Origin of the sequence: Brachybacterium sp. AOP43-C2-M15 (assembly GCF_052446295.1) — a bacterium.
Lineage (GTDB): Bacteria > Actinomycetota > Actinomycetes > Actinomycetales > Dermabacteraceae > Brachybacterium.
Map to the genome: position 1 here is coordinate 114218 of NZ_JBQSWB010000001.1, position 110485 is coordinate 224702.

103 protein-coding genes and 1 pseudogene (2 of these 104 cut by a window edge) are annotated in these 110485 nt (G+C 73.0%); 34 read left to right on the plus strand and 70 right to left on the minus strand.

The features are described from left to right. From ACT3SP_RS00460 to ACT3SP_RS00475, 4 genes are all read right to left on the minus strand, one after another. Positions 1-83, minus strand: the beginning of a protein-coding gene (locus ACT3SP_RS00460) for a hypothetical protein (RefSeq protein WP_444585261.1). The gene continues 901 nt to the left of window position 1, outside the view; the window shows 83 of its 984 coding nt (coding positions 1-83); its start codon is at positions 81-83; its stop codon lies off the left edge, out of view. 215 nt (positions 84-298) lie between these two features. Further along, a complete protein-coding gene (locus tag ACT3SP_RS00465; protein WP_444585262.1) occupies positions 299-2503 on the minus strand; it encodes a 3-hydroxyacyl-CoA dehydrogenase NAD-binding domain-containing protein in 2205 nt (734 codons plus the stop codon). A 201-nt stretch (positions 2504-2704) separates the two neighbouring features. Next, positions 2705-3595 carry a hypothetical protein gene (locus ACT3SP_RS00470; protein ID WP_444585263.1) on the minus strand — a complete coding sequence of 297 codons (891 nt, stop codon included), beginning with the start codon at positions 3593-3595 and terminating at the stop codon, positions 2705-2707. Positions 3596-3744: 149 nt separating this feature from the next. Then, positions 3745-4557 carry a hypothetical protein gene (locus ACT3SP_RS00475; RefSeq protein ID WP_444585264.1) on the minus strand — a complete coding sequence of 271 codons (813 nt, stop codon included), beginning with the start codon at positions 4555-4557 and terminating at the stop codon, positions 3745-3747. 275 nt (positions 4558-4832) lie between these two features. Here ACT3SP_RS00475 and ACT3SP_RS00480 point away from each other — a divergent pair, with 275 nt between their 5' ends. Both ACT3SP_RS00480 and ACT3SP_RS00485 read left to right on the plus strand, forming a co-directional pair. Continuing rightward, positions 4833-5228 (plus strand): ArsR/SmtB family transcription factor, encoded by a 396-nt coding sequence (locus ACT3SP_RS00480; RefSeq protein WP_444585265.1) that lies wholly within the window; start codon positions 4833-4835, stop codon positions 5226-5228. Beyond that, positions 5189-5671 (plus strand): SRPBCC family protein, encoded by a 483-nt coding sequence (locus ACT3SP_RS00485; protein WP_444585266.1) that lies wholly within the window; start codon positions 5189-5191, stop codon positions 5669-5671. Before ACT3SP_RS00480 ends, ACT3SP_RS00485 begins: the two co-directional genes overlap by 40 nt. Here ACT3SP_RS00485 and ACT3SP_RS00490 read toward each other — a convergent pair. Further along, positions 5661-5957 (minus strand): hypothetical protein, encoded by a 297-nt coding sequence (locus ACT3SP_RS00490; RefSeq protein WP_444585267.1) that lies wholly within the window; start codon positions 5955-5957, stop codon positions 5661-5663. The genes ACT3SP_RS00485 and ACT3SP_RS00490 overlap by 11 nt on opposite strands. Positions 5958-6207: 250 nt before the next feature. Between ACT3SP_RS00490 and ACT3SP_RS00495 the strand changes: the two genes are divergently transcribed. From ACT3SP_RS00495 to ACT3SP_RS00505, 3 genes are all read left to right on the plus strand, one after another. Beyond that, positions 6208-7032 (plus strand): GNAT family N-acetyltransferase, encoded by an 825-nt coding sequence (locus tag ACT3SP_RS00495; RefSeq protein WP_444585268.1) that lies wholly within the window; start codon positions 6208-6210, stop codon positions 7030-7032. A 58-nt stretch (positions 7033-7090) separates the two neighbouring features. Then, positions 7091-7555, plus strand: a complete 465-nt coding sequence (locus ACT3SP_RS00500; protein ID WP_444585269.1) for a hypothetical protein — start codon at positions 7091-7093, stop codon at positions 7553-7555. A gap of 102 nt (positions 7556-7657) precedes the next feature. Then, complete coding sequence (locus ACT3SP_RS00505) at positions 7658-8773, plus strand: PLP-dependent cysteine synthase family protein (RefSeq protein ID WP_444585270.1); 1116 nt, start codon at positions 7658-7660, stop codon at positions 8771-8773. A gap of 111 nt (positions 8774-8884) precedes the next feature. Here the strand turns inward: ACT3SP_RS00505 and ACT3SP_RS00510 are convergent, their stop codons facing one another. The 5 genes from ACT3SP_RS00510 to ACT3SP_RS00530 form a co-directional block, all read right to left on the minus strand. Next, positions 8885-10258, minus strand: coding sequence for a glycoside hydrolase family 32 protein (locus ACT3SP_RS00510; RefSeq protein WP_444585271.1), 1374 nt, complete (start codon positions 10256-10258; stop codon positions 8885-8887). Between the two features lie 91 nt (positions 10259-10349). After that, positions 10350-11171 carry a carbohydrate ABC transporter permease gene (locus ACT3SP_RS00515; protein ID WP_444585272.1) on the minus strand — a complete coding sequence of 274 codons (822 nt, stop codon included), beginning with the start codon at positions 11169-11171 and terminating at the stop codon, positions 10350-10352. A gap of 52 nt (positions 11172-11223) precedes the next feature. Then, positions 11224-12105 (minus strand): carbohydrate ABC transporter permease, encoded by an 882-nt coding sequence (locus tag ACT3SP_RS00520; protein ID WP_444585273.1) that lies wholly within the window; start codon positions 12103-12105, stop codon positions 11224-11226. Further along, a complete protein-coding gene (locus ACT3SP_RS00525; protein ID WP_444585274.1) occupies positions 12102-13490 on the minus strand; it encodes an extracellular solute-binding protein in 1389 nt (462 codons plus the stop codon). The genes ACT3SP_RS00520 and ACT3SP_RS00525 overlap by 4 nt, the downstream gene beginning before the upstream one ends. A gap of 307 nt (positions 13491-13797) precedes the next feature. Continuing rightward, entirely contained in the window at positions 13798-14880 is a 1083-nt protein-coding gene (locus tag ACT3SP_RS00530) for a LacI family DNA-binding transcriptional regulator (RefSeq protein WP_444585275.1), read from the minus strand. Between the two features lie 100 nt (positions 14881-14980). On the opposite strand from ACT3SP_RS00530, the gene ACT3SP_RS00535 reads away from it, so the two are divergent. The 3 genes from ACT3SP_RS00535 to ACT3SP_RS00545 all read left to right on the plus strand — a co-directional run bounded on the left by ACT3SP_RS00535 (position 14981) and on the right by ACT3SP_RS00545 (position 16678). Then, positions 14981-15748 (plus strand): CDP-alcohol phosphatidyltransferase family protein, encoded by a 768-nt coding sequence (locus tag ACT3SP_RS00535; RefSeq protein ID WP_444585276.1) that lies wholly within the window; start codon positions 14981-14983, stop codon positions 15746-15748. Positions 15749-15847: 99 nt separating this feature from the next. Then, the gene (locus ACT3SP_RS00540; RefSeq protein ID WP_444585277.1) at positions 15848-16240 is read left to right on the plus strand and encodes a hypothetical protein; all 393 of its coding nucleotides are present in this window, start codon (positions 15848-15850) and stop codon (positions 16238-16240) included. 90 nt (positions 16241-16330) lie between these two features. Beyond that, positions 16331-16678 carry a hypothetical protein gene (locus ACT3SP_RS00545; RefSeq protein WP_444585278.1) on the plus strand — a complete coding sequence of 116 codons (348 nt, stop codon included), beginning with the start codon at positions 16331-16333 and terminating at the stop codon, positions 16676-16678. Positions 16679-16743: 65 nt separating this feature from the next. On the opposite strand, the gene ACT3SP_RS00550 is transcribed toward ACT3SP_RS00545, so the two are convergent. The 9 genes from ACT3SP_RS00550 to ACT3SP_RS00590 form a co-directional block, all read right to left on the minus strand. Further along, positions 16744-17859, minus strand: coding sequence for a hypothetical protein (locus ACT3SP_RS00550; protein WP_444585279.1), 1116 nt, complete (start codon positions 17857-17859; stop codon positions 16744-16746). A 70-nt stretch (positions 17860-17929) separates the two neighbouring features. Next, complete coding sequence (locus tag ACT3SP_RS00555; protein WP_444585280.1) at positions 17930-19066, minus strand: hypothetical protein; 1137 nt, start codon at positions 19064-19066, stop codon at positions 17930-17932. 158 nt (positions 19067-19224) lie between these two features. Then, positions 19225-21198 (minus strand): M14 family zinc carboxypeptidase, encoded by a 1974-nt coding sequence (locus tag ACT3SP_RS00560; RefSeq protein ID WP_444585281.1) that lies wholly within the window; start codon positions 21196-21198, stop codon positions 19225-19227. 114 nt (positions 21199-21312) lie between these two features. After that, complete coding sequence (locus ACT3SP_RS00565) at positions 21313-21663, minus strand: hypothetical protein (protein ID WP_444585282.1); 351 nt, start codon at positions 21661-21663, stop codon at positions 21313-21315. Positions 21664-21779: 116 nt separating this feature from the next. Next, complete coding sequence (locus ACT3SP_RS00570; protein WP_444585283.1) at positions 21780-22244, minus strand: DUF6973 domain-containing protein; 465 nt, start codon at positions 22242-22244, stop codon at positions 21780-21782. Between the two features lie 184 nt (positions 22245-22428). Further along, entirely contained in the window at positions 22429-23799 is a 1371-nt protein-coding gene (locus ACT3SP_RS00575) for an acyl-CoA dehydrogenase family protein (RefSeq protein WP_444585284.1), read from the minus strand. Next, positions 23799-25016 carry an acetyl-CoA C-acetyltransferase gene (locus ACT3SP_RS00580; RefSeq protein WP_444585285.1) on the minus strand — a complete coding sequence of 406 codons (1218 nt, stop codon included), beginning with the start codon at positions 25014-25016 and terminating at the stop codon, positions 23799-23801. Before ACT3SP_RS00580 ends, ACT3SP_RS00575 begins: the two co-directional genes overlap by 1 nt. A gap of 157 nt (positions 25017-25173) precedes the next feature. After that, positions 25174-26052 (minus strand): PRD domain-containing protein, encoded by an 879-nt coding sequence (locus tag ACT3SP_RS00585; protein ID WP_444585286.1) that lies wholly within the window; start codon positions 26050-26052, stop codon positions 25174-25176. A gap of 102 nt (positions 26053-26154) precedes the next feature. Continuing rightward, positions 26155-28323, minus strand: a complete 2169-nt coding sequence (locus tag ACT3SP_RS00590) for a glucose PTS transporter subunit IIA (RefSeq protein ID WP_444585287.1) — start codon at positions 28321-28323, stop codon at positions 26155-26157. Positions 28324-28618: 295 nt separating this feature from the next. Here ACT3SP_RS00590 and ACT3SP_RS00595 point away from each other — a divergent pair, with 295 nt between their 5' ends. From ACT3SP_RS00595 to pdxH, 5 genes are all read left to right on the plus strand, one after another. Then, positions 28619-29164, plus strand: a complete 546-nt coding sequence (locus ACT3SP_RS00595) for a GNAT family N-acetyltransferase (protein WP_444585288.1) — start codon at positions 28619-28621, stop codon at positions 29162-29164. A 119-nt stretch (positions 29165-29283) separates the two neighbouring features. Further along, complete coding sequence (locus ACT3SP_RS00600; protein WP_444585289.1) at positions 29284-29592, plus strand: hypothetical protein; 309 nt, start codon at positions 29284-29286, stop codon at positions 29590-29592. Between the two features lie 172 nt (positions 29593-29764). Further along, positions 29765-30268 (plus strand): hypothetical protein, encoded by a 504-nt coding sequence (locus ACT3SP_RS00605; protein WP_444585290.1) that lies wholly within the window; start codon positions 29765-29767, stop codon positions 30266-30268. Next, positions 30265-30630 (plus strand): transcriptional regulator, encoded by a 366-nt coding sequence (locus ACT3SP_RS00610; protein WP_444585291.1) that lies wholly within the window; start codon positions 30265-30267, stop codon positions 30628-30630. The genes ACT3SP_RS00605 and ACT3SP_RS00610 overlap by 4 nt, the downstream gene beginning before the upstream one ends. Positions 30631-30756: 126 nt before the next feature. Then, on the plus strand, positions 30757-31449 hold the full coding sequence (pdxH, locus tag ACT3SP_RS00615; protein ID WP_444585292.1) for a pyridoxamine 5'-phosphate oxidase: 693 nt from the start codon (positions 30757-30759) through the stop codon (positions 31447-31449). Positions 31450-31489: 40 nt separating this feature from the next. On the opposite strand, the gene ACT3SP_RS00620 is transcribed toward pdxH, so the two are convergent. Then, positions 31490-32233, minus strand: a complete 744-nt coding sequence (locus tag ACT3SP_RS00620) for an AAA family ATPase (protein WP_444585293.1) — start codon at positions 32231-32233, stop codon at positions 31490-31492. 5 nt (positions 32234-32238) lie between these two features. Next, the gene (locus ACT3SP_RS00625) at positions 32239-32769 is read right to left on the minus strand and encodes a GNAT family N-acetyltransferase (RefSeq protein ID WP_444585294.1); all 531 of its coding nucleotides are present in this window, start codon (positions 32767-32769) and stop codon (positions 32239-32241) included. 168 nt (positions 32770-32937) lie between these two features. On the opposite strand from ACT3SP_RS00625, the gene ACT3SP_RS00630 reads away from it, so the two are divergent. Then, the gene (locus ACT3SP_RS00630) at positions 32938-33795 is read left to right on the plus strand and encodes a DsbA family protein (RefSeq protein ID WP_444585295.1); all 858 of its coding nucleotides are present in this window, start codon (positions 32938-32940) and stop codon (positions 33793-33795) included. A gap of 28 nt (positions 33796-33823) precedes the next feature. On the opposite strand, the gene ACT3SP_RS00635 is transcribed toward ACT3SP_RS00630, so the two are convergent. Together ACT3SP_RS00635 and ACT3SP_RS00640 are read right to left on the minus strand one after the other, a co-directional pair. Further along, a complete protein-coding gene (locus ACT3SP_RS00635; protein WP_444585296.1) occupies positions 33824-34708 on the minus strand; it encodes a GH25 family lysozyme in 885 nt (294 codons plus the stop codon). Positions 34709-34879: 171 nt separating this feature from the next. Further along, entirely contained in the window at positions 34880-35617 is a 738-nt protein-coding gene (locus ACT3SP_RS00640; RefSeq protein ID WP_444585297.1) for a glutamine amidotransferase, read from the minus strand. A 170-nt stretch (positions 35618-35787) separates the two neighbouring features. Here ACT3SP_RS00640 and ACT3SP_RS00645 point away from each other — a divergent pair, with 170 nt between their 5' ends. Further along, positions 35788-37413: a serine hydrolase domain-containing protein gene (locus ACT3SP_RS00645; protein WP_444585298.1), complete on the plus strand. Its 1626-nt coding sequence runs from the start codon at positions 35788-35790 to the stop codon at positions 37411-37413. After that, positions 37410-38453, plus strand: a complete 1044-nt coding sequence (locus ACT3SP_RS00650) for an aminoglycoside phosphotransferase family protein (protein WP_444585299.1) — start codon at positions 37410-37412, stop codon at positions 38451-38453. The genes ACT3SP_RS00645 and ACT3SP_RS00650 overlap by 4 nt, the downstream gene beginning before the upstream one ends. Before the next feature lie 286 nt (positions 38454-38739). On the opposite strand, the pseudogene ACT3SP_RS00655 reads toward ACT3SP_RS00650, so the two are convergent. Next, positions 38740-40065: pseudogene (locus tag ACT3SP_RS00655) on the minus strand (DUF222 domain-containing protein); the annotation flags it as partial. A gap of 117 nt (positions 40066-40182) precedes the next feature. Between ACT3SP_RS00655 and ACT3SP_RS00660 the strand changes: the two are divergent. Continuing rightward, a complete protein-coding gene (locus tag ACT3SP_RS00660; RefSeq protein ID WP_444585300.1) occupies positions 40183-40686 on the plus strand; it encodes a glutathione peroxidase in 504 nt (167 codons plus the stop codon). Between the two features lie 99 nt (positions 40687-40785). On the opposite strand, the gene ACT3SP_RS00665 is transcribed toward ACT3SP_RS00660, so the two are convergent. The 13 genes from ACT3SP_RS00665 to ACT3SP_RS00725 form a co-directional block, all read right to left on the minus strand. Beyond that, positions 40786-42621, minus strand: a complete 1836-nt coding sequence (locus ACT3SP_RS00665) for a serine hydrolase (RefSeq protein WP_444585301.1) — start codon at positions 42619-42621, stop codon at positions 40786-40788. A 70-nt stretch (positions 42622-42691) separates the two neighbouring features. Continuing rightward, positions 42692-43219 carry a hypothetical protein gene (locus ACT3SP_RS00670; RefSeq protein WP_444585302.1) on the minus strand — a complete coding sequence of 176 codons (528 nt, stop codon included), beginning with the start codon at positions 43217-43219 and terminating at the stop codon, positions 42692-42694. Then, entirely contained in the window at positions 43216-45390 is a 2175-nt protein-coding gene (locus tag ACT3SP_RS00675) for a dipeptidyl-peptidase 5 (RefSeq protein ID WP_444585303.1), read from the minus strand. The genes ACT3SP_RS00670 and ACT3SP_RS00675 overlap by 4 nt, the downstream gene beginning before the upstream one ends. Before the next feature lie 37 nt (positions 45391-45427). Then, positions 45428-46330, minus strand: coding sequence for a PhzF family phenazine biosynthesis protein (locus tag ACT3SP_RS00680; RefSeq protein ID WP_444585304.1), 903 nt, complete (start codon positions 46328-46330; stop codon positions 45428-45430). A gap of 27 nt (positions 46331-46357) precedes the next feature. Continuing rightward, positions 46358-46831, minus strand: a complete 474-nt coding sequence (locus ACT3SP_RS00685) for a cation:proton antiporter (RefSeq protein WP_444585305.1) — start codon at positions 46829-46831, stop codon at positions 46358-46360. After that, a complete protein-coding gene (locus ACT3SP_RS00690) occupies positions 46828-47085 on the minus strand; it encodes a monovalent cation/H+ antiporter complex subunit F (RefSeq protein ID WP_444585306.1) in 258 nt (85 codons plus the stop codon). Before ACT3SP_RS00690 ends, ACT3SP_RS00685 begins: the two co-directional genes overlap by 4 nt. Continuing rightward, a complete protein-coding gene (locus ACT3SP_RS00695; protein WP_444585307.1) occupies positions 47082-47450 on the minus strand; it encodes a Na+/H+ antiporter subunit E in 369 nt (122 codons plus the stop codon). Before ACT3SP_RS00695 ends, ACT3SP_RS00690 begins: the two co-directional genes overlap by 4 nt. Then, the gene (locus ACT3SP_RS00700; protein WP_444585308.1) at positions 47447-49081 is read right to left on the minus strand and encodes a monovalent cation/H+ antiporter subunit D family protein; all 1635 of its coding nucleotides are present in this window, start codon (positions 49079-49081) and stop codon (positions 47447-47449) included. Before ACT3SP_RS00700 ends, ACT3SP_RS00695 begins: the two co-directional genes overlap by 4 nt. Continuing rightward, positions 49078-49554: a sodium:proton antiporter gene (locus tag ACT3SP_RS00705; RefSeq protein WP_444585309.1), complete on the minus strand. Its 477-nt coding sequence runs from the start codon at positions 49552-49554 to the stop codon at positions 49078-49080. Before ACT3SP_RS00705 ends, ACT3SP_RS00700 begins: the two co-directional genes overlap by 4 nt. Beyond that, positions 49551-52412, minus strand: coding sequence for a hydrogen gas-evolving membrane-bound hydrogenase subunit E (gene mbhE, locus ACT3SP_RS00710; RefSeq protein WP_444585310.1), 2862 nt, complete (start codon positions 52410-52412; stop codon positions 49551-49553). The genes ACT3SP_RS00705 and mbhE overlap by 4 nt, the downstream gene beginning before the upstream one ends. 259 nt (positions 52413-52671) lie before the next feature. Next, positions 52672-53082, minus strand: coding sequence for a universal stress protein (locus ACT3SP_RS00715; RefSeq protein WP_444585311.1), 411 nt, complete (start codon positions 53080-53082; stop codon positions 52672-52674). A gap of 78 nt (positions 53083-53160) precedes the next feature. Continuing rightward, on the minus strand, positions 53161-54615 hold the full coding sequence (locus ACT3SP_RS00720; RefSeq protein WP_444585312.1) for an APC family permease: 1455 nt from the start codon (positions 54613-54615) through the stop codon (positions 53161-53163). Between the two features lie 122 nt (positions 54616-54737). Next, on the minus strand, positions 54738-56417 hold the full coding sequence (locus ACT3SP_RS00725) for an LssY C-terminal domain-containing protein (protein WP_444585313.1): 1680 nt from the start codon (positions 56415-56417) through the stop codon (positions 54738-54740). A gap of 202 nt (positions 56418-56619) precedes the next feature. On the opposite strand from ACT3SP_RS00725, the gene ACT3SP_RS00730 reads away from it, so the two are divergent. Beyond that, positions 56620-57459, plus strand: coding sequence for an aldo/keto reductase (locus ACT3SP_RS00730; RefSeq protein WP_444585314.1), 840 nt, complete (start codon positions 56620-56622; stop codon positions 57457-57459). Positions 57460-57591: 132 nt separating this feature from the next. On the opposite strand, the gene ACT3SP_RS00735 is transcribed toward ACT3SP_RS00730, so the two are convergent. Then, positions 57592-59271, minus strand: a complete 1680-nt coding sequence (locus ACT3SP_RS00735) for an MFS transporter (protein ID WP_444585315.1) — start codon at positions 59269-59271, stop codon at positions 57592-57594. A 126-nt stretch (positions 59272-59397) separates the two neighbouring features. Between ACT3SP_RS00735 and ACT3SP_RS00740 the strand changes: the two genes are divergently transcribed. Further along, positions 59398-60225 carry an aldo/keto reductase gene (locus ACT3SP_RS00740; protein WP_444585316.1) on the plus strand — a complete coding sequence of 276 codons (828 nt, stop codon included), beginning with the start codon at positions 59398-59400 and terminating at the stop codon, positions 60223-60225. A gap of 59 nt (positions 60226-60284) precedes the next feature. On the opposite strand, the gene ACT3SP_RS00745 is transcribed toward ACT3SP_RS00740, so the two are convergent. The 4 genes from ACT3SP_RS00745 to ACT3SP_RS00760 form a co-directional block, all read right to left on the minus strand. Further along, entirely contained in the window at positions 60285-61049 is a 765-nt protein-coding gene (locus ACT3SP_RS00745; protein WP_444585317.1) for an iron ABC transporter ATP-binding protein, read from the minus strand. Further along, a complete protein-coding gene (locus ACT3SP_RS00750) occupies positions 61046-62203 on the minus strand; it encodes an iron chelate uptake ABC transporter family permease subunit (protein ID WP_444585318.1) in 1158 nt (385 codons plus the stop codon). The genes ACT3SP_RS00745 and ACT3SP_RS00750 overlap by 4 nt, the downstream gene beginning before the upstream one ends. Continuing rightward, on the minus strand, positions 62196-63197 hold the full coding sequence (locus tag ACT3SP_RS00755; protein ID WP_444585319.1) for an ABC transporter permease: 1002 nt from the start codon (positions 63195-63197) through the stop codon (positions 62196-62198). The genes ACT3SP_RS00750 and ACT3SP_RS00755 overlap by 8 nt, the downstream gene beginning before the upstream one ends. A 125-nt stretch (positions 63198-63322) precedes the next feature. After that, on the minus strand, positions 63323-64330 hold the full coding sequence (locus ACT3SP_RS00760; protein ID WP_444585320.1) for a siderophore ABC transporter substrate-binding protein: 1008 nt from the start codon (positions 64328-64330) through the stop codon (positions 63323-63325). A gap of 246 nt (positions 64331-64576) precedes the next feature. Between ACT3SP_RS00760 and ACT3SP_RS00765 the strand changes: the two genes are divergently transcribed. The 3 genes from ACT3SP_RS00765 to ACT3SP_RS00775 all read left to right on the plus strand — a co-directional run bounded on the left by ACT3SP_RS00765 (position 64577) and on the right by ACT3SP_RS00775 (position 67388). Then, a complete protein-coding gene (locus ACT3SP_RS00765; protein WP_444585321.1) occupies positions 64577-65545 on the plus strand; it encodes a hypothetical protein in 969 nt (322 codons plus the stop codon). A gap of 128 nt (positions 65546-65673) precedes the next feature. Next, complete coding sequence (locus tag ACT3SP_RS00770) at positions 65674-66024, plus strand: YciI family protein (RefSeq protein ID WP_444585322.1); 351 nt, start codon at positions 65674-65676, stop codon at positions 66022-66024. A 74-nt stretch (positions 66025-66098) separates the two neighbouring features. Then, positions 66099-67388 carry an RNA polymerase sigma factor gene (locus tag ACT3SP_RS00775; RefSeq protein WP_444585323.1) on the plus strand — a complete coding sequence of 430 codons (1290 nt, stop codon included), beginning with the start codon at positions 66099-66101 and terminating at the stop codon, positions 67386-67388. 33 nt (positions 67389-67421) lie between these two features. Here the strand turns inward: ACT3SP_RS00775 and ACT3SP_RS00780 are convergent, their stop codons facing one another. After that, positions 67422-67838 carry a hypothetical protein gene (locus tag ACT3SP_RS00780; protein ID WP_444585324.1) on the minus strand — a complete coding sequence of 139 codons (417 nt, stop codon included), beginning with the start codon at positions 67836-67838 and terminating at the stop codon, positions 67422-67424. Positions 67839-67972: 134 nt separating this feature from the next. On the opposite strand from ACT3SP_RS00780, the gene ACT3SP_RS00785 reads away from it, so the two are divergent. Beyond that, positions 67973-68836: an EamA family transporter gene (locus tag ACT3SP_RS00785; protein ID WP_444585325.1), complete on the plus strand. Its 864-nt coding sequence runs from the start codon at positions 67973-67975 to the stop codon at positions 68834-68836. A gap of 36 nt (positions 68837-68872) precedes the next feature. Here ACT3SP_RS00785 and ACT3SP_RS00790 read toward each other — a convergent pair whose 3' ends face one another. Together ACT3SP_RS00790 and ACT3SP_RS00795 are read right to left on the minus strand one after the other, a co-directional pair. After that, entirely contained in the window at positions 68873-69700 is an 828-nt protein-coding gene (locus ACT3SP_RS00790) for a methyltransferase domain-containing protein (protein ID WP_444585326.1), read from the minus strand. A 261-nt stretch (positions 69701-69961) separates the two neighbouring features. After that, a complete protein-coding gene (locus tag ACT3SP_RS00795) occupies positions 69962-71029 on the minus strand; it encodes an FUSC family protein (RefSeq protein WP_444585327.1) in 1068 nt (355 codons plus the stop codon). A gap of 164 nt (positions 71030-71193) precedes the next feature. On the opposite strand from ACT3SP_RS00795, the gene ACT3SP_RS00800 reads away from it, so the two are divergent. After that, positions 71194-72681 (plus strand): purine-cytosine permease family protein, encoded by a 1488-nt coding sequence (locus tag ACT3SP_RS00800; RefSeq protein WP_444585328.1) that lies wholly within the window; start codon positions 71194-71196, stop codon positions 72679-72681. 35 nt (positions 72682-72716) lie between these two features. On the opposite strand, the gene ACT3SP_RS00805 is transcribed toward ACT3SP_RS00800, so the two are convergent. Further along, positions 72717-73634 (minus strand): LysR family transcriptional regulator, encoded by a 918-nt coding sequence (locus ACT3SP_RS00805; protein ID WP_444585329.1) that lies wholly within the window; start codon positions 73632-73634, stop codon positions 72717-72719. Positions 73635-73715: 81 nt separating this feature from the next. Here ACT3SP_RS00805 and ACT3SP_RS00810 point away from each other — a divergent pair, with 81 nt between their 5' ends. From ACT3SP_RS00810 to ACT3SP_RS00820, 3 genes are all read left to right on the plus strand, one after another. Beyond that, a complete protein-coding gene (locus tag ACT3SP_RS00810; protein WP_444585330.1) occupies positions 73716-74798 on the plus strand; it encodes a DMT family transporter in 1083 nt (360 codons plus the stop codon). Positions 74799-74821: 23 nt separating this feature from the next. Then, a complete protein-coding gene (locus tag ACT3SP_RS00815) occupies positions 74822-75403 on the plus strand; it encodes a cysteine hydrolase family protein (RefSeq protein ID WP_444585331.1) in 582 nt (193 codons plus the stop codon). A gap of 102 nt (positions 75404-75505) precedes the next feature. After that, on the plus strand, positions 75506-76282 hold the full coding sequence (locus tag ACT3SP_RS00820; RefSeq protein ID WP_444585332.1) for an SDR family oxidoreductase: 777 nt from the start codon (positions 75506-75508) through the stop codon (positions 76280-76282). Between the two features lie 21 nt (positions 76283-76303). On the opposite strand, the gene ACT3SP_RS00825 is transcribed toward ACT3SP_RS00820, so the two are convergent. Then, the gene (locus tag ACT3SP_RS00825) at positions 76304-77077 is read right to left on the minus strand and encodes a TetR/AcrR family transcriptional regulator (protein ID WP_444585333.1); all 774 of its coding nucleotides are present in this window, start codon (positions 77075-77077) and stop codon (positions 76304-76306) included. Positions 77078-77147: 70 nt separating this feature from the next. Between ACT3SP_RS00825 and ACT3SP_RS00830 the strand changes: the two genes are divergently transcribed. Both ACT3SP_RS00830 and ACT3SP_RS00835 read left to right on the plus strand, forming a co-directional pair. Beyond that, a complete protein-coding gene (locus ACT3SP_RS00830) occupies positions 77148-78188 on the plus strand; it encodes an ATP-binding cassette domain-containing protein (protein WP_444585334.1) in 1041 nt (346 codons plus the stop codon). After that, on the plus strand, positions 78185-78967 hold the full coding sequence (locus ACT3SP_RS00835; RefSeq protein ID WP_444585335.1) for an ABC transporter permease: 783 nt from the start codon (positions 78185-78187) through the stop codon (positions 78965-78967). Before ACT3SP_RS00830 ends, ACT3SP_RS00835 begins: the two co-directional genes overlap by 4 nt. A gap of 15 nt (positions 78968-78982) precedes the next feature. Here ACT3SP_RS00835 and ACT3SP_RS00840 read toward each other — a convergent pair whose 3' ends face one another. The 8 genes from ACT3SP_RS00840 to ACT3SP_RS00875 form a co-directional block, all read right to left on the minus strand. Beyond that, positions 78983-79966: a TerC family protein gene (locus ACT3SP_RS00840; protein WP_444585336.1), complete on the minus strand. Its 984-nt coding sequence runs from the start codon at positions 79964-79966 to the stop codon at positions 78983-78985. Positions 79967-80127: 161 nt separating this feature from the next. Beyond that, the gene (hutH, locus tag ACT3SP_RS00845) at positions 80128-81687 is read right to left on the minus strand and encodes a histidine ammonia-lyase (RefSeq protein WP_444585337.1); all 1560 of its coding nucleotides are present in this window, start codon (positions 81685-81687) and stop codon (positions 80128-80130) included. Positions 81688-81716: 29 nt separating this feature from the next. Then, positions 81717-83114: a YjiH family protein gene (locus ACT3SP_RS00850; protein ID WP_444585338.1), complete on the minus strand. Its 1398-nt coding sequence runs from the start codon at positions 83112-83114 to the stop codon at positions 81717-81719. 91 nt (positions 83115-83205) lie between these two features. Beyond that, a complete protein-coding gene (gene hutI / locus ACT3SP_RS00855) occupies positions 83206-84432 on the minus strand; it encodes an imidazolonepropionase (RefSeq protein WP_444585339.1) in 1227 nt (408 codons plus the stop codon). A 2-nt stretch (positions 84433-84434) separates the two neighbouring features. Beyond that, positions 84435-86117 carry a urocanate hydratase gene (gene hutU / locus ACT3SP_RS00860; protein ID WP_444585340.1) on the minus strand — a complete coding sequence of 561 codons (1683 nt, stop codon included), beginning with the start codon at positions 86115-86117 and terminating at the stop codon, positions 84435-84437. A 142-nt stretch (positions 86118-86259) separates the two neighbouring features. Then, positions 86260-86799, minus strand: coding sequence for an MOSC domain-containing protein (locus ACT3SP_RS00865; protein ID WP_444585341.1), 540 nt, complete (start codon positions 86797-86799; stop codon positions 86260-86262). Positions 86800-86902: 103 nt separating this feature from the next. Next, positions 86903-87694 (minus strand): IclR family transcriptional regulator, encoded by a 792-nt coding sequence (locus tag ACT3SP_RS00870; RefSeq protein ID WP_444585342.1) that lies wholly within the window; start codon positions 87692-87694, stop codon positions 86903-86905. 82 nt (positions 87695-87776) lie between these two features. Next, complete coding sequence (locus ACT3SP_RS00875; protein ID WP_444585343.1) at positions 87777-88625, minus strand: formate/nitrite transporter family protein; 849 nt, start codon at positions 88623-88625, stop codon at positions 87777-87779. A gap of 132 nt (positions 88626-88757) precedes the next feature. Here ACT3SP_RS00875 and hutG point away from each other — a divergent pair, with 132 nt between their 5' ends. After that, positions 88758-89810, plus strand: a complete 1053-nt coding sequence (gene hutG, locus ACT3SP_RS00880) for a formimidoylglutamase (RefSeq protein ID WP_444585344.1) — start codon at positions 88758-88760, stop codon at positions 89808-89810. A gap of 34 nt (positions 89811-89844) precedes the next feature. Here the strand turns inward: hutG and ACT3SP_RS00885 are convergent, their stop codons facing one another. The 3 genes from ACT3SP_RS00885 to ACT3SP_RS00895 all read right to left on the minus strand — a co-directional run bounded on the left by ACT3SP_RS00885 (position 89845) and on the right by ACT3SP_RS00895 (position 92383). Beyond that, complete coding sequence (locus ACT3SP_RS00885; protein ID WP_444585345.1) at positions 89845-90876, minus strand: GNAT family N-acetyltransferase; 1032 nt, start codon at positions 90874-90876, stop codon at positions 89845-89847. 5 nt (positions 90877-90881) lie between these two features. After that, complete coding sequence (locus ACT3SP_RS00890; protein WP_444585346.1) at positions 90882-91397, minus strand: DinB family protein; 516 nt, start codon at positions 91395-91397, stop codon at positions 90882-90884. Positions 91398-91459: 62 nt separating this feature from the next. After that, positions 91460-92383, minus strand: a complete 924-nt coding sequence (locus tag ACT3SP_RS00895; RefSeq protein WP_444585347.1) for a sulfite exporter TauE/SafE family protein — start codon at positions 92381-92383, stop codon at positions 91460-91462. 164 nt (positions 92384-92547) lie between these two features. On the opposite strand from ACT3SP_RS00895, the gene ACT3SP_RS00900 reads away from it, so the two are divergent. Both ACT3SP_RS00900 and ACT3SP_RS00905 read left to right on the plus strand, forming a co-directional pair. Then, positions 92548-93696, plus strand: coding sequence for a phosphotransferase family protein (locus ACT3SP_RS00900; protein ID WP_444585348.1), 1149 nt, complete (start codon positions 92548-92550; stop codon positions 93694-93696). A gap of 96 nt (positions 93697-93792) precedes the next feature. Next, positions 93793-94581 (plus strand): fructosamine kinase family protein, encoded by a 789-nt coding sequence (locus tag ACT3SP_RS00905; protein ID WP_444585349.1) that lies wholly within the window; start codon positions 93793-93795, stop codon positions 94579-94581. Positions 94582-94722: 141 nt separating this feature from the next. Here the strand turns inward: ACT3SP_RS00905 and ACT3SP_RS00910 are convergent, their stop codons facing one another. From ACT3SP_RS00910 to ACT3SP_RS00940, 7 genes are all read right to left on the minus strand, one after another. After that, positions 94723-96174, minus strand: a complete 1452-nt coding sequence (locus tag ACT3SP_RS00910; protein WP_444585350.1) for a hypothetical protein — start codon at positions 96172-96174, stop codon at positions 94723-94725. A 267-nt stretch (positions 96175-96441) separates the two neighbouring features. Further along, entirely contained in the window at positions 96442-97785 is a 1344-nt protein-coding gene (gene gdhA, locus ACT3SP_RS00915; RefSeq protein WP_444585351.1) for an NADP-specific glutamate dehydrogenase, read from the minus strand. 239 nt (positions 97786-98024) lie between these two features. Continuing rightward, entirely contained in the window at positions 98025-100505 is a 2481-nt protein-coding gene (locus ACT3SP_RS00920; RefSeq protein WP_444585352.1) for a beta-N-acetylglucosaminidase domain-containing protein, read from the minus strand. Between the two features lie 260 nt (positions 100506-100765). After that, positions 100766-100996, minus strand: a complete 231-nt coding sequence (locus ACT3SP_RS00925) for a helix-turn-helix transcriptional regulator (protein WP_444585353.1) — start codon at positions 100994-100996, stop codon at positions 100766-100768. 12 nt (positions 100997-101008) lie between these two features. Further along, positions 101009-101395 carry a hypothetical protein gene (locus tag ACT3SP_RS00930; protein ID WP_444585354.1) on the minus strand — a complete coding sequence of 129 codons (387 nt, stop codon included), beginning with the start codon at positions 101393-101395 and terminating at the stop codon, positions 101009-101011. 58 nt (positions 101396-101453) lie between these two features. After that, positions 101454-102224, minus strand: coding sequence for a lysostaphin resistance A-like protein (locus tag ACT3SP_RS00935; protein ID WP_444585355.1), 771 nt, complete (start codon positions 102222-102224; stop codon positions 101454-101456). Between the two features lie 156 nt (positions 102225-102380). After that, positions 102381-103121, minus strand: a complete 741-nt coding sequence (locus tag ACT3SP_RS00940; RefSeq protein ID WP_444585356.1) for a glycerophosphodiester phosphodiesterase — start codon at positions 103119-103121, stop codon at positions 102381-102383. 238 nt (positions 103122-103359) lie between these two features. Between ACT3SP_RS00940 and ACT3SP_RS00945 the strand changes: the two genes are divergently transcribed. Beyond that, the gene (locus ACT3SP_RS00945) at positions 103360-104025 is read left to right on the plus strand and encodes a hypothetical protein (protein WP_444585357.1); all 666 of its coding nucleotides are present in this window, start codon (positions 103360-103362) and stop codon (positions 104023-104025) included. Between the two features lie 26 nt (positions 104026-104051). Here the strand turns inward: ACT3SP_RS00945 and ACT3SP_RS00950 are convergent, their stop codons facing one another. From ACT3SP_RS00950 to ACT3SP_RS00965, 4 genes are all read right to left on the minus strand, one after another. Continuing rightward, a complete protein-coding gene (locus tag ACT3SP_RS00950) occupies positions 104052-104810 on the minus strand; it encodes a glycerophosphodiester phosphodiesterase (RefSeq protein ID WP_444585358.1) in 759 nt (252 codons plus the stop codon). A 98-nt stretch (positions 104811-104908) separates the two neighbouring features. Continuing rightward, positions 104909-106297 (minus strand): ABC transporter substrate-binding protein, encoded by a 1389-nt coding sequence (locus ACT3SP_RS00955; RefSeq protein ID WP_444585359.1) that lies wholly within the window; start codon positions 106295-106297, stop codon positions 104909-104911. A gap of 139 nt (positions 106298-106436) precedes the next feature. Next, a complete protein-coding gene (locus ACT3SP_RS00960) occupies positions 106437-107342 on the minus strand; it encodes a carbohydrate ABC transporter permease (protein WP_444585360.1) in 906 nt (301 codons plus the stop codon). After that, the gene (locus ACT3SP_RS00965) at positions 107339-108364 is read right to left on the minus strand and encodes a carbohydrate ABC transporter permease (protein WP_444585361.1); all 1026 of its coding nucleotides are present in this window, start codon (positions 108362-108364) and stop codon (positions 107339-107341) included. Before ACT3SP_RS00965 ends, ACT3SP_RS00960 begins: the two co-directional genes overlap by 4 nt. A 494-nt stretch (positions 108365-108858) precedes the next feature. Here ACT3SP_RS00965 and ACT3SP_RS00970 point away from each other — a divergent pair, with 494 nt between their 5' ends. Further along, positions 108859-109908, plus strand: coding sequence for a LacI family DNA-binding transcriptional regulator (locus tag ACT3SP_RS00970; protein WP_444585362.1), 1050 nt, complete (start codon positions 108859-108861; stop codon positions 109906-109908). A 32-nt stretch (positions 109909-109940) separates the two neighbouring features. Here the strand turns inward: ACT3SP_RS00970 and ACT3SP_RS00975 are convergent, their stop codons facing one another. Further along, on the minus strand, positions 109941-110485 hold the 3' portion of the coding sequence (locus tag ACT3SP_RS00975) for a LysR family transcriptional regulator (RefSeq protein WP_444585363.1). It continues 406 nt past the right edge of the window; 545 of the gene's 951 nt are visible here — the last part of the coding sequence; the start codon falls outside the window, past its right edge; the stop codon is at positions 109941-109943.

A 110485-nucleotide genomic window follows, 5' to 3' on the forward strand; every position in this document is an offset into this window, starting at 1 on the left:
CCGTACCCCCCACCGGGTGACGGCTGGCCGTAGGGGTCGCCAGGCTGCGGCTGGCCCCATCCGTTCTGCGGTGGCTGCGACATGATCTGCTCCGGCGCCCACGGTGGCGCCGTCCCCTCTCTGCTGATGCTGTGCGTGCAGGCCGAGCCCCCTGGGCCGGTGCGCCACATCGTACGACGCATCCAGCTGGCGCCCGGGCTCGATCGTGTCCCCATCCGATCACGAAGCGCGCCCTCTCCGCACGGGTTCCACCCTGCTCCCGTCGGGACGGGAACGGGGCGGACGCCGGGTGGTGCGGTCAGCGACGCGCGGTGAACTGCTCCCCGTGGAACGTCCTGTCGGCGGCGCGCTGCGCGGCACCGGAGGCGTCGAGGTACGGGGTCACCCCGCCGCGGTGGCGGGGGAAGCCGGCGCCCAGGATCAGCGCGAGATCGACCTGCTCGGGCCGCTCGACGACGCCCGCGTCCAGCATCAGCGCGATCTCCTCGGCCAAGCCGTCCTGGACCTTCTCGAGCAGCGCATCACCGACAGGCGCACCGGCGCCGTCGCCCGTCCCGGTCCCGAAGGCCTCGGCGACCGTGGGCGAGACCGGCGGGTGCACGGCGCCCTTCGCGGGCTCGGTGAAGCGGGCCTCGCGCTCCACCATCGCGGTGAGGCCCGGCGAGGCGTGGAAGCGGTCCCCGAGCTCGTCGACCAGCACCCGGCCCACGTGATCCGCGACCGCGAGGCCCACCAGGTCCAGCAGCTCGAAGGGGCGCATCGGCATGCCGAGCGCGTCGAGGGAGGCGTCGACCTCGACGGGGTCCGCCCCGGCGTCGACGGCGGCGAGGACCGCCCCGAGCACGCGGAAGAGGAGGCGGTTGACGATGAACCCGGGGGCGTCGGCGCTGCGCACGGCGAACTTGCGCAGGCGCCGCACCACCTCGAGTCCGGTGGCGAGGGTGGTCTCGTCGGTCGCGTCGGTGTGGATCACCTCGACCAGCGGCATCTTGGCGACGGGGTTGAAGAAGTGCAGGCCCACGACGCGCTCGGGGTGGGCGAGGTCCTCGGCCATCCGCGCCACCGACAGCGAGGAGGTGTTGGTGACCAGCAGGGCGTCCTCGTCCAGGACGCCCTCGAGCTCACCGAACACGGACTTCTTGATCGCGAGCACCTCGGGGACGGCCTCGAGGACCAGGTCGCAGCCGGCGAGGTCCTGCAGCTCCGCGGTCGAGGAGAGGTTCGCGGCGACGGCCTCGGCGGTGCTCTCGTCGAGCTTCCCGCGAGCGGCGGCCTGTGCGATCACGTCCCGGGCGGCGGCCAGGCCCTTGGCGGCGATGTCCTCGTCGAGGTCCCGCATCACCACGGGGACCTGCAGGCCCAGCGCCAGCTGGGCGGCGATCTGGGAGGCCATCAGACCGGCGCCGGCCACGCCGACGCGACGGATCTCGCGGGCGCCGTCGACCGGGGTGCGGCCGGGCTTGCCGCGGCGCAGCAGCTCCGCGGAGTACATCGAGGCAGCGGCCGCATCGCTGCGCACGAGCTCGACGAGGGCGGCGGCCTCCCGGTCCAGGGCGTCGCGGAGCGTCGAGCCGGGCAGCGCCTGCAGCAGCGCGAGGGCGCGGCCGACGGCGGGAGCGCCCTGCGCCTCGAGGCGCGCGGCCCAGGCGCGGCGGGTCTCGGCCGGGCCGTGCGCGGCGTCGAGCGCGTCGAGCAGCGCCTCGGCCTCGGGGGTGTCGGCGGCGGGCACGGGCGCCTCGCGTCCCACCCAGGCGCCCGGGGCGTCGGGCCCGGCGACGGCCGCGGTCTCGGCGAGCGCGGGGTCGACCACGTCGGCGTCGGCCTCGTCGAGGTCGCCGTGCGCGGCGACGAGGGCGGCGAACTCGTCGAGCGCGGTGTCGAGGTCCTCGGCGATCTCGTCGACCAGGCCGATCTCTTCGGCCTGCTCGGCGCTGAGCTGCCGGTCGCGGGCGGGGTCCTCGAGGATCATGCGCACGGCGTTCTCGGCGCCGACGACGGACTGCAGCAGGGTGGTGCCGCCCCAGCCGGGGAGGATGCCGAGCCCGGTCTCGGGCAGGCCGAGGCCCCGCACGTCCGGGGCGGCGGTGCGGACGTCGGCCATGAGGGCCACCTCGAGGCCGCCGCCGAGCGCGACGCCGTTGAGGTGGGCGAGCACCGGGACAGGGCTCGTGCGCACGCGGATCTGCAGGTCGTGGGCGGCGCGGGTCATGGGTTCGACGTCTGCGACCGCAGAGGGGTCAGCGAACATCGACAGGTCGGCGCCGGCGAGGAAGACGCGCCCGGTGCCGGTCAGCGCGATCGCCTGCACCTCGCCGGCCTCGGCACGGTCCAGGGCGTCGCCGATCGCGCCGGTCACGGCGTCGATCGAGCGGGGACCGAGGGTCGCAGGGCGCTTCTCCTCCCCCTCGGGCGGTGCGAAGGTCAGCACGGCCACGGTGCCCAGCCCGGGATGCTCGCGGTCCTCGGCGAGGACTCGGGTGACGTGCTCGGTGTAGCTGCTCATCTGGGACCTTTCGCGGACTCTTCGTCGAGGGCAGGCGGCTCCCGCGCAGTTGTCTGATACTGCGGGTTTCAGATAGATCATGCCTCAGAGCGGCGGCGCGTGTCCACCGCGGCCGCGCGTCGGGCGCGGGCCACAGGGCGCAGGGCGCAGGCGACAGAGCGCAGGGCACAGGGCACAGGCCCGCCAGGAGGCCCTCGCCGCTCAGGACGTCCCGAAGTAGAGGATCTCGCCGCTGAAGGTCTCGACCCCGAGGCGGAAGCTGTCGATCTCGCCCTCGGGGACCAGGAAGGCGCTGTGGAACCGGGCGCTCTCCCCGCTGCCCAGGGGCCCGATCCGCTTCATCGGATCCTCGAGCAGGCCCTCGCCGACGTCGGGGAAGTAGGTGCGGTCGCTCTCCCCCGTCAGCCACAGCTCCTCGGCGGGGGCCATCTGCCCGGGCCCCTCGTACCGCACCTCGTAGGTGACCGCGACCAGCCGGTAGCCGTCCTGGAGGACGTCGCGCCCGCCGGCCGCCGGGACGGCGGCATCGAGGTCGACCTCGAGGGCGGTGACCGCGAGCGTCCCGTCGGTCCAGGCGGGCCAGCTCACGGTGTGCTCGCCGATGGTCGCCGGCTTCTCGTAGCTCCCGGTCCCGTCGGTCACCTCACGGTCCCGTGAGTCGGTGACGGTGCCGGGCCTGCGCTCCTGGGACGGCGTGGCGGGCGGGTCGCTCGGGGACTCCTCCTCGGTGGTGGGCGCAGGGGTCGGCGGCGCAGGGTCCTCGGCCGTCAGGCGCTGGATGCCGCCGACCACGAGACCGACGGAGGCGACCAGGGCCGCGGCCTGGACCAAGACGATCGCAAGGATCGCCCACGGAGGGAGCGCTCCCCGACGGCGCCCGTCGACCGCGGGCGCCGAGCCCTGGGGATCGACGGTGAAGGAGGGCGCGCCGTAGGGGGCGCCGTCGTCGAAGGCGCTGCGAGCGGGCTCCCCGGTCCGGTCTCCCGACGAGCTCTCGGAGGCGGTGCCGGGCAGCGCGAAGGGCTCCGGCTCGGCCGGGACGGACCTGTCCTCCCAGTCGTAGCCGGAGGACGAGCCCCGCTCCTTCGCCATGGTTCGAGCATAGGGGGCCGACGGCCCCGAGGACGATGCCCGGGACGGCAGTGCCCCGGACGACGACGCCCCGGGACGTCGCTGCCCGGGACGACGAGCGGCCGACCCCCGCCAGGGAGTCGGCCGCATCGTGCCGCCTCAGGCCGGCATCAGGCAGGCATCTGCGTGAAGACGTAGACCTGGCCGCGCTTCGCCCCGCCGTAGCCGGGCTGGGCGGTGCCGTACCAGGTGCCGTCCCCGCCCTCGTCCGGGGTCCCGGTGATCTCGCAGACGGCGTGCTCGCCGCCGTCCAGCAGCTCGCAGTCCGCCTCCAGGCCGGCGGGGACGTCCCCGTCGGGCGCATCCGCCATCATCACGGCGGTGATCGCGGCGCCCTCCACGAGGTCGAGGGTGACGTCCCCGAGATCGCTCACCCCCGGGGAGCCGATCCCCTGGGGCGCCTCGGCCACGCCGAGCGGGAAGTCCCCGTCGGCGTCGACCTCGATCAGCAGCGAGGTGCTGCCGAAGGCGGCCGGGACGAGGTGCACCTGGGCGGCGAGCTCGCCGACACCCGACCCCTCGCTCGCCAGCAGGCACTCGGCGACGGACCCGTCGATCGAGGCGACGCCCTCGCAGGACGCGCCCGAGCTGGCCAGGAATTCCGTCCCCAGCAGCTCCTCGGCGGTCATCTCGGTGGCGCCGCGCTGGTCGCCGTAGAGGTTCTGCAGCACGACGTAGCGCATGCCGTCCCGCTCGGGCAGCGACTCGGCGGAGTAGGTGCCGGACCACGACTCCGGGACCACCGCCTCCGGATCCCCGGCCCCCGCCGGGCCGACGCCGACGGACACGTCGGCCGGGGCGGCGACACCTCCACCGGCGGCACCTCGATCATCGGCACCTCGGCCGTCAGCTCCGGTGCCGGCGGATCCGAGCACCCCTCCGCAGCCCGCGAGCAGCGCCCCGGCCGCCAGCGCCGCCGCCACCCTCGCACCGCTGCGACGAGCCCCCGCTCGCCGAGCGGCCCTCCGCACCGCAGCCCCTGACGTCTCGTCCCCTGACAGCACTGTCCTGGTCATCGTGATCTCCCCCTGGCGATCATCCCGTCGCCGCGGCGTCCGCCACGGCCGTCCGGCGTGCGATCCGGTGGGACCGCACGCGATGACTTTACTGTTCCTTGACTGTCGCAACAACGACTCTTTGGTGAAGAGGTTGTGCACGCCCCCTTGTACCTACAACCGTTCGGTTGTAGTTTTTGGGCATGCCGCAGACGGAGGAGGACCGGGTCGACGCCTGGTTCCACGCCCTCTCCGACCGCACCCGCCGCGACATCCTGCGGCGCGTCCTGGCCGGGGAGGAATCGGTCTCGGCACTGGCCCGGAACTACCCGATGAGCCTCACCGCCGTGCAGAAGCACGTCGCCGTGCTCGAGCGGGCAGGACTGATCACGAGGCGTCGCAGCGGCAGGGAATCCCTGACCCGCGGCGAGGCCGACGCCGTGCGCTCGGTGACCCGGCTCCTGACGGAGCTGGAGGCGGCGAAGCGCGCCCATGTCGAGCGCATCGACGACCTCCTCGCCGCGGAGAGCGACGAGTCCACCCCAGGGAAGGACCGACCATGCCCGTCACCGACATCACCCACGACCTCGACGCCCTGACCATCACGATCACCGCGCAGTTCGCCGCTCCGGTCGAGCGGATCTGGGAGATCTACGCCGACCCCCGCCAGCTCGAGAAGGTGTGGGGTCCGGTGGAGTACCCCGCCACCGTGGTCGACCACGACCTCCGCCCCGGCGGCCTCGTCACCTATTACATGACGGGCCCCGAGGGCGATCGTCACCACGGCTACTGGAAGGTGCTCGAGACCGACGAGCCGCACTCCTTCTCCTTCGAGGACGGCTTCGCGCACGAGGACTTCACCCCGAACACGGAGCTGCCGGTCTCGACCTGCGTGAGCCGCTTCAGCGCGCAGGACGGCGGCACCCGGGCGGTCTACGTGACCACCTACGCCGATCGCGAGGGCCTGCAGACTGTGCTCGACATGGGCGTCGAGGAGGGCACCCGCTCGGCGATGAACCAGATCGACGAGCTCATCGCCTGAGCGGGACCTCCGCCGGCATCGCGAGCTGGGCGACGGCCGCCGGCGACCCTTCCTGGTCGCCGGAGCCGTCGCCCAGCAGCATGCGGACCCCGAGGAAGGCCGCGAGGGAGAGCACCAGGACGATCACGACCAGTCCGCCGGCCACCACCGCAGGGCTCGGGCGACGGCGGGCGCCGCGCGGCCGCGCGGCGGCGTCCGCCTGCGCGGTGGCATCCGGCGCTGCGACGTCGTGCTGCGATTCCGGGGCTCGAGGTCCGGAGGGCGAGGGCGAGGCTGGCGAGCTCATGGGCGTTCCGGCGCGGGGCCGTTGTCCTTCCTCCGACGGGCGGGGCCCGCAGTGACGCGAGCACCGACACGGTATCCGACCTGCCTCCGGGCCCCCGGACCCGTGGACCCATGATCTCCCGGCTCCGCACCGGGCCCATGACCTCCCGTGACACGGGCCTGGGCTCGTCGGGCCGACGGGAGTAGCGTGACATCGCCCCCGTCGGCCGCCCCCGCCGATCCGAACCCCTCCGCACGAACCGAGGCCCCGCATGACCCTCCAGGACGGCTCCGAGCCCGCATCCCTGCACGTCCCCGCCCGCAGCGGGGCGGGCGAGGGACCCGCCGCGGCGGTCGACGCGGAAGCGCCGGCGGTCGACGCGGAAGCTCCGGCCACCGATGCAGACGCGCCGGCCGCCGACGCCTCGGTGCTGGACAGCCCCGCCTGGTCCTCGCTCAGCGGACACCACCGCCACCTCGCCGAGGGCAATGAGCACGTGCTGCGCTACCCGGAGGACGTCTCCCCCTTCGTGGGCGTGCGCGACTGGGAGCACCCGGACGTGTGGGACGCGATCATCGAGGTGTTCGGCCACGACGCCCTGGTGGGGGTCTCCCACGCCGACCCGCTGCTCCCCTCGGGATGGACCCCGGAGTTCTCGATCCCCGGGGTGCAGATGGTGCAGAGCGAGAAGCTGGAGGCCCGCCCCGACGAGGAGGCCGTCGAGCTGGGCGCCGCGGACAGCGCCGCAATGATCGCCCTGGTGGAGCGCACCAGGCCGGGTCCGTTCCGGGCCCGCACCCACGAGATGGGCCGCTACGTGGGGATCCGGCGCGAGGGCGAGCTGATCGCGATGGCCGGCGAGCGCCTGCACCCCGAGGGGTGGACCGAGATCAGCGCCGTCGCCGTCGACGAGCGGCACCGCCGGCAGGGACTCGCCTCGCGCCTGCTCCTGGACGTCGCCTTCCACATCCAGCAGCGCGGGGACCGGGCCCTGCTGCACGCCTCGGCCGCGAACACCAGTGCGATCGCCGGCTACGAGAAGCTCGGCTTCGTGCTGCGGCGACGCCTCACCTTCGGGGCGGTCCGCACCCCCTGAGCGCGCGAACGGCCTAGGGTGGAGGCCGAGCCGACGGCGGAGGCCGGAGGAGGGCGCGATGACGACGAGCAGCACCGGCGCCGGAGACGTCGCCGCGCAGCCGCCGCGTCCGATCCCCCGCTCCGTGCACGCGGTCGAAGCGGTCCTGCTCGCTGCCATGACCTCGCTGCTGCTCGAGGTGATCGCCCTGCCGCTCGTGCCTCGGCTGCTGCTGCTCCTCGGCCTGCTCGTGCTCTTCCTCGCCGTGGCGCTGCGCGCACAGAGCCGCAGCTGGGGAACGCTGATCGCCCCGGCGTTCACCCCGGCGCGCATCGCCGTCGGCGTGTTCATCATGGCGATGGTGCTGCTCGTGACGGGCTTCCCCGAGGGGGCGGGTCTCCCCTGGCGGATCGCCGTGACGCTGCTGGCGCCCGCGATCTTCTACGCCCTCTCCCGCTGGGACGACGTGCGCACCGTCGCCCTGCTCCGTGCCCGTCGATCGCCGGCGCAGGACGCCGCGCCGAGCCCCACCGGCCGCGCCTGACCGGCGGTGCACCGGAGCGGACACCGGGCGACCACCTGCGACGGCCCCGGCGGCACCCTCGCCGTGGTCCTCGACGGCCCCGCGCGCCGGTACCGTCGTGCCATGGACGAGACCGCGACGTGGCCCCAGCAGCTCCAGGACGTGGACCGCAGCGACGACGGGCTGCGGGCCTGGGTCGCGGAGCGGATCCACCGGCTCGACGCCGACGGGCGACGCAGCGCCGACACCCACCTGGTCGCTCTCGACCTGCCCGCGGGCTGGGACATCCAGGTCTACCTCAAGGACGAGTCGACCCACGCCTCCGGCAGCCTCAAGCACCGCCTGGCCCGTTCGCTGTTCCTGTTCGCGCTGGTGGGCGGCCAGCTGCGCCCCGGGATGCCGGTGATCGAGGCCTCCTCGGGGTCGACGGCGGTGAGCGAGGCGCACGTGGCACGGATGCTCGACATCCCCTTCATCGCGGTGATCCCCCGGGGCACCAGCACCCGCAAGATCGCGCTCATCGAGTCCGCCGGCGGGCGCTGCCACGTGGTCGAGAGCGCCGAGGAGATGAGCCGCGAGGCGCAGCGCCTGGCCGAGGAGCTGGGCGGGCTGTTCCTCGACCAGTTCAGCCATGCCGAGCGGGCCACGGACTGGCGGGGCAACAACTCGATCGCCGTCAGCGCTCTCTCCCAGCTCGAGCTCGAGCCGCATCCGGTGCCCCGCTGGATCGTGGTCGGCGCGGGCACCGGCGGCACCAGCGCGACCTTCGGCCGCTACCTGCGCTACCGTCGCCTGCCCACCTCGCTGTGCGTGGCCGACGTCGAGAACTCCGCGTTCTTCGACGGCTGGGTGCAGGGCGACCCGACGGTGGTCACCGACCGCGGCTCCCGCATCGAGGGCATCGGCCGCCCGCGGGTCGAACCGAGCTTCGTCCCCGGGGTCGTGGACCGCATGATCCGGGTGCCCGATGCGGCCTCGGTCGCGGCGGCGCGCTATCTCTCGGAGCGTCTGGGCCGACGGGTCGGCGCCTCGACCGGGACCAACCTGATGGCGGTCGCGCAGCTGGTCGCGCAGATGCGGGAGCGGGGCGAGACCGGATCGGTGCTGACCCTGCTGTGCGACTCCGGCGACCGGTACACCGACACCTACTTCGACGACGACTGGGTGGCCGCGCAGGGCTGGGAGCCGGCACCGTGGCGGGAGGCGATCGAGCGGATGCTGCCGCTCGGGGAGCACTGAGCAGGCAGGCCCGGGCAGGACAGCCCGCACAGGCCAGGCCGGCCGGCGCAGCTCGCCCCGGACCGCCCGCCCGCGGCGGCCGGCCGGCCCTCCGAGCCGCCGCGCGTGCGCTCAGACCGCCGCGCCCGGACGCTCCAGCCTCCAGGCCGCCTCGAGGTCGCCGCTGAGGCGCACCCGGGCACCCGCACCCGCCTCGAAGCGCCGGGTGTGGGGTGCGGCGGCCTCGGGGAGCAGCTCGAGGAGGCTGCCGTCGAGGAACAGCACGGCCGGGCCGGCCTCTGCCGTGAGGGCCTCGGTGGCGGCTCCCCCGTCACCGCCGAGCACCTCCACCCGCAGGTCGCCGCGGAGGCGTACCTCGAGGCGAGCGGGGGCGTCGACCTCGAGCGTCGCGGTGCTGCCCGCCCGGTCGATCACGAGCTGCTCGGCGCGCAGCGCGGTCAGCTCGCGCGGCACCAGGGATCGCAGCTCACCGTCGACGAGCCGGAGCTCGCGCGGGAAGGTGAGGGTCCCCGCCCAGCCCTGCGCGTCGGTCAGCGCCTGGGTGCGGCCCTCGCCCTCCCAGGACCATCCCCACAGCAGCACGCGATCGGGGTCGCCGTCGGCATCGGCATCGGCATCGGCATCGGCGTCGACCACCGCCTGCGGGGCGTAGAAGTCGGGGCCGAGATCGACCCGGCCGCCGCCCGTGGGGACGAAGCGCGGAACCCCGTCGCCGTCGGACTCCATGTCCCCGACCAGGTAGTTCACCTGGATGGTGGAGGGGTCGTGGGTCTCGGGGCGGCGCCAGAGCGAGAGCAGGAGGACCCAGTGTCCGTCGAGCTCGACCAGCTGCGGGCACTCCCAGAGGTCGGCCGGGGCGTGCTCGGCGGCGATCGGGTCGTCGCCGTGCAGGAGGGAGCCGACGAGCTCCCACTGCTCGAGGTCGTCGCAGGAGTACAGCGGCAGGGTGGGCACGTACCCGCCCGACTCCCGCACCCCGGCGCCCTGGATCGCCCAGCGCCGACCGCCGTGGGTGAACACGAAGGGGTCGCGCACGCCGAGCAGGCCCTCGATCGCGGGCACGTCGGCGACCACGGTGCCGGGCTCGACGAGCCCCGTGCCGCTCGCGTCGAGCCGGGAGACGATCACGCGGGAGAACTGGTCCTCCACCCCGTCCACCCCCGAGTAGACGAGGGTGGGCACCCCGGCCGGGTCCGCGGAGCGGTCGAGCAGGCCGACGCCGCTCCAGCAGCCGCCCCGGTCCGCCTCGCCCGGACGCGGCGCCGGCCCCATCGGCTCCTCGCGCCAGCCCACCAGGTCGCTCGAGGACATGTGCCCCCAACGGATGTTCTCGTGCCGCGCCGAGGACGGGTTGTACTGGAAGAACACGTGCCAGCGGCCGTCCGCGGTGCGCAGGATCCCGTTGGGGTCGTTGAGCCAGCCGTGCGGGTGCACGCGGTGCAGGGCGGGGAAGCGGGGATCGCGTGGGCCGAGGGGGTCGGTCATGGGGTGAGTGCTCCTGATCGGGGACGACGGGATCGCGTCGAGGACTTGGTCGGGGTCGAGGTCGAGGACCGGGTCGGGGTCTAGGTCGGGATCACTTCGAGGACCCGGCGGTGAGGCCGTCGCGCAGGTAGCGCTGGCCGAAGAGGAACACGACGACCGCCGGGATCATGGAGAGGATCACGCCGGCCAGGACGATCGAGATGGAGCCGGTGCCGAGGTTCCCCTGCAGGGTCACCAGGCCCAGCGGCAGCGTGTAGTTCTGCTCGGAGATCATGAAGATCAGCGGGCGGAAGAACTCGTTCCAGTGGTAATTGAAGGCCAGGACGCCCACGATCGCCATCCCCGGCAGGGCCAGCGGTGCGTAGACGGAGAAGAAGGTGCGCCAGGGGCTGGCCCCGTCGATCGCGGCGGCCTCGCCGAGCTCGAGCGGGAGCCCGAGGAAGTACTGGCGCATGAGGAAGGTGCCGAAGGCGGTGGGGATCGCCGGCAGGATCAGGGCCAGCAGGGTGTCGGAGAGGCCGATGCCACGGATGATCATGAACACCGGCACGATCGTGACCTGCACCGGGACCATCATGGTGGACAGCACGATCGCGAACAGAGCGTTCTTGCCGCGGAAGTCCATGCGGGCGAAGACGTATCCGGCCATGGCGGCGGTGAGCATCTGCCCCACGGCGATGACCCCCGTGACCAGGGCGCTGTTGAGGACCAGCAGCGGCACCGCGATCTGCTCGAAGACCGCGGAGTAGCTCGAGAGGTCCGGCGAGGTGGGGAAGAAGCTCGGGGGCAGGCTGAAGGACTCGGCGGCCGGTCGCAGGGAGGTGGTGAAGGTCCACCACACCGGTCCGAGCGTCAGCACGGCGGCGACCACGAGGACGGAGTACTTGGCGAGAGCGGGCAGGCGGCGTGTCATCGGAGGTCCTTCCGGACGGGATCAGGGGCGCTCGCAGCGGCGGGAGCGCGGCTCACTGGTAGAAGACGAAGCGGCGGGCGAGACGGAACTGCGCGGCGGTGACCAGCATGATCAGGACCATCAGGATCAGACCGATGGCGCTGGCCCGGCCGAACTCGAGCTCGCGGAACGCGCTCTCGTAGATGACCATCACGACGGTGCGGGTGGAGTCCCCGGGGCCGCCGCGGGTGAGCACGTAGGGCTGGTCGAAGACCTGCAGCGCGGAGATGATCGCCATCACCGAGGCGACCAGCAGGGTGGGGCTGACCAGCGGCAGGGTGAGTCTGCTGAACTTCTTCCAGCCGGTGGCGCCATCGATCGCGCCGGCCTCGTAGACCTCGGTGGGGATCGCGCCGAGCCCGCCGATGAACAGCAGGAACGAGAAGCCGAAGTTCTGCCAGACGTACACCGCGATCACCACGACCATCGCCCACTGCGGGCTGGTCAGCCACGGCACCGCGGGGATCCCCACCAGGGACAGCGCCCAGTTGATGACGCCGTAGCTCTCGTTGAACAGGTACTTCATGAGGATCGAGACGCTCGCGGCGGAGAGCACCAGCGGGAAGAAGAAGGTCGAGCGGAAGAACACCCGCAGCCAGGCGGGCATCCGTGCGTGCACGAGCACGGCCAGCAGCATCGCCACCACCAGCTGCGCGCTGACGGCGACGGCCACGAACACGGCGGTGTTGGCGAAGGAGATGCCGACGGTGCGGTCGGTCGCGATCTCGGTGAAGTTCTGCAGGCCCACGAACTGCGGGGAGGTGATGATGTCCCAGCGGAAGAAGGCCAGCGCCAGCGAGCCGACGATCGGGAGGACCACGAAGAGGCCCACGCCGAGCATGGTGGGGGCGAGGAACAGCCAGCGCAGCAGGGCGCTGTCCCGGGCGGCGGTCATGAGCGGTCCTCCTCGGCGAAGACGTCACGCAGGTCGCGGTCCAGGGACGCCAGCGAGCGGGTCACCTGCTCGGGACCGCCGGCCAGGGCGGTGGAGACGTTGCGGATCAGCGCCGTCTCGACGGCGGCCTGCTGGGGCGGGGCGGGGATCGGACCGGTGGTCGGGAAGCGGTCGAGGGTCTCGTAGAACCGCGACCAGTGCTCCGGTCCGATACCGGTGTACAGGTTGTCGTTGACCATCGAGCGGCGGGTGGGGGTCGTCGCGGGAGTCGGGAAGGCGAGCTCCATCGCCTCCTTGGACGCGGTGTACTTGATCCACTCCCACGCCTGCTCGGCCTTGTCGGTGGTCCTCATCACCGCGTACCCCGCGGCGCCGAACTGGTGGCGCTGAGTGCGCCACCGGGGGAAGAACTGGACGTCGTACTGCGCGGGGTCCATGCCGCCCTCGGCCAGGCCCTGGACCCAGTAGCCGCCGGCGGGGGTGGTGCCGATGCGACCGGAGGCGAACAGGCCCACCAGGGTGTTGCCGCCGCCCTCCTCGGGACGGACGGCGAGATCCTCGTCGACCAGGGAGCGGAGGTACTCGAAGCTCTCGTGGACCCGCTCGTCGGTCGCGTCGGACCCGGTCCACAGGTAGCCGCCGGAGCGCTCCTCGCCCGGGTAGAAGGTCGACCAGAAGTCCTCCCCGCCCGCGGCCTTCTCCTCGACGAGGAAGGAGGTGTCGTTGACGTACAGCCAGGGGACGATGCCGCCGAAGAGGCGGTTGGTCCAGTAGTACGGACGGGTGTCCCCCTGCATGCCGCGCAGCAGCTCGGTGAAGTCGTCCCGGGTCCAGTCCTCAGCGGGCATCTCGAGGCCGTTGCGCTCGAGGACGTCGAGGTTGAGGTACATGTTGGCGGCGTTGAAGTCGAGCGGCAGCTGGAACAGCGAGCCCTTGTACATGAACGCCTCGACGAGGCTCGGGTGGACGTCCTCGAAGTAGTCGCGCAGCTCCTCCGCATCGCGCAGGAGGTAGTCGTCCAGCGGCAGCGCGAGACGCTCGGCGAACAGCTGCGCGCCCTCGGTCGCGGTGTAGACGATGTCCGGCTCGGTGCCGGAGGCGACCATGGTGAGGATCTTCGCGAAGAAGTCCCCCCAGTCGGTGGCCTGCACGGACTGGATGAGCACGGGGATGTCCGGATGCTCCTCCATGAAGGCGTCGGCGATGAGCTGCCGCCCGGCGGCATCCTGCGAGGTGCCGAGGATCAGGATCGTCAGGGCGTCCTCCCCGCGGCCGGGGATGTCGGCACCGGTGAGGCGGGGCCAGGCGGCGACGGTGCCGGCGAGGGCGGCTGCGCCGCCGGCGCCGAGAAGGGCGCGGCGGGTGATGGTCGAAGTGCTGGCCATGCGGTCCTCTTCGTCGAGAGTCGGGCAGTCTGTGCGAACTCTCCGGCGGTGCGGAGCGTGCGGGATGCGGTGCGGCGGGCCCGGCGGGGCGGAGGGGATCCGGGGCCGGGACGGTCGCACCACGACAGCTTTCACACGTGTCGAAGTTGCGTCCGACGAGTATGGAGGACGACTTTCACACGTGTCAAGGCCCGGGTTTCAGCCGGGATGATGGCCCGGGGTGGCGGACCGGGGTGGCGACATCTCGTCGGAGCCTGCTCCGCGGCGAGGCCCGGCCCGCGGCGACGCAGTTCAGGGACGGGGCTGCTCAGCCTCGGGGACCGAGCCCCACCGAGTCCCGTTCGACCAGCGGACACTCGGCGACCCAGCGCATCCCGGGGCCAGCCGAGTCACGCTCGCCCGCGTCAGGTCCGCTCGCCTCAGGCCCGTCGGCCTCGAGCAGGTCCAGCAGGGCCGACATCGCCCGCTCGCCCATCTCCCCGTGGGGCAGGGCGATGGTGGTCAGCGCGGGGGTGAGCCGTTCGGCGAAGAAGTCCTCGTCGTCGAACCCGATCACCGAGAGCCCGCCGGGCACCTCCACCCCGGCGACGGCCGCGGCCTGCAGCGCGCCGCCCGCGACCCGGTCACGGATGCAGAACAGGCCCGTCGGCGGCTCCTCCTCGGCGAGCAGGCGCGCCGTCTCCCGGTAGCCGTCGTCCATCTGCCACCCCGTCGGCACGATCCTCGGGGTCAGCCCCGCCGCGGCGAGCTCGTCGCGGAACCCGTTCTGCCGCTCCACGTCGGCCACCGTGCCGTCGGCGCCGGTGAGCATGACGATCCGGCGGTGCCCGGTCTCCACCAGCCGCCGGGCCGCGCGGCGCGCCCCGCCGTAGTCGTCGGGCACGACGGTCGGCGGCGCCGACGCCCCGTCCCCGTCGTCCTCGAGCTCGCAGTTCAGGAGCACCAGCGGGATGCCGGGCGGGATCTGCGGCAGCGGGACCCGCTCCCGGCCCATGGTCGCGTAGACCAGTCCGTCGACCTGTCGCTCGGCGAGCAGCCGGGCGGCGTCGGAGACCGAGTGGTCGCGCAGGGAGAGGTCCACGGTGATGACGAGGTACTCGCGCCGGGCGGCCGCCATCGAGGCGGCGCGGGCCATCCGGCCCGCGAAGGGGGAGGTCGCGATCTCGTCCGTGATCAGGCCGATGGTGCGGGTGCGCTGCTCGCGCAGGGAGATCGCGACGGCCGAGCGCGTGTAGCCGAGCTCGGCGGCCGCCTCGAGCACCCGCTGCTGCGTGGTGGCCGCGACGGTGCCCGCGGTGCGCCCGTTGAGGACCATCGAGACCGTGGCCCGCGAGACGCCCGCGAGCGCCGCCACGTCGGCGGAGGTGGGGCGGCGGGAACGGGCGGTCACAGGAGCCAGGGTACGGGGAGGCGCCGGATGGCCGGCATCGCGCTCTGCCCGACCCTCGGCCTCGCGCCGCGCCGCGTCGCGTCGGCACTACGCTCGGGCCATGGCGTCGAGCGCGATCGACACAGCCCCTCCGCCCGTCCTGCGCCGCGTCGGGACGGCGCTCGCCCTGCTCGCCGCGGGGCAGCTGCTCGCGGCGTCCCTGATCCTGCTGGCCGCCGCGCCAGTGGCGGCCGCCGTCGTGGCCGTCGCACTGCCTCTTGCCCTCACCCCCTCCCTCATCGCGCTCTGGACCGTGCGCGCTCGCGCCCCCGGCGGCGTGACCGGCGCCGACCGCGTGACGCTGCTGCGCCATCTGGGCACGGGCGCGCTGGCGGCGGCGTCCGTGCTGGTGCTCTCCGGCGAGGTGGAGCCGCGGTCCTGGCTCCTGGCGGCGCTCGGTGCGGCGGCGGTGGCCACCGACGCGGTCGACGGGCCGATCGCCCGGCGCACCGGCACCGCCGGTCCGATCGGCGCGCGCATCGACATGGAGGCCGACGCCGCGCTGATCCTGGTGCTCTCGGTGCTCGCGGCCCTGGTGGTGGGGCCGTGGGCGCTCGCGATCGGGCTGATGCGCTACGCCTATGTCGCGGCCTCCTGGGTGCGGCCCGCCCTGCGCCGGCCGCTGGCGTTCAGCCAGCTGCGGCGGGTGATCGGCGGGCTCCAGGGCGTCGCCCTGCTCCCTGCGGTGATCCCCGTGGTGCCGCACGGGATCGCCACCGTGGTCGCGGCCGGGGCGCTGGTGCTGCTGGTGGTCTCCTTCGGGCGCGACGTCCTCGCCCTCGAGCGGGCGGAGGCGCGCGACCGGGCCGACGGCCGACGGACCCGATGACGTCCGCCCCTTAGGTGAGCCTTGCCTAAGGGGCCGGGGGGCGCCTACGGTGAGGGCCCGCGATCCCCGCAGATACGTCGACCCCGCCGAGGAGCTCCCGTGCACGCCCGCCCCGACCGTCATCTCCTGATCGGCGACGAGCAGGACCTCCCCCTGCTGCGCGTGCTGCTCGCGTCGTTCCCGCAGGACGCCGTCGGCGAACTCGTCCTCGAGCTCCCCGCCGGGCACGGCCCGTTGCCCTGGGCCCCGCCGGGGATCGACACCCGGCTGCTCCTGCGCGCACCCGGCGCGTTGAGCGGGCTGCGCGCCTGCGCGGCGCTCGACGCCTGGGTGGGCGAATGGGTGCACGGCGACCACGCCCGCCCCGAGGCGCACTCGATCTTCGTCGGCATGACGAAGAACCCCCTGGTCACCCGACTGTGCGAGGAGCTCGTGGCACAGCGGCCCGGCCTGCACATGCACCGCCCCAGCCGCACCGGGTCCCCGCTGTGACGGGCGTGCCTCCGGCGCCTCGGTGATGGAGCGGCTCGCCCCGCCGTGGGAGACTCGGGACGGCAGCGGCACATCCACGGGAGGACCCCCATGACATCCCTGCGACCACCGGCCGGCTACCCGCTGATGAGCGGGATCATCCTGACGACGCTGATCACGGCGGGCGTCCACCTCTCCTTCGGCTTCCCCCTGTTCATCCTCAACGGCCTCGGCTACCTGGGTCTGCTGGTGCTGCTGTACGCACCGGTCCCCGCCCTGGAGCGCATCCAGCCGATCGTGCGCTACGTGCTCATCGGGTACACGGTCCTCACGATCGTCCTGTACTTCGTCATGGGCCCGCCCTTCATGGCCGTGGGTCTGCTGACCAAGGCGGTCGAGGCGGTGCTGGTGGTCCTGCTGATCCTCGAGGCGAGCCGCTCGCGGCGCCCGGCAGGGTGAGCCCGGCAGTTTGAGCCCGTGAGCCGCAGCGATCGAGGGCGGTTCTCGGTGCCCTGCTCACCGGCTCACTCGTCGGCCCCGAACTCGAGGGCGGCCTCGAGGGCCACGCTGTCGGCGAAGGCCTCGATCAGGCCCGCGCGGCTTTCCGACGGTCGAGCGACCCCACGCAGCGTCGCGGCCGCGAGGTCCGTCGGGATCTCGAACCATGCTCTCCAGACCTGGCCCTCCGGCCCGGGCTCCCCGGGGGGCCCGTCCCGGGGCCCGAGTTCGACGGGCTCGATCACGGTGCCGTCGGGCAGCGTGAGGGTCGCCGATCCGAGCTCGCCCGCCTCGTGGGCGAGCCCCTCCCCGCTCTCCGCGGGTTCGACCCACTGCGCGATGTCCGCGTCGACGGAGAGGAAGTGCGACCCGGCGGGCGCCCATCCGCCGCCCCACCGATAGGCGGCGGTCGCGGGATTCTCGAGGGCCAGGGACAGGCCGACGACCGCACCGCCGCCGGCGTCGCGCCGCTCCGCGGTGAACAGGTCCGTGATCTCCCCGTGCGCCGCCACCCCTCGCTGACGGTCGTAGGCGTGGGGCACGTCGGTGTGCAGGAGGGAGCCGTCCACGAGGCTGAGGCGCTGGGTCGCGCCGTCGGTGACGACCTCGAGGACCGCGCCCTCAGGGCCGGGATCGACCGGGACGAGCATCAGGAACTGCGTGCTGCCTGCGACGAGGTCGACCTCCGTCTCCGTGGTCCCGCCGTCGGGGCCGCTCACGATCATGCTGTGGGTCGATCCCTCGGGGTCCTCCGACGGCGGGGCAGGCGAGGGGGCCGCGCCGCCGCCGTCCCGGAGGAGCTCGACGACGAGATAGCGCTGACCCTCGGGGGCCGGGACGGGGTGATCGCTCGGGGTGTCGGTGGCCTGCCCGCGACCGCTCACCATCGCCCCGAGCTCCCCCGCGGTGAAGGACTCGGCCGCTCCGACGCTCCCGAGTCGGATGCTGTCGGTGGTCGTCAGGAGGACCTGCGCCCCCTCGACCGGATCCAGCGTGAGGAGGGACCCGCTGTGGACCTCCTCGGGGACGGTGCCCAGCCCGTCGAACTCCGCCCCCGGGCGGGCTCTCCCGGAGCAGCCGGCCGCGGTCAGCACGGCGAGGACCCCGAGCGGCCCGGCGAGCAGCGCACGACGACGGCTCACGCCGGCACCGGCGCGACCACGGCCCACGATCCGGCCCCCCACCTCGGCCCTCTCTCCTCGCGCCACCGGCTCAGTCGCCGATCTCGAACTGGAGGTCGACCTCGATCCCGACGCTGTCGCCGAATTCTTCGGCCAGGCCCGGGCGGCGCTCCGACGGCCGGGCGACGAGGTGCACCGTCGCAGCCGGGAGGTCCGTGGGGATCTCGAACCATGCTCTCCAGATCCGTCGGCCAGGCCCCGGCTCCGGCTCAGACCCCGGCTCTGCCTCGGGACGCTCCCAGGGCGTGGTCTCGATCGCGTCGAGCACGGTGCCGTCCGGCAGCGTGAGGGTCGCCGTTCCGAGCTCGCCCGCCTCGTGGGCGACGCTCTCCTCCCCCTTCTCGACGGTCTGCGCGACCGTCCCGTGGACGACGAGGTAGTGCGTCCCGGCGGGTGCCCATCCGCTGCCCCACCGGTAGGCCGTGGTGAGGAGTGCCCCGAGCCCGAGTCTCAGCTCGTCGACCTCCCCGCGGCCGGCGTCCCGGCGCTCCGAGGCGTACCGGTCGGACTCGCTGCCGAGCGCCGCGACCCTGCCCCAGCGGTCGTACGCGTGGGGCACGTCGGTGTGCAGGAGGGAGCCGTCGACGAGGCTGAGGCGCTGCCGAGCGCCGCCGGTGACGACCTCGAGGACCGCGTCCTCCGGTCCGGGATCGGCCGGCACGAGCATCAGCAGCTGCGAGGTGCCCTCCTCGAGAGCTACCTCGGACTCCGCGGGGGCGCCGTCGGGGTCCCGCAGGACGATGCCGAGGATGGTCCCCGCCGGGTCCTCGGCCTGCTCGGCGTCCTCGTCCCGCTCCGTCGTCGGCGGCTCGGGCACCGCGGAGATCCCGGCCTCCCGCTCGAGCTGGACCACGAGATAGCGCTGCCCCTCCGGGGCGGGGACGGGCTCGTCGCCCGGGGTGCCGTCGGACGAATCGCGGCCGGTCATGCGCCGGAGCTCTCCTGCGGTGAAGGACTCGGCCGTGCCGTTGCTCTCCAGCCGGATGCTGTCCGTGGCCGCGAGGACGGTCCGCGCCCCGTCGGGCGGCTGCATCTCGAGCAGGGAGCCGGCCCGGACCTGCACGGGGACCGCGCCCAGCCCGTCGAACGCCTCCTCCGGTCCGGAGCCGTCCGAGCACCCGGCCGTCGCCAGCGCGCCGAGGGCGCCGAGCGGGCCGACGAGAAGCACCTGGCGACGGCTGACACCGACACCGGCACGGCCACGACCCGCGGACGGGCACCTCGGATCGATCCGGTCCCTCACGCTGGTGCTCCCTCGTCCCGCCGTCGCCTCGTGTGTCCACTCCGAGCGTATCGGGGAAGGACGCAGGGCCCGTCCCGCGCCCGTCAGGCGAGAGCGGCCAGCGTCACCGCCAGCTCCTCCCGTTCGGCGAACGTCCCCCGGATGCCGTAGGACGGAGAGAGGACCAGCGGCTCCGCCCCCGCGGCCCGAGCATCCTGGGCGAGCAGGTTCCCGGTGGAGCCCAGGTCCTCGCAGGTGCCGTCGGCATACAGACAGGTCGGGTACCCCTCTGCCTCCAGGCCCCGATCGACGCTCCGTGCGACCTCCGTCGGCGGGACGGTCCCGGAGGTCAGCGCCACCTCGCGGCCGTCGCGGGTGGCGCCGAGGGTCTGCAGGGAGACCTCGCCGCGGTCCACCGCCTCGAGCCCCACCCTGCGCAGTGCGCTCTCGGCGGCGGTGGTCGGATTGGCCGGCTCGTAGGTGTCCCCGTCCGCGCGGTTCGCGGCGCGATGCGCGCCGGCGACCAGCAGGTTCTGTGCGTCGTCACGGTCGTGGAGCTGTGCGGCCAACCGCTCGGAGAAGGTGGCCGACACCGGATAGGACGCGATCACCGTGGTGTCCGACGTCGCCTCCGGCGAGTGGACGAACAGGCCCCACCCTCGGGGGTAGGCCCCGCTGCCCTCGACGTCCTCGGCCAGGACGAGGTGCCCCCGCCCGGTCTCCGGATCGTGGAGGCGCAGCACGCTGTAGCCGTAGGGCGCGACCAGATCGGCCGCCTGCTCGACCTCACCCTTCTCGAGCAGCCCGAAGGCGGTGCCCAGATCGCACGCCTGTGCCGTCGTCGGCCGGTCGTAGTCCTCACTGCCCTCGGGCACGATGCGCTCCGCATGATCGGTGACCAGATCATAGACGCTCTCCTCGACCTCCAGCACCTCGCCGCTGCCCGGCTCGCCGCGACTCTGCGGGCACCTGTTCGGCAGCAGCGGACGCTCGGGCCCCACCTGCAGCCCCCGCTCGGGGATCGCGTCGGCCAGCACCGGATCGACCTGGTGCACCGACCCATCGGCCACCGACCTCGTCACGCTCATCAAGGCGTCATAGGCCTCCTTCACCCGCGGCCGCAGGTCCCGGGTGCCGCCGTCGGAGCGCTGCTCGAAGAGCACCGTCGCGACCCCCTCCCAGCCATAGGCGTTGCGCGCCGTCACGAGCGACCCGTCGCCCAGCGGGTACTGCGAGGCCACGCCGCGCGGCGCCGAGTCCACCGACTCGGCCATCAGCACCGACACCCGCTTGGCGTAGTCGACCGCAGCCTCACGCTCGGGCGTGAGGTCCTCCGGGGCGATCACCGGCCACGCGACGCTGGCCGTGATCGGCGCACCCTCGTCATCGACGTAGCTGAGCTGCCCGTGCAGGTCCAGCACCAGCTCGGGGGCCACCTCGGCGACGACGTCCCGCACCGCCGCCGTCTCCGGCACCGGCACCTCGGCGGTCGGCACGGTCGGGTCGTGCCAGCGATTGGGGTCGATGCCCTGCCCCGGCGTGCACTCCCGGATGTCGACGTCGCACTCGGGGTCGTGGTTCTGCCGCCAGTTGTGCGCCGCACCGTCGGGGTTGGCCCGTGGCATCACCCAGATCGTCATCTCCTCGCGGATCCTCCGCATCTCCGGGCTGTCGCGCGTCGCGAGGGTGTGCAGGTAATCCAGCGCCGCCTCGCTCCCGTGCGGCTCGTTGCCGTGCTGTTGGGCGACGACCAGGACCGTCCGCGGCCCGTGCCCGACGCCGGCGAGCCACACGCCGCGCCCCTCGTGGGACTCGCCCGCCTGCCGCAGCTGCACGCCGTGCTGATCCCGGAGCTCCGTGAGCTCGGCGACCATATCCTCGTACGAGGTCAGACCCGCCGTCGGGACGCCGTAGCCCGGGGTCGTGTTCGGCGTGGGCGGGTCCAGGGCCCGGGCCGTGGCGGTCAGGGGCGAGAGCGCGATGAGTCCCCACACCGCCAGCAGGACGACGACGTGCATCGGACGGGTGCGCAGGGACATCAGGGAGACTCCCGGGTCGACGGCGGTGTCGCTCGCCATCGTGGCACGGCGCCGCCGGCGGCGCGCGGGGTTCCGGGGGATCCTCGGGGCCCGTGCGACGCCCCTGCCGACGGGTGGTGTGCACCGTGACGAGCGGGGCCTGCTCGGGCCCGATCAGTCGTCGAGGGTGATGAGCTGCTGGTCACCCGGGGCGACGATCCGCACCGCGGGGCCGAAGGTCGCGTTGTGCACCTCGTGCTCGAACACGTCGGAGGAGACCATCGAGGCGAGGACGCCGACCCCTCCCGACCGGAAGAGGAACAGCTGGGCGGAGGACTGATAGTACTTCCCGTTCAGCAGCTTCCCACCGGCCGCTTCGTTGACGCGCTCGGCGGGAGTCGTCTCCGGGAACACCATCAGCTCGTCGAAGTCGACCTCGGCCACGTCGGCGAGCGCGCGCTCACCGCCGCCCTCCCAGAGCTCGCCGATCGCGTCGTCGATGATCTTTCCCGAGGTCAGCTCCACGACATCGTCTCCTTCTTCCGCAGGTTGTGTGAGACCGCATCCGGACACCATGCTCATGGCGAGCAGGAGCGTCGCTCGGCGCGTCAAAGTACTCGCCCTGACGTCCGTCCGTCGCATCAGCTGGTCTGCCTCTCCTGCGGGTGGCCCGGCATCGGCGCGGCATCAGGATCCGGGTGCCCTGCCTGCTCCGGGGTGATCGAGTTCGACGGCACCAGGCCACCATCCTGATCGATGACGACCATCTCACCGTCGGCCACCGCCTGCTCGACGAGGTCCCCGAGCTCCGCGTCCGATACACCGGGATTCTCCGCCGCGATCCTTCGTCCGACCTCGTTGTCGTGCAGATCCATCGCCTCACGGGCCGGGTCGTTGTTCGGGATCCGCTCATGCGCGGTCCAGTAGCCGGTGGCCCAGTCATCTCCGAAAGAGCGCGATTGGAGCGCGTTGAGGTAGGCATGTCGGAACGCGTCGGCGTGGTCGTCATTGAACGGAGCTTCGCCCGGGTGGGGATCCGGTCCACCTCCGGCAGGATGGTGCTCTGCCAGGTGCCACGAAACCGCTCGGCATCCTCTCCCCGCCATGGCGACTCGCCCATCACCTGTGGAGCGAGATCGCCGACGACCTGCGTGATCGTTGTCCGTCCACGCGTCAAGGCGCGCACGCAGCGACCCCGCTGCTCGACACCGATGCTGGCCCGTGCTCACAGGGGAGGCGATGGGGAGCTCTAGTTCTCCCCAACGCCTCCCCTGGACCGGACGCAGTCGCTCACGCGAACGCGCTGGTCCCCGTGATCGACCGGCCGACGATCAGCGACTGCATCGTGTCGGTGCCCTCGTAGGTGTGCAGCGCCTCGATGTCGCTGCGGTGGCGCACCACGCGGTTCTCGAGCAGGATCCCCGAGCCGCCCAGCAGGTCCCGGGCGTCGGAGGCGATCTCGCGGGCGGCGCGGGTGTTGTGCACCTTGGCGAGCGAGGCCTGCTCGGGCCGGATCGTCCCGGCGGCCTCGAGCTCGGCGAGCCGCAGGCAGAACAGCTGCATCGAGGTGAGGCTCTGCAGCATGCTCGCCAGGCGCACCTGGACGTGCTGGGCCTTGGCCAGCGGCCTGCCGAACTGGATGCGCTTCTGAGCGTGCTCGAGCGCCGCCTCGTAGCAGGCGGTGGCGTGCCCGAGCGCACCCCAGGCGACGCCCGCGCGGGTCGCGAAGAGGACTCTCGAGGTGTCCTTGAAGGAACGGGCGCCGGGCAGGCGCGCATCCAGCGGCACGCGCACGTCGGTGAGGGTGATGTGAGCCTGGTGGATGGCGCGCAGGGCGACCTTGCCGCGGATCACCTCGGCCTCGTAGCCGGGCAGGGACTGGTCCACGAGGAAGCCGCTGACCTGGCCGTGCAGCGCCTCGTCGGCAGGATCGTCGACGCGCGCCCACACGACGCTCAGGTGGCAGCCGACCCCGTTGCCGATCCAGCGCTTCTCGCCGCTGAGCACCCAGCCGTCCCCGTCGCGGCGGGCCACGGTCTCCAGCGACACGGAGTCGGAGCCGTGGTCCGGCTCGGTGAGGGCGAAGGCGGCGTGCTCGGTCCCCCGCGCGAGCGGCTCGGCCCAGCGCTGCTTCTGCTCCTCGGAGCCCAGCAGCATGATCGAGCGCAGCGCGAGGCCGCCCTGCACGCCGACCATGGTGCCCACGCTCCCGTCGATCCGCGAGAGCTCCATGTTCACCAGGCCCGTGGCGAGCGGGGAGAGGGTGCGGTGGCCGGGGACGTCGAGACCGTCGGTGAGCAGGTCGAGCTCGCCCAGGCGGGCGATGAGCTCGATCGGGTACTCGCCCCGGTCCCACCAGTCGTTGATCCGCGGCAGCACCTCGTCGGCGAGGGAGCGGGCATCGGTCCAGGCCTGCAGGTCCTCTCCCGCGACGTCCTGGAACAGAGCGAAGTGGTCAGCGGCGGCGGGCAGCAGCTCGGCAGGGGTCGCGGCCGACGACGCGGGCGCGGAGACCACGGCCCGGTCGGTGACGACCGAGGCGCGCAGGTCCTCATCGCTGCGGTCGACGCTGCCGCCGAGGGAGACGTGCCCCGGCGCCGGGGCGTCCCAGGAGCTGCTGGTCCGGGTGTCCGTGCTGCTGTGGATGTCGTTGCTGGTCATCAGTTGATCCTCTCGACGATGAGGGCCATGCCCTGCCCGCCGCCGACGCACAGCGTCGCCAGGCCGTAGCGGCCCTCGCGCTCGGCGAGGCCGTTGAGCAGGGTGGTGGTCATGCGGGCGCCGGTCGAGCCCCAGGGGTGGCCGAGCGCGATCGCCCCGCCGTGGACGTTGAGCTTGTCGTGGTCGATGCCGAGGTCCTCGGCGGCCGGCAGCACCTGCGCGGCGAAGGCCTCGTTGAACTCGACGAGGTCGATGTCCTCGATGGTGAGGCCGGCGAGCGCGAGCGCCTTCCGAGTGGCCTCGACGGGGCCGAGGCCCATGATCTCGGGGCTGAGACCGGAGACTCCGGTGGCGATCACTCGCGCGAGCGGGGTGATACCCAGCTCCTTCGCGTAGTCCGCCTCCATGAGCACCAGGGCGGCGGCGCCGTCGTTGAGGGGGCAGCAGTTGCCGGCGGTGACGGTGCCCTCGGGGCGGAAGACCGGGTCCAGACCGGCGGCGGCCTCGAGGGTGACGCCTGCGCGGGGAGAGTCGTCGGCGTCGACCACGGTGCCGTCGAGGAGGGTGACCGGGGTGATGTCACGGTCGAAGAAGCCGGCGGCCTTCGCGGCCTCGGCGCGGTTCTGCGAGCGCACCGCGTACTCGTCCTGGGCGGCGCGGGAGACCCCGCGCAGCTCGGCGACGTTCTCGGCGGTCTGGCCCATGGCGATGTAGGCGTCGGGCAGCTCGCCGTCCTCGCGCGGATCGTGCCAGGGGGCGGGGATCTCGCGGGTGGCACGCTTCTCGGTGCGCTCCCAGGCCTCGCGGAAGCGGGGGTCGCGGGCGTCCTCCTCCATGAGCTTGCCGCTGCTCATCGAGATCGACTCGACGCCGGCGGAGATCACGGCGCGCGCCTCGCCGGTGGCGATGGCGTGGAAGGCGGAGCGGGTGGTCTCGATCGAGGAGGCGCAGAAGCGGGTGACGGTCGCGCCGGGAACGGTGTCGAGCCCGAGCCGGACCGCGACGGTGCGGGCGAGGTTCCCGCCCTGGTAGCCCTCGGGGATCGCGCAGCCCAGCTGGAGGTCGTCGATCGTGGCCGGGTCGAGCTGCGGCACCTGATCGAGCGCCGCACGGATCATCTGGCCGGCGAGCTCGTCGGGGCGGACGTCCTTCAGCGAGCCCTTGCGGGCGCGGCCGATCGGGGAGCGGGCGGTGGCGACGATGACGACTTCGGGCACGGGGACCTCCTGGGACGACGGTGTCTTCGGGCGGGCGCTGTCGGGCGCTGTCCGCGGACGTGCACGGGGCGGCGTGGAGCCGCCCGGGCGGGCACGTTAGTGATACTACGGGTTGCAGATACCTCGTGGGAAGTCCCCGACCCTCACCCGGGCACCGTCAGATCGTCCTGCTCCCGTCCTTCTGCAGCACCTCCGCGGCCCCGACCTCCGTCGTCATCCGCGCGACGTGCAGGGCGAGATAGGCGATCTCGTCGTGGGTGAGGTCCTCGCCCATCCGCAGGCGGACGATCACCGCGAGCTGCTCGGCGGTGCGGGTCGCCTCCGGGTAGCTCTGCCGGATGGTGGTGCTGATCACGGACTGCTCCCCCGCCAGCTGCCGGTGCTGCTGGATGCGCACGAACATGTAGCGCACGTGGGTGATGAAGCGGGCGGCGGCCATCGACCGGCGCTCCAGGGTGATCCCGAAGCGCTCCCCCACGATCGTCAGCATCTGCTGGATGACGCCGGTCATGGTGTACGTGAAGGACAGGTCACCGGTCGCAAATCCGGCGTTGACCAGGTGCAGCGCGAGGGCGGTGGCCTCGTGCTCGGGCAGCTCCGGATCGACGAGGCGGTTGATCTCCCTCAGCAGCGCGCGGGCCCTGTCGTACTCCTCGCCGTACAGCGTCTGCACCTCGGCGCGCAGCGGGTACTCGATGTCGATCCCGCCGCGGAGCCGCTCGAGGGCGCCCGAGACGTGGTCGGCCACGGCGATCGCGAGGGTCGGGCGGGCCGATTCGCGGCCCTCGATCCCCGTCTCGCGCAGCGCGATCACGACGGCGCGCAGCACCTCCTGGTCGATCATCGCGAAGGTCTCGGCGAGGTGATCGGGATCGCGTCCGTCGGCCGGGACGAAGACCTGCACGATCCGCGCGGGGTCGACCTCCTGGCCCACCTGGGCGCGGAAGCCGATGCCGCGACCGGTGAGGATCACGCCCTGGCCGGAGTCGTCGCGGGAGAGCACGACGTTGTTGTTGAGCACCCGGAGCACTTTCATCGGTGCCGCTCCCTCCTGTCCTCCCTCGTCGTCGAGGGAGATCGGCCGGTCCGCGGCGCGCGCCCCTCTGCGAAGGAGGGTACGCGCACCGCGGGCCGGGGCTCAGCGCCGGACGACGACCGCCGTGTCCCCGCCGACGACCTCCGCCGAGGGGGCGGGCTCGACCGCGGCGAAGGTCGCGGTGTTGGGGACGGTCAGCAGGGTGACCGTCTCGTACCCGGCGGCGCGGACCGCGTCGAGATCGACCACGGCCAGCAGGTCGCCGCGGCGCACCGACTGCCCCTGCTCGACCCGGACGTCGAAGCCCTCGCCGTCCATCTTCACGGTGTCGATGCCGACGTGGACGAGCACCTCGGCGCCGCCGTCGGCCAGCAGCCCGAAGGCGTGCCCGGTCTTCGCGACCGTGGCCAGCACGCCGTCGGCGGGGGCGAGGATCCGCCCGTCGGCCGGCACGATCCCCACGCCCTGGCCGAGGGCGCGGGAGGCGAACACGGGGTCGGAGACGTCGTCGAGCTGGACCAGGCGTCCCGCCACGGGAGAGGCGATGACGATGTCATCGGCTCCGGGGGTGGAGGCAGCGCCCGTGCCGGCGCGATCGACGCCGGGGGCCCCGGCTGCGTCGGCCGTCTCGGCGGCATCACCGGCCGCGGCGGGGGCGCCGACGGTCGCGAGCTCGCGCTCCTCGGCAGGAGCAGCCGCGGCGGCGGTCTCGCCGGTGGCGGTCCCAGCAGCAGCAGTCTCCGCAGCGACAGTCTCCGCGGTGGCGGCCTCGGCGGCGTCGCGCGCGGCGTTGGCCTCGGCCCGCTGCTCGGGGGTGCGGTAGTCGGAGACGAAGACCAGGACCATCGCGATCACGAAGGCCACGACGATCGCGATGACGTAGGTGAGCATCGGGTCGAAGACGGGGATGGTCAGCAGCGAGGTGAAGGCGAAGACGCTCGTGTCGACGCCGCCGAGCAGGCCGACCACCAGGCCGCCCGCGAGGCAGCCCACCAGCATGCGCGGATAGATGCGCTTGAAGCGCAGGTGGATGCCGTAGAGCGAGGGCTCGGAGATGCCGCCGAACAGACCGGCGGCGAGCGCGCCGGTGGCGGTCTGGCGCATCTCGGCCTCGCGGTGGCGGATGGAGAGCAGCAGCACGCCGGCGGTGGCGCCGAAGCAGGCGAAGTTCCACGCGCCCATGGGGCCCTGGATGAAGTCGTAGCCCAGGGCGTTGATGTTCTGGAGCATCAGCGCGTTCAGCGGCCAGTGCAGGCCCAGCGGCACCAGGAAGGGGTACAGCAGCGGGATCAGGATCGCGAAGACGAGCGGGGCGTTGCCGTTCAGCCAGGCCAGGCCCGAGCCGAGGCCGTTGCCGGCCCAGATGCCCAGCGGGCCGATGAGGAAGGCGGTGACGGGGATCATCACCAGCATCGCGAGGAAGGGGACGAACACCAGCTGCACGTTGGCGGGGAAGACCTTCTGCAGGCCCTTGTAGACCAGGGCCAGCAGGGCGACCATCAGCAGCGGCACGAACACCTGGCCGCCGTAGTCGTTCAGCTGCATGGGCAGGCCGAACACCTGGGCGATGCACTGCTCGGTGCCGAGCAGCTCGTTGGTGGTGCAGGTGACGCCGGGGGTGCTGCCGTCGAGCAGGCCGATGTAGTCCGGGGTCATCACCGCGGCCATCACGGCCGCCCCGACCCAGCCGTCGATCTGCAGCTTCCGTGCCGCGTTGAACGCGACCATGATCGGCAGGAAGTACAGCACCGAGCGCCACATGGCGTCGACGAACACCCAGGTCGCGGACTTGTCCTCGGCGCGGAAGTCGACCATGCCCAGGGCGTCCAGCACGGAGGCGATGGCGATGATCAGCGAGGCGCCCAGCAGCACGCCCATCAGCGGCCGGAAGGAGTCCGAGAGGTACTCGAAGAAGCTGTCGAGCCAGGCGAACCTCCCCCGGCTCTTCGCGCGGATGGCCGCCTTGACCTCGGCGTCGGTCTGCGGGCGGGGCGCGCCGTCGTCGGCCATCGCGGGCAGGTTCATGATCTGGGAGTGGACCCCGGCGACCGCGCCGCCGATGACGATCTGGAACCGGTCGCCGGACTGCGGGACGGTGCCCATGACGCCGGAGAGGGCGTCCAGGCCCTCGCGGTCGACCTTCTCGCCGTCGTGCAGCTGGAAGCGCAGCCGGGTCGCGCAGTGGGTCAGGCTCTCGACGTTCTCGGGGCCGCCGACGCCGCGGAGGATGTCCTCGGCGATCGACGTGCTCCTGTCGGAGGTGGTGTTCATGGGGGCCTCGTGGTCTTCCGGGGATGGGGGACGTGCGGTGCGCCCGCGGGCGACGACGACGTGCTCGCGGGCAACAAAAAAGACCCGGGTCCCGAGGGTGCGCGGAAGCGCACGGCACGGGGCCCAGGTCTTGCTCCCCCGCTCCGGGCGGGGGATGACAAACCGATGAACTCGATGGTTCGGAGAGGACCATAGCAGGCTTCCGCCCGGACGCAAGGTCGACCGCGGTCCCGGCGGCGCACCGACCTGGTCGCGCCCAGGTTGCGCCCCGGCCCCGCGCTGGCAGAATCGGACCATGACCGGCTCCACCCCCCGCAGCGACCCCGGCACCGACACCGGCCGCTGCTTCACGATCGACACCCCGACCCTCGCGGACGTCCCGGCCCTGGCCCGCCTCCACGTGCGCGGCTGGGAGGTGGCCTACGGACACGCGCTCGCAGGCGAGCAGTGGTTCGGACAGCCGGCGATCCGACGCCGCATCGAGCACTGGACCGCCTGGCTGACCCCCGGGAACCGGGCGGCCGACGAGGGCGAGTTCCGGATCGGCCGGGACCCGGACGGTGCCCCCGTCGGCCTCGCCGCCTCCTGGCCTCCGCGCGATCCGGAGCCGGTGCGGGAGCGCGAGCTGTCGACCCTGTACGTCGACGAGGCCTGGTTCGGCTCCGGCCTGGGGCGCGCCCTGGTCGAGTCGCTGCTCGGCGAGGCGCCCGCGAGCCTGTGGGTCGCCGAGGACAACCCCCGCGCCCGACGCTTCTACGAGAAGCTGGGCTTCGTCGCCGACGGAGCCCGTCACACGGACGAGCGGTGGCCGGATCTCCCCGACCTCCGCATGGTGCGCTGACCCGCGACGCGCCTGCGACCCGGGGGCGAGGGCCCGGTCCCGAGGATCCCCCCGAGGGCGGACCTGCTCGCGCTTCCCGGTGGACGCGCCGGCACCCCCGCCGCGCCGACAGTGGAGTCATGAGAGACGCGACCATCGCCACCAGCCGCACCCGAGCCACCGCCGATCAGCTCATCGACTACCGCCCGCTCCCCGCGGAGTGGGGAGACCTCGAGGCGCTCCAGGCCCAGCGCGCCGAGAAGGCCCGCGCCGCCGCCCGCGGCCTCGATCCCAGCACCCTGGAGATCGCGGTCGCGACCACCGGAGCGCACCGCGCCCCCGCGGCACCGCGACGACCGCGAGGCCACGGCCTGCTCGCCTCCCTGCGCCGGCAGGCCGGCGCCCATCGTCGCCGCGGGCACGCCGGCGGCCGGCTCGCCACCGCCTGAGAGGCGCCTGCGATCCGCGTGCGGAGCGACCGCGCCCCGCCGACGCCCCCGCCGGTGATCGCCCGACGGTGTTCGCCCGACGGTGATCGCCCGACGGTGATCGCCCGACGGTCAGCGGCCGCCGCTCCGACATCACTTGACGACCCGTGAAGTCACTCCTAGGGTCTCCGCCATGGACAGCGACCCGCGGGAGAGCGACACCGTCCGCAGCGCCTCCGGCGGGCCCACGGTCGCCGAGGCTCGCGCGGCGCTCGATGCCCTCGACGTCGACGCCTCGCAGCTCGCCGCACGCATCGTCACGCCGTGGTGGTACCACGTGGCGCTCGGGGCGGTCACAGCGCTGGCCATCTCCTCGCTCAGCGTCCTGGGGCTCTCCCCCGCCGCCGTGATCCCGCTGGTCGTGATCTGGATGCCCTTCATGCTGACCGCGTACACCACCACGTGGAGAGTCCTGATATCGCGCCCTGCGAGCCGGCGCAGCCGTCGCGCGCTGCTGCTGTCCCTCGTGGTGATCGGCGCGATCCTGGCCCTGGCGGTGCTGCTGACCACCACATCGCTGTCCCCGTGGTGGGGAGCGCTGCCGACTGCTGCCGGCTTCGCGGCCACCGTGCTGCTGGGCCGCCGCTACGACGCGGTGCTGCGCGCCGAGATCACTCGCCCGGACACGCACCGATGACCGAGAGCACCCGCAGCCCGGGCGACCGCCCCGGCGCCCCCGACGCTCCCGTCCCGGCGTTCCACGAGCTGATCCACTCCCCCGTGCGGCTGCGGATCTGCGGCGTGCTCCGCCCTGCCGACGAGGTCGAGTTCGCGGTGCTGCGTGACGTCCTGCTGCTCAAGGACGCGAACCTCTCGAAGAACCTCAAGCTGCTCGCCGACGCCGATCTCGTGTCCCTGCGCAAGGAGTACTCCCCGCGTCGGAACGACGCCCGGAGACTCACCTGGGTCGCGCTGACCGAGACTGGTCGGTCCGCTGTGACCTCGCATCTCGCCGCTCTGCGTGCCATCGCCGAGGGTGATCCGCTCCTCGGTGCCTGAGCCCCTCGGTGTCTGAGCACCTCGGTGGATGCCGAGCAGGCGCGCGCAGCGCGCCGTCCCGTCGGCCGCCCGCGGGGCCGGCCAGAGCGGGACCGTCCGGGCTCGGATGGCTCTAGGATCGCGGCCATGACCGAACGCTCCGCCTCCCACGACCTCGCCGGGGAGCGCACCGACTACCTCGCCGGCTCGTTGCCGGACGACGCCCCGGCCGATCCGCTGGCCCTGTTCGACATCTGGCTCTCGGAGGCCTTCGCCCGCCGCGACAGCCACGACGACCTGCCGGACCCGTCGGCCGTGGTGCTCGCGACCGTGGACCTCGATACCGACGGCACCCCGCGGCCGCGCTCGCGCACGGTGCTGCTCAAGGGCCACGACGCCGACGGCTTCGTGGTCTACACGAACCTGGACTCGGCCAAGGCCCGCGAGCTGCGTGCCGCGCCCCGGGCCGCTCTGCTGCTGCCCTGGTATCCGCTGCAGCGGCAGGTGCGCATCGAGGGCACGGTCGAGGAGGCGAGCACGGCGGAGTCCGACGCCTACTGGGCGCGGCGCCCGCGAGGCGCCCAGCTGGGTGCCTGGGCCTCCCACCAGTCTCGCGAGATCGCCTCGCGCGAGGCGATGGACGCGCGGTACGCCGAGGCGGAGGACCGGTTCGACGGCGGTCCGGTGCCCCGCCCGGAGTTCTGGGGCGGGCTGCGCCTGCGGCCGGAGCGGCTCGAGTTCTGGCAGGGCCGCGAGAACCGCTTCCATGACCGGATCCGCTACTCGCGCACGGCAGGAACGGCGGACGTGGCCTGGCAGCGGCATCGACTGCAGCCCTGAGCTGCGGCGCGATCAGTCCCGGTCCGGTCCGTGGGCGAGCTCAGCCCAGGTGCCGCAGGAACCGCTGCGGCGCGTCGAGGAAGCTGCGCCAGGTGCGCACCAGCGTGAGCTCGTCGTACCCGGTGCGCCGCAGTCCCCACTCCCCCAGCTCGTAGAGGTCCGCCGCCGGCAGCGCCGCGAGCACCGGCGAGTGGGTGGACAGGATGATCTGGGACCCGGCCGCGACGAGGTCCTGCAGCAGGCCCAGCAGGGCGAGGCATCCCGGCAGCGACAGCGCCGACTCGGGCTCGTCCAGCAGCCAGAGGCCGCGGATGCGGGAGCGCTCGGAGACGATCTCGAGGAAGGACTCGCCGTGGCTGCGCTCGTGCATCATCCCGCCCACCCCGATCTCCTCGTAGTAGGTGAACAGGGAGTGCATCGTCTCCGCGCGCAGGAAGAAGCCGGACTTCGCCGCTCCCGCGCCGCGCACCAGCTGCAGATGCTCGGCGAGCGGTGACTCGGTGAGGCGCGTGGAATGCATCGCTCCGGTGCCGCCGCCCTCCGGGTTCAGTCCGTAGGCTCCGGCGATCGCCTCCACCAGGGTCGACTTCCCCGCACCGTTGTCCCCGGTCAGCACAGTCACCGGGCCCAGCTCGAGGCCCTCGCGGAGCACCTGCTGCACCGGGGCGAGGGTCGCGGGCCAGGCGTTCGGATCGACCGGGGCGAGGTGGTGCTCCCACACGGCGCGCAGCGGCAGCAGCGGGGCGTGGACCTGCAGCGGGCCGTCGACCGGCTCGGCGGGCACCGGGCTCACACCCCGAAGGCGGCCGGATAGGCGATGCGCCCGCGCGGGACCGGCCGGCCGGGATCCAGGGCCAGGGCGAGGAAGGCGTCGTCGGGCGCCTCGAACGGTGCGGTGATCCCGGCACCGGAGGCGGGCGTGAAGCCGAAGCGAGGGTAGTACCCGGGGTGGCCGAGCACGACCACCACGTTCTCCCCGCGGGCTCTGGCCGCTGCGAGCCCCGCCCGGATCGCCGCGCTGCCGGCCCCGCGCCGCTGATGGCCGGGCAGCGTCGCGCAGGGGGCGAGGGCGAGCACCGGCTCGCCGTCGACGCTCGCCCTGGTCAGCAGGGCATGGGAGACGATCCGCTCTCCGTCCAGGGCCACCGTCGAGAGTCCGTCGATCCACGCAGCGGGATCGGCGCGCAGGGCGTCGACGAGATCGGCCTCCTCCGCGGTGGGGAAGGCGGCCAGCAGCAGCTCGCGCAGCGCCGGAGAGTCCTGCGGCTGCTCGGCGCGGGTGGGCCAGGACTGCGGGGCGGCGTCGTCCTCGGTGGTCATGACTCCAGGATGCCTGCCGGGAGCGACGGACGACGAGAGGCTCGATCCCGGGGCACCGGGAGGATCGCCAGCGGGCCGGACCGCGGCGTCGTGCCGCCGGTATGCTCGGTGGCCCGAGGGCCGGGCCCGGCTCCGTGCCCAGCCCGCCGTCGAGCCCGAGGTGGTCCCGTGAACGCACCCCGATCCCGCTCCCCGCTGATCGTCGGCGCCTGTGCCGCGCTGACCTGCCTCGTCATGGTGGTCGTGGTGGTCGTCGCGGGGCTCGCCGGGCTGCTCCTCCGCGCCGAGGGCGACGGGGCCTCGAACGGCTCGGCCACGGCCGAGGCCTCGGCCACCTCGGAGGAGGGGACCGCAGATCCTGGCACCGACGCACCGGAGACGACGGACCCCGCGGAATCGACGGACCCCGCGGAATCGACGGGCCCCGCAGAGACGTCGGACCCCGCAGGGACGACGGATCCCCCACCCGGCGACCTGGTCCTGCCGCCCGGGGTCGGCGAGGGCGAGGCGTACCTGCAGCTGAGCGAGAGCGAGGACGGCCCAGTCGTGGACGTGTACCGCGACTTCCTCTGCCCGCCGTGCAAGGACTTCCAGCGTCTCCAGAGCGACGGGGTGATCGAGCTCGCCCTGCGCAGCGAGATCACGCTGCGGGTGCACCCGCGCCCCCTGCTCGACGACACCTCGGACCCGCCCGGGTACTCGGGCCGTGCGGCGCACGCCGCCGTCTGCGCCTACGCGGAGAACCGTGAGAAGTGGTTCCCCGCGGAGCAGGCGCTGTTCGAGAACCAGCCGGGCGACGAGGGACTCTCCGACCACGAGCTCATCCATGCAGTCGACGAGGCGACCGGTCTCGACATCGCCGACTGCCTGGCGGAGGGCGCGTACCACACCTGGATCCAGGAGGTCGTGGAGCCCGAGGCGCTGGCGAGGAGCGAGGGCACCCCGGCGGTGTTCATCGATGGGGAGCAGTTCACCGGGGACCTCGGCACCCACGGATCGGTGAAGGCCGCGATCGAGGCTGCGTGAGATCGGTGCGCGCGCCGTACGGGGCGGCTCAGTCCTCGCCCACCGGGTGCTCGATCGCGCCCTCGCCCTCGGGGATCGCGGCATGGTCGCGCAGCAGCTCGAGCCGGATGACGTCGATGTCGACCCCGCCGGAGATCCCGGAGACGGTGCCGTCGAAGCGGAGCTGCCACACCACCCAGTCCTCCTGGGCGGGGCGCTCCCCCGCGGAGAACAGCCAGTCGGGGCGGCCGTCGGTGACGGGCAGTCCGTAGTGCTCGCGCCACTCGGAGGAGGAGTAGACGACCAGGCGTCGGCCCCACGCCTCCTCGACCGCCGCCGTGAACGCATCGATCTCGGTCTGGACCTCCGCCTCCTCCGGCAGCTCGTCGCAGGCGCCGTCGAACTCGAGGTCGAGCGCCGGGGGCAGGGCGGAGTCGACGGGCGGGGCGGCGGCGAGGAAGTCCGCGGCCTGCTCCGCGCCCGAGGAGCAGAGCGTGAAGTAGTGGTAGGCGCCGGGGGTGACCCCGGCGCCGAGGGCCCCCTCCCAGTTCTCCTGGAAGTGGGAGTCGATGAAGCCCGCGCCCTCGGTGGCCTTGATGTAGGCGAAGGAGTACCCGTCGGCGGCGACCTGGCTCCAATCGATATCGCCCTGATGGCTGGAGACGTCCAGCCCCATGGCCTCGTCGGGCGTGAGGTCCACGCCCTCGGGCAGGTTCTCGAGCGCCGGAGCGTCCGCCGGGGTGCCCTCGATGTCCATGGCCGCGTCGTCGGCCCGGAAGGGCTCGGGCTGGGTCTGCGCCTCGACGTCGTCGCCACCGCGCAGGGCGCTGATGACCGCTGCCGTGCACCCGCCGATCAGCAGCAGGAGCACGAGGGCGAGCGCGCCCGCGACGATCTGGCGTCTCCGGACCTGCTCAGGGGTGAATCGGGGCACGGGGCGGACGCTACCGGAGCCGACGGCGCAGAGGTGGGATGACGTGCCGGTACGGGACGATCCGCCCGGGAGCCCCGCTGCGGGCCGGCGGCGCCGGTCGAGTGCGCCGGATCCCGCCCGGGCGGGCGGGAGCCGCAGTGCAGCCGCAGGTCAGCGCGGCGCCCCTGCAGGTCAGCGCGAGAACAGGGTGGCGAAGGCGCGCAGCAGGCGCGGCGCCTCGTCGGCGCTCTCGTCGCGCAGCGCGGCGAAGACGTCCTCCATCTCGTCCGGGGAGAAGTAGCCGTGCTCGCGGTAGGCGCGGGCGCGCTCGATGATCGAGGGGACGTCCAGCTCGGGGTGGAACTGGGTCGCGTACTGCCGGGTGCCGATGCGGAACATCTGCACCGGGCAGGTGCGACCGGAAGCGAGGTGGGTGGCGTGCGCGGGGAGCGTGTGCACCGCCTCCTTGTGGCCCACCAGGCCGGTGAAGGTCTCCGGCAGGCCCGCCTCGCGGATCAGCGGGTCCTCCCGCCCGTCGGCGGTCAGCGTCACCTCGACGGCGCCGAGCGGCTCCCCATGGGTGCGGTCGATGCGGGCGCCCTGGTGGGTGCCGAGCGTGCCGATGCCGTAGCACGCGCCGAGGAAGGGGATGTCGTGCGCGATCACCCGATCCAGGACCCTGTCGATCTCCGCCTCGGCCCGCAGCTGCCCCGCGGACTTGCCCTCGGCCGGGTCCGAGACGGTGAAGGGGCTCCCGCACAGGATGATGCCCGCGATCTCCTCGAGCGGCAGGTCGGGGAACGGGTCGCGGTCCAGCCGTGCCCAGATCAGCTCGTCCTCGCCCAGTCCGGTGAAGTCGAGCACGGCCTCGCGCTCGGTGAGGGCGACGTCGTCCTCGGGGCGGGTGGCGATCTGCACGAACTGGTTCACGGATGCATGCTAACGGCCTCCGCGCCCGGGCCCTGCCCCGTAGTCTGCGACGGTGCCCGTCGCCGTCCGCGAGCCGTGCTCGGCGTCCAGCCGTGCCCGACGGCCAGCCGTGCCCGACGTCCAGCCGTGCCCGACGGCCAGCCGTGCCCGACGTCCTTCGAGGAGAAGAGATGCCCGCCCCGACCTCCGCCCCCTCCACGTCCCGGGCTCCGGGGATCGAGCGCTCCGCCGTCGAGGACGTCGCCGCGGTGCTCCCCGCATGGCTCGAGACCGTGCGGCACCTGCGACGCCAGTCCGGGATCCAGGCCGCGATCTGGCACGACGGGGAGCTGGTCGCCGAGGTGGCCGTCGGCGCGGCCGACGAGCCCGCGGGCATCCCGCTGCGCACCGCGCACCGGCTGCGGATCGCCTCCCATTCGAAGATGTTCACGGCCCTGGCGGTCCTGCGCCTGAAGGACCAGGGGCTGCTGCGGCTGGACGACACCGTCGGCGACCACGTGGTCGAGCTCGCCGGTTCCCCGGTCGCGGACAGGACCCTGCGCGACCTGCTCTCGCACTCGGCGGGGCTGAGCCGTGACTCGGACGACTCCCGGTGGTGGCGCCTGGGGATCCCCTTCGCGGACCGCGAGCAGCTGCTCGGGATCGCCCGCACCGGGGCGGTGAAGACAGAGGCGGGGCTGCACCTGCAGTACTCGAACATCGGCTACGGAGTGCTGGGGCTCGTGATCGAGGCGGCCACGGGGACGGACTTCGCCGAGGCGGTCCACGACCTGGTGCTCGCGCCGGTCGGGGTCGAGGAGCTCGGCCCGGACCTGCCGGCGGGCGCCCCGGGCCCGGAGGCCGCGGACGGGTTCGCCCACGGCCACACCTCGCTGCTGCACGGCCCGCGGCGTGTGGTCGAGCAGATCAGCACCGGCGCCCTCGCCGCGGCGACCGGCTTCTGGGCCACCGCCGGAGCGATCGCGACCTTCGCCGGGCAGGTGCTCACCGAGGGCGCGCTGCTCGAGCCGGGATCCCTGCGCGAGATGCGGCGCCGGGTCTGGACGCTCCACGACGGCGGGCAGTACGGGCTGGGCCTCCAGGAGGGGCGGCTGCACGGCTTCACCGTGATCGGACACTCCGGCGGATTCCCCACCGGGCTGTCCCGCACCTGGGCCGCACCGGCGGAACGCCTGGTCGTGAGCGTGATCGGCACGTCGGTCGATGCTCCCAGCTCCGAGATCGCACTCGGGATCCTGGGACTGCTGTCCCTGGCCGCGGGACGGCCCGCGCCGACGGCCGACGAGTGGGAGCGCGCGGGGGCCCAGGGCGGCGGCTCCGACGGCCGTGAGCGACCGGTGGTGCTCGCGGAGCAGGACGGCGTGCACCTCGTCTCCGGGCCGGACGCCGAGGAGGCAGGGAGCGACGCGCCGGAGACGGGCGGGCACCACCTCTCCGCCGCGGACATCGCCGGACTGGTGGAGGGGACCTACGACTCCCTGTGGGGCAGGACCCGGCTGGTCGCGCTCGGCGGGCGGCTCTTCTCCCTGGACGAGACCGCCACCGACCCGGCGGCGACGGCACTCGAGCTGGCCGTCACCGGGGTGCGGCCGGACCCGATCGCTCCGGACCTTCCTGTGGTCGAGCTGTCGACCTGGGGCGATTCCGGCTACGGGACCTGGGCCGAGCCGATCCTGGCCCGACTGTCGGGCTCAGGAGCGGACGCCGCCCTGCGCTGCACGGGCCTGGTGGTCACGGGGCAGGTGCGGACGCCGAGCGCCGACTTCATCATGCCGGACCGGGTGAGGGCGCCGTGAGCGAACCCTCGGACGGCGGTCCAGGGGAGGCGCTGGATCCGATCGCGCGGGATGCCTCCGGGCAGGAGCTCGGAGGACGACACACGGGACCCCTGGTCGCCGGGTTCCCGGTGCCGGAGCTCCTGCGGTCCGGGAGCGCTCCGGGGCTCGCGCTCTGGCGCGCTCGGCTCCCCGAGGTCGTCGACGAGATCCTCGACCGGTGGGAACTGCGGGCCGAGGCCCCCTTCCAGCCGGGCGGTTCGAGCGCGTGGGTGGCGCCGGTGCGCTCGGCCGACGGGGACGAGCGGGTGCTGAAGGTCGCGTGGGCGCACGACGAGGCCCGGGACGAGGCCGCCGGGATGGTCGCCTGGCAGGGGCGGGGAGTGGCGCGGATCCACCGCAGCGAGCGGCGCGGGGAGACCTCGGTGCTGCTGCTGGAGCGGGTCCGCCCGGGCACGCCTCTCGCCGAGCTCCTGACCTGGCCAGAGCGCGACGTCGTGATCGTGGAGGTGGCGCGGCGCCTGTGGGCACCGCCCACGGAGCTGCTCGGGGGCACTGATGCCGTGGCCATGACGGGCGCGAGCTCGTCGGGCGAGGACGCGCGCCCGTCCTTCCGCCCCCTCAGCCAGATGTGCTCGTGGTGGGCGGACGAGGCGCAGCAGCGGGCCGACGACGACCTCTCCCCGCTCCCGAAGGACCTGGTGTCCCACGGACTGCAGCTGTTCCGCGATCTGCCGCTGGAGTGGGACGGCGAGGACGTGCTGCTGGCGACCGATCTCCACCCGAGCAACGTCCTGGCCGGCCAGGGCGGTCGATGGGTGCTCATCGACCCCAAGCCGTATGTGGGCGATCCGCACTACGACCTGCTGCAGCACATGTTCAACGATCCGGATCGTCTGCAGGCTGCGCCCGGTCCCTTCGTCGATCGGATGGCTGAGCTCTCCGGGCTGGACCGGGACCGCCTGCGCCGCTGGATGCTGGCCCGCTGCGTGCAGGAGGCCGGGGTCCTGCCGGGCGCTGCGGAGGCGGCCCGGAGCCTCGCCGATGCCGGGGTCGAGTGACCGGTCGGGTCTTCGCGCCTGCCGCCGAGTCCTCCGTTCCCCGCTCTCGCGGCCCCGACGGCGCGGTCGAAGTGACCGACGGTGTCGAAGTGACCGACGGTGTCGAAGTGACCGGCGGTGTCGAGGTGGCGGGTGGTGTCAGGCTGCTCGGTGGTGTCAGGGCGACCAACGGGGTCGGGGTGGTGATCCGCTCATCGCCCGCCTCGCCGATCCACCGCACGCCGTGGCCGGCCATCTCGGTCTCGTGCACCCGCTCGACCCGTTCGCCGAGCCGCTCCTTGGTGTTGCAGCGGGCGCAGAGGGCCTGGCCGTTGTCCAGGCTGGTGGGCCCGCCCTGCGAGGCGGGGACGATGTGGTCGGCCTGCCGCGCGGCAGCATTGCAGTGGGGGCCGCGGCACGAGGTGTCGCGAAGGTTCAAGAATCTCTTCATGGCCGACGGGAAGGCGCGGGCCGTCGAGTCCATCGCCTGCAGCTCATCGACAGTGGGATGCGTGTAGAGGCGACGGAAGACGACACGGAGCGCCGGCCCGTCCGCCCCGAAGGGGTCGTCGGCCGGGTCCTCCGGCTCCGTCAGGGCGGCGCGCAGCTGCTCCCGCACCGCCTCGACGGGGACGTTCCCGTAGCCCTCGAGGTGCGCGGCATCGCCGACGTCGGGGCGGAACAGTGCCCTGTCGGTGATGATCACGCCGAGGTCGAGGGTCACCGGGGCGCTCTTCCCGACCCCCCGCTCGACGACCTTGTCGACGAGGGCATCGGCCATGATCGCTTGGTGCCCTTCTCGCGCCCCGGCGGCCCGGCGGCGCTCGGCCTCGAGCGAGAGACGCTTGTGGATCAACCGCGCGTCGATCGCGGGCAGTCGCGCCGACAGCGTGGCCATGCCGTGCTGTCCGGGCCGTACCGTCACGTGCCGGTCCCGCCGAGCACGCTGGTGCCGCATCGCGGTCCCCTCGGGGTCGAGCTCCTGGGCGATCGCGGCGACGGTGTCCTTCCAGCGTCGGGTCCCGTTGCCGTCGTACCGGGGCAGGCGCTCCCCGAGGACGCGGTCCACCTCGCGGACGAGCTCGGGGTCCAGTACGGAGGCCGCGTCGGAGATCGCGTGGGCGGCGTCGGTCGCGATCCGTCCGCCGGCCAGCGCGGCCATCATCCGCGGCATCAGCTCGACGAGACGTTCCGCCGAGGCCAGGGTTCGGCCGGCCATGTGCGGGGAGCGGCGGGTGATCAGCGTGATGTCGTGCGCGGTGACGCCGTCGGCCTCGTCGCGCAGAGCCGCTGCGGAGGGCTCCGCGGACCGCTCGTGCGCCGCACGGTCCCGGGCGGCGTCGGTCCGGTCGCGGCGGGTGAGGTCCCGCAGGGCGATCACCGCACAGGGCTCCAGTGCGTCGAGCGTCGCGCGGCAGGCCTGCAGGTTGCGCAGCAGGTTCGCGGCGTCCCGACGTTCGCGCCCCTCGACCTCGAAGGCGTGGCCAGGATCCACCGCGAACTCCTGCAGCAGATGAGCCAGATCGCCGAGCGCCGCGGCGACGGTGCCCGGTCCCGCCCTGCGCAGCGCGGCCAGGAGCGCCTGGGGGTCGAACTCGCCCCCAGGGTCCGTGAACTGCGCCGTCCGTGCCATGTCTCCATCGTTCCCCCAGGCAGCGGGCGAGAAAAGGGGAGGGCGCAGAATGTGGATCGAGGGGTTCTGTGGAGGAACGGTCGTCCCCCGCCCAGGCCCGGCGCGCACAATGGACCGATGACGACTCTCGCCGACTTCTCCGCGACCACGATCACGGGCCAGGAGCAGGTGCTCTCCGAGCACCTGGGCTCCGTGGTGCTCGTGGTCAACACCGCCAGCAAGTGCGGGCTCACCCCGCAGTACGCCGGACTGCAGGCGCTCCACGAGCGCTACGGCGACCAGGGCCTGAGAGTGCTCGGCTTCCCCTGCGACCAGTTCATGCACCAGGAACCCGGGACGGAGACCGAGATCGCCGAGTTCTGCGAGATCAACTACGGGGTCGGCTTCCCGATGTTCGCCAAGGTCGAGGTCAACGGCGAGGGCGCGCATCCGCTGTTCCGATGGCTGACCGGCGCCCACCCGGACGCTCCGGGCGGCGAGATCGCGTCGGGCGACATCGAGTGGAACTTCGCGAAGTTCCTGCTGGACCCCGAGGGCCGGGTGCTGCACCGCTGGGCGCCGCAGGTCGAGCCCGCCGACCTCGCCGAGGACATCGAGGCGGCGCTCGCCGAGCGCGCCTGACGGCACAGCCGGTCCAGGGTCCGCACCGGCCCAGCGCGAGCACCGGCCCGGTGCTCGCGCCCCGAGGATCACTCCCCCGCAGCGCTCACTCCCCCGGGCTCACTCCCCGACGGTCCACCCGTCGGCGACCACCAGCTCGCGGTCCTCGGCGCGGTCCGTGTCGAACAGGTCCCGTCGGCCGTCGAGCACCCGCAGCCGGCCCACCCAGGCACCCAGCCCGCGGGTGCTGCCGTCGGTGGTCAGCGACAGCCGCAGCTGCACCTCCCCGTAGAGCACCGCCTGATCGGCGTCGACCAGGGGGAACACGCCGGTCCAGGCGACCCGTCGGCCCCAGCCGGTGATCCGGCCGTCAGGCACCTCCACGCTCTCCTGGTGCTTCGCCTCGAGGTGGCCGACGAGCGGGGCCCAGGTCGCCCCGCTGTCCGCGGATGCCTCGACGGTGAGCACGTCGTAGGCCGTCTCGAGGTGGGCGAACAGGTCGATCCGCAGCTCGGGGGCGCGGGCGTCGAGCTCCACGGCGGTCTCGAGCGTGGCGGTCGTGTCGTCCTCGCTCCCGGCGTGCCATCCCGACCGCAGCCCCTCCGGGACCAGCCCCAGCGCATGGGCCACGCAGGTGGAGACCTCGCGTCGGGTGACCGAGGTGGTGGACCACTCGCGGGTGGGATGCACGGAGTTCGTCAGCAGCACGACCACGGTCTCGGTGAGCGGGTCGATCACCAGCGAGGTGCCGGTGAAGCCGGTGTGGGTCCCGCTGTAGGGGCTGGTCAGGCCCGCGTGGTAGAACCACGCCTCGAGCTCGGGGCCCAGACCGCGGCGGGCGCCGCTCACGCCGGTGATCTCGGCGATGCGGTCGGTGTACATGGCCTCGACGGTGGCGGCGTCGAGGATCCGGGCGTCGCCGTAGCGGCCGCCGCCGAGGAACATCTGCGCGAAGACCGTCAGGTCGCGGGCGGTGGAGAACACTCCGGCGTGCCCGGCGACGCCGCCGAGGGAGTAGGCGTTCTCGTCGTGGACGTGGCCGTGCACGAGGCGGCCGTAGTACTCGACGTACTCCGTCGCCGCGATCCTGTCCTGCAGCTCCGACGGCGGGTTGTACATGGTCTCCTCCATGCCCAGCGGCGCGGTGATGTGCTCGCGCACGTACTCGTCCAGGCCCTGGCCGGAGAGCTTCTCGACGATCAGGCCCAGCGTGATCAGGCCCAGGTCGCTGTAGACGTACTCGGTTCCGGGCGGGGCGGTCGGGGCGACCGTGAGCACGGCGTCGATCCGCGAGGGCACGTCCGGGAAGGCGGAGTAGAGATTGATGAACGGCGGGAGGCCGCCGACGTGGGTGAGCAGGTGCTGGACGGAGACCTCGCCCTTCCCGTTCTCGGCGAAGCGCGGGAGGTGGTCGGCGACGAGGTCCTCGAGGCCCAGCAGACCCTTCTCGACGTGCTGCATGACCGCGGTGGCGGTGAAGATCTTCGAGATCGAGGCGAGGTCGTAGAGGGTGTCGGTGCGGGCGGGGACCCACTGGTCCTCGGGCAGCTCGGTGGAGGCGTCCTGCCAGCGCAGCGCGTAGCCGTCGGCGTGCTCGTAGGCGATCCCGGACTGCGAGGCGATCAGCAGCGAGGCGCCGGCGAAGCGGGGCGGGTCGAACTCCAGGCCCGCGCGCAGGATGCCGGGCAGCTGCTCGAGCACCTCGGGGTCCAGGCCGACGTCGGCCGGAGCGACCTCCTGCAGCGTCCTCGCGGAGCCGCGGCGGTCCCAGGGGTGCCGGTGCGGACCGCCCGGTCGCCAGCTCGGCGCGGACCGGGCCGAGCGGGTCGAGGGGCGGTCCTTGTGGGGTGCGGGGTCGCCCATCGCGTGGGCGGCGGCGGGGAGGCCGACGGCGCCTGCGGCGGCGGCGAGCGCGGTCGCGGTCAGTCCGGTCCGACGGGTGATTCGGGGATCCATGGAGCTCCTTCGCTTCGGCGCGGCGCGCGCCGTCGACCACCGTACGAGCAGCCGACGGATGTGGCAACCGTCACAGCGGCTGGTCGGCCCGCTCCCGCTGGACCTCCCGGATCCCGAGCACCAGGACCACCACCCCGGCGAGCATCCCGAGCACCCGGAGCACCTCAACCACCGCGTCGAGGAGCGAGAAGGCGTTCGAGATCGCGACCGCGGCGTCCGAGAACGCCGCAGGGTCCCCGGAGACAGTGAACGAGACGACCATCCCGGCCGCGGAGGCGATGAGCATGATCACCGCCCCCAGCCGGAGCTTCCCGTCGCCCTTGACCGCCACCACGACGGACAGGATGAAGCCGGCCAGGCCGAGGCCGAGCGCGAGCGCGACGAAGACCAGCGCCAGGACCATCAGCAGGGCCACGGTCGCGGTCGGGTCCCCGGAGAGCATCTGCTGCACGACGCCGTCCCCGAGGAGCAGCTCGGCCAGGTACGAGAGCGCCATCAGGACCGCGGAGACCACCGAGACCACCACCAGCGCGATCGCCGGTCGCACGGGCTGGGCCCGGGGGTGGATCCGCGGTCGTGCCGCGCTCGGCGAGCTCATCCGCGATCTCCCTCTCGGGCCGGGACATCCGCTCGGGGATCGCGCCGGTCCCGATTCAGCTCCAGCACCGGCACGCAGGCCGGGCTGAACCCGAGCACCTGCCCGTAGAAGGACAGCGAGGCCTCGATGGCGCGGATGATCGTCTCCGCCCGTCGGAAGCCGTGCTGCTCCCCCTCGAACAGGAGGTAGGCGTGCGGGATGCCCTTGGCGGCGAGCGCGTCCCGGAACAGCTCGGACTGGCTGGGCGGGACGATCCGGTCCTCGTCGCCCTGCAGCAGCAGCACCGGCACCTCGAGCTCGTCGACATGGCTGAGCGGGGCCCGCTCGACGTACAGGTCGCGTCGCTCGGGATAGGGGCCGACCAGGCCGTCGATGTACCGCGACTCGAAGTCGTGAGTGTCCTGGCGGAACTGCTCGAGCTCGGCGACGCCGAAGCTGGAGACCCCCGCGGCGAAGGCGTCGGTGCGGGTCAGGCACGCGAGCGTGGTCCAGCCGCCGGCGCTGCCGCCCTCGATCGCGAGCCGCTTCCCGTCGGCGATCCCCTCGGCGACCAGGTGCTCCATCACCGCGACGGTGTCCTCGACGTCGACCACGCCCCACTGGCCGCGCAGACGGTCCCGGTACTCGCGCCCGTAGCCGCTGGAGCCGCCGTAGTTGACCACCACCACGCCGAGGCCGCGGGAGGTGTAGTAGGCCACCGGCAGGGACAGTACCGGGGGGACGTGCGCGGTGGGGCCGCCATGGACCTGCGCGATGAAGGGCGGCAGGTCCCCCTCCCGGCCCGCGAAGCCCTCCTGGCGGGGGCGGTGCACGATCGCGTGGACCACGCCGCCGTCCGGCCGCGGCACCTCGATGCTCTCGCCGAACGGGAGCAGCGAGGGGTCCGGCGCGTCGCTGCGGGAGGAGCGCAGCAGGGTCGGCGGGGAGAGCGTCGGGGCCGACGGGTCGGTGCCGGCACCGCCGAGGTCCAGGCGCGCGACCTGGACGGCTCCGAACTCGGTCGGGGAGGCGCCGGCGAGCACCAGCAGCCCGTCCTCCCGCAGCACGGCGGTGCCGATCTGCGTGAGCGGGCAGTCCAGCGGTGCGATCTCGCCGGTGCTCGGCCGCAGCAGGCCCAGCGCGGTCGCGGCGCGGCCGTACCGGACGAGCACGAGGTCCGGGTCCAGCACCTGGTACCAGGTGGTCCCGAGCTCCCACATGGGGCCGGCGAACTCCTGGTCGAGCTCGAGCACCTGGCGGGCCCCGTCGGCCTGCGACCACACCCAGGGGTTCCACCAGCCGGAGGCGTCGGAGACGAACATCAGGCGCTCGTCGTCGAGCCATTCGGGCTGCAGCACCGAGACGTCGGTGCCGCCGGCGAGGATCTCGCCCTCCCCCGCGCTGCCGTTCATGAGCGGCGCGAGGTGCAGCTCGGTCCCGTCCCACGGCATCTGCGGATGCTCCCAGCTGATCCAGGCGATGCGGCTGCCGTCGGGGCTGACCCGGGGGTGGGCGACGAAGCGGGAGGACGGGGTGACGCGGCGCAGGGCGGAGGGGTCCTCGGCGGCGGAGCCGTCCAGGGGCACGGCGACGACGTACCGCTCGATGTGCGGGGCGCCGTCCGGATCCGTCCGCGGCCCCTCCGCGCCGCCGGTGTGGTCCTCGCAGATCCACCACACCTCGGTGGTGCCGTCGGCGAGGGCCACCGGGGTGGGATCCGCCCAGCGCAGGGAGGGTCCCTGGGCGCTGTCGACCTCGGGGCCGACGGGGGTGAGCGGGCGTGGGACCTCGCCCTCGCGGAGAGCGTGGACCCGCTGGTCCTCGAAGTTCACGAAGACGACCAGGGGCGAGCGGTCGGTCCCGTCCGGCACGGCAGCGGGTGCCTGCTCGGGCACGATGGTCCAGCTGGCTCCGCCGTATTCCTGGACCCGCGAGCGGGCGTTGTAGGGGGCGGGCAGCACGGTGACCGGCGCAGCCGGCGCGAGCGCCGTGGCCGCGTCGTCCGATGGCGGGAGTTCCACCGGGCCCGGGGTGCGCACGATCGCCTGGCGGCCGCCCTCGGTGGCGATGCCCTCCGTCCACCACACGGCGTCGCCGACAGGACGCGGAGCGCCGAGTCGGGTGCCGCCGGTCGCGAGGAGCTCGGCGGTGATGGGCGAGGGCCAGGAGCCGTAGGGCAGAGTCGTCACCATAGGGGCAAGGGTAGGCACTGCAGGGGCCGGGCGTGGCTCAGAGCAGGATCGTGCCCTCGACGGTGAGCACCGTGGAGCCGCCGATCCAGACGGTCGCCGGTGCGTCGGCCCCCGGGCTCCTCTCGACCTCCACCGCGACCCGGCCCTCGCGCCCCAGCACCGTGCCCTGCGCGGCGGTCCAGCGGGAGGGCACCTCGCCGCGGGAGAGCATCCACTGGGCGATCCCGGCGTTCAGGCTCCCCGTGACCGGGTCCTCGACCCCGCGGAGGGTGAAGGCGCGCACCTCGTACAGGGGTGTGTCGGCCGCGGCGCCGACGGAGCGCGCGGCGAGATCCGGGTCGGGCCGCGGGCACCGGCCGACCACGCCGAGCTTCGCGTCCCCGAGCGCCGCCGCGTCCGGGCGGAGCGCGAGCACCTCGGCGTCGGAGCCCAGCTCGAGCACCCGCCAGCCCGGGCCGTTGTCCGCCCAGCAGTGTCCGATCACCGCCTCGCGGTCCACGCCGATCGCAGCGGCGAGCTGCGCGACGTCGGCCTCCTCCAGAGGGCCGCTGCGGAGCAGCGGAGGGGCCGCGAAGGCCAGGTGGGCGCCCTCCTCGACCCTGACCTCGACCAGGCCCGCCGCACACTCCTGGACGATCCGCTCCCCCGCCGGCACGCCCCCCGCGTGCAGCCAGGAACGGGCCGTGCCGAGGGTCGGATGCCCGGCGAAGTGCAGTTCGCCCGACGGGGTCCAGATCCGCACCCGGTAGTCCGCGCCCTCACGGGTGGGCGGCAGCAGGAAGGTGGTCTCGGAGAGGTTCGTCCACCGCGCGAGGCGCTGCATGTCCTCCTCGCCCAGGTCCTCCGCGTCGAGGACCACCGCGAGGGGGTTCCCCCGCAGCGGCTGATCGGCGAAGACGTCGAGCTGGAGGAACCGGCGGGAGCGGGGAGAGGTGGTCACATCGGTCATCCTCCCACCGCCCCGGCCTCATCGCCTCGGCGGATCCTCCCGGCCGGGCCTCTTCCCGTCCCGGCCGCGGGCCCGGTCGGTGCCGGCCCCCGCTTCCTGCAGGCCGTTCGCGGCCTCCGCTTCCTGCAGGCCGCTCGGGGCCTCCGAGTCCTCGTCGCCGATCCTCGGCACCCACCCCAGGTCGGTGGTGTCGGTCTCGGGGCAGAACTGATGGTGGGAGTTGACCGCGGCCCGGCCCACAAGCATCGCTCCCAGCGCCGAGGTGATCAGCTGCAGCACGATCGCGAGGAGCGCGATCGCGATCGTCCCGACCTTGGGATGCACGATCGCCGCTCCCAGGGTGACCAGGGCGATGCCGAGGCCCGCGACCGTCCCCACGGCAGCGTTGCGCATGTAGGGGTCCGGGAACCGGGACAGGCCCAGGGCCGCGGCGATGAACACCAGCGAGCCGAGGACGGCCAGCACGCCGCCGATGATCTCCGAGATGCTCATCGACGCCCCCTCGAGAGTGCGCGGGCCAGGGAGATCGCGGAGAGGAACGACACCAGCGTCGCGATCAGCACCAGATCGAAGGTGCCCTCCCTGGCCAGGCGCGTGCCGATCAGGGCGATCAGACCCACCACGGAGAAGGTCAGCAGGTCCGCCGCGACCACCCGGTCCGCCGGCGTCGGCCCGCGGATGATCCGCAGCGCCGCGATCAGCAGGGCGATCACGCAGCCCCCGATGGCGATGTCGAGGAGGATCATCGGGCGCCCCCTGCCACGGTGACGGCGCGCTGCATCCGTCGGTACATGGAGTCCAGGTCGGAGACCGCCGACGGGTTGTCCGGGAAGTACATCGCGTGGACCATCAGGGCCCTCCCCTCGCCGTCCTCCGGCGGGGCGACCCCGAGGGTGAGCGTGCCGGGCGTGAGGGTGATCAGCATGCTGATGAGGGTGACGTGCCAGTCCGGGTCGGTGCCGACGGGCATCCGGACCACCCTCGGGGTGGCGTCCGAGCCCGGCCGGATCGCATCCCACATCACGGTGCACGAGGTCTTCACGATCTCTGCCAGGAACCAGATCGTGAAGGCGACCACGCGCACCGGGAGGCTGAGGACGGAGAGGATCATGACAGCGCCTCCACGTAGGTCGAGATGTCCAGCAGGCCGAGGGCCGCCGTCTCCGACAGCCCGAGCAGGAGCCCCGCACCGAGGCCCAGGCCCAGAGTGCACAGCCCGAGCATGAGCGCCGGGATCGCCCACACCGCAGGCACCTTCGGCGCACTGTCCGGGTCCACGACGATGCCCGTGGGCGAGGCGGCTGCCCGGGGCGCCGCGGCGGCGCGCCCGGCGGCGTCGGCGAGCGGGGAGGTGCTCCCCTGCGTCGCGCCGCTCCCGCCGCCCTCGCTCACCTCGCTCGCGAGCGCGGCGGCCGCCGGGGTCCCCTTCTCCGGCCCGGCGACGGTCGGGGCGAAGCCGACGTTGAAGATCTTCAGCATGGACTGCAGGGTGATGAGGCTGACCAGGAGGGCGATCACCGCGGCGACCACCTGCCCGGCCTCGACGGAGGCGAGGATGAGGGAGAACTTCGCGAAGAAGCCCGAGAAGGGCGGCAGCCCGGCCAGGGACATCGCGGTGGCGGCGAAGGCCAGGGCGAGCAGCGGCTCGGCACGCAATCGCCCCGTGAGATCCGCGAGCGTGTCCGTGCCGTGGGTGTGCTCGATCGCGCCGACGGACAGGAACAGGCCCGACTTCACGATCATGTGGTGCAGCAGGTACGCGATGCCCGCCGTGAGTCCTGCCTGGGTGAACAGGGCGACGCCCAGCAGGATGTAGCCGATCTGGCTGACCATGTGGAACGCGAGGATCGAGCGCATGCGGTTCTCGCCGACGGCGCCGAGCACCCCGATGAGCATCGTGGCGGAGAACAGCGCCACGCCGATCCACAGGTACCGGTCGTCGCCCTCGAAGACCACCGCGTACAGGCGGTAGATCGCGTAGATCGCCACCTTGGTGTGCAGGGCGGAGAACATGGCGGTGACGGCCGGGGAGGTGGCGGGATAGGACCGGGCCAGCCATCCGTGGACCGGCACGACGGACGCCTTCATCATGAGAGCGAACAGGACCACGGCCATGGCGGCCGCCACCAGCGGGGACTCGCTCGCCGCTCCGGCGAGCCGGCCCAGGTTCACGGTGCCGGTCACCCCGTAGACGAGACCCACGCCCGCCAGGAACAGCGTCGAGATGAACAGGTTCACGGTCACGTAGAGCCGGGAGCCGACCACGGAGGCGAGGGTGCCGCGGCCCTTCGCCGCCAGGATCAGCAGTCCGTAGGACGGCAGCAGCATGACCTCGATGAACACGAACATGTTGAAGATGTCGGCGGTGAGGAAGGCGCCGTTGACGCCCCCCATCAGCACCAGCACCAGCGGCGCGAACAGCGGGTCGCGCCCGGTGCCCACCTGCAGGGCGAAGATCACGCTGACCAGGGTCAGGAACACGGCGACCGTCAGCACGAGCGCGCTGAAGGGGTCCACTGCGAACGGGATCGCCACGCCCGGGACGAACAGTCCCACCTGATGGGCGATCACCGACCCGTCGGCCGTCATCACGACCAGCCCGATCGCCCCGGCCAGCAGCGCCAGCAGGGACCCGATCAGCAGCGCCGAGGAGACCCGCACCGAGCGGCGCAGGATCATCGCGACGCCCGCCATCCCGATGGGGCCCCCGACGAGCAGCGGAAGCATCGTCTCGAACGTCATCGCGCCTCCTCCTGGCTGTGTCCTGCCTCGGGGTGTCCGGCGTCGGGGCGTCCGGCGTCGCTGTGCCCCGCGTCGGTCCCGGCCGCCTCGTACGGGTTCGCGCTCTCGTCGAGCGGGTGCTCCCCGCTCCGTGCGCCGCCGTCGTGGTCCACGGGTCGGAAGGCTCCGTGATCGTCCTCAGGGGGGTCGGAGCGTCCGGTCACCGCGAGGATCAGCAGGTAGATGGTGATCGCGAAGGAGATGACGATCGCGGTGAGCACGAAGGCCTGCGGCAGGGCGTCGGCCGTCGTGCTCGGATCGAGGTCGCCGCCGAGCGGCTCCCCGCGCCGCTCCGTGCCACCGGTGGCGAACAGCAGCAGGTTCACTCCGTGGCTGAGCAGCACGAACCCCAGCACGACCCGGAAGCGGTCGCGCTGCAGCATCAGGAAGGTCGCTCCGCCGATGAGCAGGCCGATGGACAGGGCGAGCATCATCGTCCCTCCACCTCCTGCGCGGGGCGGCGGTCGGCGTCGCGACCCGGTGGCGACGCGGTCGCGGGCTGCCCGCCGGTGCTCTCCGCCTCCTCCACGGCGCCCTCCCGCACCTCGGACCGCACCTCGGATCGGGAATCGCTCCCCTCGCCGGTGCCGAGCCGGCTGACGGCGCCGAGGATCACCCCGAGCACCGCGAGGTAGACGCCGAGGTCGAACACGAGGGCGGTCGTGAAGTGGTACCCGAGGATGTCCGCGTGGACGGCGCGGAGGAACGAGCCCTCGAGCGCCACGCCCACCAGTCCCGTCACCGCCGCGACGACGATGCCCGCTCCCGCGATGCCCAGGTAGGGCAGGCGGAGCGCCCGCACCGCGTCGCTCGGCGCGGCGAGGTACACGTACCCGATCACCCCGGCGCCGATGAGCGCGGCGATGAAGCCGCCCCCGGTGGCGTTGTGCCCGCGCAGCAGCACGATGATGGAGACGACCACCATCACCGGGATCAGCACTCTGCCTGCGACCCGCAGGAAGACCGAGTTCAGGACCGGGTCCGCGAGCCTCTCGTTCGGGGTCCGGGCGGGCGGCCCCTCGGTGAGCGGACGCGCCTGGAGCAGGGCGGTGAGCGAGACCGATGCCAGCGCGAGCACGACCATCTCGCCGAAGGTGTCCAGCGCACGGAAGTCGACCAGGATCGTGTTGACCACGTTGGTGCCGCCGGTGAGCTCCTCCGCCTCCCGCAGGAAGTACTCACCGACCGTCGAGAGGTCGCGGTGGCCGGTGAAGACGAGGGTCGCGAGGGTCGCCGCGGAGCCGACCAGGACCGCGGCGACCGCGGCGGCCACGGAGCGTGAGCGGGAGGTCCGGGGGAACCTCGTCGACATGCGGCGCACCACCAGCACCATCACCACCACGGTGAGGATCTCGACGGTCAGCTGGGTCATCGCGACGTCGGAGGCGCCGAGCACGAAGAACCACAGCACCACACCGAAGCCGATGATGCTGGCCGAGACCACCGCGGTGAGGCGGCGGACGGACCCGATGACGGCGACCAGACCGACGGCGAGCATCACGGTCAGCAGCAGGTCGTGGATCGTCACGGAGTGGAACGGCGGCATGCCGCGCCACAGCAGCGGGGCCACCAGCACCGAGGAGCCGATGATGGTCAGAGGGATCGCGAGCTGCCCCGCCGTCGAGTCGAACCGCGTCAGTCCGCCCACGCGGTGCCCGAGGCGGATGATCCCGTCGTGCACTCCCTGGACCACGGCGGTGCCCTGCACCGGGAACGTCGGGACCGCGGCTCCGGCGGCCAGGCGTCGGCCGTGGATCACCGCGACCGCGCCGCCGAGCACCCAGGTCGCCGCCGACAGCAGCAGCGCCGCGGTGAGGCCGTGCCACAGGTGCAGCCCGGGCAGCTCGAGCCCGCCCTGCGGCGAGGCGGCGGCCGCCGCCGGGTGCACGATCGGCGAGAGGAGCCCGATGGCGAGGCCCCCGACCGTCCCGAGCAGAGCCGTGAGGCCGATAGTGAACGTCATCGCCGCGTACTCGCGGCGCGGCGCCACCGTCATCCGCTCCCCACCGAGGACGGGCAGGACCATGCGCGCGCTGTACGCGACCGTGAACACCGCACCTCCGGCCACGACCAGCGCGAGCATCCACGAGGTCCCCTCGCCCCACGGCGAGTGCAGGAACGCCTCCAGGATCAGCTCCTTGGAGACGAAGCCGAAGGTGGGGATCACGGCGGCCATGCTCGCGAGCGCCAGGATCAGCAGGACCATCTCCAGCCGCATCGTCCGCCACAGGCCTCGCAGCTCCCGCAGGTCACGGGTGCCCGTGCGCTTCTCGATCATGCCGACGGCCATGAACCCGGCCGCCTTGAACAGCGCGTGCGCGAGGACGTGCGCCGAGGCCGCGATCATCGCCGCGTCGGTGCCCACGCCGATCACGGCAACGATCAGCCCGAGCTGGCTGACCGTGGAGTAGGCCATGAGCTTCTTGATGTCGTCCTGGGCGAGCGCGAACACGCCCCCCATCACCGAGGTGAGGAGCCCGACGGAGATCAGCACGACGGGCCACAGCGCGGAGTGCGCGGCGGCCGGGGCGAACAGCAGCAGCAGGTAGATGCCGGCCTTCACCATCGCCGCCGCATGGAGGTACGCGGAGACCGGGGCCGGCGCCACCATCGCGTCGGGGAGCCAGGAGTGGAAGGGGAACTGGGCGGACTTCGTCATCGCCGCGACGGCGACGAGGGCGGCAGCTGTGGTCGCGAACACCGGATCCGTCGACCAGGCCTCGTGCTGCAGGGCCGCTGTGAGATGCGTGGTGCCGGTGGTGGCGATGATCAGCGCGACCGCCCCGAGCAGGCTCAGACCACCGCCGACGGTGACCAGCAGGGTGCGGGTGGCGGGCCCCTTGGCCTGGGGGCCGGAGCGGAGGATCAGCAGGTAGGAGCAGAGGGTCGTGAACTCCCAGGACACGAACATCAGCACCATGTCGTCCGCGACGACCAGGGTGAGCATGGAGGCGGCGAAGCCGGTCATCAGCGCGTAGAAGCCGGGCGAGCGCGGACTGCGCAGGTAGGAGCTGGAGTAGACGAGCACGACGGCGCCGATGCCGAGCACCAGCAGCGAGAAGAGCAGGGAGAGGCCGTCCAGTCGCAGCCGGAGGTGGACGTCGATCGTCGGGATCCACGCAACGGCGAAGGTCAGGCCCTCACCGGTGATCCGCGCCCCGGCGAGCAGCCCCAGGGGGACCAGCATCAGGGCGGCGAGCGGCCAGCCGGCGAAGCGGCCGAACACCCTGGTGGCCAGCGGTGAGAGCGGGACGATCAGCCACGCTGCGATCACCGCGCCCAGAACGCTCACAGGGCGGGACCTCGGAGCAGGGACCCCGGCGCGGCGGCAGATCGCGGCCGCGGGAGGGGACCGGAGACTCGGTGGGGCACGGCGTTCCTCTCGTCGGCGGGCAGAGCGTCATCCATCGCCGACCAGACTTCCCGGCACACCATTGCGAGGAGACTAACAGCTGGGAACCGCTGAGCATCCCGCCCTTCCGAGTTCCGGGCGGCGTCGCCGCGGAGCCCGGAGGGACGGGCCCCGCAGCACGAGACGGCGGCAGAGGTCCTCAGCGCGTCGGCGCCACGAACCCCTCGGGCTTGACGAGCACCACGGGGACCGGCGACTCGATCGCCACGCGCTGGGAGGTCGAGCCCAGCAGGATCTTCCCGATCGGGGTGCGCTTGCGGATGCCGAGCACCACGAGGCTCACGTCGTCGTGCTCGACGGCGTCGAGGATGTCGTCGGCGGGGTCGTCGCGTTTGGGGACGGTGCGCAGCTCGTACTCGAGCCCGGTCTCCTCCAGCCGCTCGTCGAGCGGACGCCGGTCAGTGACGCCGCGGGCCTTGCGGGGGTCGGGCGCCCGCTCGGAGGCGAGCACCAGCAGCGAGTCGCCGCGACGCTCCGCCTCCTTCACGGCGAAGGCGAGGGCGGCCTCGCTGGTGGCGCTGGGGACGTAGGCCAGCAGGACGGTGGTCATGGGATCTCCCTCGATCAGCGGGTGGTGGGGACGGGTCCGGCTGCGCCGGGCACGGACTGCGGCGGCCGCCGCGGCGGATCAGTCCTTGCCCAGCTCGTCGGGATGGCGGAACCGGGTCCGACGGGCGCGCACGGCCCTGTTGTAGGACCAGGTGATCACGTACAGGATCAGTCCGATCCCGAGCAGGCCACCGGCGATCACGTAGTTCTGGCTGGGCTGCGCGAGCGGCGAGATCAGGGCGAAGGAGGTGATCGCGCCGATGATCGGCAGCACCGTCGGGGTGCGGAAGTGCGGCACGTCGACCGTGTCCCTGCGCAGCACCATCACCGAGATGTTGACCATCCCGAACACCGCCAGCAGCAGCAGCGCGGTGGTTCCGCCCAGGGCGGCGATCGTCCCCTCGGCGAGCACGTAGCGCACCGAGAGCACGAGGACGGCGGCCAGCACGGTGGAGAAGACGATGCCGGACCACGGGGTGCGCCGGCCCCGCAGGACACCCTTGAGGAAGCCGGGCAGCACGCCCTGCTTCGCCATGCCGTAGAGCAGGCGGGAGGCCATCATCATGTTGATCAGCACCGTGTTCGCGACCGCGAAGATCGAGATGAACGCGAAGATCGTGTCGATCGGGATGCCCGGCGCGCCGACCTTCACCACCTCGAGCAGCGGGGTGGTGGATTCGGTGAGCCGGCCGATCGGCACCACCGCGACCGCGAGGATCGAGATGAGCACGTAGATCACGCCGGTGATGGACAGGCCGGTGATGAGCGCCCTGGGGAAGTTCTTGACCGGGTCGACGGTCTCCTCGGCCATGTTCACCGAGTCCTCGAAGCCGACCATCGAGAAGAACGCCAGGGCGGTCGCCCCGATGATCGCCATGAACATGCCCTTCTCGTCCTGGGTCTCGAAGAGCACGACCCGCGAGAGGTCCGCCTGGCCGCGGCCCACCGCGAGGAACCCCACCACGATCACCAGCGCGAGGCCGGTGAGCTCGATGACGGTCAGCACCACGTTGGCCTTGACGGACTCGGAGACGCCGCGCAGGTTGATCAGGGCCACGAGCGCCAGGAAGACCAGGGCGATCGTGGTGGCGAGCGGGGAGGCGGCGTCGCCGAGGGACTCCTCCAGGGAGAAGGCCTTGAGCACGTTCTCCGCCAGGAAGATCGCACTGGTCGAGGCCGAGGTGATGCCCGAGGACAGCACCGCGAAGGTGACCATGAAGGTCACGAAGTGGATGCCGAAGGCCTTGTGCACGTAGAGGGCGGCTCCCGCGGCCTGCGGGTACTTCGTCACCATCTCCACATAGGACAGCGCCGAGACCATCGCGACGGCGAAGGCGATGATGATCGGCACCCAGCCGGCGCCGCCCACCTCGCCGGCGACCCGGCCGGTCAGGGAGTAGACGCCGGTGCCGAGGATGTCACCGACGATGAACAGCAGCAGGAGCTTGGGCGTGATCGCCTTCTTCAGCGCCGGCTGGCCGTCGTCCTCGATGTCGTCGGGCGCGGCAGGAGCGGTCTCGTGGGTCTCGCTCATGAGGATCCTCCCAGGGAAGGGGACAGGAGACCGTCGAGGGGAGCGGCCCGGGCCCGCAGAGGGGCCGGCTGCCGCGGGGATCCGCACGACGGTGGAGGAACTCTACCCCTCGGTGACGCGCCTCACGGCGTGCGATCGCGCGCCGCGCCATCGGCGAGGACCGCGTCGTGGACGGGCTCCGAGGACGGGCCGCGGCCCGGCTCCGAGGCGGACTCCCCGCGCTCCTCCCCGACCCCGGCTTCCACTGTCTCGGCATCGGCGTCGGCGTCGGCGTCGGCGTCGTGGGAGTCCAGGCGCAGGGTCTGCACCCACTGCCGGGAGGCGTCGGAGCTGATCGCCATCACGCCCAGCGCGGAGGCCCCGGCCCCGACCAGCAGGGAGTGGGCGACGTCGCCGACCATCGAGGTGGCGACCACGAGGCGGGCGAAGGCGTCGGCCGTGAACAGTCCCATCAGGGCGATCCGCGCCCAGCGGCTGCGACGCAGCACCCCGATCTGCAGCAGGAGCAGGACCACCGCGAAGGCGGTCGACGGCAGCAGCTGCTCCTCGCCGGGCAGCAGCAGGGCGATGTCGGGGACGCGGGAGACGAGGTCCTCACCGCTCAGACGAGCCCCCCACTGCACCGCGACCAGCACGGTCTGGAGCAGCACCAGCAGCCCCGTGAAGACGACGGTGGGCGGCGGCAGATGGTGGTCGGCGGCCCGCGCGATCACCTCGTGGAAGTCGTCGACCGTGCCGTGCCACTGGGCGGTCAGCTCGTCGGCCACCTCGACGCGGCGCCCGGCCCCGCCGCCCAGCCGTGCCGCCGCCAGCGCCGACTGGGTGGCCGCGCGGGCACGGGACTTCATCACCGAGGTGCCCGTCGGCCGATGGCGCGAGAGCATCATCGCGCTCGCCCCGTCGGAGCGGGCCGCGGCCCCGGCCACGTCGATCACCGGCAGGTCCCCGTCCGTGCGGAACCGGTCGCCCTGCCCGTTGCGGTCGTGGTAGGAGGTGGAGAACTCCTCGATCACCTCGATCTCGACCTCCGGGTCGGCGAAGCGCACCGTGTCCACCAGGTAGTCGCGCTCGACGTCGATGTTCTCGTCGATGCGGTGGGTGATCTGCAGGGTGAAGAAGGAGAAGCCGACGGCGCGGTCGTAGGTGCCCGCCGCGAGCCAGTCGGTGCGGTACCCGCCCGGCAGCACGAAGTCCGGAGGCATCCGCCAGAAGCGCACGTGGTGGCGCTTCGTGGTGGTGCCGCCCACCTCCTGCTGGTAGGTGAAGTCGTGGCGCCTGCCCATCAGGTAGAGGTCCGAGACGGGCGCGGCCGGGTACGAGCGCCGCAGCAGGGTCGAGCGCACCATCGACCAGGCCGAGGCGAGGGTCCGCTCCTCGGCCAGCACCCAGCCGGCGCGCCGCATCGCCACGTGCAGGTCGCGCTCGGGGCCGTCGAGGGCGATGTTGATCGGGTCGGAGAGCACGCCCTCGGTGGTGCGGGTGCGGCCGAAGAAGTAGTCGGGCAGGTAGATCCAGGTCATCAGCTGGTGCAGGCGGGGCAGCGTGATGTAGGTCAGCAGGACCCAGAAGCCCAGCAGGTACAGCAGCCGCACCGGGGTCAGCGAGAAGCCCTCGACGAGGTACAGCAGGGCGAGCCAGATCGAGACCACCACGCCCGCGGCGATGAAGAGGTTGTCCAGCAGGGCGTAGAGCTCGAACCGGCGACCCCGCGCGGTGTGCCCGCGCTCGTGGTCGTAGACGGGGGGCTCGACGGGGACCGGGCGGTCCAGGGGCGACAGGCGCGCCTCACGTGCCGGCGTCACCGGCCGCGCTCCGAGGTCCACGACGTCATGGACCCCATCGTAGAGGGCGCGGCCCACCGGTCGCGGCCCACCGGTCGCGGCTCACAGGGTCGCGGCTCACAGGGACGCGGCGGGCCCGTCTGTGCGCCCTCGGCGAACCGACGCGGCGGCCCGGGCCCGTCGGCCGTAGTCTCGACGGGTTCCCCACCGAAGGAGTCAAACGATGACGAGCATTCCCGCTGTCCGCTTCCACGACGGCCAGGAGATCCCCCAGCTCGGCTACGGCGTGTGGCAGGTCGAGAACGACGTCGCGGCCGACGTCGTCGAGCAGGCGCTGCGCGCCGGCTACCGCCACATCGACACCGCCGCCGTCTACGGCAACGAGGAGGGCGTGGGCCGGGCGATCCGCGCCTCCGGCGTGCCGCGCGAGGAGATCTTCGTGACCACCAAGCTGTGGAACGACTCCCACGCCCATGACGACGCCCTCGCCGCGATCGACACCTCGCTCGAGAAGCTCGGCCTCGATCACGTGGACCTGTACCTCATCCACTGGGCCAAGCCGATCCAGGGCCGGTACCTCGAGGCCTGGAAGGCGCTCATCGAGATCCAGAAGAGCGGCAAGGCGACCTCGATCGGCGTCTCGAACTTCCCCAAGGCGGAGCTCGAGGAGATCATCGAGGCCACCGGCGTGACCCCCGTGATCCACCAGGTCGAGACCCACCCCAGCTTCCAGCAGACCGAGCTGCGCGAGGTCGAGGCCGCCCACGAGATCCTCCACCAGTCCTGGTCCCCGCTCGGCCAGGGCGGCGGGGGCAGCGACCTCGACGAGCCCGTCCTCCGCGAGATCGCCGAGGCGCACCAGGTGAGCCCCGCACAGGTCATCATCGCCTGGCACCTCGCCAAGGGCTTCGTGGTGATCCCCAAGTCCGTCACCCCGGAGCGGATCGTCTCGAACCTGCAGGCGTCGGAGCTGACGCTCACCGAGGGCGAGATCGCGAAGATCGACGCCCTGGACCGGGCCGACGGTCGCATCGGCGGCGACCCGCAGACCTGCGACTTCTGAGCAGGCACTGCTGAGCAGCCGCGGCTGAGCAGTCGCTGCTGACCGGGTCCCGCCGACCAGGACCCACCACCGGCCGGACAGGCCGACGGGCTCGGCCCGGCTCCCCTGCGGGAACCGGGCCGAGCCCGTTCCTCAGCGTGTCGGAGTGCGGCGGCTCGGGGTCCGACGCGCGGCCCGGGCGACGAGCAGGGCCCCCAGCAGCCCCAGCAGCAGGAACCCGGCGGAGCCGAGCAGCGCGATCCGCGTGCCGTCGGCGAAGAGCGTCCCGAGCTGGTCGAGGGTGCCGGCGTCGGTGCCCTGGGCCCGCAGCTGCGGGAGGACCGCTCCGGCGGAGTCCGTCATCGCCCGCCCGAGCCCTGCGGCCTCGCCCGTGAGGGCGTCGGCGCGGGTCGCGAGCCCTGCAGCCAGCAGCGCCCCCGAGATCGCGGTGCCGAGCGCCGTGCCGAGCTGGCGCACGGTCGACTGGGTCGCGGATCCCTGCCCGGACTGCTCGACGGGCACGGGCGCCAGCACCGTCGAGGTCAGCTGCGCCGAGGCGAGCCCCAGACCCAGCCCGTAGACCACGAGCACCCCGACGATCAGCGGGATCGAGGTGGCCGGCCCGAGCGTGAGGGCCAGCACCCCCACCCCGGCCACCTCGAGGACGAGGCCCGCCAGCACGGTGCCGGGGGCCCCGATCCGTGCCGAGAGATGACGGGCTGCGGTGCCCGAGGCGAAGGCGCCGCCCGCCATCGCGGCGAGCACCAGGCCCGCCTGGAGGGTTCCCAGGGCCAGCACGTCGACCAGGTACAGCGGCAGCACGAACAGCAGCCCGAACTCGCCGATGGCGACGGTCCCCGCCGTGAGGTTCCCCCAGGCGAAGGCCGGCAGGCGGAACAGCGTCAGGTCCAGCAGCACCTCCCGTCCCGCGGCGGTGCGACGGCGCTCCCACCCCAGGAACGCGCCCAGCAGCGCGAGACCGGCCAGCAGCAGCGGCGGGACCACGGAGAGGTCGCCGGGCAGGCTCACCGTGAGGCCGCCGATCGTGAGCGGCTCCACCTGCGTCCACCAGCCGAGGGTGCCCGCCTCGATCACGGCGAACACGAGGCTGCCGAGGGCGAGGGCGCTGAGGACCGCGCCGAGCACGTCCGACCGGGAGCGCGCGGCGGAGCGGTCCGTCATCTCCCGCGGCACCTCGCGCGTCTCCCCCACCCAGGCGAGGGTGCCGCCGACCACGGCGAGGCCGATCGGGACGTTGACCAGGAAGATCCAGGGCCAGGAGAAGGAGCTGGTGAGCCATCCGCCCAGCAGCGGGCCGAGGGCTGCGGCACCTGCCATCACGGCACCCCAGACGCCGAAGGCCGCCGCCCGCTCCGTCCCGCGGAAGGTGGCGTTCACGGTCGAGAGGGTCGAGGGCAGGATCAGGGCACCGCCGACGCCCTGCAGCAGGCGGGCGGCGATCAGCGACCCGGCCCCGCTCGCGAGGGCGGCGAGCACCGAGGCGGCCACGAACACGAGCACGCCCGCGAGGAAGAGGCGGCGGCGGCCCAGGCGGTCGCCCACGCGGCCGGAGATCAGCAGCAGGGCCGAGAGCACCACCGCGTAGCTGGTGGTGACCCACTGGGCGTCGGCGAGATCCAGCGAGAGATCGGTGATGATCGCGGGCAGGGACACCGCGACGATCGAGCCGTCGATCACGATCAGGGCCAGTCCCGCGGCGAGCACGCCGAGGGCCTTCCAGCGCCGGGGATCGGCGGCGGGGTCGGGAGTGGGATCTGTCGCGGAGGCGGCCCGGGAGGTCGCACCGCCGGGGAGGAGGCGCGTGTTCGTCATGACCCCACGATATGACGCGGTGTCATCTCCTGGGATCGTCCGAACGGTCGATCCCCGGGACGTGCCCGCCGCGGCTCGGGCGAGCCCGTGGCCCTAGGCTGGAGGCCCCGACCACGAGGAGCCCCGATGCCCGTCCCCGCCCTGCCCCTTCCCGACGGGACCACGATCCCGCAGCTCGGCTACGGAGTGTTCCTGGTCGAGAACGAGATCGCGGCCGACGTCACCGATCGCGCCCTCGCCGCGGGCTACCGGCACGTCGACACCGCCACCCGCTACGACAACGAGGAGGGCGTCGGTCGCGCCCTGCGCAACGCCGCGGTGCCGCGCGAGGACCTGTTCGTCACCACCAAGCTGTGGAACGACGCGCACGCGCACGACGACGCGATCGCCGCCTGCGAGGCGTCCCTGGACCGGCTGGGCCTGGACCAGGTCGACCTGTACCTCGTGCACTGGGCCGCGCCCTCGCAGGGCCGGTACGTCGAGGCCTGGCGGGCCCTGATCGAGATCCGCGAGCGCGGCCTCGCCCGCTCCATCGGGGTCGCGAACTACCCGCTCCCCCAGCTCGAGGAGGCGATCGACGCCACCGGCGTGGCCCCCGCGGTCCACCAGATCGAACTGCACCCCTACTTCCAGCAGCGGGAGCTGCGGGAGTTCCACGCACGGCACGGCATCGTCACCGAGTCCTGGGGGCCGCTCGGGCAGGGGAAGTCCGATCTGCTCGAGAACCCGGCGATCACCGATGTCGCGGCGGCGCACGACGCCTCCCCCGCGCAGGTGGTGCTCGCCTGGCACCTGGCGCACGGCCTCGTGACCATCCCGAAGTCGGTCACGCCCTCGCGCATCGTGGAGAACCTCGCCGCCGCGGAGCTGACGCTCACGGCCGAGGAGCTCGCCGCGATCGACGACCTGGACCGGCCCGACGGCCGCGGCGGAGCGGACCCCGCGACCCGGTGAGTCCCGCCCCGCGGCGCGACGCCGGGCCGCGACACCGGGCAGCGAGACCGGGCAGCGACTCAGTAGTACACCGCGAGCGGGCCCGTCGGCCCGTCGATGACCTGCACCGGGGTGTCGAAGACGCGCGTGAGCACCGTGCCGTCCATGATCTCCGCGACCGGGCCGGCCTCGACCACGCCGCCGTCCTTCATCGCGATGATGTGGTCCGCGTAGTGGGCGGCGAAGTTGATGTCGTGCAGCACCACCACGATGGTGCGCCCCAGCTGCCGCGCCGCGTCGCGCAGGCGGCCCATCATCTGGACGCTGTGGCGCATGTCGAGGTTGTTCAGCGGCTCGTCGAGCAGCACGTACTCGGTGTCCTGGGCGAGCACCATCGCGACGTAGGCGCGCTGCCGCTGGCCGCCCGAGAGCTGGTCGAGGTAGCGGTCCTCGAGGTCGTCGAGGTCCAGGAAGTCGATCGCCTCGGAGATCTTCTGCTCGTCCAGGCGGGTCAGGCGGCCCTGGGAGTAGGGGAAGCGGCCGAAGCCCACCAGCTGGCGCACGGTGAGCCGGGTGATGAAATGGTTCTCCTGGCGCAGCACCGAGAGGATCTTCGCCAGGTCCTTGGAGGCGGTGGAGGAGACGTCGTAGCCGGCCACCTCGATGGCGCCCTCGTCGATCCCCAGCAGCCGGCCCACCATCGTCAGCAGGGTCGACTTCCCGGCGCCGTTGGGCCCCACCAGCGCGGTCACCCCGCCGGAGGGGATCTCGAGGTCCAGCGGACCGATCTCGACGGTCCCGGAGACCGAGGTGTACTGCTTGCGCACGGCATCGATGGTGATCACAGCCGCCCCTTCCGCATGATGACGACGAGGAACACGGTCCCGCCGACGAGCTCGATGATGATGGACACGACCCCCTGCGCGTAGAACACATGGTTCATCACGAAGTACGCCCCGGCCAGCACCACGAAGCCCGTGAGCACGCCGATCGGCAGCAGCCGACGGTGGTCGTGGGTCCCGGCGAGCTGGAAGGTCAGGGTCGCGACCAGGAAGCCGAAGAAGGTCATGGGGCCGACGAGGGCGGTCGAGACCGCCATCAGGATCGAGACCAGGACGAGCATGTAGATGGTCTGGCGGCCGTGGTCGACCCCGACGTTGATGCAGACGTCGCGCCCCAGCGAGATCACGTTGAGCCTGCGGGCGTTGGCCCAGATCAGCGCTCCGGCCACCAGGACCATCGGGATCGCGTAGGGCAGGTATTCGGAGCTCGCGTTGGTCACCGAGCCGAACAGCCGCGCACTGAGCACGTCGAACTCGCTCGGGCTCAGCAGGCGCTGCATGAAGGTCGAGACCGCGCCCATGCCGCCGCCGATGATGATGCCCACCAGCAGCATCACCTGGATGTTCGCGTACTTCCCGCGCAGCAGCCAGCCGTAGAGCAGCACCGAGAGCCCCACCATCGCGAGGACCTGCAGCAGGAACTGGCCGGTGCCCTGCAGGGCGACCACCCCGGCCACGCCGAGCACGTAGACGGCAGTGGTCTGGATGACCGTGTACAGGGACTCGAAGCCCATGATCGAGGGCGTGATGATGCGGTTGTTCGTGACCGTCATGAAGGTGATCGTCGCGATCGACTGGCAGAACGCGACCACCGCCATCACCACCAGCGAGGTCGCGCGCATCTCGGCGATGAGCCAGAAGCCGCGCGACCCGGCGGGCATGGGGTTGTCGATCGCGAGCAGCCCGGCGCCGAAGCCGACGGCGAGCACCGCCAGGGCGCCGAGGATGATCCAGTAGCGCCGACGGGAGCGCGCATCGGGGAACGCCCCGGCGCTGGTGCGCACACGCTGGGGCGCTCCGAGCGTCTCGAGCTCCTCGACGAGGTCGGCGGGCGAGGTGCTGATCGTCGGCGCGAGGGCCGCCTCCTCGGCGGGGACGAGGCGCCGCTGGCCCTGCGCGCTCAGGACGCGCTGCGGGGTGCGGGTGCGCTCAGCCATGACGGCGCTGCCTGACCAGGAGGAGGATGAACACGACGGCGCCGACGATGCCGAGGATCAGCGAGACCGGCACCTCGAAGGGCATGTTGACGAGGCGTCCGATGAGGTCGCAGACGGTGACGATCGCGATCCCCAGCAGGCACACCCAGGGCAGGTTCGAGCGCAGGTCGTCGCCGCGGATCAGCGAGACGACGTTGGGGACGATCAGCCCCAGGAACGGCAGGTTGCCCACCACCACGGTGACCACGCCGGTGGCGATCGCGACCAGGCCGGTCCCCAGCAGCAGCACTCGCTGGTAGTTCACGCCGACGTTGGTGGCGATGTCCTGGCCGAGGCCGATCACGGTGAGCCGGTCCGCGACCACGAACACCGCGATCCCCACCAGCAGCACGATCCACAGCACCTCGTAGTTGCCGCGCAGCACCGAGGTGAAGGAGCCGGCGAACCAGACCCCGAGGTTCTGCAGGGCGTCGAACTGGAGTGCGACGAAGGTGGAGACGGAGCCGACGACGGCGCCCAGCATGATCCCGATGATCGGGACGATCAGGGAGCTGCGCAGCGTCACCTTCCGCAGGAACAGGAAGAACACCATCGTCCCCACGAAGGAGAAGATGATCGCGACCGTCATCCGGGTCAGCAGCCCGGCGCCGGGGGCGAGGACCATCACCAGGATCAGGCCCAGCCCGGCCCACTCGGTGGTGCCCGTGGTGGAGGGTTCGACGAAGCGGTTCTGCGTCATCAGCTGCATGATCAGCCCCGACATCGCCATCGCGGCGCCGGCCAGGACCAGCGCGACGGTGCGGGGGATGCGGGTGATGGCGAACATCTGGGCGCCGTCCTCGGCGCCGAAGACGTCGTACACCCCGGTCAGCAGCGAGGCGACCAGCAGCAGCGCGACCAGCACGATGCCGATCAGCAGCTTGCCGTCGACCAGGTGCTCACGCCGTCGGCTCCCCTGCGGGGGCGCCTCCGTGGCGAGGGCGGGAGTGGACATCAGGACTCCTGGGTGGGGCCGACGGCGGTGAGGTGAGCCGGACCCCGATCAGCGGCGCGCCGCGCGGCGGGCGGACCCGGGCAGGTCCGGACCTCCGCGCGGCGGGCCGCGTGGGCGGTCGTGGCTCAGGCCTCGAGCGCGTCGGCCAGCTCGTTGAAGAACTCGGTGTAGGTCTGGATCGACTCGTTGGTGTACGTGTCCGCGGGCATGTAGACGACGTTGCCCTCGGCGACCGCGGTGACGCCCGCGAGCGCCTCCGAGGAGTCCAGCAGCTCGTTGGCGGGCTTGTACTCCGGATCGTCGGCGGAGACGGCCGCATCGCGGTCCATCACCAGTATCCAGTCCGGGTTCGAGTCGGCAATGGCCTCGACGGAGATGTCGTCACCCTCGTGGTCGTCGCTGGCGCCCTCGACCTCGAGCGCGGGGACGAAGCCGAGCGCGTCGAAGGTCCATCCCAGGGCACGACCCTGACCGGGGGCGATGTAGCCGATCTCGCCGCCGGAGGTGTTCACGGCCATGACGGTGGAGGAGCCGTCGTAGGCGGCGCTCACGCGCTCGATCGCGGCGTCGAGGTCGGCGCCGAGCTGCTCGGCCTCGCTCTCCTTGCCGAAGATCTGTCCGAGCGCGGAGACCTGGCGCTTGAGCTCCTCGGCGAAGGGCTCGTCGTCCCGGGGATCGAGCTCGAGGACGGTGGCGTCGGGCGCGTACTTCACGAAGTCGTCGTGGTACTGCGAGAACCGCTGGCCGTTGATGATGAGGGTGGGCTCGGCGGCGACCACGGCCTCGAGGTCGGGCTCGCGGTGGTTGCCCAGGTCGATGATGGACTCGTCGTCCCGCATCGGGTTGGTGCTGGGCATCAGCGCGCGGGCCGCGGCGGTGAGGGTGACGCCCCAGTCTGCGAGGGTCTCGAAGGTGCGGTTGTCGGTCGCGACGACGGAGGCCGGGGGGACCTGGACGGTCTGGGGGCCGTTGTTGTCCTCGATCTCGATCGTCCCCTCCCCGCCCTCGCCGTCCGCGGCCTCCACGTCGGCGGCGTCGGTGTCGGAGGCGCTGCCGCCGCAGGCGGTGAGGGCCAGTCCGAGGGCTCCGACGGCGGAGAGGGCGCCGAATCCACGGCGGGTGAAGGAGGTCATGGCGAGTCTTTCTCTCGGCGAGCGCGGGCGCCGTCGATCAGGGCGCACCAGGGGACGCACTGAGGCTAGCCTCACTTCACCTGATTTCGCCACCTGAACGTTGCTTTATTCCACTGGGTGGGCAGTGATCGTGGTCTCATCGCAGCGCGCCCGGCCTGCACCCATCGGGCCGGCGGCACGCCGCGAGGACCGGACGCTAGGCTGTTCTACGGCGCCGCGGGAGGGTCGCGCGCCGAGGGGAGGACCATGGACGACCGCTCCGGTGGCCAGGCGCCGCAGCTGCCCGACTTCTCCGGCCGCGCCGCCGATCCCGACGGCACGCAGGGCATCGGCGGCTACGGTACGGCCGGAGGGGCCGGCGACGGGCACGGCGGTCGCCCGCCCCGGGACCGTGACCACGGCGATCCCGGCCGCGGGGGCAGGGGGCCGCTGCTCGCGGTCGTGCTGGGCACCGCCGGATGCCTGGCCGTGGTGCTCGCGATCGTGGCGCTCGTGCTCTCCCAGACCGTGTTCCGCGGAGCTCCCGAGGACCCCACCGGGCAGGAGCCGTCCGCGGTCGAGGAGGACCCCGAGCGGACGCGTCCTTCCGAGTACGTCCCCTCCGAGGAGCAGACGGACGAGGCGGGCGACGGGGAGATCACCCTCGCGGAGCAGCCGACCGTCGAGTGCACCACCCACGACGACGTGGGCGAGAGCGAGCAGGCCCAAGGGGTGGTGCGCGGGGGCGGCCTCGAGTTCACCCCGGCCGACGGCTGGGACGTGGGCGGGGACTGGAGCGGCTCCTCGGCGTACACGGTGGACCAGGGCTTCGCCCACCAGCCGGTCGAGAACGGCTGGTACTCGGTCATCGGGGTCGGCGCGGTGGACTTCCCCGAGGACGAGGGCGGCTACCCGGGAGCGCAGGAGACCGCGCGGGCGATCTTCCAGTGCTCGCTCAGCCGCGACGACGCCCAGGAGATCTACGGCGACCCCGTCGAGCTCATGGAGTACCGCGAGGAGGCCACCACGGTCGACGGCCACCCGGCCCGGGTCGTCGGCGCCGACGCGCAGCTGGACGAGACCGCGCTGTTCCACACCACCGACGCCTGGCGGCTGGTGGTGATCGTGGTGGATGCGCCCGAGGGGCCGGCGGTCTTCCACGGCGGCGCCGCTCTCGGCCACGACCAGCAGGTCGCCGACCTCGAGGCGATGATCGAGAGCCTGCAGGTGGCGTGAGCTCCGAGGACCGGGCGACGGCCCGACGTCCGACGGATCCGCACGAGGTGTCGATCCGGGGAGGCGTCGTTCGTCATAGTGGTGTCCGGGCCGCTCGGCCCGGGCACCGCACCACCTGAGGAGTGACCATGAAGTACGTCCTGCTGCTGATGGGGAATCTGGCCGACGATCGCTGCGGCGAGACCGAGGAGGGCCCGGGCGTCGAGGAGTTCATCGCGTTCGACGCGGAGCTCGAGGAGGCCGGGGTGCTCGCCGGGGGCTTCGGCCTCACCGACCCGGAGGAGGGAACGAGCCTGACCAGGGCCTCGCGCGAGGCGGAGCCGGTGATCACCGCGGGCCCCTACGCCGAGAGCAGGGAGTTCGTCGGCGGCACCATCGTGATCGAGGTGGACACCCTCGACGAGGCGCTGGCCTGGGCGGCGAAGTGCCCCGGCGCGATCGGCGGGCGGGTCGAGATCCGCCCGATGCTCGAGCTCTGACCGGTCGACGCCCGGCCGACGGAGCCCAGAGCGACAGAGTCCAGAGCGACAGAGTCCAGAGCGACGGAGCCACGATGGACATCGACCCCGACGCGGCGGACGGGAGACCGTCGGCGGACGACGTGCTCGCCCGGGTGCACCGGGAGGAGCGCAGCCGTCTGCTGGCGACCCTCGTGCGCCGCTTCGGGGACCTGGACCTCGCCGAGGACGCCGCCCAGGAGGCGATGGAGGCCGCGCTGCGCGACTGGCCCGACACGGGCGTGCCTCGCAGCCCGCTCGCCTGGCTGACCACGGTGGCGACCCGCTCCGCGCTGGATCGGGTGCGACGGGACGCCACGTCGGCGAGGCGGCTCGCCGAGCTCCACGTGAGGCAGGGACCCGCGGTCGCCCCGGCGGCCGATGCGGCCGCCCTGGCCCTCGGCGATCTTCCCGACGAGCGCCTGGCCATGCTCATGGGCTGCTGCCATCCGGCGATCTCGCCCTCCGACCGGATCGCCCTCATGCTGCGGTTCGTGGGCTCGCTGAGCACTGCGGAGGTCGCGCAGGCCCTGCTGGTGCCGGTGCCGACGCTCCAGGCGCGGATCACGCGGGCCAAGAAGCGGATCGCGGCGAACCGGATCCCCCTGACGGTGCCCGCCGACCCCGTCGAACGGGAGCGCCGCCTGCCGCTGGTGCTCACCGCGATCTCGCTGGTCTTCACCGAGGGCTACGCGGCGACCAGCGGCGACGCCCCGATCCGGCAGGAGCTCACGGCCGAGGCGATCCGCCTGGCCCGCATCCTGCACCGCCTGCTGCCCTCGGCCACCGAGGTGCAGGGGCTGCTCTCCCTGCTGCTGCTCACCGATGCCCGCTCCCCCGCCCGCCAGGAGCCCGACGGCACCCCGATCCCCCTCGAGGACCAGGACCGTGCGCTCTGGACGCCCGAGCAGCTCCGGGAGGGGATCGCGCTGGTGGAGGCCGCCGCGGGAAGCCCCGCCGCGGGCGCGTTCACCATCCGCGCCGCGATCGCCGCGGTGCACGCCGAGGCCGGGAGCTTCGAGGCCACCGACTGGGAGCAGATCGTCGCGCTCTACTCGATGCTGCTGGGCCACGGCGAGGATCCGGTGGTGCGCATGAACCGCGCCATCGCCGTGGGGCGGGCGCGCAGACCGCAGGACGGTCTCGACGCGCTGCTCGCGCTCGCGGACGAGCCGATGCTGGACCGGCATCACCCGTACCACGCCGCGCTCGCGCTGTTCCACGAGGAGCAGGGGCAGGGCGAGGCGGCCGTCGCGGCCTGGCGCCGCGCGATCGACCTCGCGGACAACAGCGCCGAGCGCCGCTTCCTCGAGCGCCGGCTGGAGCGCGCCCGCGAGCGGGGCTGACTGCGCCGGAGCGGGATGCCCGCGGGCCGGGGGTCAGGCGTCGGCGGACCTCTTCCCGCCCGAGAGCAGCAGCGCCGCCGCGATCGCGAGGAGCCAGGTGTCCTTGGCGACGGCCGTGCCGTCCTGCGTGGGGCGCACGCCGTCGGCCTCGGTCATCCCGGGAGTGCGCAGGTACATCGAGACCATCGAGCCGGAGAACGCGGCCAGGCCGAGGCCGGCGACCCTCGTGGGCACGAAGGGCAGCAGCAGGGCGGCGCCCACGGCGATCTCGCCGTAGCTGAGGAACTTCCCGAACTGCTCGGGGGTGAGCTTGCCGAGCGGCGGCACCCCCTGGGCGGCCATGCCCTGGAGGGACTCGGCCGCCTCGGCGGGCAGGCCGAGCTTGCCGATGCCGGAGTTGAGGATGAACGCGCCGGGGACGGCGCGGAGGACGGCGGTGCTGAGGGCCATGGGGGTCCTTCCGGACGAAGATGATTGCGTTTTCAACGATACTCGGGGGTGGCGGCCTTGTCGAGCCCCGTCTCTCCGCCCCGGCTCCCGACGCGGCAGACTGGGGCGATGCGTTCTGCGTCGGCGGGTCGACGATGAGCACCTTCGCCCTGGCCCTGGTGCTCGTGGCCGCTCTCTGCCATGCCCTGTGGAACCTCGCGGCGAAGCGGGTCGGCACCGACGGCTACACCTTCGTGTGGTGCTACGACGTGGCCTCCGTGGTGCTCTGGGCGCCGCTCGCGGTCCTCGCCCTCCTCGCCGCCGGGCAGGGCCTCTCCCCCGCGCTGGTGCTCGCCTCGTCGCTCTCCGGCGTGCTCCACATCGGGTACCAGCTCGCCCTCCAGACCGGCTATGCGCGGGCGGACCTCGGCGTGGTCTACCCCGTCGCGCGGGGCGTCGGTCCCGTGCTCAGCATGGCGGTCGCGATCCTGCTGCTCGGGGAGCGCCCGGGCTGGGTGGCGGCCGTCGGCGCACTGGTGGTGATCGGCGGGATCGTGGTGGTCGCGACCGGCCGCTCCGCCGCAGGCCGACACGGGGTGCGGGCCGGGGTGACCTGGGGAGCGGCGACGGGCGTGGCCATCGCCGCCTACACGCTGTGGGACAGCATCAGCGTCACCACCCTCGGCCTGCCGCCGATCGCCTACTTCGTCAGCAGCTGCCTGTGGCAGGTGGTGCTCATGACGCCCACGCTGCTGCGCCGTCATCGCGCGAGCGTGGCCCCGGTGCTGCGCAGCCGCTGGCGCGAGATCACGGCGGTCGCCGTGCTCTCCCCGCTCGCGTACATCCTGGTGCTGGAGGCGATGCGCACCGCCCCCGTCTCGCTGGTGGCTCCCGCCCGGGAGTCCAGCATCGTGGTGGGCTCCCTGCTGGCGTGGCGGCTGTTCAAGGAGCCCTCCCCGGGGCGGCGGCTGCTGGGCGCCGGGATCGTGCTGGCGGGGATCGTGCTCATCGCGCGGTGACGGCGCGACCTCGAGGGACCGGACCGGGGGCGCGGGTCAGCGTCGCGCGAGGACCTCGAGGTGCAGCAGGGTGAAGCAGGAGTCGGGATGCGCCGCCCAGTCACGGAACGCCCGGGCCATCTCCTCCCGCGAGGCGGCATCGGCCCACCCCTCGCGCTCGACCTGCTCCGCGAAGGGGCCTGTGGTGAGCCGGCCCGTCCAGGTCGCCGCCCAGCTCGCGCGGCCCTCCGCCGTCGCGTACAGCTGGGTCGAGGTGCTCAGGGTGACGTCCTCGAGACCGGCCTCGTGGGCCCAGGCCAGCAGGCGCCTGCCGGCATCGGGGGTCCCGCCGTTGGCGCGGGCCGCCCGCAGGTAGAGCTGCAGCCAGCGGTCCAGGCCCGGCAGCTCCGGCCACCAGCGGAAGCCCTCGTAGTCGCTGTCGCGGACCGCGACGATCCCGCCGGGGCGGGCGACCCGCCGGAACTCCGAGAGCGCCGCGACCGGCCCGGGGAGGTGCTGGAGGACCTGGTGGGCGTGGACCACGTCGAAGGCGCCGTCGGGGACGGGGAGCGCCTGGGCGTCACCCACCATGACCTCGACCTCCTCGAGCCCCTGCCGGGCGAGCTCGGCCCGGGTGAGCTCGGCGGCCTCGTGACCCACCTCGAGGGCGACCACGTGCCGGGGTCCGACGAGGCGGGCGAGATCCGCGGTGATGGTCCCGGCCCCGCTGCCCACGTCCAGCAGGCGCATCCCCGGCCGCAGGTGCGGCAGCAGGTGGGCGGCGGAGTTCTCGGCGGTGCGCTCGCGGTGGCTGCCCAGCACCGCGGCGCCGTAGCCGTGGGTGTAGGCGGGGCGGCCCCGGTCGGGGCGAGGTGCGCCAGGCATACGGCCGACGGTACGCCGCGCCGTGCACGGGCCCGGAGGACGCCCGGGTGCTGGACCCGCGACGCGCACGGAATCCCGGCGGCACCGGGTCTCAGCGGGGAGGCGCACCGTCCGAGGACCCGCACCGGTCCGACGGCTGAGGGGCTTCCTCGAGGGCCGTCCGCGACCGGCAGCAGGCAGACAGACGCCGGCTGACGGACGCCGGCAGAAGGACTCGCACTCCGGCCCGCCGACGCCGCCCCCCGCGGCCGCGACCTCCTCTCAGGAGGTGCGTGCCCGTCGGTCGCCGCGTCGGCCCCACAGCGCGCCGACGACCACCACCGCGATGCCGACGGCCGAGCCGATCAGCGTCTCGAGCACGCGCGCCGCCAGCAGGGGACCGGTGGGCTGCGGATGGGCGAGCTGCACCATCAGCAGCGCCAGCGGGGTGATGAACAGCAGCGCGAAGGCGTAGTTGCGCAGGACGTACAGCTCCGCGACGAACTGGAGCACGACCACCCACACCACCAGCTGCCAGGCCTCGGCGGGGAAGGAGAGCAGGAAGGCGGTGGTGACGATGCCCAGCGTGGTGCCGAGGGCGCGATGCAGGCCGCGCTCCACCTGGAGCGTGCGCCCGGGGGCGGCGAGCGGGGCGATCGCCGCGATCTGCGCCCAGTACGGGAACGGCAGGCCGGAGAGCAGCCCCAGCACCCCGGCGGCCAGGGCCGCGATCGCGAAGCGGGCGAACTCGGTGCCGAGCCGGCCGCGGGTGAACTGCTCCCGCGCGGCCCGGACGTCGGCGCCGGGGTGCCTCTCGCCCGCCCAGTGGCCCAGCAGGCCCAGCAGCACGCACAGGGCCGCGCAGGATCCGGCGACGAGGAAGGCGGCCCCGATCGGGGCGGCGGGAGGGGCGGCGCCGACGGCCGCGACCGCGAACAGGGGGAAGATCGCGCCGCCGGGCTTCAGGCCCGTCACCAGCACCACGGTCGCCGCCGCGCCCGCGACCACGGCGCCGACCACCAGGGCGAGCCACGACTCCGCGACCGGGGGCATCGACTCCCCGACCTGGGCGAGGACCGCCCCGAGGGTCACGCACGCGGTGAGGATCCCCCCGGCGAGGCACTGACGGCGGAACCTCATGCCGGTGGGCTCGTACCTCGAGTAGATGCCGGTGAACGCGCCGAAGCCGACGTACATCGCCCACTCCGCGCGATCCGTCAGCAGCAGCACGGCCATCGGTATCGCCAGGCCCACCGCGATGCGGAAGGCAGGGATGTGGTCCACCCGGCCGGGGGCGAGGCTCAGCGTGCGCCGGGCGGTGTCCCTGATCCGTGACGATGCCGAGGGCACGCGACTCCTTCCGAGGGTGGTGCGCACGAGAGGCGCCGATCCACTGTAGTCCCGTCGGCAGGCCGCATCGCCCCCTGCTCCGCGGCACTCGTGGGACACTGCACCTCAGCCACACCTTCGTCGTCGTCCGGTCCTCACCGGACCCTCTCCCGACCGGAGCAGACATGACCTCTCCCGCCCCCGGCACCGCCGCCCCGCTCGTCGGCGGCCGCGTCATCGAGACCGCCGGCATCGAGATCATCGCCGAGTCCGAGCGGACCGCGACGCCCCGCGACCTCTTCTGGCCCTGGTTCGCCGCGAACGTCTCCGTGTTCGGCATGAGCTACGGCTCGTGGGTGCTGGGCTTCGGCATCTCCTTCTGGCAGGCGGTGCTGGTCTCCACCATCGGCATCGTCGTCTCGTTCCTGCTGTGCGGCCTGATCGCGATCGCCGGCAAGCGCGGCTCGGCCCCCACGATGGTGCTCTCCCGGGCGGCGTTCGGCGTGCACGGGCAGAAGGTGCCGGGCGTCGTCTCGTGGCTGACGTCGATCGGCTGGGAGACCTTCCTGGCGATCATGGCGGTGCTGGCCACCGCGACCGTGATCACCCAGCTGGGCGGCGACGGGCAGAACGTGGCGCTGAAGGTGATCGCGACCGTCATCGTCGCAGCGCTCATCGTGGCGGCCTCGGTGCTGGGCTACCACACGATCATGAAGCTCCAGTCCGTGCTGACCTGGCTCACGGGCGCCGTCACGATCCTCTACGTCGTGCTGACCATCCCCCACATCGACCTCGCGACCGTGCTGGCCCGGCCCGACGGGAGCATCGGGCAGGTCATCGGCGCCCTGGTCATGGTGATGACCGGATTCGGGCTGGGCTGGATCAACATCGCCGCGGACTGGTCCCGCTACCAGGCGCGCACCGCGTCCGACGGCGCGATCGTCGCCTGGAACACGATCGGCGGCTCGCTCGCCCCCGTGATCCTGGTGGTCTTCGGCACCCTGCTCGCGGGCTCCGACGAGAACCTGGCCGATGCCGTCGCCGACGACCCGATCGGGGCCCTGGCCACGCTGCTGCCGATCTGGGTGCTGGTGCCCTTCCTCCTCACTGCCGTCCTCGCGCTGGTCTCCGGCGCGGTGCTCGGCATCTACTCCTCCGGGCTCACGCTGCTGAGCCTCGGGATCCGGATCCCGCGCCCGACCGCCGCGGCGATCGACGGCCTCATCCTCACCATCGGCACCATCTGGGTGGTCTTCTTCGCGACCGACTTCCTCGGTCCCTTCCAGAGCTTCCTGATCACCCTCGGCGTGCCCCTCGCCTCCTGGGCGGGCATCCTCATCGCCGACATCCTCACCCGCCGCGCGGACTACGACGAGGCGGCCCTCTTCGACGCCCGCGGCCGCTACGGCGCCTGGGACCGGACCTCGATCGGCACCATGGCGGTGGCCTCGGCGATCGGCTGGGGCCTGGTCGTCAACCAGTTCGCCGAGGCCGCGCCGTGGAACAACTGGCAGGGCTACCTGCTGGGGGTCGTCGGCGGCAAGGAGGGCGACTGGGCCTACGCGAACCTGGGCGTCTTCGTCGCGCTGGTGCTCTCCTTCGCGGTGGCCTGGTTCGCGCGTCGCGGGAGGATCCGCGAGCAGGAGCGGGGCGGCAGGGCCCGGGCCTCCTGACCCGAGCGCGGCGCCGGGCGCGGCTCCGTGCCGGCTCACCGCGGGCTCGGGTCCGCCCGCTCCTGGTCGACGAGGTCCCGCAGGGCCCGCCGGGCGTCCTCGATCACCGCGCCGTGCGGCGTCACCCGGTGCCAGGCGAGGTGGATCCGCCGGGCCAGCGGCGGATCGATCACGGGCAGCACGACGGTGCTCGCCCCGACACCGCTGAGCCCCAGCCGCGGCAGCACGGTGGCCCCGAGACCTCGGTCGACCATCTCCAGCGCCGTGCGATGGTCGTGCGCCTGGTGCCGGAAGGCGAGGTCGACGCCGGCGGTCCGGCATCCGTCGACGAAGATCTGGCGGCAGCGGCCGTCCGAGGAGGCGAGGTCGTCGTTGTCGATCCACGGCAGCACGGCCAGCTCCGCGAGCGAGACCGCCTCACGGGCTGCGAGGGCGTGCCCGCGCGGCACCGCCGCGACGTAGGGGTCCACCAGCAGCTGCTCGGATCCCATGCCGACCGGGGTCCCCAGCTCCTCGTCCCCGGTGACCAGCAGCTGCAGGTCCTGACCGTCCTCGACGAGGCCGCCGTCGGTCAGCTCGAGTCGCACCGAGAGGCCCGGATGGGTGAACTCCAGGTAGGCCACGAGATCGGCGATCCAGCGCGCACCGGCGCTCGAGAAGTAGCCGATGACCAGCCGCTCGGACCGCTTCTCGCGCAGCTCGGCGGCACGGTCCTCGAGCTCGCCGAGGGCCTCGAACACCCCCTCGACCTCCACCAGCAGCTCCCGGCCGACGGCGGTGAGGGAGAGCCGTCGGCCGTCGCGGGAGAAGAGCTCGAGGCCGAGGTCGGCCTCGAGGGAGCGGATCTGCTGGCTGACCGCGGAGGGCGCCGTCCCGAGCCGTCCGGCGCCGCCGCGCACGCTGCCGACCAGTGCGGTGGAGCGGAAGCACTGCAGCTGCCTCAGATCTCGCATCTCCCGACCGTACGTCCGCGGCGCACAGCTGTCCATGCCGACGGGCTTGGACAGAACAGCGTCGCGGAGCACCATGGCCCCATGCGCACCGCTCCGACCTCCGCCCCCGGCACCGTCCGGTCCGCTCGCCGGCCCCGCCGCGCCCGCCGGACCGCTCCCGTCCCGCCGCTGCGGGCGAGCCATCCGGCCCTGCCCTGGGTGGCGGCTCTCGCCGTGATGGTCATGTGGGCCTCGTCGTTCATCGTGATCCGGGCCGGCGGCTCCGACTTCTCCCCGGGGGCGATGTCGCTGCTGCGGATCGGGTCGGCCTCCCTCGCCCTGGTCCCGCTGCTGCTCGCGAAGCGGGTGCGGGCGCCGCGCACGCGCAGGACGTGGCTCGCCGTGCTCGCATGGGGCATCACCTGGTTCGCCGTGTACTCGATCGTGCTCAACGCCTCGGAGCAGCTGATCGACGCCGCGACCGCCGCGATGCTGGTCAACGTCGCACCGCTGATCGTCGCCGTCGCCTCGGGCCTGCTCCTCGGGGAGGGGCTGTCGATGCGGCTGCTGGCGGGGGTGCTGGTCGCCTTCGGCGGGATCGTGCTGATCACCGTCGCCACCTCGAGCGGTCACGTCTCCGGGGTCGGAGTGCTGCTGGGGCTGCTCGCCGCGCTGCTCTACGCGGGCAGCGTGCTGGCCCAGAAACCGCTGCTGGCGCACATCGACTCGACCTCGATGACGGTCATCGGCATCGTCGCCGGCTTCCTCGCCTGCCTGCCCTTCGCGCCCACCCTGCTGGGGGAGCTGGCCTCGGCCTCGGCGGGCTCCGTGGCGGGCGTGGTCTACATGGGCGTCCTGCCCACGGCCCTCGCGTTCCTGCTGTGGGGCTACGCGCTGACCCGCACGCCGGCCGGGGTGCTGAGCTCCTCCTCGCTCATCGTCCCCGGGGTGACGGTGGCGCTGGCCTGGCTGCTGCTGGGCGAGGTGCCTCCGCCGCTCGCGGCCGTCGGCGGGGTGCTGTGCCTGGCCGGCGCCGCCTTCGCGGTCGCCCCGAACGTCCTGGCCGCCCTGCGGGGCCCGCGCACCCCGCACGAGGGCGGCGAGCCGGGGGCCGTCCCCGATCCTGCACCTGCGGGCGCCTCCGCGCCCGCCCGCGAGGGGGGACGGGCGCCCTCGACCCCCTGAACGCCCTCTCGTACAGTGCCGCCATGGACCTCGTCTCCCCCGCCCCGGCCCGCCCCGCCACCGCCGCGTGGCTCGTCGTCATCGATCCGCAGCGGATCTTCGCCGACCCCGCCTCGCAGTGGGCCTCCCCGTCCTTCCCGGCGGCGATGGAGCGCATCGCGGACCTCGCCGCGCACGTCGGTCCCGAGCGCACCGTGGTCACGCGCTGGCTGCCGACGGCGGACCGCAGCACCGCGTGGGGCGAGTACTTCGCCGCCTGGCCCTTCGCGGACGTGCCCGCGACCGATCCGCTGTACGCGACCGTCGACGCGGTGCAGGGACTCTCCGCCCACCCCACCGTGGACGAGCCGACCTTCGGCAAATGGGGTCCCCAGCTGGCCGGGATCGTCGGCCCCGCCCCGCACCTGCTGGTCACGGGCGTCTCGACGGACTGCTGCGTGATCACCACGGTGCTCGCCGCCGCCGACGCGGGGGCGCGCGTCACCGTGGTCACCGACGCGGTCGCGGCCTCGAGCGCGGAGAACGCCGCGGCGGCCCTGCACACCATGAGCCTGTTCCCTCCCCAGGTCGAGCTGCGCACGACCGAGGAGGTCCTCGCGTCCTGAGGGGGCCGGCCGGGCCGGCCGGGCCGGCCAGGGGGAGACGGGCAGGGGAGACGGGCAGGAAAACGGCTGGCCACGATGCCACCGGGGCCCTATCGTCGCCCCATGACCTCCACGCCCCTTCCCCGCACCGCCCTGCTCACCGGCGTGGGCCGCCGTCGCGGGATCGGCGCGGCTATCGCCCGCGGCCTCGCCGAGGACGGCTACGACCTGGCGCTGTCCTTCCACGCCCCCTACGACCGGCGGGTGCTGAAGGAGGACTCCGACGTCGAGCTGCTCGCCGAGGAGCTGCGCGGCACGGGCCGTCGCGTCGAGCTGCTGCCGGGCGATCTCTCCGATCCGGCCGTCCCGCCGCAGGTCGTCACCGCGGCGCGCGGGGCGCTCGGACCGCTCGGAGCGCTGGTGATGTGCCACTGCGAGTCCGTGGACTCCGCGATCCTGGACACCACGGTGGAGAGCTTCGACCGCCACTACGCGGTCAACGTGCGGGCCTCCTGGCTGCTGCTGAAGGGCTTCGCCGAGCAGGTCGCGCGTGGGCCCCGCACCCCCGGCGGCGCGGTGATCGCGCTGACCAGTGACCACACCGCCCACAACCTCCCCTACGGCGCGACCAAGGGGGCGCTGGATCGCCTGGTGCTGGCCGGCACCCACGAGCTCGCCGACCGCGGGATCCGCACCAACGCCATCAACCCAGGCCCGATCGACACCGGCTGGATGGACGACGGGATCCGAGGGGCCGTGGCCGAGCAGACCCCGGGCGGCGAGCTCGGCGGCCCGCAGACCGTCGCGGACCTGGTGCGCTTCCTCGTCTCCGAGCGCGGGGCGTGGATCCGCGGCCAGCTGCTGCTGTCCAACGGAGGCTTCGCGACCCCGGCGCTGTGAGGGCCCGAGGGAGGCTCGCGCTCAGCGCGGCAGCCGGGCCTCGATCCCGTCCAGGATGACCTCGAGTCCGAACTCGTAGCCCGCACGCAGGTCGGCCACGGCCTGGTACGTCGTCCCCACGGCGGTGCCCACACGGCCGGAGACCGGGTAGGCGTCCGGCGGCATGACCTCCGCGAGCACCGGTCCGTTCTGCTCCCACCACTCGAGATCGCTCCGGCCGCTCTCCTCGACGGCCCGCAGCGACTCGAGATGCCGGCGGGAGGCCGCGGCCGCATGGGTCTCGATCAGGCTGATGGTGTGGTCCATGGCGATGTCCTCGAGCCCGCATCCCTCGACCGCCCGCAGCTCCGCCTCGTAGCGGTCGGAGACGCCCGGGCCGATCCAGGGGCGATGGCTCTCCGCGTCCAGCAGCCACGGGTGACGGTGGTACTCGTCCCACAGCATCTCGGAGAGAGTCCGCAGCCGCTCGCGCGGGGGACCCTGCCACCGGGGCAGCGGGGTGCGGGAGACGGTCTCGTCGACCATCAGCCCGATCAGCGCGTCGCGGTCGGGGACGTAGGTGTACAGCGACATCGGGGACAGGCCCACGGCCTGGGCGACCCTGCGCACGGAGACCGCGGCGAGCCCTTCGGCGTCGGCGAGGGAGATCGCCGCCTCGACGATCGCATCGGTGCTGACCTTCTGGCGCGGCCCTCGGCGGCCGCGGGGTTCGCCGAGGTGGCGGCGCCAGAGCAGGCGCAGCACGCGCGCCGGTCCGTCGGCGGCGTCCCCCGATGAGCTCGTCGTGGCGTCCATGTGCACACCGTACCTCGTACGGTGTACAGTCCACATCTACTCTGTACGACGTACGACATTGGAGGGCTCGATGGCACGGACCGGACGAGACGCCGGGCATGCACCGGCGAGGGATGCCGAGGCACCGCGGCCCGGGGCGGACCCGCCGGCGATCCGCGCCGTCGGCCTGCACAAGCACTACGGCGAGGTCGCCGCGCTGGACGGCTTCGACCTCGAGGTCGCACCGGGGACGATCCACGGGCTGCTGGGGCCCAACGGCGCGGGGAAGTCCACCGCGGTGGGAGCGCTGACCACCCTGCTGGACATCGATTCCGGCTCGGCGCGGGTCGCCGGGATCGACGTGCGCTCCCGCGGTGCCGAGGTGCGGCGACGAGTCGGCCTGATCGGCCAGCAGCCCGCGGTGGACGAGATCCTGGGAGGCCGCGAGAACCTGGTGATGTTCGGGATGCTGCACGGCGCGGCACGGCGCGCGGCGCAGCACCGGGCCGACGAGCTGCTCGAGCAGTTCGGTCTCGCCGGGGCCGCTCAGCGGGAGGTCTCGACCTACTCGGGCGGCATGCGCCGCCGGCTCGACATCGCCGCGGGCATGATCGCCGACCCCGCGGTCCTGTTCCTCGACGAGCCCACCACGGGGCTGGACCCCCGGGGCCGGATCGACGTGTGGGACGCCGTGGGCGAGATCGCCGCACGCGGCACCACGGTGCTGCTGACCACGCAGTACCTCGAGGAGGCCGATCAGCTCGCGGGCTCCGTCTCGATCATGCGGGCGGGCCGGGTGATCGCCGAGGGCTCCCCGCGCGAGCTCAAGGCCCGCCGCGGCGGGGACCGCGTGGAGGTCACCGTTCCCGCCGGCGAGAGCGTCGCGCACGTGGCGGCGGCCCTCACCGCCGCGGGGAGCACCGTTGCCGACCGCACCCTCCGGGACCGCTCGGCCCCGTCCGCGGACGAGGAGGCGGGCGTGGTCACCGTCCCCGCCCCGCACGGCGCCATCGACCTGCTGGAGGTGGTGCGGCGGCTCGACGCGGCCGGGATCGCCCCCGACGACATCGCCCTGCGACGCCCCACCCTGGACGAGGTCTTCCTCGCCCTCACCGAGGAGGAGAACCGATGACCGCCCTGCGAGAAGGACTCATCATCGCCGAGCGCGACCTGCGGCACTGGAGGCGCCGCCCCTGGACGCCGGTCATGAACCTCGCCTTCACCCTGATGCTGCTGCTGATGTTCGCCGTGATCCTGGGCGGGTCCATCACGCTCCCCGAGGGCGGCGGGTACATCTCCTACCTGCTGCCGGGGATGATGGCCGTGACCATGATGTTCGGCCTCGAGGTGACCATGAGCGCCATGGCGGCCGACGCGCGGAAGGGCGTGACGGACCGCTTCCGCTCCCTGCCGATCTCCGCGGCCTCGGTGGCGCTGGGCAGAGTGGGCGCGGACATGACCACCTCGGTGGTCGAGCTGGCCGTGCTGATCGGGGGCGGCCTCGCGCTCGGCTGGAGGATCACGGGATCGCCCCTCGCCGCGCTGCTCGCCGTGGCCCTCCTGCTGTGGCTGCGCCTGGCGATGCTGTGGCTCGGGATCCTCCTGGCGCTCACCCTGGGCAGGAACGAGGGCGCGACGGTGGCCGTGCAGATCCTGGTGTGGCCGGGCGCCTTCCTGTCCTCCGCCTTCGTCTCCCCGGAGCTGATGCCCACCTGGCTGGGGTGGATCGCCTCGCTGAACCCGCTCTCCGCCACGGCCACGGCCGTGCGCGAGCTGTTCGGCAATCCCACCGGGGTGACCACGGGGCTGCTCGCCGAGCACGCCGTGGCCGCGGCCGTGCTGTGGCCCACGCTGCTGCTGGTCGTGCTGGTGCCCCTGTCCGCCCGGGCGTATCGGAGGCTGCGGCGCTGACCCGCCGATCCGACCTCAGGACTCGATGCCCTCCCGGTTCTTCCGCGCCGCGACCGCGACGGACGCCAGGACCGACACCCCCATGGCGACCACGATGACGGCGAGCGAGAGCCAGATCGGCACCTCGGGGATCCGCTGGAGCACCTCGAAGCCGGGGACGAAGTCCAGCGGCGCCTCGTGGATGGCATGGATCAGCAGCTTCACCCCGATGAAGGCGAGCACCGCCGCGATCCCGTACTGCAGGTACGCCAGCCGCTCCAGCATGCCGCCCAGCAGGAAGTACAGCTGCCGCAGGCCCATCAGCGCGAAGATGTTGGCGGTGAACACCAGGAACGGATTGCGGGTGACGCCGAAGATCGCGGGGATCGAGTCCAGGGCGAACATGACGTCGGTGATGCCGAGGGTGATGAACACCAGCAGCAGCGGGGTGAACATCCGTCTGCCGTCCACCACGGTGCGGAGCCTGTTCCCGTCGTACTCCTGCGAGACGGGCAGCACCTTCCGCACCGCTCGCAGGATCGGTGAGTCGGCGCCCTCGTCCTCGTCGCCGAAGGCCTGCTTCCATGCCGTGTACAGCAGGAAGAGGCCGAAGAGGTAGAAGATCGCGACGAAGTGCTCGATGATCACCGCCCCCGCCAGGATGAACAGGCCGCGCGCGATGAGGGCGATGATGATGCCCACCATCAGCGCCTCCTGCTGATACCTCCGGGGCACGCCGAACTTCGTCATGATGAGGATGAAGACGAAGAGGTTGTCGATGCTCAGCGAGTACTCGAGCAGCCAGCCGGTGACGAACTCGGAGGCCGGCTCCGTGCCGCCCACGAGGTAGAGCACCACGGCGAACACCAGCGCGAGGCCGACGTAGAAGCCGATCCAGGCCGCGCACTCCCGCAGGGAGGGCAGGTGGGGGCGCTTGATGACGAGCATCAGGTCGGCGAGGAGGATGGCGCAGAGGACGGCGAGCGCCGTGATCTCGAAGCCGAGGTGCAGTTCGCCCATGGCTCTTCTTTCAGGGGGCCCGGTGGTCTCCCGGGCGGGGGATGAGGAGAGCCGCCCCGCGGGGAGGTGGACCCCGTCGGACGGCGCCGGTCAGGGTACTCCTCCGCGGCGCTCCGCACACACCGCACGGCGGTGACCGGTCGGTCACCGCCGTGACGGGCTCACCGCAGCGGGCCGACCACCTCCGCGACGGCGGCGAGCACGGTGCCGTCCTGCAGCCGCGCCTCCGCCTCGGCGATGTCCGGGGCGAGGAAGCGGTCCGGACCGGGACCCTCGACGGTGCGGCGCAGCACCGCGATCGCCGCGGCGCTCCCGGCCGACGGCGCCAGCGGGGCGCGCAGGTCGATCGCCCGGGCGGCGGTGAGCATCTCGATCGCGAGCACCCGGCGCAGGTTCTCGACGCTCGTGCGCAGCTTGCGGGCGGCGTGCCAGCCCATCGAGACGTGGTCCTCCTGCATCGCGGAGGACGGGATCGAGTCCACGCTCGCCGGAGCCGCCAGGCGCTTCATCTCGGAGACCAGGCCCGCCTGGGTGTACTGGGCGATCATGAAGCCCGAGTCCACGCCGGGGTCGTCGGCAAGGAACGGCGGCAGCCCGTGGGAGCGGGACTTGTCGAGCATCCGGTCGGTGCGGCGCTCGGCGATCGAGGCGAGATCCGCGGAGACCACGGCGAGGAAGTCGAGCACATAGGCGACGGGGGCGCCGTGGAAGTTGCCGTTGGAGGTGACGGTGCCGTCCTCGAGCACGACGGGGTTGTCGATCGCGGCGGCGAGCTCGCGCTCGGCGACGGTGCGGGCGTGCTCGATCGTGTCGCGCACGCCTCCGGCGACCTGCGGCGCGCAGCGCAGGGAGTAGGCGTCCTGCACCCGGGAGCCCTCGGCCGCGACGTCGGCGATGATCGGCGAGCCCTCGAGCAGGGCGAGGATGTTCGCGGCCGAGGCCTCCTGGCCGGGGTGCGGGCGCAGCGGCGCATGCAGCTCGGGGTGGAAGACGGTGTCGCGGCCGCGCAGGCCCTGCACGGACAGGGCGGTGGTGAGGTCCGCGGTGCGCACCAGCTCGTCGAGGTCCGCGATGGCCATGAGCAGCATGCCGAGCATGCCGTCGGTGCCGTTGATCAGCGCCAGGCCCTCCTTCTCCTCGAGCAGCACCGGCTCGATCCCGGCCTCGGCCAGCAGCTCCGGCACCGGGCGCTCCGCACCGTCGCGGTCCCGGGCGCGCCCCTCCCCCATCAGCACGATCGCGCAGTGGGAGAGCGGGGCCAGATCACCGGAGCAGCCCAGGGAGCCGTACTCGTGGACGATCGGGGTGATGTGCGCGTTGAGCAGGGCCAGGATCGTCTCGACCACGACGGGTCGCACGCCGGTGCGGCCGGAGGCGAGGGTGCGGGCGCGCAGCAGCATCAGGGCGCGCACCACCTCGGTCTCGACCTCGGGCCCGGCGCCGGCGGCGTGGGAGCGGATCAGGGAGCGCTGCAGGGCGTGGCGCATGCTCGGCGGGATCGAGGTGTCGGCGAGAGCGCCGAAGCCGGTGGAGACGCCGTAGACGGGGGTCTCGGCGGCCGCGAGCTCCTCGATGTGGCGGCGCACGGCGGCGACCTGCTCACGGGCCGAGGGATCGAGCTCGACGGGGGCGCCGCGGCGGGCGACGGCGAGCACCTCGGCGGCGGTGAGGCCGGAGCTGGCGAGGGTGACGGGGCTGGAGAGGGAGACGGGGCCGGTCATGGGAGCCTTTCGGTCTGCGGGGCGGGGGTCTAGAGCAGCAGGTGCGCGAGCGGAGCGGTGATCAGGAGCGTCAGCACCACGCGCTCGAACCACAGCACCACCAGCTGACCCAGGCCGAGCGGGATCTTCGTGGCCAGCACCGAGGGCACCAGCGCGGAGAAGAACACGATCTGGGAGACGGCGGTGACGCCGATGGTGAAGCGCAGCACCTCGGACTCGTGCCCGGCCACGACGGTGGCGGGCAGGAACATCTCGGCGATGCCCACCGAGACGGCCTTCCCGGCCAGCGCCGGATCCGGCAGCTGCACGAGATAGGCGATCGGCACGAAGATCCAGCCGATGAGGTCGAAGACGGGCGTGTAGGTCGCCAGCAGCAGCCCGGCGAGGCCGATGGAGAGGATCGAGGGGACGATCGCGGCGCTCATCAGCACGCCGTCCTTGAAGGTCGCCCAGCTGCCGCGCACCACGCCCGGTGCGATCGACAGGGCGCGCATCGCCTCGTCCCAGGCCTGGACGACACGGTTGCCGCGCGAGACGGGCTCGGGGAGGTGCTCCCTGCCCTCGTAGGGGACGTCGGCGATGCTGCGCAGCGGGGGGATCCGCACCGTGATCGCGGTGACCGCGAAGGTGATCGCGAAGGTGAGGAGGAAGTACAGCGTCCAGTGCTGCATGAGGTCGAGGGTGCTCGCCACGATCACCATGAAGGTCGCCGAGACGGTCGAGAAGCCGGAGGCGATGATCGCGGCCTCCTTGCCGGTGTAGCGGCCCTCGCGGTAGACGCGGTCGGTGATCAGCAGCGCGAGCGAGTAGGAGCCGACGAAGGAGGCGACGGCGTCGACCGCGGCGCGGCCGGGGACCTTCCACACCGGGCGCATGATCGGCTGCACCAGCACGCCGATGAACTCCATCAGCCCATAGTTGATCAGCAGGGCCAGGAACACGGCGCCGACGGGGACGATGAGTCCGACGGGGATCCCGAGCCTCTCCCACAGGAAGGGGCCGATGTCGGGGTTCGCGAGCGGGCCCGGGTAGTAGCCGGCCGCCGCGCACACGGCGACGACGAGACCGACGATGTTGGCGAGGGCGAACACGGTGCGCAACGTGCCGCGGCGCCAGGAGCCGGTGACGAAGGGGCGCACGGTCCCGAGCAGGACCAGGGCCACCACCACCCAGGGGACCGCCGGTCCGAGCACCCAGCGCACGAGAGTCAGCGCGTGATCGACCAGGATCGTGGAGGTCCCGCCGATCTCGACGGTCACGAAGAACATCGCCAGGCCCAGGGCGCTGCAGACGAAGAAGCGCCAGCGACGGGGCGGGACGGTCCGCTCGGTGCCGTCGGGGCGGGTGACGGACCGGGCACGGTCCGCGGAGGCGCGGTCGAAGGGCTGTCGGCCGGAGCCGGCCGAGGCGTCGGACGTCGTCATCATCGAGAGCGTCCTTTCATCAGGAGCGGACGGGAGGAGGGAGGGATCGAGGCGCGGCGGAGCGGGCCGGTCGGCGCAGCTCAGGCGGGCCGGGTCAGACGATCCGCCGCCCGCGCCGCCGCACCTGATGCGTGAGCGGCATGCCGGGACGGTAGGCGAGGTGGATCGCGGCGGGGGCGTCGAGGACGTGCAGGTCGGCGCGCGCACCGACGCCGAGGTGGCCCACGTCCTCGCGGCGCAGGGCGAGCGCCCCGCCGCGGGTGGCGGCCCGCACGGCCTGGGCGAGGGAGAGGTGCATCTGCAGCACGGCGGTCGCGACGCAGAAGCTCATCGCGCTGGTGTAGCTGGTGCCGGGGTTGCAGTTGCTCGCGATGGCGAGGTTCGCCCCGGCCTCCAGCAGCTCCTTCGCCGGGGCCAGCGGCGCCCGGGTCGAGAGGTCGCAGGCCGGCAGCACGGTCGCGATGGTGTCCGAGGCGGCGAGCGCCTCGACGTCGGCCGGTGCGAGGTGGTTGACGTGGTCCACGCTCGCCGCGCCCAGCTCGACGGCGAGGGCGACCCCGCCGCTGGTGCCCAGCTGGTTGCCGTGCACCCGCAGGCCCAGACCCGCGGCGGCGCCGGCGCGCAGCACCCGCTCGGACTGCTCGGGGTCGAAGGCGCCCTCCTCGCAGAACACGTCGATCCAGCGCACGTGCGGGGCGACGGCGGTGAGCATCTCCCCGGTGACCAGGTCCACGTACTCCTCCGCGTCCGGGCGGCCGTCCCGGCCGTCGTACTCGCGCGGGACCAGGTGGGCGCCGAGGAAGGTCGCCTCGTCGAGCCGCCCCTCCCGGATCAGGTCCGAGAGCAGGCGCGCGGCCCGCAGCTCGTCCTCGACGGTCAGCCCGTAGCCCGTCTTGGTCTCCAGGCACGTGGTGCCGCCCGCATGGGCGCCCGCGATCCTCTCCTGGACCAGGCTGCGCAGGCGGTCGTCGGGGGCGGAGCGGGTGGCGTCGGTGGTCACGCCGATGCCGCCGGCGCTGTAGGACCGTCCGGCCATCCGGGCCTCGAACTCGGCGGCGCGGTCGCCGTCGAAGACGAGGTGGCTGTGGGAATCGACCCAGCCGGGCAGCACCGCCCGACCGCCCAGGTCCTCGGCCTCGTCGGCCGTCGGCGCCTGCGCGGCGGGGCCGGCCCACGCGATGACGCCGTCCTCGATCACCAGGGCCGCATCGTGCAGCACCTGGTCGCCCGTGACCTCGCCCGGGCGGTCGGGGTCGTCGAGCGCCGGGTCGAGGGTCCACAGCTCGCTGATGCCGGTGAGCAGGGTGGAGGTGGTGGCCATGCTCAGTCCCGACGGGTGGGGGTCATGGGCACGCGCACGCCGCGCTCGTGGGCGACCTGGTCGGCGCGCGAGTAGCCGGCGTCGACGTGGCGGATCACGCCCATCGCGGGGTCGTTGGTCAGCAGGCGCTCGAGCTTGCGGCGGGCGAGATCGGTGCCGTCGGCGACGCCCACCTGGCCGGCGTGGATCGAGCGGCCGATGCCCACGCCGCCGCCGTGGTGGATGGAGACCCAGGTGGCGCCCGAGCTGGTGGCGGTCAGCGCGTTCAGCAGCGGCCAGTCGGCGATCGCGTCGGAGCCGTCGAGCATGGACTCGGTCTCGCGGTACGGGGAGGCGACCGAGCCGGAGTCGAGGTGGTCGCGGCCGATGACGATCGGGGCCTTCAACTTCCCGTCGCGGACCAGGTCGTTCAGCAGCATCCCGGCCCTGTGCCGCTCGCCGTAGCCGAGCCAGCAGATGCGGGCGGGCAGGCCCTCGAACTCGACGTACTCGCCGGCGGCGTCGAGCCAGCGGTGCAGGTGCTCGTTCTCGGGGAAGAGCTCCTTGAGCGCGGCGTCGGTGACGGCGATGTCCTCGGGGTCGCCGGACAGCGCCACCCAGCGGAAGGGGCCGAGGCCCTCGCAGAACAGGGGCCGGATGTAGGCGGGGACGAAGCCCGGGAAGGCGAAGGCGCGGTCGTAGCCGGCGTGGCGGGCCTCGTCGCGGATCGAGTTGCCGTAGTCGAACACCTCGGCGCCGGCGTCCTGGAACTCGACCATGGCCCGGACCTGGCGGGCCATCGACTCGCGGGACTTCTTGGTGAAGCCCTCGGGGTCCGAGTCCGCCTCGGCCTGCCACTCCTCGACGGACACCTCGGTGGGGAGGTAGCTCAGCGGGTCGTGGGCGCTGGTCTGGTCGGTGACCACGTCGATCGTGAGGTCACCGGCCTGATGGCGCTCCAACAGGGCGGGGAAGACCTCCGCGGCGTTGCCGACGATGCCGATGGACAGGCCGCGCTTCTCGGCCCTGGCGGCGTCGGCGCGGGCGATCGCGTCGTCGAGGTCGTCGGCGATCTCGTCGAGGTAGCGCTTGGCGACGCGGCGCTCGAGGCGGGTGCGGTCCACGTCGGCGATCAGGCACACGCCGTCGTTGAGGGTGACGGCCAGGGGCTGCGCACCGCCCATGCCGCCGCAGCCGCCGGTCAGGGTGATCGTGCCGGCCAGGGTGCCGCCGAAGCGTTTGGCGGCGACGGCCGCGAAGGTCTCGTAGGTGCCCTGGAGGATGCCCTGGGTGGCGATGTAGATCCAGGAGCCGGCGGTCATCTGGCCGTACATCATCAGTCCCTCGGCCTCGAGGCGGCGGAACTCCGGCCAGGTCGCCCAGTCGCCCACGAGGTTGGAGTTCGCCAGCAGCACGCGCGGGGCCCACTCGTTCGTGCGCAGCACGCCGACGGGCTTGCCGGACTGGACCAGCAGTGTCTCGTCGTCCTCGAGGTCGCGCAGGGTCTCGACGATCGCGTCGAACGCCTCCCAGGAGCGGGCCGCACGCCCGGTGCCGCCGTAGACGACCAGGTCGTCGGGCCGCTCGGCGACCTCGGGGTCGAGGTTGTTCATGAGCATCCGCAGCGGAGCCTCGGTCTGCCAGGACTTCGCGCTGCGGTCGGTGCCGCGGGGGGCGCGGACGGGGCGGGCTCCGGGGAGGGACATCTCTGGCTCCTGGGGTCGGGGGTTGCGGGTGCTCCTGTCAGGACACCACCCGCGCGACCGCGGGTCGAGGGGGTCGCGGCCCAAGCCGTCCGGTATCCCGGACGCGAGGGAACGCGCGGCGCCACGCCGACGGGTCCGGCGACTACACCCGGGTGAGCGGATGGTGCGGCTGCGGCGGCAGCTCGACGGAGATCGGGTCCGACGGACGGACCGTCCCGCCCCGGGCGACGATCCCCATCACCCCGGTGAGACGGCGGACCTCGCCCGAGTCGTCCCGCGGCAGGACCTGGCGCAGCAGGCCCGGCTGGAAGGCCTCGATCTGCTGGCAGGGGTTCCGCAGCCCCGTCACCACGACGACCGCCTCCCCGATCTGCAGGCGGGTCCCGACCGGCAGGCCGAGCAGGTCCACGCCGGTGGTGGTGATGTTCTCCCCCAGCTCCCCCGGGGCGACCTCGTGCCCCTGCTCGGCCAGGTGGGTGAAGAGCTCCTGGTGGATCAGGTGGACCTGGCGGAGGTTGGGCTGGTCGGGATCCCGCGCCACACGGCTGCGATGCTTCACCGTGACCCCGGCGTGCGCATCCCCGCGCACACCGATCCCCTCCAGGAGCTCGATCGAGTCCACGCGGGACTTGCTGAAGCCGTGCTCCGCACTGGCATGGACCGAGACGACGCCGGGGTTCATACGTGGATCCTTCCAGAGGCGTCCCCCGGGCGACAGTCCTGTCGGCCCTCGTGCCGCGGCGGGTGGTGCCCTCGCGCCGCGTCGGGCGGCGCGCTCGCGCGCCTCATCGGGCGGTGCGCTCGCCCGTCGGCCGCCCCCGCAGGCGGCGGGTGATCTCGTCGGCCGCTCGCCGCACGGCCTCCGCGCAGCGCTCCCGGCGCTCCTCGTCCACGTCCCGTTCCACGAAGGTCAGCGCCACCGCGGCCGCGGGCCAGCCCGCGTGGTCCCGCACCACGGCCGCCACGGAGGCGAGCTCCTCGGTGACCTCGCCCTGCTCGCGGGCGATCCCCTCGGCCCGCACCCGGACCAGCAGCTCGCGCAGCTCCTTGGGGCGGGAGGGGCCGGTGGCCTCCGTGCGGGCGGTGAAGTCCGCGGCGTGGCCGTAGAGCGCGCGCAGCTGGGCCGGCGGCAGCTCGGCGAGGATCGCGCGGCCGCTCGCGGTGAGGTGCGAGGGGATGCGCACGCCCACGTCGGTGACCAGGCTCGGACGGTTCCGGGCCCGCTCCTCGACCACGTAGAGCACGTCGCGCCCGTGGAGGACCGCGAGATGGCCGGACTCGCCGATCTCGTCGACCATCGATTCGATGACCCGTCGGCCGATGCGCGCCAGCGGCTCCTGGCGCAGGTAGGCGCCCGAGAGCTCGTGGGCCGCCGGGCCCAGCCCGTACAGCCGCTCCTGGTCCAGGTGCATGACGTAGCCGTGCTCGACGAGCGTGGCCAGCAGGTCGTAGGTGCGCGAGCGGGGCAGGTCCAGCTCCTCGGCGATCCGCGCCGCGGCCACCGGGGAGCGGCGCGAGGCGAGGAAGGTCAGCACTCGCAGCGTCGCGTCGGCGGCCGGGGCTTTCGGGGAGGCCATGGGGGAAGCATGCCAGGTCGAGGGACCTGCGGAGCCTGCCCGTCGGTCCGCGGCGGGCCCCGCCCCGCGATGTCGACCGGGCTCAGCCCGTCGGGGCGGCGCCGTCCTGGGCCGTCCTCTCCTCGCGCACCAGCTCCCAGGTGCGCACCAGGCGCGGGATCGTGAGGATCACGAGGCCGCCGATCATGTTCAGCGGGATCACCCAGCAGAACCAGACCAGCCAGTCGAGATAGGGGATGTGAGCCCCGGCGTGCATCGCACCGAAGATGATCGCGGAGGTCAGGGCGCCGTGGTGCATGGCCAGGCCCACCACCAGGAAGCCCGAGATGAGCGAGTTCGCGAGCGTCGCGATGCCCTCGGAGGATCCCTGGTTCATCCGGGTGATCAGCGTGATCGTGAACCCCGCGAGCAGGGCCAGCGCCCCGGTCTCGAGCGTCAGCCCGTCCTCCAGGTATCCGGTCGCGGACTCCACCAGCACGTCGTCGAAGCGGGGGAAGGCCGCGACCACCAGCCAGGTGAAGGCCCAGCCGCCCACGAGGTTGGTGACCAGGGTGGTGGTCCACAGCCTCACCAGCTGCCACCAGGTGCCGTGTCGGGCCACGACGGCGTTGATCGGCACCAGGAAGTCCTCGGTGAACAGCTCCGAGTGGGCCAGCCGCAGCGCGTACAGCCCGACGCCGAAGGCGAGACCGCCCAGCAGCTTCGACCCGGTCGCGTCGAGCACGGCGAGCATCGCCAGCAGCCCGATGCCCACGTCGATCCCGCCGAACAGACCGGTGACCACGAGGGCGCGCCAGGTGCGGTTCAGCCGGTTCGCGCCCTCGGCGACCGTGTTCTCGAACTCCTGGACGAGAGCGTCCTCGACGGGTTCGTCGCTCGTCCCGAGCCGTCGGCGCTCCTCGGCCTCGGCCTGCTCGGAATGATCGGGCATCGCCTGCTCGCTCTCCTGAGGGGCTCCGGGCGTCCGCCCGGGGCCGGCATGGACGACCGCGGCCGGTCGGGTGCCATCATGGCACCCGACGCTATCCCCTGCGCACGACCCCTGAGGAGGCGAGGAGCCCCGATGACGCATCTCCCGGACACCGATCCCCCGGTCTGGACCGGTCGGCACGACGGCGACGGCCCGGAGCACGCCCGCTGGCACCAGGCGGTGCAGGAGGTCACGGCCCCGTCGACGGGCGGCGGCGCAGCGGAGCGGGCAGGAGGGGGCGCGCCGCATGCGGGGGCCGACCCCGCCGCGCCGCACGTGGCGCTGCTCGGCTTCCGCTCCGACGAGGGCGTGCGCCGCAACCGTGGCCGGGTCGGGGCGGCCGACGGGCCCGCCGCGCTGCGCCGCGCGCTCGCCCCGCTCGCCCTGCACGGACAGTTCGCCCGCGGCGAGGTGGGCCTGCACGACCTCGGGGACGCCGAGACGGTGGGCGAGGACCTCGAGGGCGGGCAGGCCGCGGCCGCCGCGCTCACCTCCCACGGCCTGGACCGGGCAGGGTCCGCGCTCGCCGTGGTGCTGGGCGGCGGGCACGAGACGGCCTGGTCCTCGTACCTCGGTCTCGTCGGCTCCGGGATCGGGCCGCGCGCCGGTCAGCGCTGGGGCGTGCTGAACCTCGATGCCCACTTCGACCTGCGCGAGGAGCCGCATCCCACCTCGGGCACCCCCTTCGCGCAGATGGCGGCGGCCGAGCACGCGGTGGGTCGGGAGCTGCGCTACGCCGTGCTCGGTATCGCCGAGCCCTCCAACACGGGCGTCCTGTTCGAGCGCGCCCGGGAGCTGGGCGTGCGCTGGTGGACCGACGAGCAGTGCCTCGCCGCGGGCGCGGAGGGGCTCCGCTCCTTCGTGGAGGAGTTCACCGCCGAGCTCGACGTCCTCTACCTGACCATCGACCTCGACGTGCTGCCCGCCGCCACCGCCCCCGGGGTCTCGGCCCCCGCCGCGTACGGCGTGCCGCTGCCGCTGATCGCCGCGGCCGTCCGCGCCGCGGCGGGCAGCGGGAAGCTCGCGCTGCTGGACGTGGTGGAGCTGAACCCGTCGCTCGACGTCGACGGCCGCACCGCCCGCACCGCCGCCCGACTCATCGACGACGCCGTGCGGGGCGTGCTCGACGGCGCCGCGGCGCACTGACGGACCGGGTCCGCGAACCGGCGGGACGGGCCGCTCACCGCAGCCGCACGAAGGAGCGCAGCCCCGCCTCGTGGTCGTGGGCCTCGACGAAGCCGAGGGACTCGTAGAAGGCGCGCTGACCGGGCTCGGCATCGGTGAGCAGCACCTGCTGGCGCACCGCGGCGAAGGGCTCGAGGGCGGCGTCGACCAGGCGCGCGCCGAGTCCTGCGCGCTGCACGTCGGGATGGACGAGCACGTCCTGCAGGTACGCGACGGTCGCGCGGTCGCTGAGGACTCGGGCGAGCCCCACCAGCTCCCCGTCGCGTCGGGCGGTGACCACGTGCGCGCTCCCGGCGAGCGAGCGCTCGAGCGCCGCGGGATCCTCGGTGTACGCGCTCCAGCCCACCGCGTCGTAGAGGGCCAGGGCCTCCTGCAGGCCGGGGACCTGCGCGCCGAGGGTGGTCTCCCCGGGGCGTCGGCCGTTGCGCTCGGTGCCCGGCCGCTGCGTCTCCCGCGGTCGCCAGCGGGAGTCGACGAGCTGGAACAGGCGGCAGTCGGCCCATCCCCCGCCCAGCCGCAGGTAGTCCGGGGCGATCCCGTACTCCGCGAACCCGCACTTCTCGAGCACCCGGGCGGACGCGTCGTTGCCGACCTGCACCTCCGCCTGGAGGCGGTGCAGGCCGAGACCGCCGAAGGCCACCGCGACCGCGGAGGCCACGGCGTGGGTGGCGATGCCGCGCCCGGTCAGCGCGTGATCGACCCAGTAGCCGAGCGAGGCGGACTCGAAGGCGCCGCGCGTGATGGCGGCGAGGGTCAGACGGCCGACCACCCTCCGCTGCCCGTCCTCCTCGAGCCGGATGGCGAGGGAGAGCCCGCGTCCGCTCTCCTGCTCGGCGAGGGCATGCGCGATCGCGGTGCGCTGGCCGACCTCCGTGAACCAGCTCTCCTCGCGGGCGGGGGCGCCGACGAGGAGCTGCCGGCGATTGCGGGTCTCGAGCTCCAGGAGCGCCGGAGCGTCTCCCGGGACGAGGTGGGTCAGCGTCACCTGATCGGCGCTGACGGGACGGGGCGCTCCGGTCGTCGGCATGCCGTTCAGTATCCGGCACGGCCGTCGATGGATTCGCGCAGGAGGTCCAGGTGCCCCAGATGGCGCGCGTACTCCTCGACCAGGTGGATGAGGATCCAGCGCAGGTTCACGGGCGCGCCGTGCCGCCTTCCGAGCACGGGCCCGTCGAGATCGGTCCAGCTCGCCTGGGCGGCGCGGGTGGCCACCAGCTGCGCGCGGTACGCCTCGATGTCGGCGAGGGCCGTCGCGGGATCCACGTCCTGGAAGTCGCCGTCGGGGTTGTCCTCGTCGCAGTGCGGATCGGGCTGCTCGTCGTCGAGCAGCACCTCCCGCAGCCAGTACGCCTCGACGTCGGTGAGGTGACGGACGATCCCGATCGGGCTCAGGGCCGACGGCGGCACGGCACGGCGGCACAGCTGCTCGGCGCCCAGGCCCTCGATCTTCAGCAGCAGGGTCTCGCGGTAGAAGTCGAGCCAGGCGTCGAGCGACTCGCGCTCCCCGGCGGTCGGGGGCGGAACGGTGCGGGGGTCTGCGGAGCTCATGGCGGCACCCTCGCACGGCCGCGATCCAGCGGCCATCGCTTCTCCGGCCTGCTCCCGGGGAGTCAGCCGCCCAGCGTCCGGACCAGCGTCACCGCCGCCACGCCGCCCAGGAGCACGGCGAACAGCAGGGTCAGCGTCGAGGGGCGCGCCCGGGTCGAGAGCGGTCCGCCGAGGATGCCGCCGAGCGCCGAGCCGGCGGCGAACACGAGGGTGGTCGACCAGTCGACCTGCACCTCGGTCCCGATCCGGGCGAGCAGGCTCGCCCCGGTCACGACCACCATCACCAGCAGGCTGGTGCCCGAGGCACGGCGCATCGCCAGGCCCAGGGCGATCACCAGCATGGGCACCACGATGAATCCGCCGCCCACGCCGAAGAAGCCGGTGAGGAACCCGGTGAGGGTGGCCGCGCCGAGGACCAGCGGCAGGCGCGGCGCGGCGGGGGCGGCGCCGGGCAGCGGCAGCTCGGGCTCGCCATGATGGCGTCGGATGCCGTCGGCGGCCTCGACGGTGTCCGGGCCGGGCTGGTCGAGCACCGGGTCGTCATGGACGGCGACGGTCTCGTCGGGGTCGATCTCTCCCCGCACGCCGTGGGCGGCGGCCTCCGCATGCTCCTCGCGCCGGGTGCGCAGCGCGCGACGGAGCATGGCGATCGCGACCGCCACCAGCATCACGCCGAACAGGGTGAGCAGGACCTCTTCCGGCACCAGCGCCGAGAGCCGGGAGCCGAGCACCGCGCCGAGGACGGAGACACCCGCGAAGACCAGCCCGTTGCGCCAGTCCACGTTCCCGTGACGGGCATGGTGGGGAAGGCTCGCGAGCGCCGTGATCATCACGATGACCAGGCTCGACGCCGTCGCGGAGTGGGCAGGCATGCCGAGCAGGAACACCAGCACGGGCACGGCGAGGATGCCTCCGCCGGCCCCGAGCGCCCCGACCACGACCCCCACGCCCACCCCGACGGCGACGGCGAGCAGGACGAGCTCCATGGACGGTCTCCTCGGGGCGGTGGCAGGGAAGGTCGAGGACAAACGTACTCGCCCCCGAGGATCTCGCGGACCTCCTCCCGCGCCGGGAGCGCGATGGAGCACGGGGCCCGCGCAGGAGAGGGGAGCCCGCGTAGGATCGGTGGCCCCGCCTGCCAGGAGCCGCCATGGTCCCCGCTTCCCCCGACCACCCCGCGAGCCTGCTGGACCCCACCTCCCCCGCGATGGGCGAACGACTGGTCGAGGCCTGGCGCACCGGGCAGCTGGTGCTGCCTCTGGAGGACGAGGGCTCACCTCTGCGCCTGCCCGGACTGCACCGGTCCGTGCTGCCCTCCTCGCTGTCCGGACCGGCGCGGGTCGCTCTCGCGGGCGTCGGCGAGCGCTTCGCCGCCTGGCGGGTCATCCCCCAGGAGAACGCCCCGATCATCGTGCGGATCCCGCACGTCACGGCCGATGAGCTCCACCAGGACCTGGCCCGGGAGATCGCGGCCCTGACCCTGATCCCTCCGGAGGTCGGCCCGGCGCCGATCGCCGTCCACGACGATCCCGCGACCAGTCCGCTCGGCCATCGCTATGTCGTGGCGACGGAGATCCCCGGCACCGCCGCGGCCCCCGAGACCTGGACCGGCGCGCACCTGAGGGCCCACGCCGAGCGCCTCGCGCGCCTGCATGCCGTCCCCGCGCCGGGCCGCGGCCCGGTGACGCTGGGGACGGATCCGTGGGCGGCGGTGCCTCCCGGGCCCCAGCACCTCCTGCCCGAGGTCGAGGAGGAGGTGCGCTCCTGGCGGGCGCTCCACGGCGCGGTCCTCGACCAGCACGGGCTGGACCGCCTGCTCGACGCGGCGCTCGACCGGGTCGCCTCGGTCGAGGGGCAGATCGCGCAGCTGGACGGCTTCGTGCTCGCCCACGGGGACCTGTGCTCGACCAACATCCTGTGGCACGGGACCCAGGACGGGACGAGCGACCCGCAGGTGCGGTACATCGACTTCGAATGGGCCCAGGGGGACGATCCCGCCCGCGACCTGGCCATCCTCGGGGGCGCCGTGCACGGCGGGCCCTGGTACGTGCCGATGGCCGAGGAGCAGGTCGAGGAGTTCGTGGCCGTCTACGTGAGATCTCGCCGGGAGCACGGCGAGGTGCCCGCCTCGGTGTCGGACACGGCCTCGCTGCGCGAACGGATGCGGGCGTGGACCGCCTACGAGCGCAGCGCGATGCTGGTGCACGTCGCCTCGCGCGCCGCCACCCGCCGCTCCCACGGCCGTGTGCTGCCGGTTCTGCGCGCGACCCTCGCGGTGGAGCTCGGCGTCGACCCCTGACCCTCGGCCACCGGGCCGCACCTCCCGAGTGAGGACGGTCGCGCTCCCACCTGCAGGACTGGCCCCGCCCTGGTGCGGTCTGCCTACTGTGACCTCATGAGCGACTTCGTGAAGAACGGCCCCAACGCCCCCAAGGGATACCTCGCCGTCGAGGCCGCCGGTCTGCGCTGGTTGGCGGAGGCCGCGGCGATCCCCGTCGTCCCGGTGCTGGAGGAGGGCACGGACTTCCTGCGCCTGGAGCGCCTGGCGTCGGTGCCGCCGACGGTCGAGGCCGCCCGCGAGGCGGGCCGCGCGCTGGCGCGTCTGCACGACGCCGGCGCGCCCGCCTTCGGCTGGACCCCGGCCGAGGACGCCTGGTTCGGTCCGCTCGAGAGCCCCTTCGCGGTCGAGAGCATCGCGCGCGACGACTTCCCCGGGTACTGGGCCGAGGACCGCCTGCGGCCGCTGGCCGATGCCGTGACCCGGACCCTGGGGGCCGACGGCCACGACTCCGTGGACGAGGCCATCGACATCATCATCGACGGCGCCTTCGACGGCGTCAGCGGGCAGGGCGTCGAGGAGCCCGCCCGGGTCCACGGCGACCTGTGGTCCGGCAACCTGATGTGGACCGCGGACGGCGCCACCCTCATCGACCCGGCGGCGCACGGCGGGCACCGCCTCGAGGACCTCGCGATGCTCTCCCTGTTCGGGGCGCCGCATCTCGAGGAGATCTTCGAGGGCTACGAGTCCGAGCATCCTCTGCCCGGCGACTGGGAGCAGGATCTGCCCGCCCATCAGCTCTTCGGCCTGCTGGGCCACGTGCGCATCTTCGGCGAGGCCTACGTGGACCAGACCATCGCGACCGCCCAGGCGGTCACCGCGCGGGCGGAGCAGCTGGGCTTCTGAGCGCCGCGGGGCTTCTGAGCGCTGCGGGGCCCCCGAGCTCAGCGGGGCCTCCGAGCCGGACCTCGAACGGGCCCGGTGGGCGGACCCGTGCCCTCGGATCCGCCCACCGGGCCCCTGTCATCCGTCCCCTGACGGAGGGTCTCAGTGCTCGTGCTCGTCGTCCTCCTCGCCGTGGTCGTGACCCTCGTGGTCACCACCGCCGTCGGAGGAGTCCTCGTGCTCGTGGTCGTGCTCGTCCTCGCCCTCGTCCTCGGCGTCGTCCTCCCCGTGCGCGTCGGCGCCGGGGGCGACCTCGTACTCGCCGGACGCGGTGCCGGTGGTCACCTGGATCTCGTGCGGCACCACGGGCAGGTCGAGCTCGCGGTAGATCTCGCCGCTGGCCACGTCGACCATGGTGAGCTTCTGCGCGGCGGGGTCGACCACGAAGGCGGTGCCGTCGGCGACGTCGAGCATCGGGCCGGCCTCCTGCCAGTTGTCGGGCTCGGTCCACTCCTCGGTCACGGGGACCTCGTGGAGGATCTCGCCCGACTCGGGGTCGAGGATGTTCAGCTCGCCGTCGGCGGTGAGGACCAGCGCCTCGCCGTCCGGCCCGCGGTCCAGGGAGCGGAACCAGTACTCCGAGCCCAGGTCGACGATCTCCTGGGTGTCCGAGCGGGTGTCGATCAGCGCGATCTCCGTGGGGCGCTCGATGCCGCCGGCGGGATCGGCCTCGACCTTGTGATCGGCGAGGACGATCGGGGAGTCCTCGTCGCCCTTCTGGTTGCCGGAGCGCTGGTAGTCACCCTCGATGTCGACCTTGTGGAACTCGCCGTCGCGGTAGATGACCGAGCCGTTCTCGCAGCCCAGGCTGATGACATCGCCGGACTCGGTGGGCTGGGCGGCGGCCTCGCCGTGCACGCCCGGGCAGTCGTCGGTCTCGGCGGTCACGGTCCCCTCGGCGTCGAGCACCTGGACGGTGCTGCGCGAGTCCTCGGTGCCCTGGGTGGTCAGCAGCCCGCCGTCGGACAGCGGCACCGCGACGCCGTGGTGCGGGTCCTCGGTGCTGGTCTCCTCGAGCACGTCGAGCTCGCCCTCGCCCAGGGCGGTGGGGTCGATCAGGGTGATGGCGCCGGTGCCGTCGGCGAACAGGGCGGTGCGGTCGCCGTGCGGGACGACGTGCCCGGGCATGGGGGCGTCGATCGTGAGGTCCGTGAGGGCGGGGTCCTGCACGTAGTAGTGGAAGTGGTCGCCGTGGCCCTGGACCAGCAGTCCGGTGTCGTACATGGTGATCGCGTCGGAGGCGCTGACGGCGACGTGGCGCCCGTCGCCGGCGGGGTTCAGGCGCACGTAGCCCTCGACGTCCTCGGTGCCGAGGGTCGCGCCGTCGGAGGAGTCGATCGTGGTCACGCCGCCCTCATGGGCCAGCACGATCCGGGGGCTCAGGGCCCCGACCTCGGTGCGGTCCGAGGCGGGTGCCTCCTCCGCAGCACCGTCGCCCGCCCCGCCGTCGGAGGCGCCCGTACCGCCGCCGGTGCCGCCGCTGCACGCGGCGAGGGCGAGCACACCGACCCCGGCGAGCGCCACGACCCGCCGCTTCATGAAAACAGTTCTCATCAGATGCATGCCAGGAGATTACCAGGTACTGATAATCATTCCCATTCGAGGAGCTGTGCGCTGGGTCACGCCGCATGATCCCGCAGTCCCGGACCCTGCCACGGGTCCCGACACGACACGGCACGGCCCGGCACGGCCCGGCCTGCCATCGCACGACCAGCGCACGTGAAGGGCCCCTCGGGCGCGCGACGTGCGGGGCTGCACGTGCACGGCCCGAGGGGCCCTGGCTGCGCGTCGCGGGACTCGCCCGCGACCCGGCAGCACGGCTCAGATCACGCCGAAGGCGATCATCGCGTCGGCCACCTTGCGGAAGCCGGCGACGTTGGCGCCCACCGCGTAGTCACCGGGGCGACCCACCTCGTCAGCCGTCTCCAGGCAGGTGGCGTGGATGTTCTTCATGATCTCCGTGAGGCGCTGCTCGGTGTGGGCGAAGCTCCACGCGTCGCGGCTCGCGTTCTGCTGCATCTCGAGCGCCGAGGTGGCGACGCCGCCGGCGTTCGCGGCCTTGCCGGGACCGAAGGCGACGTCCGCCTCGCGCAGCACGCTGACGGCCTCCGGGGTGCAGGGCATGTTCGCCCCCTCGGAGACGGCCAGCACACCGTTCTCGACCAGGGTCTTCGCGGCGTTCTCGTCGAGCTCGTTCTGGGTGGCGCTGGGCAGGGCGATCTCGGCCGGGACGTCCCAGACGCTGCCGCCCTTGACGAAGCGGGCTCCCCCGCCGCGGCGCTCGGCGTACTCGTTGATGCGCCCGCGCTCGACCTCCTTGATCCGCAGCAGCAGCTCGAGGTCGATGCCGTTCTCGTCGACCACGTAGCCCGAGGAGTCCGAGGCGGTGATCGGGACGCCGCCGAGCTGGCGGGCCTTCTCGATCGCGTAGAGCGCGACGTTCCCGGAGCCGGAGACGGCGACGCGCCGGCCGTCGAAGGAGGAGCCGCGGGCCTTGAGCATCTCGTCGGCGAAGATGGCCGCGCCGTAGCCGGTGGCCTCCTTGCGCACGAGCGAGCCACCCCAGTCCAGGCCCTTGCCGGTGAGCACGCCCGCCTCGTAGCGGTTGGTCAGGCGCTTGTACTGGCCGAAGAGGAAGCCGATCTCGCGGGCACCCACGCCGATGTCGCCGGCGGGGACGTCCGTGTACTCGCCCATGTGGCGGTGCAGCTCGGTCATGAAGGACTGGCAGAAGCGCATGACCTCGCCGTCGCTGCGGCCGTGCGGGTCGAAGTCGGAGCCGCCCTTGCCGCCGCCGATCGGCAGCCCGGTCAGCGAGTTCTTGAAGATCTGCTCGAAGCCGAGGAACTTCACGATGCCGAGGTTCACGCTGGGGTGGAACCGCAGGCCGCCCTTGTAGGGGCCGAGCGCGGAGTTGTACTCGACGCGGAAGCCGCGGTTGACCTGGACGGTGCCCCGGTCGTCGACCCAGGGGACGCGGAAGATGATCTGGCGCTCGGGCTCGCACAGGCGCATCAGGATGCCGTGATCCTGGTACTCGGGGTGACGGGACTGGATGACCTCCAGCGACTCGAACACCTCCCGGACAGCCTGGTGGAACTCGGGCTCACCGGCATTGCGGCGGAGCACCTGGTCGTACGTGGCCTGGAGCGTCGAGTCGAGCATCGCGGTCCTTTCAGGGGTCCCTGGGGTCCCCGGTCCTCGGGGGCTCCGCGGAGGCGGAGGGCACGGAGCCGCCCACAGTACGCGGCGGGCCGTGCGCACGGAACGGGGCGTTCGATGCGTGAGCATGCAGGACCCTGTCGAGGCGATGCACTGGGCCGATGCTCCGCCGCCGCACGTGGCGGCCGTCACTCCGCACACGGCGACCGGCGCGGAGGCCCCCACCCCGATGCCGCCGCTCCTCAGGTGGCCGGCGGGTCCTCCCCCATGCCGAACTCGCGGATCTGCACCCACTGGCCGCCCGGGTTCTCCGCGGTCACGCGAAGGCGGCAGAAGCGGGCGTCGACGGGCTCGTCCAGGGTGGCCTCCGCCACCGGGGTGCCGTCGGTCGCACCGATCCCGGTCCAGGACTCCCCGTCGGCCGAGAGCTCGAGGGCTCCCTCGTAGATCTGGTCGCCGGCGGTCTGGTCGCTCGTCGCCATCTGCACCCGCACGAAGCGGATCGGGTGGCTCTCCTCCAGCTCGACCTGCACCACGTCACCGACCTCGGGGGCGCTGCTGGACCAGAACATGGTCTCGACGTCGTGGTCGACGATCCGCTCGATGGTGTGGTCCTGGTAGGTCGCCAGCGTGGTCGTCGCCGTGCCCGGCAGGCCCAGGAAGGGCAGCGACGGATGGTCCGGCAGCACCGCGCGCAGCTCCTCCCAGGCACGGGGGACGAACGCGTGGAACACCCCGTCGCCGACGCTCGGGACGATCTGGTCCTCCCTGTGCACGCCGTCCTCGCGCTGGTCCGGGACCGTGGCCCTCCCCGCCTCGACGAGGCGCTCGGTGGCGCGGGTCGCCGCGGCGGAGGCGTCCTCGAGGCGGTTCTCGGTGATGGCCCGGAGCATCTCGATCTGGGCGAGGAGAGCGCCGGCCCAGTGCCCGGCGGCGACGATCCAGGGCAGGGTGTCCTCGTAGAAGCCGGTCGACGCCATCTCGCCCAGGCGCGACTCGAGCTCGGTGATGGTGGTCAGTCGGCCCGCGAGGGCCGTCTCGTCGGCATCGCCCGCCTCGTGCGCGCTCCAGAACTCCTCGATGTCCGCACTGAGCGCCGGCGCGGTCGGGGAGCCGTCCCGGTAGGGCCAGTTCTGGTTCAGGTCGGTGAACACGCGCAGGTCCTCGCGGATCGAGGACTCCGGTCCCGCGAGCTCGTCGACCGCGGCCTCCCAGGAGGTCGCGGCGTCGTAGCCGGGCGGGTTCCAGCAGTAGTCGGCATAGTTCGCCAGGGAGATCAGCGAGGCGTAGGGCTGGATCATCGGGTTGACGGTGAAGCCGGCGAGGTGCTGGTGCAGGGTCGGCGCGCGCCCCTCGAGCGGGGTGAGGAAGAGGCGGTCGCGGCGGCCGTCGTTCACGGGGAAGTTGTCCCAGATGTACAGGTGGTCGGTGTGATAGCTCTCGACCGCCGCCACCACGGAGGCCTCGGTGATCGAGGGGGAGAACACGCCCTCGCCGGTCCACTGGATGCGGATCTCCGGGTCGGCACCTGTGCCGAAAGCGGTCTTGTACTCGGTGGGGCCGGAGCCGGTGTACCCGGTCGGGACGGTCTGCAGCGGGACCAGGTCGTGGGCCCGCACGTACTCCTCCTGAATCCGGTTCAGGTAGTGGACCTGCGCCTCGGGCAGGGAGCCGAACTGGGCGGCGTCCTCCTCGCCCAGCTCCCACGGGATGTCGTCCAGGGCGATGTAGAAGCTGGTCACACCCAGTTCGCGGAGCTGCTCGAACTTCGTGACCGTGGCCTCGAAGTCCTCGTCGGAGCAGTAGACGATGTCGTTGCCGGGCGAGAGGGCGTAGGTGAAGTCCACGTGGTGCGCGACGGCGGTCTCGACCAGCTCGGTGAGCTGGGCGAGCTGGTCGCCCTCGTAGAGCTCGCGCCATCTCGAGCGCAGCAGCAGATCGTCCTTCGGGGTGTAGATGTAGGTGTTCAGCTTGTGCCGGCCGTAGAAGGCGAAGTGGTCCAGGCGGGACCGGTGCGACCACGGGATGCCGTAGAACCCCTCGATCGCGCCGCGGATCTCCATCAGCGGCTCGTCGCGCAGGCGCACCGCGGGCACGGTGGTGGTGCCGTCCAGCAGCTGGCGGAGGGTCTGGACCGCGTAGAAGGTGCCCCGCGCGTCGCGCCCGGCGAGGACGGCGACGGGGGCGTCGTCGCGCCCGGCGGCCAGGACGTAGCCGTCGGCGGCGAGGCCGTCGGGCCCGTCGACCCCGAGGGCCTCGAGGGTCGGGGCGATCGTGGGGTTGTCCTCGGGGGTGCCCAGGTGCACGCGCCCAGCGGCGCCGGCCGCGGCGTCCGTGGCATCCGTGGTGTCCATGGCGTCCGCGGCGCCGGCGACGGACTCGGTGACGGTGCAGCCGACGCTCTCGAGCAGCTCGCGCAGGGCGGCCCGTGCGGCGGGGTCGGTGTCCTTGCCGACGAGGACGGTGACGCGGCGACCCAGCACCACGGCCCGGCCGCCGGCCTCGACGCCGAGGGGCGCGGGCCGCACGGAGGGGAGGCGGCCGGGCAGGGTCCCCTCCGCGAAGGCCCCGGCGGCGGGGAGGGCGAGCGTGCCGCAGGCGGCGAGCCCGAGTCCGAGGGCGCTGCGGCGGCTGAGGCCGGCCGGGGCGCGGCCTGCGACCGCCGAGGAGGCGTCGCGGGCCGCCGAGGATCGAGGACTGGAGGGGGATGTGGATCGATTCACCGTGATCGCCTTCCGGTGCCGCGGAGCGGCGGGATGCGGGGATGGACTGTTCCGGGGCACGCACGTCACTGTGACGCGCACCACGAACGACGAACACCGTAGCAGGGCGCCGCGGGCCGGGACCGCGAACGATGCCTGCCCGCCGTCGGCCCGGCGTGCCGGGCGGAGCACCCCGGTCGTCCTGCGCCGCGCTCCCCGGCGCGACGATCGGGCTTCTCGCCCCGCGGCTCCGCCGCGGCGCTCGATCTCAGCGCTCCACCTCAGACCCCCGACTCCGACGTCGACTCCGACGTCGGGTCCGGGCCCGGGGTGAAGATCTCCTCGATCGGGCACTCGAACAGGGCTGCGAGCCGGAAGGCGAGCGGGAGGGAGGGGTCGTACTTGTCGTTCTCGATGGCGATCACCGTCTGCCGGGAGACTCCCAGGGCCCGGCCGAGCTCGGCCTGGGACCAGCGGCGCTCGGCACGGCGGGCCTTGATGTCGTTGCGCATGACTCGGCCCTCTCAGCGGTAGCGGACGGCGGAGGCGATGGTGCCGACGATCCACGAGAGCATCAGGATCGAGAAGGCGAAGATCCAGTTCATCGCAGGCAGCAGGTAGAACTGCAGCACGCCGACGGCGAGGATCAGCGGGGTGGCGATGACGAAGGCGAGCAGGATCGCCTCGGCGATCTTGCGCCGCTCGAACTCGTCGCCGCTGCGGTACATGCCGATGTTCGCCCAGGCCATCAGACCCACGGCGGGCAGCACCAGCAGGGCGGGGAGCCACGCGGGGAAGCCGGTGCCCTCGGCGGCCACGGCCATGCCGAGCCCGGCGGCGTAGAGGGCGACGCCGCCGACGAAGCGGACGGCGAAGGTGCGGTTGGCCTGGCGGCGGAGGTCGGTGGTCATGGGGTGCTCCTCAGGTGAGATCGGCGGGTTCGGCGGGTTCGTTGTGGGGCGCCGCGGCTCAGAGCACGGCGAGCGCGAGCGTGGGCAGGCCCAGGAGCAGCAGGTCCAGGCCCCAGTGGGCGAGCACCAGGGGCAGCAGCCGACGCATCCAGAGCCAGAGCGCGCCCAGCAGCAGACCGGCGAGGACGGTGGTGAGCACCTTCGCCGCGACATCGGGCCCCGAGGTCAGGGAGAAGCCGACGTGCTGGACGCCGAAGACGAGGGCGACCGTGACCAGGGCACCGATCCGGCCCAGGCGGGGCTCGAGGCGGGGCTGGGCATAGCCGCGATACACGGACTCCTCCGCCAGGGCGATGGTCAGCGGGGCGATGAGCACGGCGGCCAGACCCACCCACAGCGGGACCACCGGGGCGGCGGTCGGCATCGGCGGCGCACCGCCGTGGACGATCAGGTTCGCCGCGATGTTGGCGGCGAGGAAGCCCAGCAGCAGGATCACGAGGAGCAGGGCGCCCCAGGCGAGGTCGATCCAGCGGAGGGGGCCGAACAGGTCGCGCAGCCGCCTCCCCTCGGCGCGCAGGGCGAGGGCCACCGCGCCGAGCGCGAGCACGTCGACGACCACGACGAGCGCGTTCGCATGGACGAGGGGAAGGCCCGCGGCGAGCAGACCGACCCCGAGCAGGAGGATCAGCACCGGTCGGGCGGCGAGCACGCCGACCACGCGCAGGAGAGGGGCGGACGGGGCGCCGGCAGAGGTCTCGTCGGGCCGCGGAACAGGCGTGACGCCGGTGGCTTCAGGGCTGATGAACGAAGTGCGAGCCGTCGTATCCATACCCCGAATGTAAGGGCTCCTTGACACTCAAGTCAAGGGTCCTTGACACGAAATGTCAATGGCCCTTGACGTGCCGGGGCGGAGCGTTCGGCACCCGGTGACGCGGGAGAGGAGCGTCGCCGCAGGGTGAGCGCGTCACCGCCGGACCTCCGCTCCTCACCCGAGGCGGACGTCGAGCTCGCGCTGCGCCCAGGCCGGGTCGTCGGTGGTGAGGGTGTCGACGCCGCAGGCGAGGGCGATCTCGAGCTGGGGCGCGGTGTTGACCGTCCAGGGGTTCACGGTCAGGCCCGCCTCGTGCGCCGCCCGGGCGGCGCGGAGGCTGAGACCGTCGATCGACGGGCCGATCGCGACCGCGCCGATCTCCTGCGCCGTGGCGAGCGCCTTCTCGTCGACCTGCTCGACGAGGTAGGAGACGGCGACGTCGGCGCCGCGGCGGATCTCGGCGAGCGCCTCGGCGTGGAACGAGATGACCGTCGAGGCCGCCGCGGGCGAGCCGGCCGGCAGAGCGCGCAGCACCTCGGCGACCGCCGTCGCGGCGGCGGCGACCTTGACCTCGATGAAGACGGGCACCGCGGTCGTCTCCAGCAGCTCCTCGAGGGAGGGGATCCGCTCCCCCTCCTGCAGCACCACCTCGTCGAGCTCGGCGCGGGTGAGCTCGCCGATGGCGCCGCTGCGGCGCGGCGAATCCTCCGCCGCCGTGCGGTCGATGGTCTCGTCGTGCATCACCACCACGTGTCCGTCGGCGCTCAGATGCACATCGCACTCGAGCAGCTGCGCTCCGTCCTCGATCGCGCGACGGAAGGCGGCGAGCGTGTTCTCCGGCGCGTGGGCGGAGGCTCCGCGATGACCGACGATCGCGGGGCGCTGCGGCTGGGACGGGGCGGACTGCGGGGTCATGGCTCTCCTGGATTTCGGCGATGGTGGACGGTCGGGATGGTGGACGGTCGGGATGGTGGATCGGCCCGCCGGGGACCGGGACAGGGCACCGCGGAGCTCGCAGCGACCTGGGATCCGGCATGACTGGACCCCCAGCATGACGTGGACCACACTGGGTGGCGGTGCTCCGACACGGGGTGCCGTGCCGCTCCGTCGGGGCGCGCACCGACCGGGCGGGGTACCCGGGGAGGGGTTGTTCATGATGAGGACGAGGCAGGAATCCGCACGGGACGAGGACGTCGCCGGCGCAGGGCGCAGGGTGCGCGCGCACGGCGCGGCGCACGCCACCGGGCGCGGCTCGGTGCACGGGCGAGGGGGCCGACGGATGGTCGCGCCGCTCGCCGGCATCGCGTTCGCCGCGGCGCTCGTCGCGGGGTGCGGGGGCGCCGAACAGCAGGAGACCGGGGAGGATCCCGCGGTCGAGGAGCCCGCGGCCGAGGAGGACGCCGAGACAGAGGACGACGCGGTCGAGGACGACGTCGAGACAGGCGACGACACGGCCGAGGACGACGCCGAGACAGGCGACGACACGGCCGAGGACGGCGAGACCGGGGACGACGGCTCGACCGGGGACGACGCCCCCTCCGAGGGGGAGAACCTCTTCGAGGGGACCTGGGGCTTCGGCCACGACTCCGCGGTGCTCAGCGCCGAGGAGCTCTCCACGCTGCTCGAGGAGGAGGCAGATGCTCGCGGGCCCGAGGAGATGACCCTCGGCGTCGAGTGCGGCGACGGCATCGACTCCGGCGCCGGGGACCTCGACGCGGAGTGCATCGCCTACGCGGACGAGGGCGTCGAGCACCTGTGGCTGATCACCGCCGGACCGGCCGACGGCGGGCTGGAGATCGAGGTCGAGAACGCCGGCTGAGGCCCGGGCGCGCACCGAGGTCCGTCTCAGCCGGCGGATCGGCTCGCCAGCTGGTCGAGGGCCCAGGCCGGGTCGTCGACGGTGAGCGTGTCGCAGCCGAGCTCGAGGGCCCGCGCGAGCTGCTCCTCGGTGCGGGCGGTCCACAGATTCAGCTGCGCCCCGATCTCCGCGGCCTGCTCGACGTCCGCCGGCACGGCGTCGACGATCCGCACCCCCACCTGGGAGACGCCCAGCTCCCGGCAGGAGAGCCACCACTCGGGCGAGGTCGCCTTCGTGGTGCGCATCAGCGGGATCCCCGGCGCCAGCTGAGCGGTGCGGCGCAGCGGCTCCTCGTGGAAGGAGATCACCCACGCCGGAGCGTCCGTCGGCTCCTGCCAGGAGAGCTCGCCGAAGTAGTCGCGGAGGATCCCGACCACGAGATCCGCGGCGGCGGGGTCCTTGATCTCCACCAGCAGCGGGATGCGGTCGCCGTCCTCGCGCACGGCCGTGTCGAGCACCTCGGCGAGGGTCGGGAGGTGCTCGCCCTCGCCCACCAGCACCTGGTCCAGCTCGGCGCGGGTGAGGTCCCCGACCCGTCCGGTGCGCAGCGGCGAGTCCTCCTGGGCGGTGCGGTCCAGGGTCGCGTCGTGGATGATCACGTCCCTGCCGTCGGAGCTCAGGTGCACATCGCACTCGAGCCACTGGGAGCCCTCGGCCGCACCGCGGCGGAAGGAGAGCAGGGTGTTCTCGGGCTCGAGAGCGGCGGCTCCGCGGTGGCCGACGATCGCGGGGTGCTGGGCGGTCATGGTCTCGATCTCCTCGCTGCGGGCACGCAGGCCCTGGTCGGGTCCGCGCCCGGGCCGTGCGAGGGCCCGGGGCGCGGGGTCGTGCGGACGGGGACGGCTCAGCTCCAGCCCTCGAAGGCGACGGCCTCGTAGTCCTCGCGGTTCGCGTCCAGTGTCTCCTGGAGCGTCCCGGCGAGGGCGGTGAGGACCTGCTCCGGATCCGCGCCGTCACCGTAGACCTGGCCCATCGCGGCACCGATCTCGGTGATCGAGCCCTGGTCCCAGTTGGTGTAGTCAGCGGTGCGGGCGTTCTCGAGCTGCGCCAGCGCGACCGCGTAGTTGGGGTTCTCGGCGACCAGGTCCTTGACGGCCTGCGTCTCCTGCGCGGCCTGGACGATGGGCACGTAGCCGGTGCCGATGTGCCACTCGGCGGACTTCTCGGGCTGGGCGAGGAAGCGGAACAGCTCGGCGCAGGCGTCCTGGCGGTCCTGCGAGTCGCTGCGCACGATCGAGAGGCCGGAGCCGCCGGTGGGCACCTGCTTCTCCTCCCCCTCCCTCGAGAGCATGAAGGCGGTGCCGATCTCGAAGACGCCCTCGGTGGCCGCGGTCTGCCCCGTCAACGAGGCGGTCGAGCCCCGCCAACCGGCGGCGAGCCCGGAGGCGAAGTCGGTGCCGGAATCCTGGGCGAGGTAGCCGTAGCCGTCGTCGTGCACGAACCGGCGCATCCACTCCAGCCAGGCGACGCCGCGCTCGTCGTCCAGGGTGACCTGGAGGTCCTCGGTGGAGTTCGCGCCGCCGAAGCCCCAGATGTCGGCCTGTCCGTGCCAGGCGTCGCCGCTGAAGGCCATCGCCGCCAGAGGGCGGCCGTCGACCTCGATCTTCGCGAGCTCGGGGGCGAAGGCCGCGAGGTCCTCCCACGTCTCGGGCCCCTCCTCGGGCAGGCCGGCCTCGAGGTAGCGGGTCTTGTTGTAGTAGAACAGCGGCGTCGAGCGGGCGAAGGGCACCACGTAGGTGTCACCGGCGGCCCTGCCCTCGGCGACGTAGTTCTCGATGAAGACGTCGAGGTTCCACTCGTCGTCGAAGTAGTCGTCCAGCGCGGCGAGCGCTCCGGCCTGGTGGAACTGCAGCCACTGCATCTCGGGGAAGCAGACGATGTCCGGGACGGTGCGGGCCTGGAGGGCGGCGGTGAACTTCTGGTTGAGATCCGCGTAGGTGCCGACGGACTCGGTGATCGCGACGATCTCGTCCTGCGACTCGTTGAACTCGGCGAACTGCCGGGTCAGCACCTCGTAGTTGGTGTCGGTGAAGGGCGCCCAGAACAGGATCGGGGTGCGGCCCTCGTACTCGGAGGGAACGGTGAGATCGGCCTGCGAGAAGCCGCTGCGCGGGCCCTCCCCGCTGTCGTCGCCGCCGGGGGCGCCGCAGGCGGCGAGAGCGGCCGCGCCGGCGCCGAGGCCGAGGCCGGCGAGCAGGCTGCGACGGGACGGGGTCAGGGGACTGCGGGTCATGGGTTCGCTCCTGGTGAGGGTGGGGGTGGAGGTCGGAGGTCGGGCGACGGGGCGCGTCGACGGGATCGCGCGGCGCCGACGGGATCGGGCCGGGTGCGAGCCGGAGTGAGGAAGGCGGGGGCGAGGATCGCCGGCCCGCTCACTTCATGGCACCGGCGGCGAGGCCGCCGATGATCCGCCGCTGGGCGAGGAAGAAGAGGAGCAGCATCGGCAGGGAGACGAACACGGCGCCGGCCATGATCGCGCCCCAGTTGCTGTACCCCTCCTGGCTGCGCAGGAACAGCAGGCCGATGGGCAGAGTGCGCATGTCCGTGGTGGAGGTGACGATGAGCGGCCACACGTACTCGTTCCACTTCCCGACCATCACGATCAGGGTGGCGGTGAGGATCATGGGGCTGGACAGCGGCACCACGATGGTGAGCATCCGCCGCAGGTGCCCGGCGCCGTCGATCTCCGCGGCCTGCAGGATGTCCTCGTCGATCGTGCGCATGGACTGGAACAGCAGGAACATCGCGAAGGCGCTCGCGACGCCGGGCAGGATGATCCCGGCATAGGAGTTCAGCCAGCCGAGGTTCGCGACGGTGAGGTAGTTGACGATCAGCGTCACATGGCCGGGCAGCATCATCGAGGCGATGATCAGCACGAATGCCGCCTTCTTGAACCGGAACTCGACGAACACGAAGGCGTAGGCGCACAGGACCGCGAGCGAGATCTCCAGCGCCGTTCCGACTCCGGTGGTGACGATCGAGTTCACGAAGAAGCGGTCGAAGGGCGCGCTGGTCCAGGCCACCACGAAGTTCTCGAGCGTCAGCTCGGTGGGGATCCACTGCAGGGGCCAGCTGTAGATGTCCTGACGCGGCTTCAGCGCGGAGGAGAACAGCCAGTACAGCGGGACCAGGAAGATCCCGATCGTGCCGAGGACGGCTGCGAACAGCAGGGCGGTCATCCAGCGCGGGCGACGCGGGCCGCGCTCGCGGCCCCGGTTGCGCGCAGCGGGCACGGCGGTGGGGGCGAGCCGGTCCGGATCGATGCTCAGGGTGCTCATTGGTCGTAGTTCACCTTCTTGTCGCCGTAGCGGACCTGCACGTACGTGATGACCAGCAGCAGGAGCAGCAGAACGGTCGCGGCGGCGGAGGCGGTGCCGATGTCGAACTTCTGGAACGCCTCCTCGTAGACCATCCAGCTCAGGGTGCTGGAGGAGGTCCCGGGGCCGCCGCCGGTCATGATCGAGATGATGTCGAAGGCCTGCGCGGCGGAGATGATGCCCGTGATCGAGAGGAAGAACGTGATCGGGCTCAGCAGCGGCAGGGTGAGGTGGCGGAACAGCGTCCAGCCGTGCGCGCCGTCGAGCGCCGCCGCCTCGTAGAGGTCCTTGGGCAGGTCGAGGATCGCGGTGTAGCAGATGACGGTGACGAAGCCGAGGCGCTGCCAGGTGTACGCGATCGTGATCGCCCACAGCGACCAGTCCGAGGTGGTGGTCCAGGCCGGCGAGTCGGTGCCCAGCAGGGAGAACGCCCAGCGGGAGAGACCGTAGTTCGGGTCGAACATGAACAGCCACAGGATGCCGACGGCCGCGCCGGGGAGCATGTGCGGGGCGAAGGCCATGGTCTGCGCGAAGCCCGTCAGGGGCAGCTTGGTCGCCAGCAGGCTGCCCAGCAGCAGCCCCAGCACGAGGGAGCCGACCACGCTCACGCCGGTGAAGATCAGGGTGTTGGCCATGACCTGGCCGAAGCTCGCGTCGGTGAACAGGTCGATGTAGTTGTCGAACCCCACCCACTCGGGGTTCGGGGACACGAAGTCCCAGTCGAAGAAGCTCAGCGCGATGTTGTAGAGCGCGGGATAGTACGAGAAGACGATGATCGCCAGGAGGTTCGGGGCGATGAGCGCGCCGAACAGGAGGGCGTCGCGGCGCGCGCGGCGGCGGCGTTGCGGGGACCGGCGGCGCCCCTGGACGCCTGCCTCCGCGGCGGGCGGCGGAGGGGTGGCCGGGCCCGCGGACGGCTCCGCCTGATCGGCCCCGGACGGGACCGCGGGGTCCGTGCGGGGGCTGCGGGCTGTGATCGACATGGGAGCGCTCCCAGCTTCCTGTGCGGAGGGCGGCCGGCGAGGGGCCGGAGAGCACCCCCGGGGACGGCACGGTGGTCGAGTGGTCGAGCGGTCGGCAGGTCGCCGGATGGCCCGTGCGCTGCCCGACGGACGAGCGGAGGTCACCCCACGCTCCGTCGACAGTCCTCACCGTAGGCAGTGGCGAGAGGGCCGCCAAGACCACGTTCGTGCAGGTGAATCCGGGGTGAACGCCGCCTGTCGGCGCTGGTGGGAGCGCTCCCACACCGCCGTCGGACCGCGGGATCCGACCCGTCGGGCCTCTCGGAGGGGCCGGATCCATCCGATGTTCACCGCGCCGTCGGCAAGAGTTCCGCCGACGGCGCTCCCGGCCGCACCTCCCCGCACCCGGACTTCACCAGCGGGTCACCGCCCGGACGCCGTGCGTCCGCTCCCTCGCAGTAGCCTGCGTCGATCGCACCGCACGCGGACGGTGCCGCGCAGCGGGAGGAGGCGGCATGGACCGGGCCCCGACGATGGAGGACGTGGCCCGTGCGGCCGGGGTCTCCCGCTCGACGGTCTCGCGGGTGTTCAGGAACGACGGCGAGCGCGTCTCGCCGGACGCGCTCATCGCGATCCATGAGGCCGCCCGCCGCCTGGGCTACGTGCACAACCTCGTCGCGAGCGGGCTGGCGATGCGCCGGGAGCGCCAGCTGGGGCTGCTGGTGCGGGACGCGACCAACCCCGCCTACGGCCACCTCCACGCCGAGATGCACCGCGCCGTGGAGGCGGCCGGCCGGCCCCTCATCTCGGTGACCGCGTTCCGCCATGCGTCCGGCGCCGCGGAGGTCGAGGGGCTGCGGCGCCTCATCGGCCAGCGCGTGGCCGGGGTGTTCGTGGGCACCGGGGTCACCGCCGCGGAGGACCTGGTCGAGACCGTCACCTCGACACCGCTGATGATCGTCGGCCGACCCAACACGCATCCGCGAATCGAGTCCGTGAGCTACGACGAGCGCGCTCACGGGCGCATGATGGCGCAGGAGATCGCCGCGCGCGGCCATCGCCGCATCGCGGTCCTCACCGCGCCGCTCCTCTACTCCCGCGTGTTCGACCTGCGGATCCGCAGCCTCCTCGAACGCTGCCGGGAGCTGGGCCTCAGCACGATGCCGGTGGACCTGCTGCCGGTCGAGCAGGGGGTGGTCCGCGCCCTCGACCTGGCGAGCGAGCAGGATCTGAGCTGCATCGTCTGCCCGGTCGACTACGTCGCCCTGGACCTGCTGCGCGCCGCCGCCGCTCGCGGGGTGCGGGTCCCCGAGGACGTCAGCACGGTGGGCTTCGACGGGCTCGGCGACGGGCTGGACCTGCTGGGCCTGGCGACCCTCCGCCTGCCGGTCGCCGAGGTCGCCTGCACGGCCGTGGCCCGGATGGAGGAGCTGCTGCGGCCCGAGCAGGCCTCCCCCACGAGCTCACCGGCCCTCGAGCCGCGCACGGCCCGGCACCTGAGGAGGGAGGGGGCGTTCGTCCCCGGGAGGACGCTCGGGGCGGTGCCCGATCGCCTGCGGGGATGACGGCCGGGGGGCACCGCGGGGATGACGAGGGGTCACCGCGGGGATGACGGTCGGAGGGGATCTCCTCCCTCCCGGCGCAGCACCCCCGGAAGATCCGTCCCGGCGACCGTCTCGAACACCAGCTCCTGCATCGTCTCCGCCGCGGCGGAGAGCCGGACCCCGCGTCGACGGGCCAGGTTCACGGTGCGGCGCAGCTCCGGGTCCGTCAGCCGGGCGTGCTGCAGACCGGGGCGGTCCGCCACCACCATCGCCGGCACCACCGCCACGCCGATCCCGCGCTCGACGAAGCGCAGCACCGCGTCCATCTCCGCCCCCTCGACAGTGATCGTGGGTGTCAGGGACCGGGCGGCGAAGGCGGCGTCGGTCGCCGAGCGCAGGTCGTAGCTGCGATGGAAGGCGACCTGAGGCATGGTGGCCAGCTGTGCGAGGCCGATCTGCTCGGGCAGCGGCTCGGCGCGCGTCGCGGAGGAGACCACCACCAGCTCCTCGGTGAGCAGCTCGATCAGCTCCGCCCCCTCGGCCTCGAGGGCGTCCTCGCGCGTGATGACGACGGCGAGATCGAGCTCGCCCTGCTGCA

Excerpts from the sequence above, each read along its gene's own strand:
- ACT3SP_RS00465 (WP_444585262.1), bottom strand. The coding sequence starts at position 2,503 with ATGAGCAGCTACACCGAGCACGTCACCCGAGTCCTCGCCGAGGACCGC.
- ACT3SP_RS00470 (WP_444585263.1), bottom strand. The coding sequence starts at position 3,595 with ATGGCGAAGGAGCGGGGCTCGTCCTCCGGCTACGACTGGGAGGACAGG.
- ACT3SP_RS00480 (WP_444585265.1), top strand. The coding sequence starts at position 4,833 with ATGCCGCAGACGGAGGAGGACCGGGTCGACGCCTGGTTCCACGCCCTC.
- ACT3SP_RS00485 (WP_444585266.1), top strand. The coding sequence starts at position 5,189 with ATGCCCGTCACCGACATCACCCACGACCTCGACGCCCTGACCATCACG.
- ACT3SP_RS00490 (WP_444585267.1), bottom strand. The coding sequence starts at position 5,957 with ATGAGCTCGCCAGCCTCGCCCTCGCCCTCCGGACCTCGAGCCCCGGAA.
- ACT3SP_RS00495 (WP_444585268.1), top strand. The coding sequence starts at position 6,208 with ATGACCCTCCAGGACGGCTCCGAGCCCGCATCCCTGCACGTCCCCGCC.
- ACT3SP_RS00500 (WP_444585269.1), top strand. The coding sequence starts at position 7,091 with ATGACGACGAGCAGCACCGGCGCCGGAGACGTCGCCGCGCAGCCGCCG.
- ACT3SP_RS00505 (WP_444585270.1), top strand. The coding sequence starts at position 7,658 with ATGGACGAGACCGCGACGTGGCCCCAGCAGCTCCAGGACGTGGACCGC.
- ACT3SP_RS00510 (WP_444585271.1), bottom strand. The coding sequence starts at position 10,258 with ATGACCGACCCCCTCGGCCCACGCGATCCCCGCTTCCCCGCCCTGCAC.
- ACT3SP_RS00515 (WP_444585272.1), bottom strand. The coding sequence starts at position 11,171 with ATGACACGCCGCCTGCCCGCTCTCGCCAAGTACTCCGTCCTCGTGGTC.
- ACT3SP_RS00520 (WP_444585273.1), bottom strand. The coding sequence starts at position 12,105 with ATGACCGCCGCCCGGGACAGCGCCCTGCTGCGCTGGCTGTTCCTCGCC.
- ACT3SP_RS00525 (WP_444585274.1), bottom strand. The coding sequence starts at position 13,490 with ATGGCCAGCACTTCGACCATCACCCGCCGCGCCCTTCTCGGCGCCGGC.
- ACT3SP_RS00535 (WP_444585276.1), top strand. The coding sequence starts at position 14,981 with ATGGCGTCGAGCGCGATCGACACAGCCCCTCCGCCCGTCCTGCGCCGC.
- ACT3SP_RS00545 (WP_444585278.1), top strand. The coding sequence starts at position 16,331 with ATGACATCCCTGCGACCACCGGCCGGCTACCCGCTGATGAGCGGGATC.
- ACT3SP_RS00560 (WP_444585281.1), bottom strand. The coding sequence starts at position 21,198 with ATGGCGAGCGACACCGCCGTCGACCCGGGAGTCTCCCTGATGTCCCTG.
- ACT3SP_RS00570 (WP_444585283.1), bottom strand. The coding sequence starts at position 22,244 with ATGGCGGGGAGAGGATGCCGAGCGGTTTCGTGGCACCTGGCAGAGCAC.
- ACT3SP_RS00575 (WP_444585284.1), bottom strand. The coding sequence starts at position 23,799 with ATGACCAGCAACGACATCCACAGCAGCACGGACACCCGGACCAGCAGC.
- ACT3SP_RS00585 (WP_444585286.1), bottom strand. The coding sequence starts at position 26,052 with ATGAAAGTGCTCCGGGTGCTCAACAACAACGTCGTGCTCTCCCGCGAC.
- ACT3SP_RS00590 (WP_444585287.1), bottom strand. The coding sequence starts at position 28,323 with ATGAACACCACCTCCGACAGGAGCACGTCGATCGCCGAGGACATCCTC.
- ACT3SP_RS00595 (WP_444585288.1), top strand. The coding sequence starts at position 28,619 with ATGACCGGCTCCACCCCCCGCAGCGACCCCGGCACCGACACCGGCCGC.
- ACT3SP_RS00600 (WP_444585289.1), top strand. The coding sequence starts at position 29,284 with ATGAGAGACGCGACCATCGCCACCAGCCGCACCCGAGCCACCGCCGAT.
- ACT3SP_RS00605 (WP_444585290.1), top strand. The coding sequence starts at position 29,765 with ATGGACAGCGACCCGCGGGAGAGCGACACCGTCCGCAGCGCCTCCGGC.
- ACT3SP_RS00610 (WP_444585291.1), top strand. The coding sequence starts at position 30,265 with ATGACCGAGAGCACCCGCAGCCCGGGCGACCGCCCCGGCGCCCCCGAC.
- pdxH (WP_444585292.1), top strand. The coding sequence starts at position 30,757 with ATGACCGAACGCTCCGCCTCCCACGACCTCGCCGGGGAGCGCACCGAC.
- ACT3SP_RS00625 (WP_444585294.1), bottom strand. The coding sequence starts at position 32,769 with ATGACCACCGAGGACGACGCCGCCCCGCAGTCCTGGCCCACCCGCGCC.
- ACT3SP_RS00645 (WP_444585298.1), top strand. The coding sequence starts at position 35,788 with ATGCCCGCCCCGACCTCCGCCCCCTCCACGTCCCGGGCTCCGGGGATC.
- ACT3SP_RS00660 (WP_444585300.1), top strand. The coding sequence starts at position 40,183 with ATGACGACTCTCGCCGACTTCTCCGCGACCACGATCACGGGCCAGGAG.
- ACT3SP_RS00665 (WP_444585301.1), bottom strand. The coding sequence starts at position 42,621 with ATGGATCCCCGAATCACCCGTCGGACCGGACTGACCGCGACCGCGCTC.
- ACT3SP_RS00670 (WP_444585302.1), bottom strand. The coding sequence starts at position 43,219 with ATGAGCTCGCCGAGCGCGGCACGACCGCGGATCCACCCCCGGGCCCAG.
- ACT3SP_RS00675 (WP_444585303.1), bottom strand. The coding sequence starts at position 45,390 with ATGGTGACGACTCTGCCCTACGGCTCCTGGCCCTCGCCCATCACCGCC.
- ACT3SP_RS00685 (WP_444585305.1), bottom strand. The coding sequence starts at position 46,831 with ATGAGCATCTCGGAGATCATCGGCGGCGTGCTGGCCGTCCTCGGCTCG.
- ACT3SP_RS00690 (WP_444585306.1), bottom strand. The coding sequence starts at position 47,085 with ATGATCCTCCTCGACATCGCCATCGGGGGCTGCGTGATCGCCCTGCTG.
- ACT3SP_RS00695 (WP_444585307.1), bottom strand. The coding sequence starts at position 47,450 with ATGATCCTCTCCGTCCTCAGCCTCCCGGTGCGCGTGGTCGCCTTCACG.
- ACT3SP_RS00700 (WP_444585308.1), bottom strand. The coding sequence starts at position 49,081 with ATGACGTTCGAGACGATGCTTCCGCTGCTCGTCGGGGGCCCCATCGGG.
- ACT3SP_RS00705 (WP_444585309.1), bottom strand. The coding sequence starts at position 49,554 with ATGATGCTCGCCCTGTCCATCGGCCTGCTCATCGGCGGAGCGACCTTC.
- ACT3SP_RS00715 (WP_444585311.1), bottom strand. The coding sequence starts at position 53,082 with ATGACCACCGTCCTGCTGGCCTACGTCCCCAGCGCCACCAGCGAGGCC.
- ACT3SP_RS00720 (WP_444585312.1), bottom strand. The coding sequence starts at position 54,615 with ATGAGCGAGACCCACGAGACCGCTCCTGCCGCGCCCGACGACATCGAG.
- ACT3SP_RS00730 (WP_444585314.1), top strand. The coding sequence starts at position 56,620 with ATGACGAGCATTCCCGCTGTCCGCTTCCACGACGGCCAGGAGATCCCC.
- ACT3SP_RS00735 (WP_444585315.1), bottom strand. The coding sequence starts at position 59,271 with ATGACGAACACGCGCCTCCTCCCCGGCGGTGCGACCTCCCGGGCCGCC.
- ACT3SP_RS00740 (WP_444585316.1), top strand. The coding sequence starts at position 59,398 with ATGCCCGTCCCCGCCCTGCCCCTTCCCGACGGGACCACGATCCCGCAG.
- ACT3SP_RS00750 (WP_444585318.1), bottom strand. The coding sequence starts at position 62,203 with ATGGCTGAGCGCACCCGCACCCCGCAGCGCGTCCTGAGCGCGCAGGGC.
- ACT3SP_RS00755 (WP_444585319.1), bottom strand. The coding sequence starts at position 63,197 with ATGTCCACTCCCGCCCTCGCCACGGAGGCGCCCCCGCAGGGGAGCCGA.
- ACT3SP_RS00760 (WP_444585320.1), bottom strand. The coding sequence starts at position 64,330 with ATGACCTCCTTCACCCGCCGTGGATTCGGCGCCCTCTCCGCCGTCGGA.
- ACT3SP_RS00765 (WP_444585321.1), top strand. The coding sequence starts at position 64,577 with ATGGACGACCGCTCCGGTGGCCAGGCGCCGCAGCTGCCCGACTTCTCC.
- ACT3SP_RS00770 (WP_444585322.1), top strand. The coding sequence starts at position 65,674 with ATGAAGTACGTCCTGCTGCTGATGGGGAATCTGGCCGACGATCGCTGC.
- ACT3SP_RS00775 (WP_444585323.1), top strand. The coding sequence starts at position 66,099 with ATGGACATCGACCCCGACGCGGCGGACGGGAGACCGTCGGCGGACGAC.
- ACT3SP_RS00780 (WP_444585324.1), bottom strand. The coding sequence starts at position 67,838 with ATGGCCCTCAGCACCGCCGTCCTCCGCGCCGTCCCCGGCGCGTTCATC.
- ACT3SP_RS00785 (WP_444585325.1), top strand. The coding sequence starts at position 67,973 with ATGAGCACCTTCGCCCTGGCCCTGGTGCTCGTGGCCGCTCTCTGCCAT.
- ACT3SP_RS00790 (WP_444585326.1), bottom strand. The coding sequence starts at position 69,700 with ATGCCTGGCGCACCTCGCCCCGACCGGGGCCGCCCCGCCTACACCCAC.
- ACT3SP_RS00800 (WP_444585328.1), top strand. The coding sequence starts at position 71,194 with ATGACCTCTCCCGCCCCCGGCACCGCCGCCCCGCTCGTCGGCGGCCGC.
- ACT3SP_RS00805 (WP_444585329.1), bottom strand. The coding sequence starts at position 73,634 with ATGCGAGATCTGAGGCAGCTGCAGTGCTTCCGCTCCACCGCACTGGTC.
- ACT3SP_RS00810 (WP_444585330.1), top strand. The coding sequence starts at position 73,716 with ATGCGCACCGCTCCGACCTCCGCCCCCGGCACCGTCCGGTCCGCTCGC.
- ACT3SP_RS00815 (WP_444585331.1), top strand. The coding sequence starts at position 74,822 with ATGGACCTCGTCTCCCCCGCCCCGGCCCGCCCCGCCACCGCCGCGTGG.
- ACT3SP_RS00820 (WP_444585332.1), top strand. The coding sequence starts at position 75,506 with ATGACCTCCACGCCCCTTCCCCGCACCGCCCTGCTCACCGGCGTGGGC.
- ACT3SP_RS00825 (WP_444585333.1), bottom strand. The coding sequence starts at position 77,077 with ATGGACGCCACGACGAGCTCATCGGGGGACGCCGCCGACGGACCGGCG.
- ACT3SP_RS00830 (WP_444585334.1), top strand. The coding sequence starts at position 77,148 with ATGGCACGGACCGGACGAGACGCCGGGCATGCACCGGCGAGGGATGCC.
- ACT3SP_RS00835 (WP_444585335.1), top strand. The coding sequence starts at position 78,185 with ATGACCGCCCTGCGAGAAGGACTCATCATCGCCGAGCGCGACCTGCGG.
- ACT3SP_RS00840 (WP_444585336.1), bottom strand. The coding sequence starts at position 79,966 with ATGGGCGAACTGCACCTCGGCTTCGAGATCACGGCGCTCGCCGTCCTC.
- hutH (WP_444585337.1), bottom strand. The coding sequence starts at position 81,687 with ATGACCGGCCCCGTCTCCCTCTCCAGCCCCGTCACCCTCGCCAGCTCC.
- ACT3SP_RS00850 (WP_444585338.1), bottom strand. The coding sequence starts at position 83,114 with ATGATGACGACGTCCGACGCCTCGGCCGGCTCCGGCCGACAGCCCTTC.
- hutI (WP_444585339.1), bottom strand. The coding sequence starts at position 84,432 with ATGGCCACCACCTCCACCCTGCTCACCGGCATCAGCGAGCTGTGGACC.
- hutU (WP_444585340.1), bottom strand. The coding sequence starts at position 86,117 with ATGTCCCTCCCCGGAGCCCGCCCCGTCCGCGCCCCCCGCGGCACCGAC.
- ACT3SP_RS00865 (WP_444585341.1), bottom strand. The coding sequence starts at position 86,799 with ATGAACCCCGGCGTCGTCTCGGTCCATGCCAGTGCGGAGCACGGCTTC.
- ACT3SP_RS00870 (WP_444585342.1), bottom strand. The coding sequence starts at position 87,694 with ATGGCCTCCCCGAAAGCCCCGGCCGCCGACGCGACGCTGCGAGTGCTG.
- ACT3SP_RS00875 (WP_444585343.1), bottom strand. The coding sequence starts at position 88,625 with ATGCCCGATCATTCCGAGCAGGCCGAGGCCGAGGAGCGCCGACGGCTC.
- hutG (WP_444585344.1), top strand. The coding sequence starts at position 88,758 with ATGACGCATCTCCCGGACACCGATCCCCCGGTCTGGACCGGTCGGCAC.
- ACT3SP_RS00885 (WP_444585345.1), bottom strand. The coding sequence starts at position 90,876 with ATGCCGACGACCGGAGCGCCCCGTCCCGTCAGCGCCGATCAGGTGACG.
- ACT3SP_RS00890 (WP_444585346.1), bottom strand. The coding sequence starts at position 91,397 with ATGAGCTCCGCAGACCCCCGCACCGTTCCGCCCCCGACCGCCGGGGAG.
- ACT3SP_RS00895 (WP_444585347.1), bottom strand. The coding sequence starts at position 92,383 with ATGGAGCTCGTCCTGCTCGCCGTCGCCGTCGGGGTGGGCGTGGGGGTC.
- ACT3SP_RS00900 (WP_444585348.1), top strand. The coding sequence starts at position 92,548 with ATGGTCCCCGCTTCCCCCGACCACCCCGCGAGCCTGCTGGACCCCACC.
- ACT3SP_RS00905 (WP_444585349.1), top strand. The coding sequence starts at position 93,793 with ATGAGCGACTTCGTGAAGAACGGCCCCAACGCCCCCAAGGGATACCTC.
- ACT3SP_RS00910 (WP_444585350.1), bottom strand. The coding sequence starts at position 96,174 with ATGAGAACTGTTTTCATGAAGCGGCGGGTCGTGGCGCTCGCCGGGGTC.
- gdhA (WP_444585351.1), bottom strand. The coding sequence starts at position 97,785 with ATGCTCGACTCGACGCTCCAGGCCACGTACGACCAGGTGCTCCGCCGC.
- ACT3SP_RS00925 (WP_444585353.1), bottom strand. The coding sequence starts at position 100,996 with ATGCGCAACGACATCAAGGCCCGCCGTGCCGAGCGCCGCTGGTCCCAG.
- ACT3SP_RS00930 (WP_444585354.1), bottom strand. The coding sequence starts at position 101,395 with ATGACCACCGACCTCCGCCGCCAGGCCAACCGCACCTTCGCCGTCCGC.
- ACT3SP_RS00935 (WP_444585355.1), bottom strand. The coding sequence starts at position 102,224 with ATGGATACGACGGCTCGCACTTCGTTCATCAGCCCTGAAGCCACCGGC.
- ACT3SP_RS00940 (WP_444585356.1), bottom strand. The coding sequence starts at position 103,121 with ATGACCCCGCAGTCCGCCCCGTCCCAGCCGCAGCGCCCCGCGATCGTC.
- ACT3SP_RS00945 (WP_444585357.1), top strand. The coding sequence starts at position 103,360 with ATGATGAGGACGAGGCAGGAATCCGCACGGGACGAGGACGTCGCCGGC.
- ACT3SP_RS00950 (WP_444585358.1), bottom strand. The coding sequence starts at position 104,810 with ATGACCGCCCAGCACCCCGCGATCGTCGGCCACCGCGGAGCCGCCGCT.
- ACT3SP_RS00955 (WP_444585359.1), bottom strand. The coding sequence starts at position 106,297 with ATGACCCGCAGTCCCCTGACCCCGTCCCGTCGCAGCCTGCTCGCCGGC.
- ACT3SP_RS00960 (WP_444585360.1), bottom strand. The coding sequence starts at position 107,342 with ATGAGCACCCTGAGCATCGATCCGGACCGGCTCGCCCCCACCGCCGTG.
- ACT3SP_RS00965 (WP_444585361.1), bottom strand. The coding sequence starts at position 108,364 with ATGTCGATCACAGCCCGCAGCCCCCGCACGGACCCCGCGGTCCCGTCC.
- ACT3SP_RS00970 (WP_444585362.1), top strand. The coding sequence starts at position 108,859 with ATGGACCGGGCCCCGACGATGGAGGACGTGGCCCGTGCGGCCGGGGTC.